This window comes from Sphingobium sp. MP9-4 (assembly GCF_005281675.1).
Classification (GTDB): domain Bacteria; phylum Pseudomonadota; class Alphaproteobacteria; order Sphingomonadales; family Sphingomonadaceae; genus Sphingobium; species Sphingobium yanoikuyae.
Map to the genome: position 1 here is coordinate 1 of NZ_LUFI01000001.1, position 111,627 is coordinate 111,627.

Annotated in this window: 114 protein-coding genes and 3 tRNA genes (1 of these 117 only partly in view); 54 read left to right on the forward strand and 63 right to left on the reverse strand. The window is 64.6% G+C overall.

The genetic code is table 11. The features are described from left to right. Nucleotides 1–252 (reverse strand): GcrA family cell cycle regulator (locus A0U87_RS00005; protein WP_240700484.1); only part of this gene is annotated, 252 nt, incomplete at its 3' end. 113 nt (nt 253–365) lie between these two features. Between A0U87_RS00005 and A0U87_RS00010 the strand changes: the two genes are divergently transcribed. Further along, nucleotides 366–1,214: an ABC transporter permease gene (locus A0U87_RS00010; protein WP_010337736.1), complete on the forward strand. Its 849-nt coding sequence runs from the start codon at nt 366–368 to the stop codon at nt 1,212–1,214. A 124-nt stretch (nt 1,215–1,338) separates the two neighbouring features. On the opposite strand, the gene A0U87_RS00015 is transcribed toward A0U87_RS00010, so the two are convergent. Beyond that, nucleotides 1,339–2,658 (reverse strand): UDP-glucose/GDP-mannose dehydrogenase family protein, encoded by a 1,320-nt coding sequence (locus A0U87_RS00015; RefSeq protein WP_048939129.1) that lies wholly within the window; start codon nt 2,656–2,658, stop codon nt 1,339–1,341. Nucleotides 2,659–2,815: 157 nt separating this feature from the next. Here A0U87_RS00015 and wecB point away from each other — a divergent pair, with 157 nt between their 5' ends. From wecB to A0U87_RS00035, 4 genes are all read left to right on the forward strand, one after another. After that, nucleotides 2,816–3,952, forward strand: coding sequence for a UDP-N-acetylglucosamine 2-epimerase (non-hydrolyzing) (gene wecB / locus A0U87_RS00020; RefSeq protein WP_048939130.1), 1,137 nt, complete (start codon nt 2,816–2,818; stop codon nt 3,950–3,952). A gap of 71 nt (nt 3,953–4,023) precedes the next feature. Further along, nucleotides 4,024–5,319: a UDP-N-acetyl-D-mannosamine dehydrogenase gene (gene wecC, locus A0U87_RS00025; protein ID WP_137405159.1), complete on the forward strand. Its 1,296-nt coding sequence runs from the start codon at nt 4,024–4,026 to the stop codon at nt 5,317–5,319. A gap of 117 nt (nt 5,320–5,436) precedes the next feature. Further along, on the forward strand, nt 5,437–6,165 hold the full coding sequence (locus A0U87_RS00030; RefSeq protein ID WP_010337739.1) for a polysaccharide biosynthesis/export family protein: 729 nt from the start codon (nt 5,437–5,439) through the stop codon (nt 6,163–6,165). Then, nucleotides 6,165–8,309 carry a polysaccharide biosynthesis tyrosine autokinase gene (locus tag A0U87_RS00035; protein WP_048939131.1) on the forward strand — a complete coding sequence of 715 codons (2,145 nt, stop codon included), beginning with the start codon at nt 6,165–6,167 and terminating at the stop codon, nt 8,307–8,309. Before A0U87_RS00030 ends, A0U87_RS00035 begins: the two co-directional genes overlap by 1 nt. 11 nt (nt 8,310–8,320) lie before the next feature. Here the strand turns inward: A0U87_RS00035 and A0U87_RS00040 are convergent, their stop codons facing one another. The 3 genes from A0U87_RS00040 to purS are packed head-to-tail and all read right to left on the reverse strand — an operon-like array spanning nt 8,321 to nt 9,911. Then, nucleotides 8,321–9,064, reverse strand: coding sequence for a hypothetical protein (locus tag A0U87_RS00040; protein ID WP_234415578.1), 744 nt, complete (start codon nt 9,062–9,064; stop codon nt 8,321–8,323). Then, the gene (gene purQ, locus A0U87_RS00045; protein WP_004207359.1) at nt 9,000–9,674 is read right to left on the reverse strand and encodes a phosphoribosylformylglycinamidine synthase subunit PurQ; all 675 of its coding nucleotides are present in this window, start codon (nt 9,672–9,674) and stop codon (nt 9,000–9,002) included. The genes A0U87_RS00040 and purQ overlap by 65 nt, the downstream gene beginning before the upstream one ends. 3 nt (nt 9,675–9,677) lie before the next feature. Continuing rightward, nucleotides 9,678–9,911 carry a phosphoribosylformylglycinamidine synthase subunit PurS gene (gene purS, locus A0U87_RS00050; RefSeq protein ID WP_004207358.1) on the reverse strand — a complete coding sequence of 78 codons (234 nt, stop codon included), beginning with the start codon at nt 9,909–9,911 and terminating at the stop codon, nt 9,678–9,680. A gap of 153 nt (nt 9,912–10,064) precedes the next feature. Between purS and A0U87_RS26075 the strand changes: the two genes are divergently transcribed. Beyond that, on the forward strand, nt 10,065–10,217 hold the full coding sequence (locus tag A0U87_RS26075) for a hypothetical protein (RefSeq protein WP_004207357.1): 153 nt from the start codon (nt 10,065–10,067) through the stop codon (nt 10,215–10,217). 3 nt (nt 10,218–10,220) lie between these two features. Here A0U87_RS26075 and A0U87_RS00055 read toward each other — a convergent pair whose 3' ends face one another. Continuing rightward, entirely contained in the window at nt 10,221–10,985 is a 765-nt protein-coding gene (locus tag A0U87_RS00055) for a helix-turn-helix transcriptional regulator (RefSeq protein ID WP_037506827.1), read from the reverse strand. Between the two features lie 92 nt (nt 10,986–11,077). Between A0U87_RS00055 and A0U87_RS00060 the strand changes: the two genes are divergently transcribed. Both A0U87_RS00060 and A0U87_RS00065 read left to right on the forward strand, forming a co-directional pair. After that, nucleotides 11,078–12,292 carry an MFS transporter gene (locus tag A0U87_RS00060; protein WP_048939132.1) on the forward strand — a complete coding sequence of 405 codons (1,215 nt, stop codon included), beginning with the start codon at nt 11,078–11,080 and terminating at the stop codon, nt 12,290–12,292. Nucleotides 12,293–12,363: 71 nt separating this feature from the next. Further along, the gene (locus A0U87_RS00065; protein WP_048939133.1) at nt 12,364–13,116 is read left to right on the forward strand and encodes a sulfite exporter TauE/SafE family protein; all 753 of its coding nucleotides are present in this window, start codon (nt 12,364–12,366) and stop codon (nt 13,114–13,116) included. A 45-nt stretch (nt 13,117–13,161) separates the two neighbouring features. Here A0U87_RS00065 and purC read toward each other — a convergent pair whose 3' ends face one another. The 7 genes from purC to A0U87_RS26080 form a co-directional block, all read right to left on the reverse strand. Continuing rightward, nucleotides 13,162–13,944: a phosphoribosylaminoimidazolesuccinocarboxamide synthase gene (gene purC, locus A0U87_RS00070; protein ID WP_004207352.1), complete on the reverse strand. Its 783-nt coding sequence runs from the start codon at nt 13,942–13,944 to the stop codon at nt 13,162–13,164. Nucleotides 13,945–14,071: 127 nt separating this feature from the next. Further along, nucleotides 14,072–15,346, reverse strand: coding sequence for an aminotransferase class V-fold PLP-dependent enzyme (locus A0U87_RS00075; RefSeq protein ID WP_122928775.1), 1,275 nt, complete (start codon nt 15,344–15,346; stop codon nt 14,072–14,074). A gap of 92 nt (nt 15,347–15,438) precedes the next feature. Next, the gene (locus A0U87_RS26945; RefSeq protein ID WP_010337747.1) at nt 15,439–15,573 is read right to left on the reverse strand and encodes a hypothetical protein; all 135 of its coding nucleotides are present in this window, start codon (nt 15,571–15,573) and stop codon (nt 15,439–15,441) included. A gap of 35 nt (nt 15,574–15,608) precedes the next feature. Further along, complete coding sequence (gene otsA, locus A0U87_RS00080) at nt 15,609–17,015, reverse strand: alpha,alpha-trehalose-phosphate synthase (UDP-forming) (protein WP_004207349.1); 1,407 nt, start codon at nt 17,013–17,015, stop codon at nt 15,609–15,611. Beyond that, a complete protein-coding gene (locus A0U87_RS00085; RefSeq protein WP_276309031.1) occupies nt 17,012–18,781 on the reverse strand; it encodes a glycoside hydrolase family 15 protein in 1,770 nt (589 codons plus the stop codon). Before A0U87_RS00085 ends, otsA begins: the two co-directional genes overlap by 4 nt. Nucleotides 18,782–18,879: 98 nt before the next feature. After that, complete coding sequence (gene otsB, locus A0U87_RS00090) at nt 18,880–19,644, reverse strand: trehalose-phosphatase (RefSeq protein ID WP_048939135.1); 765 nt, start codon at nt 19,642–19,644, stop codon at nt 18,880–18,882. Nucleotides 19,645–19,705: 61 nt separating this feature from the next. Further along, nucleotides 19,706–19,876, reverse strand: coding sequence for a hypothetical protein (locus tag A0U87_RS26080; protein WP_004207346.1), 171 nt, complete (start codon nt 19,874–19,876; stop codon nt 19,706–19,708). A gap of 131 nt (nt 19,877–20,007) precedes the next feature. Between A0U87_RS26080 and A0U87_RS00095 the strand changes: the two genes are divergently transcribed. From A0U87_RS00095 to A0U87_RS00115, 5 genes are all read left to right on the forward strand, one after another. Further along, nucleotides 20,008–20,928, forward strand: a complete 921-nt coding sequence (locus A0U87_RS00095; protein ID WP_170978334.1) for a LysR substrate-binding domain-containing protein — start codon at nt 20,008–20,010, stop codon at nt 20,926–20,928. A gap of 47 nt (nt 20,929–20,975) precedes the next feature. After that, the gene (locus A0U87_RS00100) at nt 20,976–21,218 is read left to right on the forward strand and encodes a type II toxin-antitoxin system CcdA family antitoxin (protein WP_048939136.1); all 243 of its coding nucleotides are present in this window, start codon (nt 20,976–20,978) and stop codon (nt 21,216–21,218) included. Beyond that, nucleotides 21,218–21,514, forward strand: a complete 297-nt coding sequence (locus A0U87_RS00105) for a CcdB family protein (protein WP_048939137.1) — start codon at nt 21,218–21,220, stop codon at nt 21,512–21,514. The genes A0U87_RS00100 and A0U87_RS00105 overlap by 1 nt, the downstream gene beginning before the upstream one ends. 45 nt (nt 21,515–21,559) lie before the next feature. Continuing rightward, nucleotides 21,560–23,887 carry a DNA topoisomerase IV subunit A gene (gene parC / locus A0U87_RS00110; RefSeq protein ID WP_137405160.1) on the forward strand — a complete coding sequence of 776 codons (2,328 nt, stop codon included), beginning with the start codon at nt 21,560–21,562 and terminating at the stop codon, nt 23,885–23,887. Nucleotides 23,888–23,955: 68 nt separating this feature from the next. Beyond that, nucleotides 23,956–25,710: an EAL domain-containing protein gene (locus A0U87_RS00115; RefSeq protein ID WP_137405161.1), complete on the forward strand. Its 1,755-nt coding sequence runs from the start codon at nt 23,956–23,958 to the stop codon at nt 25,708–25,710. On the opposite strand, the gene A0U87_RS00120 is transcribed toward A0U87_RS00115, so the two are convergent. From A0U87_RS00120 to A0U87_RS00135, 4 genes are read right to left on the reverse strand one after another with little or no spacing between them, the layout of a single operon-like run. Then, the gene (locus A0U87_RS00120; protein ID WP_122928070.1) at nt 25,674–26,885 is read right to left on the reverse strand and encodes a CCA tRNA nucleotidyltransferase; all 1,212 of its coding nucleotides are present in this window, start codon (nt 26,883–26,885) and stop codon (nt 25,674–25,676) included. The genes A0U87_RS00115 and A0U87_RS00120 overlap by 37 nt on opposite strands. Continuing rightward, on the reverse strand, nt 26,866–27,477 hold the full coding sequence (locus A0U87_RS00125) for a CoA pyrophosphatase (protein ID WP_048939141.1): 612 nt from the start codon (nt 27,475–27,477) through the stop codon (nt 26,866–26,868). Before A0U87_RS00125 ends, A0U87_RS00120 begins: the two co-directional genes overlap by 20 nt. Then, nucleotides 27,474–28,040, reverse strand: a complete 567-nt coding sequence (locus A0U87_RS00130) for a DUF1285 domain-containing protein (RefSeq protein ID WP_048939142.1) — start codon at nt 28,038–28,040, stop codon at nt 27,474–27,476. Before A0U87_RS00130 ends, A0U87_RS00125 begins: the two co-directional genes overlap by 4 nt. 51 nt (nt 28,041–28,091) lie before the next feature. After that, complete coding sequence (locus A0U87_RS00135; RefSeq protein WP_026108829.1) at nt 28,092–28,610, reverse strand: N-acetyltransferase; 519 nt, start codon at nt 28,608–28,610, stop codon at nt 28,092–28,094. Nucleotides 28,611–28,735: 125 nt separating this feature from the next. Between A0U87_RS00135 and A0U87_RS00140 the strand changes: the two genes are divergently transcribed. Next, complete coding sequence (locus A0U87_RS00140; RefSeq protein WP_004207337.1) at nt 28,736–29,119, forward strand: dihydroneopterin aldolase; 384 nt, start codon at nt 28,736–28,738, stop codon at nt 29,117–29,119. Nucleotides 29,120–29,179: 60 nt separating this feature from the next. Here the strand turns inward: A0U87_RS00140 and A0U87_RS00145 are convergent, their stop codons facing one another. Further along, nucleotides 29,180–30,127 carry a 2-oxoglutarate and iron-dependent oxygenase domain-containing protein gene (locus A0U87_RS00145; RefSeq protein WP_004207336.1) on the reverse strand — a complete coding sequence of 316 codons (948 nt, stop codon included), beginning with the start codon at nt 30,125–30,127 and terminating at the stop codon, nt 29,180–29,182. 99 nt (nt 30,128–30,226) lie between these two features. Here A0U87_RS00145 and A0U87_RS00150 point away from each other — a divergent pair, with 99 nt between their 5' ends. Beyond that, nucleotides 30,227–30,634, forward strand: a complete 408-nt coding sequence (locus A0U87_RS00150) for an EVE domain-containing protein (protein ID WP_004207335.1) — start codon at nt 30,227–30,229, stop codon at nt 30,632–30,634. A gap of 149 nt (nt 30,635–30,783) precedes the next feature. Further along, complete coding sequence (locus tag A0U87_RS00155; RefSeq protein ID WP_010337758.1) at nt 30,784–31,074, forward strand: hypothetical protein; 291 nt, start codon at nt 30,784–30,786, stop codon at nt 31,072–31,074. A 77-nt stretch (nt 31,075–31,151) separates the two neighbouring features. Here the strand turns inward: A0U87_RS00155 and A0U87_RS00160 are convergent, their stop codons facing one another. Continuing rightward, nucleotides 31,152–31,454, reverse strand: coding sequence for a glycine zipper 2TM domain-containing protein (locus tag A0U87_RS00160; RefSeq protein WP_010337759.1), 303 nt, complete (start codon nt 31,452–31,454; stop codon nt 31,152–31,154). 121 nt (nt 31,455–31,575) lie between these two features. Between A0U87_RS00160 and A0U87_RS00165 the strand changes: the two genes are divergently transcribed. Next, on the forward strand, nt 31,576–32,013 hold the full coding sequence (locus A0U87_RS00165) for a cupin domain-containing protein (protein ID WP_048939144.1): 438 nt from the start codon (nt 31,576–31,578) through the stop codon (nt 32,011–32,013). Between the two features lie 173 nt (nt 32,014–32,186). Here A0U87_RS00165 and A0U87_RS00170 read toward each other — a convergent pair whose 3' ends face one another. From A0U87_RS00170 to A0U87_RS00190, 5 genes are all read right to left on the reverse strand, one after another. Next, nucleotides 32,187–32,492, reverse strand: a complete 306-nt coding sequence (locus tag A0U87_RS00170; protein ID WP_137405162.1) for a hypothetical protein — start codon at nt 32,490–32,492, stop codon at nt 32,187–32,189. A gap of 37 nt (nt 32,493–32,529) precedes the next feature. Further along, a tRNA-Thr gene (locus tag A0U87_RS00175) sits at nt 32,530–32,601 on the reverse strand. Nucleotides 32,602–32,629: 28 nt separating this feature from the next. Then, nucleotides 32,630–33,487 carry a hypothetical protein gene (locus A0U87_RS00180; protein ID WP_048937193.1) on the reverse strand — a complete coding sequence of 286 codons (858 nt, stop codon included), beginning with the start codon at nt 33,485–33,487 and terminating at the stop codon, nt 32,630–32,632. Beyond that, a complete protein-coding gene (locus A0U87_RS00185; RefSeq protein ID WP_048937192.1) occupies nt 33,484–34,797 on the reverse strand; it encodes a replication-associated recombination protein A in 1,314 nt (437 codons plus the stop codon). Before A0U87_RS00185 ends, A0U87_RS00180 begins: the two co-directional genes overlap by 4 nt. Nucleotides 34,798–34,825: 28 nt before the next feature. Then, nucleotides 34,826–36,004 carry a glycosyltransferase family 1 protein gene (locus tag A0U87_RS00190; protein ID WP_048937191.1) on the reverse strand — a complete coding sequence of 393 codons (1,179 nt, stop codon included), beginning with the start codon at nt 36,002–36,004 and terminating at the stop codon, nt 34,826–34,828. A 123-nt stretch (nt 36,005–36,127) separates the two neighbouring features. Between A0U87_RS00190 and A0U87_RS00195 the strand changes: the two genes are divergently transcribed. Together A0U87_RS00195 and A0U87_RS00200 are read left to right on the forward strand one after the other, a co-directional pair. Continuing rightward, the gene (locus A0U87_RS00195) at nt 36,128–36,346 is read left to right on the forward strand and encodes a DUF2945 domain-containing protein (RefSeq protein ID WP_080993540.1); all 219 of its coding nucleotides are present in this window, start codon (nt 36,128–36,130) and stop codon (nt 36,344–36,346) included. Between the two features lie 74 nt (nt 36,347–36,420). Beyond that, nucleotides 36,421–37,074, forward strand: a complete 654-nt coding sequence (locus A0U87_RS00200; protein WP_048937252.1) for an MOSC domain-containing protein — start codon at nt 36,421–36,423, stop codon at nt 37,072–37,074. A 13-nt stretch (nt 37,075–37,087) separates the two neighbouring features. Here the strand turns inward: A0U87_RS00200 and A0U87_RS00205 are convergent, their stop codons facing one another. From A0U87_RS00205 to A0U87_RS00225, 5 genes are all read right to left on the reverse strand, one after another. Beyond that, nucleotides 37,088–37,714: a LysE family translocator gene (locus A0U87_RS00205; protein WP_137405163.1), complete on the reverse strand. Its 627-nt coding sequence runs from the start codon at nt 37,712–37,714 to the stop codon at nt 37,088–37,090. A gap of 100 nt (nt 37,715–37,814) precedes the next feature. Further along, nucleotides 37,815–38,279 (reverse strand): MaoC family dehydratase, encoded by a 465-nt coding sequence (locus A0U87_RS00210; protein ID WP_017499528.1) that lies wholly within the window; start codon nt 38,277–38,279, stop codon nt 37,815–37,817. A gap of 116 nt (nt 38,280–38,395) precedes the next feature. Continuing rightward, on the reverse strand, nt 38,396–39,946 hold the full coding sequence (locus tag A0U87_RS00215; protein ID WP_048937189.1) for an alkaline phosphatase D family protein: 1,551 nt from the start codon (nt 39,944–39,946) through the stop codon (nt 38,396–38,398). 45 nt (nt 39,947–39,991) lie between these two features. After that, on the reverse strand, nt 39,992–41,272 hold the full coding sequence (locus A0U87_RS00220; RefSeq protein WP_048937188.1) for an ectonucleotide pyrophosphatase/phosphodiesterase: 1,281 nt from the start codon (nt 41,270–41,272) through the stop codon (nt 39,992–39,994). A gap of 74 nt (nt 41,273–41,346) precedes the next feature. Next, on the reverse strand, nt 41,347–41,874 hold the full coding sequence (locus A0U87_RS00225; RefSeq protein ID WP_048937187.1) for a DNA-deoxyinosine glycosylase: 528 nt from the start codon (nt 41,872–41,874) through the stop codon (nt 41,347–41,349). 52 nt (nt 41,875–41,926) lie between these two features. Here A0U87_RS00225 and A0U87_RS00230 point away from each other — a divergent pair, with 52 nt between their 5' ends. Further along, nucleotides 41,927–42,934 carry a DUF2167 domain-containing protein gene (locus A0U87_RS00230; RefSeq protein WP_137405164.1) on the forward strand — a complete coding sequence of 336 codons (1,008 nt, stop codon included), beginning with the start codon at nt 41,927–41,929 and terminating at the stop codon, nt 42,932–42,934. Nucleotides 42,935–42,994: 60 nt separating this feature from the next. On the opposite strand, the gene ychF is transcribed toward A0U87_RS00230, so the two are convergent. Together ychF and A0U87_RS26540 are read right to left on the reverse strand one after the other, a co-directional pair. Next, nucleotides 42,995–44,095: a redox-regulated ATPase YchF gene (gene ychF, locus A0U87_RS00235; RefSeq protein ID WP_048937185.1), complete on the reverse strand. Its 1,101-nt coding sequence runs from the start codon at nt 44,093–44,095 to the stop codon at nt 42,995–42,997. Nucleotides 44,096–44,134: 39 nt separating this feature from the next. Continuing rightward, nucleotides 44,135–44,494 carry a hypothetical protein gene (locus A0U87_RS26540; RefSeq protein WP_234415571.1) on the reverse strand — a complete coding sequence of 120 codons (360 nt, stop codon included), beginning with the start codon at nt 44,492–44,494 and terminating at the stop codon, nt 44,135–44,137. On the opposite strand from A0U87_RS26540, the gene A0U87_RS00240 reads away from it, so the two are divergent. After that, nucleotides 44,489–45,724 (forward strand): hypothetical protein, encoded by a 1,236-nt coding sequence (locus A0U87_RS00240; RefSeq protein ID WP_240700485.1) that lies wholly within the window; start codon nt 44,489–44,491, stop codon nt 45,722–45,724. The genes A0U87_RS26540 and A0U87_RS00240 overlap by 6 nt on opposite strands. A 9-nt stretch (nt 45,725–45,733) precedes the next feature. On the opposite strand, the gene A0U87_RS00245 is transcribed toward A0U87_RS00240, so the two are convergent. Both A0U87_RS00245 and A0U87_RS00250 read right to left on the reverse strand, forming a co-directional pair. Then, nucleotides 45,734–46,444, reverse strand: a complete 711-nt coding sequence (locus A0U87_RS00245; protein WP_048937183.1) for a DUF2490 domain-containing protein — start codon at nt 46,442–46,444, stop codon at nt 45,734–45,736. Between the two features lie 66 nt (nt 46,445–46,510). After that, a complete protein-coding gene (locus A0U87_RS00250; RefSeq protein WP_048937182.1) occupies nt 46,511–48,139 on the reverse strand; it encodes an alpha-D-glucose phosphate-specific phosphoglucomutase in 1,629 nt (542 codons plus the stop codon). Between the two features lie 225 nt (nt 48,140–48,364). On the opposite strand from A0U87_RS00250, the gene A0U87_RS00255 reads away from it, so the two are divergent. Beyond that, complete coding sequence (locus A0U87_RS00255; RefSeq protein ID WP_048937181.1) at nt 48,365–49,420, forward strand: linear amide C-N hydrolase; 1,056 nt, start codon at nt 48,365–48,367, stop codon at nt 49,418–49,420. Between the two features lie 18 nt (nt 49,421–49,438). Further along, entirely contained in the window at nt 49,439–50,245 is an 807-nt protein-coding gene (locus A0U87_RS00260; protein ID WP_048937180.1) for a hypothetical protein, read from the forward strand. A gap of 6 nt (nt 50,246–50,251) precedes the next feature. On the opposite strand, the gene pth is transcribed toward A0U87_RS00260, so the two are convergent. From pth to A0U87_RS00280, 4 genes are all read right to left on the reverse strand, one after another. After that, nucleotides 50,252–50,821, reverse strand: a complete 570-nt coding sequence (pth, locus tag A0U87_RS00265; RefSeq protein WP_048937179.1) for an aminoacyl-tRNA hydrolase — start codon at nt 50,819–50,821, stop codon at nt 50,252–50,254. Between the two features lie 88 nt (nt 50,822–50,909). Next, nucleotides 50,910–51,521: a 50S ribosomal protein L25/general stress protein Ctc gene (locus tag A0U87_RS00270; RefSeq protein WP_004207310.1), complete on the reverse strand. Its 612-nt coding sequence runs from the start codon at nt 51,519–51,521 to the stop codon at nt 50,910–50,912. 115 nt (nt 51,522–51,636) lie between these two features. Further along, nucleotides 51,637–52,527 (reverse strand): TraB/GumN family protein, encoded by an 891-nt coding sequence (locus A0U87_RS00275; RefSeq protein WP_048937178.1) that lies wholly within the window; start codon nt 52,525–52,527, stop codon nt 51,637–51,639. Nucleotides 52,528–52,531: 4 nt separating this feature from the next. Continuing rightward, entirely contained in the window at nt 52,532–53,452 is a 921-nt protein-coding gene (locus tag A0U87_RS00280; protein WP_048937177.1) for a TraB/GumN family protein, read from the reverse strand. 134 nt (nt 53,453–53,586) lie between these two features. On the opposite strand from A0U87_RS00280, the gene A0U87_RS00285 reads away from it, so the two are divergent. The 3 genes from A0U87_RS00285 to ppdK all read left to right on the forward strand — a co-directional run bounded on the left by A0U87_RS00285 (nt 53,587) and on the right by ppdK (nt 59,605). Further along, nucleotides 53,587–54,459, forward strand: a complete 873-nt coding sequence (locus A0U87_RS00285) for a glycine--tRNA ligase subunit alpha (RefSeq protein ID WP_004207307.1) — start codon at nt 53,587–53,589, stop codon at nt 54,457–54,459. 106 nt (nt 54,460–54,565) lie between these two features. Beyond that, nucleotides 54,566–56,767 (forward strand): glycine--tRNA ligase subunit beta, encoded by a 2,202-nt coding sequence (gene glyS / locus A0U87_RS00290; protein WP_048937176.1) that lies wholly within the window; start codon nt 54,566–54,568, stop codon nt 56,765–56,767. A 138-nt stretch (nt 56,768–56,905) separates the two neighbouring features. Further along, a complete protein-coding gene (ppdK, locus tag A0U87_RS00295; RefSeq protein ID WP_048937175.1) occupies nt 56,906–59,605 on the forward strand; it encodes a pyruvate, phosphate dikinase in 2,700 nt (899 codons plus the stop codon). Between the two features lie 46 nt (nt 59,606–59,651). On the opposite strand, the gene A0U87_RS00300 is transcribed toward ppdK, so the two are convergent. After that, nucleotides 59,652–60,143, reverse strand: coding sequence for a hypothetical protein (locus A0U87_RS00300; RefSeq protein WP_137405165.1), 492 nt, complete (start codon nt 60,141–60,143; stop codon nt 59,652–59,654). A 138-nt stretch (nt 60,144–60,281) separates the two neighbouring features. Here A0U87_RS00300 and A0U87_RS00305 point away from each other — a divergent pair. From A0U87_RS00305 to A0U87_RS00320, 4 genes are all read left to right on the forward strand, one after another. Further along, nucleotides 60,282–60,358 (forward strand) — tRNA-Arg (locus A0U87_RS00305). Nucleotides 60,359–60,464: 106 nt separating this feature from the next. Then, the gene (locus tag A0U87_RS00310; protein ID WP_004207303.1) at nt 60,465–60,644 is read left to right on the forward strand and encodes a hypothetical protein; all 180 of its coding nucleotides are present in this window, start codon (nt 60,465–60,467) and stop codon (nt 60,642–60,644) included. Between the two features lie 92 nt (nt 60,645–60,736). Then, a complete protein-coding gene (locus tag A0U87_RS00315; RefSeq protein WP_048937173.1) occupies nt 60,737–60,919 on the forward strand; it encodes a hypothetical protein in 183 nt (60 codons plus the stop codon). 121 nt (nt 60,920–61,040) lie between these two features. Continuing rightward, nucleotides 61,041–61,117 (forward strand) — tRNA-Arg (locus tag A0U87_RS00320). Nucleotides 61,118–61,174: 57 nt separating this feature from the next. On the opposite strand, the gene A0U87_RS00325 is transcribed toward A0U87_RS00320, so the two are convergent. From A0U87_RS00325 to A0U87_RS00370, 10 genes are all read right to left on the reverse strand, one after another. Then, entirely contained in the window at nt 61,175–62,626 is a 1,452-nt protein-coding gene (locus tag A0U87_RS00325; protein WP_122928772.1) for a cobyric acid synthase, read from the reverse strand. 47 nt (nt 62,627–62,673) lie between these two features. Then, the gene (locus tag A0U87_RS00330; RefSeq protein ID WP_137405166.1) at nt 62,674–64,317 is read right to left on the reverse strand and encodes a TadG family pilus assembly protein; all 1,644 of its coding nucleotides are present in this window, start codon (nt 64,315–64,317) and stop codon (nt 62,674–62,676) included. Further along, nucleotides 64,314–64,760: a TadE/TadG family type IV pilus assembly protein gene (locus A0U87_RS00335; protein ID WP_048937171.1), complete on the reverse strand. Its 447-nt coding sequence runs from the start codon at nt 64,758–64,760 to the stop codon at nt 64,314–64,316. The genes A0U87_RS00330 and A0U87_RS00335 overlap by 4 nt, the downstream gene beginning before the upstream one ends. A gap of 166 nt (nt 64,761–64,926) precedes the next feature. Continuing rightward, nucleotides 64,927–65,835: a histidine kinase gene (locus A0U87_RS00340; protein ID WP_137405167.1), complete on the reverse strand. Its 909-nt coding sequence runs from the start codon at nt 65,833–65,835 to the stop codon at nt 64,927–64,929. 123 nt (nt 65,836–65,958) lie between these two features. Beyond that, complete coding sequence (locus A0U87_RS00345) at nt 65,959–66,180, reverse strand: hypothetical protein (protein WP_029547748.1); 222 nt, start codon at nt 66,178–66,180, stop codon at nt 65,959–65,961. Between the two features lie 29 nt (nt 66,181–66,209). Beyond that, nucleotides 66,210–67,469 (reverse strand): N-succinylarginine dihydrolase, encoded by a 1,260-nt coding sequence (locus A0U87_RS00350; protein WP_048937170.1) that lies wholly within the window; start codon nt 67,467–67,469, stop codon nt 66,210–66,212. Next, entirely contained in the window at nt 67,466–68,485 is a 1,020-nt protein-coding gene (locus tag A0U87_RS00355; protein WP_037506629.1) for an arginine N-succinyltransferase, read from the reverse strand. The genes A0U87_RS00350 and A0U87_RS00355 overlap by 4 nt, the downstream gene beginning before the upstream one ends. 16 nt (nt 68,486–68,501) lie before the next feature. After that, nucleotides 68,502–69,719, reverse strand: a complete 1,218-nt coding sequence (locus A0U87_RS00360) for a hydrolase (protein WP_137405168.1) — start codon at nt 69,717–69,719, stop codon at nt 68,502–68,504. A 41-nt stretch (nt 69,720–69,760) separates the two neighbouring features. Next, nucleotides 69,761–70,660, reverse strand: coding sequence for a DUF481 domain-containing protein (locus A0U87_RS00365; RefSeq protein WP_048937168.1), 900 nt, complete (start codon nt 70,658–70,660; stop codon nt 69,761–69,763). A gap of 41 nt (nt 70,661–70,701) precedes the next feature. After that, complete coding sequence (locus tag A0U87_RS00370) at nt 70,702–71,187, reverse strand: RNA pyrophosphohydrolase (protein WP_048937250.1); 486 nt, start codon at nt 71,185–71,187, stop codon at nt 70,702–70,704. A gap of 189 nt (nt 71,188–71,376) precedes the next feature. Here A0U87_RS00370 and A0U87_RS00375 point away from each other — a divergent pair, with 189 nt between their 5' ends. Then, nucleotides 71,377–72,753, forward strand: coding sequence for a deoxyribodipyrimidine photo-lyase (locus tag A0U87_RS00375; RefSeq protein WP_048937167.1), 1,377 nt, complete (start codon nt 71,377–71,379; stop codon nt 72,751–72,753). A gap of 37 nt (nt 72,754–72,790) precedes the next feature. Beyond that, on the forward strand, nt 72,791–74,059 hold the full coding sequence (locus tag A0U87_RS00380; RefSeq protein WP_137405169.1) for a cyclopropane-fatty-acyl-phospholipid synthase family protein: 1,269 nt from the start codon (nt 72,791–72,793) through the stop codon (nt 74,057–74,059). Here the strand turns inward: A0U87_RS00380 and A0U87_RS00385 are convergent. Together A0U87_RS00385 and purF are read right to left on the reverse strand one after the other, a co-directional pair. Next, nucleotides 74,056–74,772, reverse strand: a complete 717-nt coding sequence (locus A0U87_RS00385; RefSeq protein WP_048937165.1) for an SDR family NAD(P)-dependent oxidoreductase — start codon at nt 74,770–74,772, stop codon at nt 74,056–74,058. The two genes, A0U87_RS00380 and A0U87_RS00385, sit on opposite strands and share 4 nt — an antisense overlap. Before the next feature lie 96 nt (nt 74,773–74,868). Continuing rightward, entirely contained in the window at nt 74,869–76,347 is a 1,479-nt protein-coding gene (gene purF / locus A0U87_RS00390; protein WP_004207288.1) for an amidophosphoribosyltransferase, read from the reverse strand. A 184-nt stretch (nt 76,348–76,531) separates the two neighbouring features. Here purF and ccmC point away from each other — a divergent pair, with 184 nt between their 5' ends. From ccmC to A0U87_RS00430, 8 genes are all read left to right on the forward strand, one after another. Further along, entirely contained in the window at nt 76,532–77,254 is a 723-nt protein-coding gene (ccmC, locus tag A0U87_RS00395) for a heme ABC transporter permease CcmC (protein WP_037506637.1), read from the forward strand. A 2-nt stretch (nt 77,255–77,256) separates the two neighbouring features. After that, on the forward strand, nt 77,257–77,388 hold the full coding sequence (locus tag A0U87_RS00400; RefSeq protein ID WP_107917594.1) for a heme exporter protein CcmD: 132 nt from the start codon (nt 77,257–77,259) through the stop codon (nt 77,386–77,388). After that, nucleotides 77,385–77,831, forward strand: coding sequence for a cytochrome c maturation protein CcmE (gene ccmE, locus A0U87_RS00405; RefSeq protein WP_048937164.1), 447 nt, complete (start codon nt 77,385–77,387; stop codon nt 77,829–77,831). Before A0U87_RS00400 ends, ccmE begins: the two co-directional genes overlap by 4 nt. Then, a complete protein-coding gene (locus tag A0U87_RS00410) occupies nt 77,828–79,756 on the forward strand; it encodes a heme lyase CcmF/NrfE family subunit (protein WP_048937163.1) in 1,929 nt (642 codons plus the stop codon). The genes ccmE and A0U87_RS00410 overlap by 4 nt, the downstream gene beginning before the upstream one ends. Continuing rightward, on the forward strand, nt 79,753–80,280 hold the full coding sequence (locus A0U87_RS00415; RefSeq protein ID WP_240700486.1) for a redoxin family protein: 528 nt from the start codon (nt 79,753–79,755) through the stop codon (nt 80,278–80,280). The genes A0U87_RS00410 and A0U87_RS00415 overlap by 4 nt, the downstream gene beginning before the upstream one ends. Then, nucleotides 80,280–80,690, forward strand: coding sequence for a cytochrome c-type biogenesis protein (locus A0U87_RS00420; protein WP_048937161.1), 411 nt, complete (start codon nt 80,280–80,282; stop codon nt 80,688–80,690). The genes A0U87_RS00415 and A0U87_RS00420 overlap by 1 nt, the downstream gene beginning before the upstream one ends. Next, nucleotides 80,687–81,328, forward strand: a complete 642-nt coding sequence (locus A0U87_RS00425) for a cytochrome c biosynthesis protein (protein WP_048937160.1) — start codon at nt 80,687–80,689, stop codon at nt 81,326–81,328. The genes A0U87_RS00420 and A0U87_RS00425 overlap by 4 nt, the downstream gene beginning before the upstream one ends. Nucleotides 81,329–81,461: 133 nt before the next feature. Then, the gene (locus A0U87_RS00430) at nt 81,462–83,384 is read left to right on the forward strand and encodes a potassium transporter Kup (protein WP_137405171.1); all 1,923 of its coding nucleotides are present in this window, start codon (nt 81,462–81,464) and stop codon (nt 83,382–83,384) included. Between the two features lie 7 nt (nt 83,385–83,391). Here the strand turns inward: A0U87_RS00430 and A0U87_RS00435 are convergent, their stop codons facing one another. Next, nucleotides 83,392–84,459: a PA0069 family radical SAM protein gene (locus A0U87_RS00435; protein ID WP_137405172.1), complete on the reverse strand. Its 1,068-nt coding sequence runs from the start codon at nt 84,457–84,459 to the stop codon at nt 83,392–83,394. Nucleotides 84,460–84,545: 86 nt separating this feature from the next. Between A0U87_RS00435 and A0U87_RS00440 the strand changes: the two genes are divergently transcribed. After that, entirely contained in the window at nt 84,546–85,058 is a 513-nt protein-coding gene (locus A0U87_RS00440) for a YbjN domain-containing protein (protein ID WP_048937157.1), read from the forward strand. Nucleotides 85,059–85,208: 150 nt separating this feature from the next. Here the strand turns inward: A0U87_RS00440 and moaB are convergent, their stop codons facing one another. The 3 genes from moaB to A0U87_RS00455 are packed head-to-tail and all read right to left on the reverse strand — an operon-like array spanning nt 85,209 to nt 88,302. Continuing rightward, the gene (gene moaB, locus A0U87_RS00445) at nt 85,209–85,736 is read right to left on the reverse strand and encodes a molybdenum cofactor biosynthesis protein B (RefSeq protein WP_048937156.1); all 528 of its coding nucleotides are present in this window, start codon (nt 85,734–85,736) and stop codon (nt 85,209–85,211) included. Then, the gene (locus tag A0U87_RS00450; RefSeq protein ID WP_048937155.1) at nt 85,736–87,523 is read right to left on the reverse strand and encodes a lytic transglycosylase domain-containing protein; all 1,788 of its coding nucleotides are present in this window, start codon (nt 87,521–87,523) and stop codon (nt 85,736–85,738) included. The genes moaB and A0U87_RS00450 overlap by 1 nt, the downstream gene beginning before the upstream one ends. Further along, nucleotides 87,520–88,302, reverse strand: coding sequence for a uracil-DNA glycosylase family protein (locus A0U87_RS00455; protein WP_048937154.1), 783 nt, complete (start codon nt 88,300–88,302; stop codon nt 87,520–87,522). Before A0U87_RS00455 ends, A0U87_RS00450 begins: the two co-directional genes overlap by 4 nt. A gap of 81 nt (nt 88,303–88,383) precedes the next feature. On the opposite strand from A0U87_RS00455, the gene A0U87_RS00460 reads away from it, so the two are divergent. Genes A0U87_RS00460 through A0U87_RS00490 form a run of 7 tightly spaced genes read left to right on the forward strand, consistent with a single transcriptional unit; the run spans nt 88,384 to nt 96,271 of the window. Further along, entirely contained in the window at nt 88,384–90,036 is a 1,653-nt protein-coding gene (locus tag A0U87_RS00460; protein ID WP_048937153.1) for an electron transfer flavoprotein-ubiquinone oxidoreductase, read from the forward strand. 25 nt (nt 90,037–90,061) lie between these two features. Continuing rightward, the gene (locus A0U87_RS00465; RefSeq protein WP_048937249.1) at nt 90,062–91,678 is read left to right on the forward strand and encodes a tetratricopeptide repeat protein; all 1,617 of its coding nucleotides are present in this window, start codon (nt 90,062–90,064) and stop codon (nt 91,676–91,678) included. 17 nt (nt 91,679–91,695) lie between these two features. Next, on the forward strand, nt 91,696–92,556 hold the full coding sequence (locus tag A0U87_RS00470; RefSeq protein WP_048937152.1) for a 4-(cytidine 5'-diphospho)-2-C-methyl-D-erythritol kinase: 861 nt from the start codon (nt 91,696–91,698) through the stop codon (nt 92,554–92,556). After that, nucleotides 92,553–93,269: an N-formylglutamate amidohydrolase gene (locus A0U87_RS00475; RefSeq protein ID WP_048937151.1), complete on the forward strand. Its 717-nt coding sequence runs from the start codon at nt 92,553–92,555 to the stop codon at nt 93,267–93,269. The genes A0U87_RS00470 and A0U87_RS00475 overlap by 4 nt, the downstream gene beginning before the upstream one ends. Nucleotides 93,270–93,321: 52 nt before the next feature. Then, nucleotides 93,322–93,678: a hypothetical protein gene (locus A0U87_RS00480; RefSeq protein WP_048937150.1), complete on the forward strand. Its 357-nt coding sequence runs from the start codon at nt 93,322–93,324 to the stop codon at nt 93,676–93,678. Next, complete coding sequence (locus A0U87_RS00485) at nt 93,678–95,069, forward strand: NAD(P)H-hydrate dehydratase (RefSeq protein ID WP_048937149.1); 1,392 nt, start codon at nt 93,678–93,680, stop codon at nt 95,067–95,069. Before A0U87_RS00480 ends, A0U87_RS00485 begins: the two co-directional genes overlap by 1 nt. Beyond that, complete coding sequence (locus tag A0U87_RS00490) at nt 95,066–96,271, forward strand: class I SAM-dependent RNA methyltransferase (RefSeq protein ID WP_048937148.1); 1,206 nt, start codon at nt 95,066–95,068, stop codon at nt 96,269–96,271. Before A0U87_RS00485 ends, A0U87_RS00490 begins: the two co-directional genes overlap by 4 nt. A 163-nt stretch (nt 96,272–96,434) precedes the next feature. On the opposite strand, the gene A0U87_RS00495 is transcribed toward A0U87_RS00490, so the two are convergent. The 7 genes from A0U87_RS00495 to A0U87_RS00525 form a co-directional block, all read right to left on the reverse strand. Next, the gene (locus A0U87_RS00495) at nt 96,435–97,628 is read right to left on the reverse strand and encodes a type III PLP-dependent enzyme (protein ID WP_048937147.1); all 1,194 of its coding nucleotides are present in this window, start codon (nt 97,626–97,628) and stop codon (nt 96,435–96,437) included. A 260-nt stretch (nt 97,629–97,888) separates the two neighbouring features. After that, nucleotides 97,889–99,061 carry a carboxynorspermidine decarboxylase gene (locus tag A0U87_RS00500; RefSeq protein WP_048937146.1) on the reverse strand — a complete coding sequence of 391 codons (1,173 nt, stop codon included), beginning with the start codon at nt 99,059–99,061 and terminating at the stop codon, nt 97,889–97,891. 6 nt (nt 99,062–99,067) lie between these two features. Further along, on the reverse strand, nt 99,068–100,159 hold the full coding sequence (locus A0U87_RS00505) for an alpha/beta hydrolase (protein WP_137405173.1): 1,092 nt from the start codon (nt 100,157–100,159) through the stop codon (nt 99,068–99,070). Between the two features lie 101 nt (nt 100,160–100,260). Next, entirely contained in the window at nt 100,261–101,466 is a 1,206-nt protein-coding gene (locus A0U87_RS00510) for a saccharopine dehydrogenase family protein (protein ID WP_048937144.1), read from the reverse strand. A gap of 82 nt (nt 101,467–101,548) precedes the next feature. Beyond that, entirely contained in the window at nt 101,549–101,896 is a 348-nt protein-coding gene (locus A0U87_RS00515) for a GFA family protein (protein ID WP_048937143.1), read from the reverse strand. A gap of 27 nt (nt 101,897–101,923) precedes the next feature. Next, the gene (locus tag A0U87_RS00520) at nt 101,924–103,534 is read right to left on the reverse strand and encodes a cisplatin damage response ATP-dependent DNA ligase (protein ID WP_048937142.1); all 1,611 of its coding nucleotides are present in this window, start codon (nt 103,532–103,534) and stop codon (nt 101,924–101,926) included. Beyond that, the gene (locus A0U87_RS00525; RefSeq protein WP_048937141.1) at nt 103,534–104,526 is read right to left on the reverse strand and encodes a ligase-associated DNA damage response exonuclease; all 993 of its coding nucleotides are present in this window, start codon (nt 104,524–104,526) and stop codon (nt 103,534–103,536) included. Before A0U87_RS00525 ends, A0U87_RS00520 begins: the two co-directional genes overlap by 1 nt. 132 nt (nt 104,527–104,658) lie before the next feature. On the opposite strand from A0U87_RS00525, the gene A0U87_RS00530 reads away from it, so the two are divergent. Next, entirely contained in the window at nt 104,659–105,882 is a 1,224-nt protein-coding gene (locus tag A0U87_RS00530; protein ID WP_048937140.1) for a DUF3419 family protein, read from the forward strand. Then, nucleotides 105,879–106,523, forward strand: coding sequence for a class I SAM-dependent methyltransferase (locus A0U87_RS00535; protein ID WP_048937139.1), 645 nt, complete (start codon nt 105,879–105,881; stop codon nt 106,521–106,523). Before A0U87_RS00530 ends, A0U87_RS00535 begins: the two co-directional genes overlap by 4 nt. A 191-nt stretch (nt 106,524–106,714) precedes the next feature. Here A0U87_RS00535 and hemA read toward each other — a convergent pair whose 3' ends face one another. Next, complete coding sequence (gene hemA / locus A0U87_RS00540; protein WP_010337893.1) at nt 106,715–107,941, reverse strand: 5-aminolevulinate synthase; 1,227 nt, start codon at nt 107,939–107,941, stop codon at nt 106,715–106,717. 182 nt (nt 107,942–108,123) lie between these two features. After that, on the reverse strand, nt 108,124–108,927 hold the full coding sequence (gene murI / locus A0U87_RS00545) for a glutamate racemase (RefSeq protein WP_048937138.1): 804 nt from the start codon (nt 108,925–108,927) through the stop codon (nt 108,124–108,126). A 99-nt stretch (nt 108,928–109,026) separates the two neighbouring features. Between murI and A0U87_RS00550 the strand changes: the two genes are divergently transcribed. The 4 genes from A0U87_RS00550 to topA all read left to right on the forward strand — a co-directional run. Then, on the forward strand, nt 109,027–109,569 hold the full coding sequence (locus A0U87_RS00550) for a sugar O-acetyltransferase (RefSeq protein WP_048937137.1): 543 nt from the start codon (nt 109,027–109,029) through the stop codon (nt 109,567–109,569). A gap of 168 nt (nt 109,570–109,737) precedes the next feature. Further along, nucleotides 109,738–110,352: a glycerol-3-phosphate 1-O-acyltransferase PlsY gene (plsY, locus tag A0U87_RS00555; RefSeq protein ID WP_017499586.1), complete on the forward strand. Its 615-nt coding sequence runs from the start codon at nt 109,738–109,740 to the stop codon at nt 110,350–110,352. Then, nucleotides 110,349–111,431, forward strand: coding sequence for a DNA-processing protein DprA (dprA, locus tag A0U87_RS00560; protein ID WP_048937136.1), 1,083 nt, complete (start codon nt 110,349–110,351; stop codon nt 111,429–111,431). Before plsY ends, dprA begins: the two co-directional genes overlap by 4 nt. Nucleotides 111,432–111,546: 115 nt before the next feature. Then, nucleotides 111,547–111,627, forward strand: the beginning of a protein-coding gene (topA, locus tag A0U87_RS00565) for a type I DNA topoisomerase (RefSeq protein WP_137405174.1). It continues 2,502 nt past the right edge of the window; 81 of the gene's 2,583 nt are visible here — the first part of the coding sequence; its start codon is at nt 111,547–111,549; its stop codon lies off the right edge, out of view.

A 111,627-nucleotide genomic window follows, 5' to 3' on the forward strand; every position in this document is an offset into this window, starting at 1 on the left:
GGCCACGGGCGCGGCGGCGCGGGGCGCTTCGGCTTCCGGGGCAGGGGCTGCCGGCTTGCGGGCGGGCGCGGCCTTCTTGGGCGCCTCGTTGGCCTTCACCGGGGACGGGCGCGACTGCAGGCCAAGGCGATGCGCCTTGCCGATTACCGCGTTACGGCTGACGCCGCCCAGTTCGTCCGCGATCTGGCTCGCGGTCAGGCCCTTTTCCCACATCGCCTTGAGCTGGTCGATACGTTCGTCGGTCCAGGACAATGAAAACTCCTCACAATCTGTGCTATGCGCCCTATATGGGGCATGCAGGCGCGACTTCCAACCGCGCAGAACGCCCTTGCGGCATAACGGACCAGCCGATAGTCGATCCCATCATGAACGACCAGCCCAAAATTGCAGCCGCCCATCCCGCACCCGTTCCCTTCCATGAACCGGGGGAGTTGGTGATCCGCAACGTCAACTGGGCCGGCATGCGCGCGCTCTACCGCAAGGAAGTGCGGCGCTTCATGAAGGTGCAGCTCCAGACGATCTGGGCGCCGGCCGTTACCACGCTGATGTTCCTGGTGATTTTCACCATCGCGCTGGGCGGGGCGAACCGCCAGGTGCTGGGCGTGCCCTTTGCCGATTTCATCGCGCCGGGCCTGATGATGATGGGCATGATGAACAATGCCTTTGCCAACAGCAGCTTCTCGCTGCTGGCGGGCAAGATGCAGGGGACGCTGATCGACTATCTGATGCCGCCGCTGTCGGTGGGCGAATTGCTGCTGGCGCTGGTCGGCGCGGCAGTGACGCGCGCGGTTGCGGTCGGTCTGGCGCTGTGGGGGGCGATGGCGCTGTGGCCGGGCGTGCATGTGACGCCGACGCATCTGTGGGCGGTGATCTGGTTCGGCCTGATGGGCGCCAGCCTGACCGCGTTCATCGGCGTGATGACGTCGATCTGGGCAGAAAAATTCGATCATGCCGCCGCCATCACCAATTTCGTGATCGGGCCGATGACCCTGTTGTCGGGCACCTTTTATTCGATCGACCGCCTGTCGCCGCTCTTTCGCGCGATCAGCCACGCCAACCCCTTCTTCTACGCCATTTCCGGTTTCCGCTATGGCTTCGTCGCGGCGGCGGACGGCAATGTGCTGGTCGGCAGCGTCGTGCTGCTGGCGCTCAATGCCGGGCTGGCGGTGCTCTGCTATGTGCTGCTGCGCAAGGGCTGGAAGCTCAAGGCCTGACGGCGTCAGGTCAGGGCCGCAAAGATCGGCACGGCCAGCATCGCGCCCAGGATCAGCATGGCTGCCAGCAGCCAGTGGCGCAGTCGGGGGAGGGCGCTGACGCCCTCCTCTTCCCATGGCCACATCAGGCGGCGCTGCCCTTTCCACCCACGCGGGTGACGGTGAAGCCCGCGGCTTCCGCTTCCGCGACCGGATAGATGTTGCGCAGGTCGACCAGCACCGGTGCGCTCATCGAGCTGGCCAGGCGCTTGAGATCCAGTGCGCGGAAGGCGTCCCATTCGGTCACCAGCACCAGCGCGTCGGCGCCGGAAGCGGCCTCATAGGCCGAACCGGCCATGGTGACGCCGGGCATCATCGGCGCGGCGACGTCCATGCCCTCGGGATCATAGGCGACGACCTTCGCGCCGGCATCCTCCAGTGCCTGCACGATCGCCAGGCTGGGCGCGTCGCGCATGTCGTCGGTATTGGGCTTGAAGGTGACGCCCAGCAGGGCGACGGTCTTGCCGCGCGCTTCACCGCCCAGCGCCTTCACGATCTTGCGGCCCATGGCGCGCTTGCGCAGGTCGTTCACCTGCACCACCGTTTCGACGATGCGGATCGGCGCGTCATAATCCTGCCCGGTCTTGATCAGGGCCAGCGTATCCTTGGGGAAGCAGGAGCCGCCATAGCCCGGACCGGCATGCAGGAACTTGCTGCCGATCCGCTTGTCGAGGCCGATGCCGCGCGACACGTCCTGCACTTCGGCGCCGACCGCCTCGCACAGGTCCGCCATCTCGTTGATGAAGGTGATCTTGGTCGCCAGGAAGGCGTTGGCGGCATATTTGATCAGTTCGGCCGTGCGACGGCCGGTGAACATCAGCGGCGCCTGGTTGAGGTTCAGCGGGCGATAGACCTGGCTCATCACCGAAATGGCGCGTTCCGATCCGGTGGTGCCCACGACGACGCGGTCGGGGCGCTTGAAGTCGCCGATCGCGGCGCCTTCGCGCAGGAATTCGGGGTTCGACACGACCTGGATGTCGAGGTCCGGGCGCAGTTCGCGCGCGATCCGCTCGACCTCGTCGCCGGTGCCTACGGGCACGGTCGACTTGGTGACGATGACCGCCGGGCCATCGAGGGATTCGACGATTTCCTTGGCGGCGGCATAGACATAGCTGAGGTCGGCATGGCCATCGCCCCGCCGCGAGGGCGTGCCGACGGCGATGAAGATCGCGTCGGCGCCCTTCACGCCTTCGGGCAGGTCGGTGGTGAAGGTCAGGCGACCGGCGGCGGCGTTGGTGCCGACCAGCTGGTCAAGGCCGGGTTCGTAGATCGGCATGGTGCCGGCCTCGATCGCGGCGATCTTGCCCGCATCCTTGTCGACGCAGACGACATCATGGCCGAAATCCGCAAAGCAGGCCCCGGAGACGAGGCCGACATAGCCGGTGCCGATCATGGTGATTTTCATGAGTTGGTGGAACTCCAAACGGGAAGTGATTGGTTTGAGGCTCTAGCATAGTCATAACGCAATACAATTCGCGCCTTTGCGTAATTACCATGCTACCGTTTAGCGGCTGGTTACCCTTTTTTGCCAGGGAAGGCGCATCCGAACGAAAGGGCACAGAGTGAAAGTAGCGCTGGTATTTGGGACACGGCCGGAAGCGATCAAGCTGTTTCCGGTGATCCACGCGCTCAAGGCGCGTGCCGATATCGACACCCGCGTGATCGTGACGGCGCAGCATCGCGGCCTGCTGGACCAGGTGCTGGAGATTGCCGGTATCGTGCCCGACATCGATCTGGACGTCATGACGCCCAACCAGACGCTGGACGGGCTGACCGCCAAGTTGATCGTCGCGCTGGGCGAGGCGTTCGACGCGGAGAAGCCCGACCGGGTGGTGGTGCATGGCGACACGCTGACGACGATGGTGGCGAGCCTGGCGGCCTATTATCGCAAGATCCCGGTCGCCCATGTCGAGGCCGGCCTGCGCAGCGGCGACATCCATCATCCCTGGCCCGAGGAGGTCAATCGCCGCGTTGTGGCGTGCATTGCCGACATGAATTTCGCGCCGACCCAGGCGGCGGCCGACGCACTGCTGCGGGAAAATCGCGATGCGGCCGGCATTCATGTCACGGGGAATACCGTGATCGACGCGCTGCTGGCGACGGTCGATCGGGTCCATGGCGAACCAGCGCTGGCCAGCGGCCTTGATGATCTGGCGGCGCGTTTCGCGGGCAAGCGGATCGTTGCCGTCACCAGTCACCGGCGCGAAAATTTCGGCGGCGGCATGGAGGCGATCGCCCGTTCCATCGCGGACATTGCCGCGCGGCCCGATGTCGCGGTGATCTTCCCCGTCCATCCCAATCCCAATGTCCGTCCGGTCATGGATGCGGTGTTGGGCGAGCTGCCCAATGTCGCGATGATCGAACCGCTCGACTATCCCCATTTCGTCCGCCTGCTCGACCTGTGTCATCTGGTGCTGACCGACAGCGGCGGCGTGCAGGAAGAGGCGCCTTCGCTCGGCAAGCCGGTGCTGGTGATGCGCGAGACCACCGAACGGCCCGAAGGGGTGCAGGCGGGCACGGCGAAGCTGGTCGGGGCGGACCGGGACCGGATCGTGCGCGAGGTGCTGGCGCTGCTCGACGATGATGCCGCCTATCAGGCGATGGCCCGTGCCCATAACCCGTTCGGCGACGGCAAGGCGGCCGAGCGGATTGCCGATATCATTGCAGGAAAGGCCGGCGCGGCGCATCTTGCCGCCTGACATTACCCAAATCTTCAACATTTCCGGGCAATGTCGCTCCGAATTTTGGTGAATGAAGGATTATCTCCCCCATGCCCGTCGACAGCAAGCAGAAGGTTTCCGTCATTGGCCTGGGCTATATCGGCCTGCCGACTGCGGCGCTGATCGCGCGCGGCGGCGCGCAGGTCGTCGGTGTCGATGTCAGCGCCCATGTGGTCGAGACGGTCAATTCGGGTCGGGTCCATATCGAGGAAGTCGATCTGGACGGCCTGGTGCAGGGCGTGGTGGCACGCGGCAATCTGCGTGCGTCGCTCAGCGTAGAGGCCAGTGACGTCTTCATCATCGCGGTGCCGACCCCGGTGGCCGAGGACCGCGCACCCGACATCTCCTATGTGCTGCAGGCCGCCCGGACCGTCGCCCCGGTGCTGAAAAACGGCGATACGGTGATCCTGGAATCGACCTCGCCGGTCGGCACGACCGAGGCGATGCGCGACCTGATCGCCGAGCTGCGCCCCGACCTCAGGATGCCGGCGCCCGGCGTGGCGGGCGACATCGCCATCGCCTATTGCCCCGAGCGGGTGCTGCCCGGCCGCATCCTGGTCGAGCTGATCGACAATGATCGCTGCATCGGCGGCATCACGCCGCGCTGCGCGCGCAAGGCGCTGGGCTTCTATCGCCAGTTCGTGCGCGGCGCCTGCATCACCACCACGGCGCGCGCGGCCGAGATGGTGAAGCTGGTGGAAAACAGCTTCCGCGATGTCAACATCGCCTTCGCCAATGAATTGTCGGTGATCGCCGACCGCATGGACATCGACGTGTGGGAGGTGATCCGCCTGGCCAACCGCCATCCACGCGTCAACATATTGCAGCCGGGGCCGGGCGTCGGCGGCCATTGCATCGCCGTCGATCCCTGGTTCATCGTCCATGGCGACCCGGAAAATGCCCGCATCATCCGCACCGCGCGCGAAGTGAATGACGGCAAGACCGATTATGTCGTGGCCAAGTCTTCGGACATGATCGACGCCTTTGCCGGCGAGGATGTCGCCTGCCTCGGCCTCGCCTTCAAGCCGAACATCGACGATTTCCGCGAAAGCCCGGCGGTCAAGGTCGCCAGCCGGCTCGCCCGTCGTTACGGCAAGCGGGTCAAGCTGGTCGAACCCTATGCGCAGGATGTGCCGATGGAGTTTGCCGGCACCGGCGCCGAACTGATCGATCTCGATACGGCTCTGGAACAATGCGGCGTGTTCATCATTCTTGTCGATCATGACATGTTCAAATCCGTTCCCGTCGACGAACGTGCCGGCAAGGCCGTCTATGATACGCGCGGCATCTGGCCCGACCAGCCGCGTCGTCAGCCCGAGCCGGCCGCGCAGCGCATCGCGGTCTGATCGTCGGCCGGGCGGTTCGTCCTGCCCCCCGCGCGGTTGCCATGACGGTGCCGCGTCGCTAACCCCCGAGCCGAGCGGCCCTTTTGCGGGCCGCACCCGGTTCGCAATGGGGTGTTGATGCGCATGAAGCGCCAGATTTTGGGGCACTATGGCAAGGGCATGAAGGGCGGCGCCGTCGCGGCAGCGGCGATGCTGCTTGCCGGCTGCTCGACCGTGGAGGATGCCCCGCGCGGCGAGGCCGCCTATGCGCTGATGCCCGCGCCCGCCGCGGTGGGCCGCGACTATGTCATCAGTCCCGACGATGTGCTGCGCATCCAGGTCTATCATGAGCCCGACCTGTCGCTGGAGGATGCGCGGGTCAGCGCGGCTGGCATGGTCCGCATGCCGCTGGTCGGCGATGTGTCGATCGGCGGGCTGACCGCCGGCGAGGCGTCGGACGTGATCGCCGGCCGGCTGGGCGAGCGCTATCTCGTGTCTCCGCAGGTCACGGTGTTCGTGAAGCAGGCAGTCGGCCGCCGCATCACCGTCGATGGCGAGGTGCGTGAGCCCGGCCTGTTCCCGATCGAGGGACGGATCGGCCTCATCCAGGCGGTGGCGCTGGCCCATGGCCCGACCCGGCTGGCTAGCCTGGGGCAGGTGGTGGTGGTCCGCACCGTCGAGGGGCAGCGCCAGGCCGCGACCTTCGACCTGGGCGCCATCCGCAAGGGGGAAGCGCCCGATCCTGAAATATTGCCGGGCGATCTGGTGATCGTCGGCCTGTCCCGCGCCAAGGCTATCCTTGGCGGCGCGCTGATCGCCATTCCTGCTGTCGCGACCGGCTTCATCGCCATAGACGGAGGCAATTGATGGTGTCCCGGATTATCGAACTGGAACAGCGTCAGGCCGGGGAGGAGGATCGCACCACCCGCTTTGTCGAGAGCGCGCGCGGCACATGGACCGTGGTGCGGCGGCACCGCGTCATCCTGTTCGTCACCATGGCGCTCTGCGTGCTGGCGGGCGTCATCTATATCCTGCTGTCGACGCCGGACTATCGCGCGACCGCCTCGGTCGAGGTGGAGGATGTGCCGGCAGGGGCCGCCGGCGCTGGCGCGATGCAGAAGCCGGTCAGCGCCGCCGACACCGAAAGCATGATGCAGACCGAGCTGGAAGTGCTGCGCAGCCGGGCACTGGCCGAGGATGTCGCGCGCGATCTGGCGCTGGTCGGCAGCCCGGTCTTCTTCCAGGGCATGGATGCGCGCCGCCCGGCACAGGGGCAGGGCAGCCTGACCCAGCGCCAGGTCGAGCATGAGCAGGTCATCAAGTTGTTGCGCGACAATCTGCAGGTCGAATTGCCGGGCAAGTCGCGGGTGCTGCGCATCAGCTTCGTCAGTGCCGATCCGGCTTTGTCGGCCAGAGTGGCGAACAGCTATGCCGACAGCCTGATCCGGGCGGACCTGAAGCGCGGCTTTGAGTCCGGCGTGCAGGCGCGTCGTTTCCTGCTGGGTGAGCTGGATGGCGCGCGCAAGGATCTGGAACGGGCCGAGCGGGATCTGGCGGTCTATGCCTCGCGCACCGGCGCAGTGCCGGCCGAGCCGGCCACGGACGAGGACAAGAAGAGCGACGGCAAGGATGCAAAGCCGGACGCCGCACCGGTGCCGGAAGGATCGACCGCGGCGCGTCTGGCGCAGCTCAACGCCTTCCGCGCGCAGGCGGTCGCGGACCGTATTGCCGCGCAGAAGCGCTGGGAAAGCGCGAAGGCGGCGAGCGCCGAGACGCTGCCCGAGGTGCTGGGCAATGGCGCCATGCAGCAGTTGATGGCGGAACGGGCGCAGGCGCGCGCGGCACTGGTCGAGGAACGGCAGTTCCGCAAGGATGCCCACCCAGAAATGCGCGAGGCGCGGGCGCGGCTGGCGGCGCTTGACGACCAGGCCGAGAGCATGGCGAACACCATCCGCGCGTCGCTGCGCCAGGAATATGAGGTGGCGGCGCATGGCGAGAAGCAGATAGCTTCGGAAATCGCCGCGCTGGAAGGCGATGCGCGGGTCGAGCGCGGCCGCGATATGCAGATGAGCATGATGAGCCGGTCGGTCGAAACCTATCGCCTGCTGCATGACAGCCTGTTGCAGCGTTATCGCGACATGGCGTCGCAGGCGGGCTTCCAGGCCGGCCGCATCCAGCCGCTCGACCGGGCGGCGGTGCCGACCACGCCCTTTGCCCCCCATGTCGGCCAGATCATGCTGGTCGCGCTGCTCGGCGGCATGCTGCTGGGCCTGCTGCTGATCGCGGCGCGGCACATGTTCGACGATGCGGTGACGTCGGCCGATACGCTGGCGGAGCGGGTCGACCTGCCGCTGCTGGGCGCAGTACCGACCACCGGCGATCAGCCGAGCGCGCCGGACATCTTCGCGCCGATCGCGGCGTCGCTGCAACTGGCATCGGTTGCCGGCCTGCCGCGCTCCATCCTGGTCACCAGCGCGCAGGAGGAGGAAGGCAAGTCGCTGACCGTCAACGCGCTGGCCCGCGCGCTGGCGCGGCTGGACAAGAAGGTGCTGGTGATCGACGCCGACATGCGCCGGCCGGTGCAGCACAGCCTGTTCCGGGTAACCGCGACGCGCGGCATCAGCGAGGTGCTGACGGGCCAGGGCAAGGTCGAGGATCTGATCCTCGACAGCGGTGTCGCCGGCGTGTCGCTGCTGCCCTGCGGCGCGGTGCCGCCCAATCCGGCGGAATTGCTCTCCACCCCGGCGCTCGATGCGCTGCTGGGCGCGGTGCGCGACCGCTATGACACGGTGCTGATCGATGCGCCGCCGATCCTGGGCATGTCCGACGCGCAACTGCTTGCCGCCAAGGTGCAGGTCACGCTGCTGGTGGTCGAATGGGGGCGCAACCATCATGGCGGCCTGCGGGTTGCCGTGGAACGACTGCGCCGGGCCGGCGGCTCGATCGTCGGCGCCGTGCTGACCAAGGCACATGGCCGGGCCTATGATTATGACTATCACCGGGGCGGCTAGAGCCTGATCGTTTAGCGCGCCTTGGCGCGCGCGCATGCAACCTTGTGGAGGCTGTAGCTGGCGAAGGACTTTTCGACATTTGCCTTGCCCCGCGCGACGATGCTCCATGTCAGTTGCGCGCCTTTGATGCGCCAACGGTTGACGAAGGTCGCGTCGGGATAGGCATAGCCGATGTCGAAGCCATCGGGCTGGCTTTCGCCTTCGCCAAGGGCCGTGAAGGCGCCGCCGAAACTGTCGGCCCAGAAACCGATGATCGGATGGGATTTTTTGGTGCCGCCGAAGATCAGATGCGCGGCGTAGCGATCCTTGGGATCGGCCAGGGCGCTGCTTTCCACATCGAGTGCGAGCATGGCATCGAGCGCTATGGGCTGACTGCGGATGGACACGCTGACCGGCTTGCCCATCACGCTGCCTTCACCTTCCCAGCAGCCATTTAGCGCAAGGACCGCTTCGGGAACGGCGATGGTGCCGGGTTCGGCGGCTTGAGCGGCCGTCGGCAATAGCAGCAAGGCTATCAGCTGCACGCGCGATTTGCTGATCATCGATCCCCCTTGGTCATTGTCCATCTCGTGTAGAACAAAGGGGGAATGATGCAAGTCAGGACCGATGCCGGCATCGCCGCAGCCGGAAGTTAGAAAAAAAGCCCGCCGCGCTGATGCGTGGCGGGCTTTTGCAATTTCGATCCGGTGATCAGGCGCGGGCGAGCAGGCCCTCGACCAGGCCGGCGAACAGGCGCTGGCCGTCGGTGTTGCCATGGGCCGGTTCGATCACGCGCTCGGGGTGGGGCATCATGCCCAGTACATTGCCGGCTTCGTTGAGGACGCCGGCGATGTTGCGGGCCGAACCGTTGATGTTCTGGGCGTAGCGCAGCGCGACGCGGCCTTCACCTTCCAGCCGATCGAGCGTGGCGTCGTCGGCAAAATAATTGCCGTCATGATGGGCGACCGGGAAGCTGATCGCTTCGCCGGCGGCATAGCGGCTGGTGAAGGCGCTCTGGGCGTTCTCGACGGTCAGGGCGACGTCGCGGCAGACGAAATGGCCGCCGGCGTTGCGCAGCAGCGCGCCGGGCAGCAGACCGCTTTCGGTCAGCACCTGGAAGCCGTTGCAGATGCCCAGGACGAAGGCGCCCCGGTCGGCGGCGCGGGCGACAGCCTGCATCACCGGCGAGCGGGCGGCCATCGCGCCGGAGCGCAGATAGTCGCCATAGGAAAAGCCGCCGGGCACGCCGATCAGGTCGATGTCGTCGGGCAGTTCGGTATCGCGATGCCACACCATGGTGGGCTTGGAACCGGTCGCAGCCTCGAACGCCACCGCCAGGTCGCGGTCGCAATTGCTGCCCGGAAAGACGATGACGGCGCTCTTCATGGCTCAGGCCACCTTTTCGATGCGGTAGTTTTCGATGACCGTGTTGGCCAGCAGCTTGCGGCACATGGCGTCGATATCCTCGTCGCTGGTGCCATCGGCCAGGTCCAGCTCGATGAGCTTGCCGGCGCGCACGTCGTTGACGCCGCCAAAGCCCAGGCCTTCGAGCGCGTGATGGATCGCACGGCCCTGCGGATCGAGGACGCCGCCCTTGAGAGTGACGAAGATGCGGGCTTTCATGAGGTGCAAACTCCTTGGCATGCCGCCCGCCGATGCGGGGGGATGAACTTTGCCGCTCCCCCTAGGCGCGGCGCGGCGCGCAGGCAAGAGATTATGACTTTCTTAGGAAGCTGAGAATAATCTGAGGGCGGAGTTTTTACAGGGATATGGGGCATGTCCGGTCTGGCACTGGCAATGTTTGTGGGGCTTTTTGCCTGGGGGCAGCAGATTGTGGGCTATGATGACCCGCATGGGCGGGTTCAGCTCGCTTTGTTTGCAACCTTCTGCTTCGGTCTGCTCGTCGGTTATCGCGCCAAGTCCGCCTGAGGATCAGGGGCGATAGCGGCTGGGCGAGACACCCAGCGCCCGCTTGAACATGGTCGAGAAATTGGCCGGCCCGTCATAGCCCAGGTCCAGCGCGATCGTCGTGATCGCTTCGCCCGCCGCCAGCCGGGGCAGGGCCGCCGACAGGCAGGCCTGTTGCCGCCATTGCGCGAAGCTCATGCCCGTTTCCTGGCGGAACAGCCGGGTGAAGCGACGCCGGTTCATCGCCAGCGCGTCTGCCCATTGGTCGATCGTCACATGGGCCTGCGGCTGTTCGACAAAGGCGTGGCAGCGCGCCGCAAGCGCGGCATGGCGCGGGAAGGGCACAGCAAGCGGGATCAGAGGCGCCCGCTCGATCTCCGCCACCAGCAACCGCATGACCAGGCCATCGCGCGCCGCTTCCGCATATTCGACCGGAACATGGGCGGCCTCCACCAGCAACTGGCGCAGCAGCGGCGACACGCCGAGCACCCGGCAGGACCGGGCCAGGCCGGGATAGACGGCCTGGTCGACCAGCACGCTGCGCGTCTGCACCGCGCCGACCATCCGCACCGCATGGGGCGTGCCGCCCGGAATCCAGACGGCCCGTTCGGGTGGGGCGACCCAGGCGCCCTGCGGCGTGCTGACCGCGACCACGCCGGACGCGGCATAAAGCAATTGCCCGCGGCGATGCTGATGCTCGGCCAGTTCGAAGGAGGGCGGATAATCATTGCCGATGCCGACCACCGGCCGGGGCACATGCTCATGATCGTCCGGGTGCCGCTGGTCCATGATTGTCCTGATCGCAAAAGAGATTGACCCATATGCGGAAGCGGGACGAGAAGGGAAGCGCTAATCGGTCCGGCCTCAGAAAGGAACCGACAATGAAAGAGATAAGGATAGAAAAGGCAGGCGCACAATTGGCAGCGGGCGGCACGGCGTTCGGCGTGATCGTGGCGATCAGCTTCTGCCATCTGCTCAACGACATGATGCAGTCGCTGCTTCCCGCCATCTATCCGGGTCTCAAGAGCGAGCTACATCTGAGCTTCGGCCAGATCGGCATGGTGACCCTGGTCTATCAGATTACCGCATCGATCCTGCAGCCGATGATCGGCCTTTATGCCGACAAGCGACCGACGCCGATGGCACTGCCGGGTGGCACGCTCTTCTCGCTGGCGGGCCTGACCGTGCTGTCGATCGCGCACAGCTACGGCCTCGTGCTGGTCGGCGCGGCGCTGCTGGGCGTCGGTTCATCGGTCTTCCACCCCGAATCCTCGCGGGTGGCGCGGATGGCAGCCGGCGGTCGCCATGGTTTGGCCCAGTCGTTGTTCCAGGTCGGTGGCAATGCGGGGCAGGCGCTGGGGCCGCTGGCCGCGGCGCTGGTCGTGGTGCGCTGGGGCCAGTCGAGCCTGGCCTTCTTTGCGCTGCTGGCGCTGCTGTCGGGCGCGGTGCTGTGGAACGTCGCCAACTGGTATCGCCATCATGGCCTCAGCCGGTTGCAGGTCGGCTGCGCCGGCGCGCTGCATATCGAACTGCCGCGCGGGCAGGCGGCGCGGGGCATCGCCATCCTGCTGGCGCTGATCTTCTCCAAATATGTCTATCTCGCCAGCCTGACGAGCTATTACACCTTCTACCTGATCCAGCGGTTCGACCTGTCGGTGCAGAATGCGCAGCTCCATCTGTTCGCCTTCCTGGCGGCGGTGGCGGTCGGCACGGTCGCGGGCGGGCCGCTGGGCGACCGGTTCGGGCGCAAATATGTGATCTGGTTCTCGATCCTGGGGGCGCTGCCCTTCTCCCTGGCGCTGCCCTATGCCGGGCTGTTCTGGAGCGGGCCGCTGACCGTCATCATCGGCCTGATCCTTGCCTCCGCCTTCCCCGCGATCGTCGTGTTTGCGCAGGAACTGGTGCCGGGCAAGGTCGGCATGATCTCGGGCCTGTTCTTCGGCTTCTCCTTCGGCATGGGCGGGCTGGGCGCGGCCGGACTGGGCTGGCTGGCGGACCATAGCAGCATCGAGATGGTGTTCCGGGTCTGTGCCTTCCTGCCGGCGATCGGCCTGCTCACCGCCTTCCTGCCCAATCTGGGACGCGAGCGGAACTGAATGTCACGGGCGGGGTGGCCCAGGTCGCCCCGCTTATTCTCTTTGCCGGCAACTGCTTATAAGGCTGGGGCATGAGTCCCGACCTTCTCTATCTCGCCTGTGCCATCATCGCCGTCATCATATCGGGGCTTGCCAAGGGCGGCTTTGCCGGTGTCGGGGCGCTGGCCATGCCGATCATGGCGCTGGGCGTCGATCCGGTGCGCGGCGCGGCGATCCTGCTGCCGATCCTGATCCTGCAGGATGCCGTCAGCGTCTGGGCCTTCCGCCGCAGCTGGGATGGCCGCATTCTGGCGGTGATGCTGCCCGGCATGGCGATCGGTGTCGGGTTGGGCTACTGGTTCGCGGCGCAAGTCTCCGAAACGGCGGTGCTGGGCGCGCTCGGCGCCATTTCCACCTTGTTCGGGTTACAGCGGCTCTGGGTCGAGCGGGGCGGGGCGATCGTCCTGCCCTCGACCTCGCCAGGCTGGGTCGGCACTTTGTTCGGCGTCGCGAGCGGCTTCACCAGCCAGATCGCCCATGCCGGATCGCCGCCCTTCCAGATGTGGGTGCTGCCCAAGAAGCTGCCGCGCGACATGCTGGTCGGCACCACGGCTGTCGCCTTCGCTGTCATGAACTGGATGAAGGTGCCGGCCTATGCCGCGCTGGGCCAATTCACGCACGCCAATCTGATGGCGACGGCGCTGCTGGTGCCGGTGGCGGTGGGGTCGACCTTCGCCGGCGTCTGGCTGGTGCGGCGGGTGGACGCTGCGCGCTTCTACACGCTCATCTATGTGCTGATGGTGCTGCTGGGGCTCAAGCTGATGGCGGATGCCATCCTCGCCTGAGACCTAAAAGAAAAAGGCCGGCGTTGCGGCCGGCCTTTTCGTAGATCAGTCCTTCTCGCGCTTCTTGCGATGCGTGTCGAGGTCGAGGACGGTGGTGTCCAGCCCTTCGGGCAGCAGGCCCAGGCGGCGCGCCACTTCCTGATAGGCTTCGACTTCGCCGCCGAGGTCGCGACGGAAGCGATCCTTGTCCAGCTTCTCGTTGGTTGCCATGTCCCACAGGCGGCAGCCATCGGGGCTGATTTCATCGGCCAGGATGATGCGGCTGTAATCGCCGTCATAGAGGCGGCCGAATTCCAGCTTGAAGTCGATCAGGCGAATGCCGATGCCGGCGAACAGGCCGCACATGAAGTCGTTGATGCGGATCGCCATGTCGGCGATGTCGTGCATCTCTTCCTGCGTGGCCCAGCCGAAGCAGGCGATATGCTCTTCGGAGATCAGCGGGTCGCCCAGCGCATCATCCTTGTAGCAATATTCGATCAGCGTGCGGGGCAGCTGGGTGCCTTCCTCGATGCCAAGCTTCTTCGACAGCGAACCGGCGGCGACGTTGCGCACCACGACCTCGATCGGCACGATCTCGACCTGGCGGACGAGCTGTTCGCGCATGTTGAGGCGGCGGATGAAGTGGGTCGGCACGCCGATCTGGCCGAGCAGGGTGAAGATATGCTCGGAAATCCGGTTGTTGAGCACGCCCTTGCCCGAAATCGTGCCCTTCTTCTGGGCATTGAAGGCGGTCGCATCATCCTTGAAATATTGGATGATCGTGCCGGGCTCGGGGCCTTCGTAAAGGATCTTTGCCTTGCCTTCGTAGATCTGGCGGCGACGGGCCATGCGCGTTCCTGTCTTTTTCTTACAAAAGATTTTGCCCCGGCAAACGCGAATCGGAAAGGATCAGCGGGTGCCGGGGCTGCTTGGGGTGGCCCATAGAGCAATATAGGCGGGGGTGCAATTGTGGCGGCTATGCCCCCTTCATCTTCCGGAATTCGTCGAACAGGCCAAGGAAGCGGTCGATGTCCGCCCTGCTCAGGAAATAGGGGGTGGCGAGGCGCAGCTTGCTGGGGTTGCCGCCGCGAATGCGCACCTTGTGATTTTTCCAGAGCCAGTCCTGCAATTCCATCCGCTGCACCGGCGGCACGTTGACGGTCGCGATCGCGCAGCGCAGCGCCGGATCGGGCGAGGTCCAGTCCTCCGCGCCGCGCTTCACCATCTCGGCATGGATATAGTCGGCGAGCATGCGGTTGCGCGCCTCGATCCGCTCCATGCCGATGCTGTCGGCGAAGCTGATCGCGGCATTGAGGCCCATCAAGGTCGGGATGCAGGAGGAGCCGATCTGCATATAGCGGTCCGCCATGCGGGTCGGGTCGTCATAACCGCCGGTCGCGATCGTGTTCCAGACCCGGTCCATCACGCTCCTGTCGCGCAGATAGAGGAAGCCGGTGCCCTTGGTCGCGAACAGCCATTTGTGCATCGACCCGGTATAGAGGTCGCAGCCGATATCGTTGAGGTCGACCTTCATCATGCCCGGCGCATGGGCGCCGTCGAAGGCGGAGATGATCCCCTTCGACCGGGCGAGCGCGGCGATCTCCTTGGCCGGCAGCACCACGCCGGTCGAGGTGCTGATATGGCTGACGAAGATGATCCGCGTCTTCGGCGTGATTGCGTCACTGATGCGGTTGAGGATTTCGGCTGCGTTCTTCGCCGGCTTTGGCATGGCGAATTTCTTGACCACCACGCCATAGCGGCGCGACCGCAGCATCCAGGGCATTTCGCCCGATCCATGTTCCTCGTCGGATATCAGCACTTCGTCGCCCGGCTTCATGTCGAAGCCATTGGCGATGTAGCTGTTCGCCTCGGTACAGTTGCGCAGGATCGCCATCTGCTCGACCTTGGCGCCCATGAAGTCGGCAAAGGGCTTGCGATACTGGTCCCAGGCGCCATAGCCCCAGATCGGATAATCCTCCGACCCTTCCTGGGTCATCTGCTCGGTCGTCTCGAACCCGTCAAAGATCGCCTTCAATACCGGGCGCGGCGAGGAGCCGACGGTGCCGACATTGAGGTTCACGACATCGGCCGGGATCAGGAACTGTTTGCGCAGCGCCGCCCAATAGGCATCTTCATTCTTCGCATGGAGATCGGCGGCCGGCAGCGGCACGCTGGTCAGCGCTTCCGCCCCGATCGGCGCGGCGAGCGAGGCGGCAGCGGCGCTGCCGAGGAAGGAACGGCGATCGAGCATGGACATCCCCCATTTGGCGCTCCCGAAGCCGGAGCGGCATCATGTCTGCCGCTGGTTTAACGAGGCGCAAGGGGAAATCCGCAGGGGACGCGCTACAGCACGTCGCCGAACATGAACCAGATCAGCGCCAGCCAGGCGATCAGGCCGACGCTACCAATGATCACGCCGGATTTGGCGCTGATGGCGGCCCACAGGCCGCGCGGTTCGTCATCATCTTCGCTATGCATGGCACCGGCCTAGCGGGACCGGTGCCTGATCTCAATCATTCGGTCGCCGGTTCCGGTTCGGCCTCCGGCTCTTCCTGGCGAGTGGCCGCCAGCCGATCGGTGAAGGCGCTGCGCCACCAACTGATATCCTGCTGCTCGACGCTGTCCATCATCGCCCGCCAGCGCCGCTTGCGCTCGTCGAGCGGCATGGCCAGCGCCCGGTCGATCGCGTCGGACATCTCTTCGGGGCTATAGGGGTTGATGAGCAGCGCGTCCTTGAGCTGCATCGCCGCGCCGGCGAAGCGGGACAGGATCAGGACGCCGGGATCGTCCGGGTTCTGGGCCGCGACATATTCCTTGGCGACCAGGTTCATGCCGTCGCGCAGCGGCGTCACCAGCCCGATCCGGGCGGAGCGATAGATGCCGGCCAGCTTGTCGCGCGGATAGCCCTGGTTGACGTATCGGATCGGGGTCCAGTCGACATCGCTATATTCGCCGTTGATGCGGCCGGCGAGCGAGTCCAGCGTGGCGCGGATCTGCTGATAGCTTTCCACCTCGCCGCGCGAGGGCGGTGCGATTTGCGCCAGCACGACCCGGCGATGATGTTCGGCATGATCCTTCAGGAAGCGGGCATAGCCGTTGAACCGTTCTTCCAGGCCCTTGCTATAGTCGAGCCGGTCGACGCCGACGATCAGTGAGCGATCCTGCAGCGAGGCGCGGACCTGGCGGTGCATCTCCACCGCCGCGTCGCTGGCGGCGGCCTGCTTGAACTCTTCGGCATTGATGCCGATCGGGCAGGCGACGGCCTGGATGGTGCGACCGCCGACGGTGACGAAATCGCCATCCACGGTGCCGCCCATCTCGCGCTCGACATAATGGCGGAAGGATTCCAGCCATTCCTCGGTATGGAAGCCGATCACGTCATAGGCGAAGAGGGTGCTGACCAGCTTGGTATGGTGGGGCAGGGATACCAGCAGGCGGGTCGGCGGCCAGGGGATGTGCAGGAAGAAGCCCATCCGGTTCTGATGCCCCCGGTCGCGCAGCATCTGGCCCAGCGGGATCATGTGATAATCCTGCACCCAGATAATGTCTTCCGGTTCGATCAGCGGGCTGGCGGTGTCGGCGAAGCGCTGGTTGACGCGGTTGTATCCGCCCTCGAAATCGCGGGCATATTCGGCCAAGTCGATGCGATAATGGAACAGCGGCCACAGCGTCTTGTTGGCATAGCCATTATAATATTCGTCGACATCCTGCTCTTCCAGGTCGATCGTCGCGGTCTTCACCCCGTCATCATCGGCAAAGCCGATATGGCCGGTGAAATTGTCCGTCGTGCCGCCCGACCAGCCAACCCAGATGCCCCGGCTTTCACGCAGCGCCTGCGCCAGTGCGACGGCCAGCCCGCCCTGATTGGCGGCGCCATTGGGGCGACTGACCCGGTTGGAAATGACTATCAGACGGCTCATCGCATCACGCTCCACGGTTTGCTCAGCAAGACGGCGCAGTTGATGATGCCGACCAACGAATAGGTTTGCGGGTAATTTCCCCAGAGTTCCCCATTATGGGGATCGATATCTTCGGACAGCAGGCCGGCGGCGGTGCGGCGGGACAGCATCTCCTCGAACAGTTCGCGCGCCTCCTCGGTCCGGCCGGTGCGATGCAGCGCTTCGATCAGCCAGAAGGTGCAGACATTGAAGGCGGTGACCGGCTCGCCGAAATCGTCCGGCGCGCTGTAGCGCAGCATGTCGTTGCCGCGGCGCAGATCCTTTTCCAGCGCTTCGAGCGTGCCGGTGAACATCGGATCGTCGGCGGTCAGGAAGCGCAGGTCGAGCAGTTGCAGCAGCGATGCGTCGCGCGCGTCATCCTCGAAATTGGCGGAGATCGCCTTGCTGTCGGCGCGCCAGGCGGATTCGATGATGCGGGCGCGCATGGTTTCGGCGCGGTTTTCCCAATGGGCGGCGCGCAGCGGCAGGTCGAGCGCGGTGGCGGCATGGGCCAGACGATCGCAGGCGGCCCAACACATTACCGCGCTGTAGCTGTGGACATGGGCGCGGGTGCGCAATTCCCACAGGCCTGCGTCCGGCTGGTCATAAACCTGCCAGGCGCGTTCGCCCACCGCCTCCAGCGCCTCGAAATCGGCATGGCCGGCCATGCGCAACAAGCGCCGGTCGATGAAGCCCTGGACCGAGGACAGGACGATCTGGCCATAGGCGTCATGCTGGATCTGTTCATAAGCGGCATTGCCGACCCGCACTGGCCCCATGCCGCGATAGCCGGGCAGGTACGCGGCCTCCCATTCATGCAGCGTCGCATTGCCGCGCACATCGTAGAGCGGCTGGATATGGCCGCCCTTGGCACCGTCGACGATGTTGCGCAGGTAGACGAGATAGGTTTCCAGCACGTCCAGCGCGCCGAGCCGGTTCAGCGCCTCGACCGTATAATAGGCGTCGCGCACCCAGCAGTAGCGATAGTCCCAGTTGCGGCCACTGTCGGCATGTTCGGGGATGGAGGTGGTGAGCGCGGCGACGATCGCGCCGGTTTCCTCATGCTGGCAGAGCTTGAGGGTGATGGCGGAACGGATCACCGCCTCCTGCCATTCGGGCGGGATGGCGAGGCCGCGCACCCAGAGCTGCCATTCCAGGATGGTGTCGTCCAGCATCCGCTCGATCGCCGGGCGCAGCGCGTCGGAAAACCCCTCGTCCGGCCCCATGAAGAAATGCATGTCCGATTCCAGCCGGAACCAGCTTTCCTGGGAAATGAGGCCGATCGGCGCGTTGGTCGATATCCGCATCGCCATGTAGGACAGGACCATGCGGATATGGTTGGAGCCGTAGGTGACCGGGACATTTTCCTTGCCCCAGCTGGTCGTGGGGCGCAGGCGGACGCGGATGCGCGGGCTGCCGGCGGCGGGGCGCACGATGCGCGCGAAGGCGACCGGGCGATACATGCGGCCCTTATGCTTGTGGCGCGGGCAGAAATCGAAAATCTCGATCGCATTGCCCTGGCCGTCGCTCTGGCGGGTGACCAGGATCGGCGTGTTGCGGATATAATGCTGCTCGACCGCGACGCAATTTTCCAGCTCGATTGCCCAGAAGCCACGCGCTTCCTTGCTGTCCCAATGCTTGTTGTCGAGCAGGGCTGAGAAGACGGGGTCGCCGTCGACCCGCGGCACGCAGGCCCAGACCATGCGCCCGGCGCGGTCGATCAGGGCGGATGCCTGGCAGTTTCCGATCGGCCAGAGGTCGAGATCGCGCTCGTTTCCGGCCAGGATATGGTCGCTGGTATCGATGATGTTCGGCCCCCTTCGTTCATGCGAATGGTGGCCGCCGGTCAGATGATCGCGGCGACCCCCTGCGCCAGATAATGCCTGACGGCGGCAACCTGTTCCAAGCCGAAGGCCGCGTGCGTGTGCCGCGCGGGCCCGACCAATATGCCATGGCCGCCCAATTGCGCGGCGGCGGCGAAACCTTCCTCGTCCGTGACATCGTCGCCGATGAAGATCGGCGTGCCGCCAGCCATCGGCGCCTGCTGCATCAGGCGGGTGAGCGCGCTGCCCTTGTCGGCGCCGCCGGGGCGCAGTTCGAACAGCATCTTGCCGGCCTGCACGGCCAGGCTATGTTCCTCTGCAAGCTGATGGGCAAGCAGGCCGGCGGCCTCGCCACAATCGGGCGCGCCGCGGAAATGGAGGCCGACGCTGATCGACTTGCGTTCGACCAGCACGCCGGGACGGGTGTCGGCAAAGATATGGAAGGCCCGTTCGACCGCGTCTATGGCGGGCAGGCGGGGCGGCGCATCCGGCGCTGCGCCGGGCGCGGCAAATTCAAGGCCGTGGGTGCCGGCGAGCAGGAAATCCTGAAAGCCGAAATCGCGCAGCGTGGCGATCGACCGGCCGCTGACGATGGCGAGGCGCCCGTCCAGCTTGCGTCGTAGCGCCGCCAGCAGGGCGAGCAGATCGTCATCGACATGCACCCCGTCGGGCGTGTCCGCAATCGGCGCCAATGTCCCGTCGAAATCGAGGAACAGGGCGGCGCCGGTCAGCAGCGCGGGCGGGGGAGCGGGAAGATCGGGCAGAGGGGGAAGAGCGGTTTCGGGCACGGCCTAAAGGTGGCGCCTGTACCGGAAACCGCAACCCCTGTTTTGCCCCTTGCCGGGATTTTCACGATTGGCAGGGACGCTTGCATTGGCGTTCATCGGCCCAGGGCGCGCTCCATTCGATGCGGTGAAGCACCCGAAATGCCTGCATCACGCGATGCAGGAAATGGTCGGCACTTTTGCTGATTTCTTCATGGCTGTCGTTCCACAGCCGGGCGTCATATTGATCGCGCATCACTGTTCCTTCCGTCCATGATCATCGCCGGGCGCGGAGGGCCGCCGGCACCGCTGTCTCTGCCCGAACGGCACCCTTGGCGCCAACAAAAGCATGGACAGTATAGATAAGCCTGGCTTATCGAATGGCGCATGCCTCCGCTGCCGCCCCTGTCCGCCATTCGTGTGTTCGAGGCCGCCGCGCGGCTGGAGAATTTCACGGCCGCCGCGCAGGAACTGGGGATGACCCAGGCGGCGGTCAGCTATCAGGTGAAATTGTTGGAGGAGCGGCTGGGCATCAGCCTGTTTCAACGGACCGGGCGCAAGGTGGCGCTGACCGAGAAGGGCCGCGAGATCGCGCCGATCCTGACCCGCGCCTTCGACCAGATGCGGCAGGGCTTTGCCGCACTGACCCAGGATCATTCGGCGGTGCTGAGCATAAGCTGCACCAACAGTTTCGCGCATCTCTGGCTGGCGCCGCGCATCGGCGCCTTCCAGATGCGCCATCCGAACCTCGCCGTGCGGATCATGGCCGATGACGCGGTGGTCGACCTGGCGCGCGACGGCATCGATCTGGCGGTGCGCGGCGGCAAGGGAGAATGGCCGGGGCTGGAGGCGAAGCTGCTGACCCATAACCGGCTGGTGCCGATGTGCAGCCCGGCCTGGCGCGACCGGCACGGGCCGATCGCCGATGCGCAGGCGCTCCATGCCCTGCCGCGCCTGTCGCCCGACGACATGTGGTGGCATGAATGGTTCGCGGCGATGGGCGTGGAGGCCGACCCGGCCGATGGCCCGCCCGGCATCGCGCTCGACAGCCAGGTGATGGAGGGGCGCGCCGCGATCGCCGGGCAGGGGATCGCCATCCTCAACCATTTCCTCTGGAAGGCGGAGGTGGAAGCGGGGCAACTGGTGGAGGCGGTGCCCTCCTATGTCCGCGAAATCGCCAGCTACTGGCTGGTCTATCCGCCCCACGCCCGCAACACGCCCAAGATCAAGGCTTTCCGCGACTGGATCAGCGCGGAGTTTGCAAGCGCCATCGCCGCCGATCCGGACGCGCGTTTCTTGCCGCGTTGAGCGTTCATGCGTATATCTATGCGCATGCTATGTACAGGAGTGCCGGTATGACCAAGCAGGAGCGGATCGGAGCGCGCAAGGCGACCAACCTGTCGCTCGACAGTGCCTTGGTGGAGGAAGCCAAGGCTCTTGGCATCAACCTGTCGCGTGCTTGCGAAGATGCCTTGCGCCAGGAGATCGCGGCAGAACGTGGTCGGCTATGGCAGGCGGAGAATGCCGAGGGGATCGCGGCGTCGAACGCCTATGTCGAGAAATACGGACTGCCGCTCGAAAAATATCGGTTGTTCTGATGGCGCGCTTTCACGCGCACCGATTGCCCGACGGCGCCTATGTGCTGGACTGTCAGGCAGAATTATTATCGCATCTTACCACCCGTTTCGTCGTGCCGCTGGTGCCGATCGCGCAGGTCGGGACGCCGATGGCGCGGCTCAATCCGCGCTTCGATGTCGAGGGGCAGGAATTGGTGATGATGACGCAATTTTCCGCAGCGGTGTCGGCGCGTTTCATCGGCAAGCCGCTATTGTCGCTGGAGCAGCATCATTATGTCATCACCACCGCGCTGGACATGCTCGTAAGCGGCTATTGAGCAAATCCGTTTCCGTTTTGCCCCCATCCTGCTAAGCCACTCCCGATGACCGATTTTCGCGACCCGTTCGACGCTATCAAGGACCATCCTTTCGACGCGGCGCTCTCGCAGCGCTATCTGGTCTATGCGCTCTCCACCATCACCGCGCGTTCGCTGCCGGACCTGCGCGACGGGCTGAAGCCGGTGCATCGGCGCCTTCTCTGGGCGATGCGGCTGCTGCGGATGGAGCCGGGTGGCGCGAACCCGGACGTGCTGGTCGCCAATCCGGCGCGCAACACCACCAGCTACAAGAAATGCGCCCGCGTCGTCGGCGACGTGATCGGTAAATATCACCCGCATGGCGACGCCTCGGTCTATGACGCGATGGTCCGCCTGGCGCAGGATTTCTCGCTGCGCACGCCGCTGGTCGATGGCCAGGGCAATTTCGGCAATATCGACGGCGATAATGCCGCGGCCATGCGCTATACCGAGGCGCGACTGACCCAGGCGGCTGCCGACCTGATGGCGGGCCTTGACGAAGGCACGGTCGATTTTCGTCCGACCTATAATGGCGAGGATGAGGAGCCGGAGGTATTCCCCGGCCTCTTCCCCAATCTGCTGGCCAATGGCGCCAGCGGCATCGCGGTCGGCATGGCGACCAGCATCCCGCCGCACAATGTCGGCGAACTGCTGGATGCCGCCACCCTGCTGATCGACAGCCCGGAGGCGGACGACGCCGCGCTGATGGAGATCGTCAAGGGGCCGGACTTCCCGACCGGCGGCGTGCTGGTCGATAATCGGGCGATCATTTCCGAAGCCTATCGCACCGGGCGCGGCTCCTTCCGCACCCGTGCCCGCTTCTCCACCGGCCGCAACGAGGATGGCAGCTGGGAAGCGGAGGGGATCGAGAAGCTGGCCGGCGGCACCTGGCAGCTGGTGATTTCCGAAATCCCCTATCAGGTGCAGAAGTCGAAGCTGATCGAGCAGATTGCGGCGCTGATCAACGACAAGAAGCTGCCGATCCTGGAGGATGTGCGCGACGAGAGCGACGAGGCGATCCGCATCGTCATCGTCCCCAAGAGCCGCAACGTCCCGGTCGATATACTCAAGGACAGCCTGTTCCGGCTGACCGACCTGGAAAATCGTTTTCCGCTCAACCTCAACGTGCTCGACGCCAGCCATACGCCGCGCGTGCTGGGGCTGCGCGCGGTGCTGGTCGAATGGCTCAAGCACCAGATCGAGGTGCTGGTCCGCCGGGCGCAACACCGGCTGGAGAAGATCGCCGCGCGGCTGGAACTGCTCGACGGCTATATCATCGCCTATCTCAACCTCGACCGGGTGATCGAGATCATCCGCACCGAAGATGAGCCCAAGCAGGTGATGATGGACGAATTCAGCCTGACCGACCGTCAGGCCGAGGCGATCCTCAACATGCGGCTGCGCAGCTTGCGCAAGCTGGAGGAAATGGAGCTGCGCCGCGAACATGCCGAGCTGGTCAAGGAACAGGCGGAGCTGGAAAAGCTAATCGAAAGCCCGGCCAAGCAGCGTACCCGCCTGAAGCGCGACATTGCCGACCTGCGCAAGCGCTATGGCCCCGATACGGTGATCGGCCGGCGCCGCACGCTGGTCGAGGAAGCCGGGCCGGCGCGCGAGATCCCGCTGGAGGCGATGATCGAGCGCGAGCCGGTGACGGTGATCCTGTCCGAACGCGGCTGGATTCGCGCGATGAGCGGGCATCGCGACCTGGCCGCGGCCGATACGCTGAAGTTCAAGGAAGGCGACGGGCCGCAATTCGCCTTCCACGCCTATACCACCGACAAGCTGCTGATGGCGACGTCGAGCGGGCGCATCTATACGCTGGGGGCGGACAAGCTGCCGGGCGGGCGCGGCTTTGGCGATCCGGTGCGGATGATGGTCGACATGGACGATCAGGGCGGCATCGTCGCGCTGATGCCGGCCAGGACGGGTGGGCAGTTGCTGCTGGCCTCCTCCGACGGGCGCGGCTTCCTGGCTGATGTGGCGGATATCCTGGCGGAGACGCGCAAGGGCAAGCAGGTGGTCAATGTCCGCACGGGCGCGAAGCTTGCTGTGGTGCATGCGGTCGATCCGGAGGCGGACAGCATCGCCGTCATCGGCGAGAACCGGAAACTGCTGGTTTATTCCATCATCGAAATGCCCAAGATGGCGCGCGGGCAGGGTGTGCAGATGCAGCGCTATCGCGACGGGGGGCTGTCCGACGCGATCGCCTTCCGCCTGAGCGACGGGATCAGCTGGGCTATGGGCGGCGAGACCGGCCGGACCCGGACCGAGGCCGACATGACGCCATGGCGGGTAGCCCGCGGTGCCGCCGGTCGCATGCCACCGACAGGCTTCCCGCGCGACAACAAGTTCTGACGCAAATTCAGCACCATCGGCAGATGTTCGTTTCCCGAATATTTACCCTTGGCGGATAAGGCAGAGGCATGAAAGCCATGTCGGTGCGTAGCTGGCCCCCTGAACAGACCAGTGGCCTCCCCTTGCCCGGGGATGATGACACGCATCTGCCGCACATGATCGGAGCGAGCGAATGGCTCACCGCCCTGTCGCAGGCTGCGGCAATTTTATCATGTGAAAACAATGCAATAAACATTGTCGAAGCGAATGAGCCGTTCCTCAAGGCGTTCCGGGAACATCGCGAACGGACGGCCGCAACGGCCCAGGCATCGGCCGAATGGCGCGCGCGAGTCACCGGTTTTGCCAAGTCGGATCGCGATTCGGAAAGTTTCGAAATCCGCCGCGACGGCAAGCTTGGCCCTGAATATTTTCTCTGCACGCTCGGACGGCTGCGGGCCACCGGCGCGCGCGCCGAACAATTTCTCTTCATCGCGATCGATCGCACCAGCGAGCGGACGATGGAGAAGAATTTGCGGCGCGAGCTGCTTTCCGACGGCCTGACCGCGCTGCCCAACCGCACCGGCTTTGGTGAGGAAATCGATGATCGGCTGGCCAATGGCAGTTGGCCGGACAATGCCCAGTTCGGCATCATCGCGATCGACCTTAGCCGGTTCAGCCGGGTGAACGAATCGCTTGGCCCGATGGCCGGTGATGAACTGCTGATCACGGTCGCCAAGCGGCTCAAATCCTGTCTGCGTCAGGGCGATGTGCTGGCCCGCATCGGCGGCAATGACTTTGCCATTTTTGCACGCTTGAACAATGGCTTGTCTGACTCTCTTCAGATCGTTCAGAGGATCAGGGAGGCGCTGAGTTCGCCGATCCGCCTGTCTGACCTGCAGATCCGCGTCGATTGCGCGATCGGCTGCGCCCTGTCGACGCATCTGGAGGATGATCCGGACGATGTCGTCCGCAAGGCGCAGGCGGCGGTCAAGATCGCCAAGCGCACCGGCAAGGTCGAGATTTACCGCAATGGCGTACTCAAGGAAGCGCAGCGCCGCTTCTCGATCGAGAGCCGGCTGCGCGATGCGCTCGCCCATGGCGGGTTGACCCTGGCCTATCAGCCGCTGATCCATCTCCAGACCGGCGAAATTACCGGTTTCGAGGCGCTGGCGCGTTGGGATGACCCGGAACTGGGCCATGTCTCGCCGGTGGAGTTCGTGCCGGTCGCGGAAGAGAGCGGTCTCATCACCCCGCTCGGTCGCTGGGCCGCCTATGAAGCCGCGCAGGCGCTGAGCCGCTGGGACGCGAAATTCGGCCAGGCCCTGCCGGTCGGCGTCAACGTCAACCTGTCGCCGATCCAGATGGCGCGCGACGATGTCGCATCGATGTTCGAGGAAGCGCTGCGCTATTCGGGCATTGGCGGCCATCGCCTGACCGCCGAACTGACCGAAAGCGCGATCATCGCCGATCCGGACAAGGCGCGCAAATTGCTGTTCGCGCTCAAGGATTTGCAGATGCCGATCGCGATGGACGATTTCGGCACCGGCTTCTCTAACCTGGCGAGCCTGCACAGCCTGCCGATCGACATCCTAAAAATCGATCGAAGTTTCGTGTCCAACATGCTGGAAGATCACGATAAAGCCGTGATCGTCCGTACCATATTGTCACTGGCGGAATCGCTCAACCTGCGGGTTACGGCCGAGGGTATCGAAACCCAGGAACTGGCCGACATGCTGCAGAAGATGGGCTGCTGGCAGGGGCAGGGCTATTATTTTGCCCGCCCGATGAGCGAAGCCGATGCCTTCGACTATTGGCGCGTGCGCTGGAATTTCGAAACGATCTGATCGGCGATTTCGCCGACCCGGTCGGCGTCGGGGAAATCCTCCGCCACCCATGATTTCTGCACTTCCTGCAAGGCACGGGCGACGTCCGGGCCGGGCTGAAGGCCGCGCGCGATCAGCGCGCCGCCGCCGATCGGCAGGCTGGGCGGGGTCCAGCCGTCGAGCGGGGCCAGGGCCGACAAGGGGGCGGCAGGATCGAGCAGGATGCGGTCGATCGCGCCTTCCACGCCGACCCGGTGCGCCAGCGCGCGCGGCCCTTCGGGTGCGGAGGCGGTTTCGAGCGCGGTGATCAGCCGCTTGCGCGCCTTGTTGGAGAGTTTGAGCCGCGCGCCAATCTGGTCCGCCAGCGCCGCGTCGGTCGGCACCAGCGCGGCCAATCGGCGCAGCGCCGATGGTGCCATGCTCGCCTCATTCTCCCGCGCAATCAGCTTAGCCAGCCGGTCGATGCCTTCGTGCGTGATTTCGGGCAGCACCGGCAGCCAGATCCCGCCGTCCACCATCAGGCGCAGCGCCGGCACAGGATCGCGCACCACCAGCAATTTGAGCAGTTCGTCGGCGATCCGCTCGCGTGACAGCGCCATCAGGCTGTTGGCCGCGGCGACGCAGGCATCATAGGCCGACGCGTCAACTTCGTTGTCACCATAGCGGGCCAGGAAACGGAAATAGCGCAGGATGCGCAGATGATCCTCGGCGATCCGCGCGCTGGCATCGCCGATGAAGCGCAGGTGTCGGGCGTCGAGATCGGCCACGCCGCCGAAATAGTCGCTGATCGCGCCGGTCAGGGGATCGGCATAGAGGGCGTTGAAGGTGAAATCGCGCCGGGCGGCATCCTGCTGCCAGTCGTCGGTATAGGCGATGGTGGCGCGGCGGCCATCGGTGCTGACGTCGCGGCGCAGCGTGGTGATCTCGACCGGCCCGTCGGGCAGCACGGCGGTGATCGTGCCATGCTCGATCCCGGTCGGCACCGCCTTGATCCCGGCCGCCTTCAGCCGATCGACCACATCCTGCGGCATCAGGCTGGTGGCGATGTCGAGATCATTGACCGGCAGGCCAAGCAGCCCGTCGCGCACCGCGCCGCCGACATAGCGGGCACGGCCCCGGTTGGCATCGAGTGCGGCGAGAAGGCCGGAAAGGCCGGAGCGGTGGCGCCACGGGGCGTCAGGAAGAATGCGGGTCATGGCCGAGCCTGCGGGAAAGATTGGCGAGGATGGCAGCGGTCACGCCCCAGATGCGGCGGCCCTGCCAGTCGATTTCATAATATTGCCGCTCGATGCCTTCGAACATCAGGCTGCGGCGCACTCGATTGGCCGGATCGAGCGCATAGTCAAGCGGCAGTTCGAACCAGTCGGCCACTTCGCCCGGTTGGGCGCGCAGCGGCAGATCGGGCGGTATGACGCCCAGCACCGGCACGATGTCGAAGCCGGTGAAGGTATGATAGCGGTCCGACGTGCCGATGATGTCGACCCGGTCGGAGGGGAGGGCGATTTCCTCGCGGGCCTCGCGCAGCGCGCCGGCAATCTCGTCGACATCGTCGGGGTCGACCCGGCCGCCGGGAAAGGCGACTTGCCCGGCATGCTTGCGCAGCTTTTCGGAGCGCTGGGTCAGGATCAGGCCGGGATTGGCCCGATCGGTGATCGCGACCAGCACGGCGGCCGGCGCCAGTGCCATGTCGCCGACGATGCGCGGATCGCGGGTTTCGGACGGCAGCAACTGGATGTCGCGGCTATGCCCGTCGATCAGTGCGGCGCGCAGCCGCTGGGCCAGCGTCATGCCGCGCCGTCCAACGGAAAGAAGCGGCCTTCGCTCCACAGGCCGACACGCTCGCCTTCTTCATCCAGGGCCAGGTTCATCAGTTCATAATAGACGCTGCGCACGATCAGCGCGTCGAGCCCGGCACGGACGTGGAGATAGGGATGGGGACCATCATCCTTCTCGCGCAGGGTCAGCGCGTGGTCGGGGCCGACCGGCACCAGTTCGCCGGTGTTGAGCCGGAAGGCGAGCTTGCGGCTGGCGCCTTCGCCCTCGCTCTTGAGTTCGACCGCAACGAAGGGGGCATCCTCGACCGCGATGCTCAGCTTCTCGACCGGGGTGACGAGCACATAGGAGCCGTCGCCCTCACGCCGCAATATGGTGGAAAACAGCCGCACCATCGTTTCGCGCCCGATCGGCGATCCCTGATGGAACCAGGTGCCGTCGCGCGCGATCCGCATCTCGCTGTCGCCGCAATGGTCGGGATTCCATTTCTCGACCGGCGGCAGGCGCTTTTCGGCGGCTAGGCGGGCAATGTCGGCGAGCGACAGGTCGGCGAGGTCGGGCAGGGGCTCCATCGGCATGGAAAGCAGATAGGAGCGGCCGGCTCGCTTGGCAAAGGTCTTTCGGTCGGGTCAGGCGGTAACGGTGATTCGCGGCGACAGCATGCCGGTTCCGCCGACCGGGCGCCCATCGACCGACAAGGCGAGCAGGCGCCGGGGCTCGAACGGGCCGGGGCAATCCCAGCCGGCGGTGCCGTCGGCGGTGAAGCCCCAGAAGCGGCCATAATATTCCGGATCGCCGATCATCATCAGCGGTTCGCAGGCCTGTGCGCGGGCCGCGGCGACCACTGCATCCATCATCGCGCGACCATGGCCGCCCTTCTGATGCGCCGGCGCAACCGCGACCGGGCCGACCATGATCAGTGGCAATTGGCTGCCATCTTCGTGGGTTAGCGCCACCGGCCAGCTTTGCAGCGATCCGATCAACTCGCCCTTTTCGTCCAGCACCGCAAAGGACAGGGCGGGCAGCCAGGGCATGCCATCGCGGATCAGATAGGCGGTGCGGCCGTGCCGGTCAGGGCCGAAGGCGGCGTCCAGCAGGCCCTCGATCGCGTCGGCGGGCTGGCTGTCGAGGGGAAGAATTGCTGACATGTCTTGCCGATCCGCCATCAATGGCGCATGGACCGCGCCGGAAGCGGCGGGCCTATAGCGTCCATGCCGCAAAAGGAAAGATCAAACTGGACCCGCGCCCTTCGCGCGACCGGACATGGCGAGCTATGGACAGCATTTTTGACGATTATCTGACGCTGGAGGTCAACAACCTGCACGTCGACGTATTGACCGGCATCTATTCGGAAGAGACGCATCTGCCCCAGCCGCTGCGCATCTCGATCCGGGCCAAGCTGCGGATTGCGGACCATTATGATCCCGATACGCCGCTCAGCGAGTCGAAAAACTACATGGACCTCAAGCATGCCGCGTCGACCGCGCTGCCCGAGGGGCTGCACTTCACCCTGATCGAGGGCGTGGCCGACCATATCATCGAGACCATCTTCCTGCAGGACGACAAGGTCCGCCATGTCGAGGTGAAGATCGTCAAGCTGGCGCTGAGCGAGCGGGGCGAGGAAATCGGCATCACCCTGGGCCGCGGCCGGAAATAAGCGCTGCTAGCGCTGAGAATGAGAGGCCCGCCGCTGCCGGACGCAGCGGCGGGCCTTTTCTTACGCTTTCTTGATGAGGCCGATCTCGATCAGCCGCTCGGTCAGATAGTCATGCGCACTGATCGGCTCCTCGCGGCGCGGATTGTCCGGCGTCACGCATTGCGGCAGCGCATCGATCATGAAGTCCGGGCGCAGATGCAGGAAGAAGGGCATGGAATAGCGCGAATGGCCGCGGCGTTCGGGCGGCGGATTGACGACGCGGTGGCTGGTCGAGGGTAGCACATGGTTGGTCAGCCGCTGCAGCATGTCGCCGACATTGATGGCGAGCGCGCCCGGCGGCGGCACGACCGGTAGCCAGTTGCCGTCGCGATCCTTCAGTTCCAGCCCGCCTTCCTCGGCGCCCAGCAACAGAGTGATGAGGTTGATATCCTCATGCGCGCCGGCGCGGATGCCCGGTGCCTCGGGCGACACCGGCGGATAATGGAGCAGGCGCAGGATCGAGTTGCCGTCCTTGATCGGGCCGTCGAACCAGCGTTCGGGCAGGCCCAGATAGAGGGCGATCGCCGACAGCAGTTCCGCGCCGACCCGGTCGAACTCGGCATAGAGCGGCGCGAACACGTCGCGGAACGCCGGCATCTCGGTCGGCCAGACATTGGGCGGCATGGTTTCGGCAAGCGGATCGCCGGGCGCCAGGTCGCGGCCGACATGCCAGAATTCCTTGAGGTCATTCTCGCTCGCGCCCTTGGCAATCTCCACGCCGAAAGCGGTGTAGCCACGCTGCCCGCCATTGAACTTGGCATCATAGGCGCGCTTCATTTCGACCGGCTGGGCGAAGAATTCGCGTGCCAGCGCCCATCCCTTGTCGACCAGCGCCTGGTCCATGCCATGGTCCTTGACCATGGCGAAGCCGAAGCGTTGGAAGGAACCACCGAAGGCGGCGGCGAAATCGCCCTTACTCATCTCTGCCATGGACAGGACGGGCACCTGGTCCAGCACGGATTGCGACACGTATATTCTCCAGATCGATTTGGCTTGCGGATGATATAGCGATCAGCCGCGCTGGTTCCCATCCTTGATCGTCCTTGGCGCCTGATGCAAGGATGCGGCATGAACTACTGGCTGATGAAATCGGAACCCGACGTCTTTTCCTATGCCGACCTGGTCAAGAAGGGGAAGGCGGAATGGGACGGGGTGCGCAACCATGCCGCCCAGTTGCACATGAAGGCGATGCGCAAGGGCGACCTGGCCTTCTTCTATCACAGCAATATCGGCGTCGAGGCGGTCGGCATCATGGAGATTGTCGAGGAAGCGGCGCCGGATAGCACCGACGAGACCGGCAAGTGGATCGCGGTACATGTTGCGCCGCACAAGAAACTGGATCGCCCGGTGACACTGAAGACGATGAAGGCGGACCCGGCATTGGCCGACATGGTGATGTTACGGCAATCGCGCCTGTCCGTCGCGCCGCTGACGCCGCAGCAGTTCGAGCATATCGTCGCCTTGTCAAAGGCTTAGAAAAACGAGACTGCCTCGATTGCGTTCCGCGCAACTGGAACGCCGTTTTTTGCGATTGTATGAGTTTTTGCGCTGCAACATATGGGTGGCAACAGAACAGAATGTCCAAGAGGTGTTTGAGGGCATTCACAAGGAGCACACCCATGCGAATGCTGTCCAAGTTTGTTGTCGCCGGCGCCCTGAGCGCTATCGTTGCCGTCGCTGCCCCCGCCAATGCGCAGGACGCCGCCAAGCAGCGCTTCACCCACGAAGGCTACACCTACGTCTATGACGTCAAGGATACCAAGACCGGCAAGGTGATCTCGGGCCGTCGTTACCCCGACGCCGTTGCCTTCAACCTGCAGGTCAAGGGTGACAAGGTTTCGGGCGTCTCGGGCGGTCAGACCGTGTCGTTCAAGGTCGATGACGCGCGCGGCGCGGCTTCGGGCGCGACCAACTAAGCCATTTGGCTTCGGCCATCAAAAAGGGCGGCTTCCCGATGGGAAGCCGCCCTTTTTCGTTGTCCTTGACGACGGGATCAGCGGCAGCGGCGCTTGCTGTCGATTTCCTTGCCGAGCAGCGCGCCGCCGGCGGCGCCCAGGATCGTGCCGGTCGCACGGTCGCCACGGGTATCGATCGCGCGGCCAACCAGGGCGCCGCCGACGCCGCCGACGATCAGGCCGGTCGTGCCATTGGACTTGCGGCAATAGGTGCGGCCATCGCGACCGCGCCATTCCTTGTAGCGATAATGTTTGCGGGCCTGTGCGCCGTCCGTGGGAACGGCCATCGACACGGGAATGGCCAGCGACAGGGCGGCCATGGCCATCAGGGCGTTACGCATAATATCTCCTCCGAATTGCGTTGTCAGCCGATTGAACCCCTGCCTATTGACCTAGGTTGCATGAACCTCTGACAACGGCATAAGTTTTTGTTTCAGTGGAAATTAAATTTGAGGTGAAGCGATGAACGCAGGCGACGGGCAGGATGCTGCCACACTGATCCGGGCGCTCGACCTCGCCCCGCATCCCGAAGGCGGCTGGTATCGCGAAACCTGGCGGGCCCAGGCGGCTGCGGGCCAGAGAGCGGCGGGCACCGCGATCATGTTCCTGCTGGAGGCGCATCAGCGATCGCACTGGCATCGGGTCGATGCCGACGAGATGTGGTTCTGGCATGCGGGGGCACCGATCATCCTGGGCATTGCTCCGCCGCAGGGGCCGGCGGTCGATCATCACCTCGGCCCGGATATCGCCGCGGGACAGATGCCGCAACGCCTGGTCCCGGCGCATCATTGGCAGGCGGCGCGGCCGGTCGGCGGATGGGCGCTCGTCAGTTGCACGGTCACGCCGGGCTTCGACTTTGCGGGCTTCACGCTCGCGCCGCCCAATTGGGCGCCCGCCTGAAGCGCGCGGATTTCCGCCGATTTTCAGACTTATCCAAAGTTATCCACAGATTTGTGGCGCGGCCTGTCTTCAAACTGTCTGAATCCGCTTTGTGCGACTCGCGGATCGTGACAGCATCCTCGTATCGGGACAGTCGGCTAGGAGCGATCCAAAGCCGGAAAATCCAAGAGAAATCAAGGATTTTTTGCCCTGATGGTCCGTTGGAAGCTGCCATGCGCGAGGATGGCAGGGACGATCGGATCCAAGCCTTTCAGGATGATGCCTGGTACGCGCGAAAGTGAACGTCGGGCTTCGGATGAAAGGTCAGCAAGGGTGAACAGACCTTCGGGCTCGTTCTCCCGCGCGAAGATGTGGCAACACATCACATCGCCGGACCGGAAGGCGCAGCCTGCAAGGGCATGTGGCCGAAAGGAATCGACGTTAGTGGGGGCCGGCAGCAATGTCGGCCCCCATTTTGTTTCCGGGATGCCGAGTGCCATCCAGTGCGCATGAACGCACTGTTCAAGAGTCCGTCGGTGCCGGCTGAGGGGATCGAACCCCCGACCTTCGGTTTACAAAACCGCTGCACTACCGCTGTGCTAAGCCGGCGCACCCGACGGGTCGGACGCCCTTACTATCAGACGACGCCGAACGTCCAGCCCTCTGTGCGCGCAATTTCGTCGGTCAGGGGCAAAGGTGTCCAAAGTACTGGATTTTTGGCCCTTTTGCGCATCCAGGCGGCGGTCAGCAAGGCATCGGCCTGATGGTCGGCGGCGATCGGACCGGCGTAAGGGGCGGTTGCAAACATGGTCAGCGCGTTATTGAGGGCGGCGAGATCGCGCATCTTGGTCCGGCCCTTGGGCCGCCCGGCGGCGCGTGCAGCGATGCTGGTATAGATTTCGACGACCAGCGATCCGGTGGCGGGCAGCGGATCGAACGGCCAGACCGGCACATGCGGGCGGATATGGTGGAGCAGGCGCATGCCGGCAAAGCTGGCCTTGGCCACCTGCGCCGCGCCGATCGCGTCATAGATGGTCGAGGGCTTGCCGCCGCCCCCGGCATTATAATGGGCTTCGCAGGCGCGGTTGTGCAAAAAGTCGGCCTTCACGCCATCGGCCTTGCCGAAATAGAAATGGCGGCGATGGGTGGTTTCCAGCAGGCTGGCAGCACCCAGATCGGGATCGTCGCAGACCGCATCGACATAGGCCCAGAAAGCGGGCCCGTTCGTGGGCGTCGGGTCACCGGGCAGATAGGCGCCGCGTGCGACGAAGGGTGGGGCGAAGCTGAAGTCGAAGCCGAACAGGGTCGGTGCCTCGCGCGCTGTTGCGATCAGCCAGTCGGCGACCGCCTGACGCGACCAGATGCCGCCGGGCGCCTCGACCAGCTCCGGCGCATCCTGACCGATGCCGCAGATGGCGACCGCTATCCCCTTGTGCCGCGCGCCCTTGGCGCCCGACCAGTCGATCGCGGCGAAGCGCGCGAACCGGGGCGTCACGCCGCGCCGCGCTCGGCGCGCAGCTTGTTCCAATAGGCAATGCGCTCGGCGATCCGCGCTTCGAATCCTCGCTCCGTCGGCGTGTAGAAGGTCTGCGGACTCATCTCCTCCGGCCAGTAATTGGCGCCGGAAAAACCGCCCTCGGCATCATGGTCATATTGGTAATTCTTGCCATAGCCGACCTGCTTCATCAGCTTGGTCGGGGCATTGACGATGTTCATCGGTGGCATCAGGGACCCGGTTTCGCGCGCGGTGCGGAAGGCCGTCTTCATCGCCATATAGCCGGCGTTCGATTTGGGCGCGGTGGCGCAATAGATGCAGGCCTGAACGATCGCCAGTTCGCCTTCGGGCGAACCGAGAAATTCATAGGCGTCCTTGGCGGCGAGGCACTGCACCACTGCCTGCGGGTCGGCCAGGCCGATATCTTCGGTGGCGAAGCGGACGAGCCGGCGCAGCACATAGAGCGGTTCCTCGCCCGCGGTCAGCATGCGGGCGAGATAATAGAGCGCCGCCTGCGGATCGGAGCCGCGCAGCGATTTGTGAAGCGCGGAGATGAGGTTGTAATGGCCCTCGCGATCCTTGTCATAGACTGCGACGCGGCGGTGGAGCAGGGCGGAGAGGCCGGCCGGGTCGAGCGGCGCGGGAATGTCGATCGAATAGAGCGTTTCGACCTGATTGAGAAGGAAGCGGCCGTCGCCGTCCGCGCTGGCCAGCAGCGCTTCACGCGCGGCCATATCCAACGGCAACGGGCGGTCCATCAGCGCTTCGGCCCGGTCCAGCAATTGTTCGAGCGCCGCGGCGTCGAGCCGGCGCAGGATCAGCACCTGCGCGCGGGACAGGAGCGCGGCGTTCAGTTCGAAGCTGGGATTTTCGGTCGTGGCGCCGACCAGCGTGACCGTGCCATCCTCGACGAAAGGCAGGAAGCTGTCCTGCTGGGCGCGGTTGAAGCGGTGGATCTCGTCCACGAAGAGCAGGGTCTTTTCGCCACGCCGGCCATGGTCCTTTGCGGCGGCAAACACCTTCTTGAGGTCGGCGACACCGGAAAAGACGGCCGAGATAGGCTCGAACCGCATGCCGACGGCGTCGGCGAGCAGCCGCGATATGGTGGTCTTGCCGGTGCCGGGCGGACCCCAGAAGAGGATAGATGACAGGCGGCCGGCCGCCACCATCCGGCCGATCGCGCCGTCGGGGCCGGTCAAATGCTCCTGGCCGACCACATCGGCCAGCACGGCCGGACGCAACCGATCGGCCAGCGGGGCATGGTCGATGCCGGCGGGAAGGACATCGTCGGAAGAGAAAAGATCAGCCATCGTCCCCGATATAGGTCGGCCGGGCCGATCAGGGAACAGGGCTGGAACGGATCTTGGCGCCTTGGGTGCGCTGGCGGATGATCCGCAAATAGGTATCGACCAGCGCCTGGTTCACCTGGTCCCAGCCGAAATGTTCGGCCTGCGCCTCGGCGGCGGCGCCTGCGCTGGCGCGGGCGGCAGCGTCAGTGCAGTAGATTTGCAGCGCATCGGCGAACTTGCCGATGGCGCCGGGGCGGATCAGCCGGCCGGTGACGCCTTCCTGCACCAGGTTTTCGCTGCCGGTGGCGCGGGCCGCGACGGTGGGCAGGCGGCAGGCCATCGCCTCCAGCGTGACATTGCCGAACGTCTCGGTGACCGACGGGTTGAACAGCATGTCCATGCTGGCGACCGCGCGGCCAAGGTCGGCCCCGCCCTGGAAGCCGGTGAAGACGGCATCGGGCAAGCGGTTCTGGAACCATTCGCGGGCCGGCCCTTCGCCGACCACCAGCACCTTGTGCGGCACCTTGCGCGCGGTCAGTTGGTCGATCGTGTCGGAAAAGACGTCCAGCCCCTTCTCCATCACCTGACGGCCGATGAAGCCGATTACCGGCACATCGTCGGCAAAGCCGAGCGACCGGCGCCAGTCGAGATCGCGGCGCTGAGGGGTGAATATCTCGCGATCGATGCCACGGGTCCAGATGCCGACATCATAGCTCATCCGCTGCTCGCGCAGCAACTGGGCCATGGATTCCGACGGGGCGACGATGGCGTCGCAGCGGCGATAGAAGCGGCGCAAAATGCCCTCGATCGCCGGCTCCAGGAAGGCGAGGCCATAATAGCGCGGATAGGTTTCGAACCGGGTGTGGACCGAAGCGACGGCGGGCAGGTCATGATCGCGCGCCCAGGTCAGTGCCCGATGGCCGAGCGGATCGGGGCTCGACAGATGGATCATGTTGGGCGCGAACGCCTTCAGATCCCGGCGCAGCGCGCGCGACAGGCGGGTGGGGATGCGATATTCCGGGCGGCCGGGCACGGGAATGGACGGAGCGCTGACCAGGTCGCCGGTCGGCGGGAAGGCGGGTGTATCGGTGGTCGGGGCATAGACGCGCACCTGTGCACCCTGACGCAGCAGATAGCCGACGAAGCGATTGAGCGCCTGGTTCGCGCCATCGCGCACATAATTATAATTGCCGCTGAACAGCGCGACACGAAGTCCGGTAACATCCATCGCGGCCCCTTAGACCAGACCGGCGAAAAACCCAAGGAACCAGAGCGGGTCTCGGGAATTTTGCTGAGGCTGACCGGGAAAGCCGGCCGGCATGATTGCCCCCGAAGGAGAGGATGTCTGCTGATGGCCGAAAGATTCCGCAAGGGAACACGGGTCAGGTGGAATTGGGGGCAGGGTGTCGGCCGGGGACGGATCGCTGAGCGGTTCGAGCGGCATGTGGAGCGGATGATCGCCGGCTCGCTGATCCGTCGCAACGGGTCGACCCGCGATCCCGCCTATCTGGTCCAGACCGACAAGGGCGACCTGGTGCTCAAGCTGGGATCGGAACTGAGCGTGGCCTGATCTTAGCGGGCCAACGGGGCAAGCTGGCCGCAACTGGCCATCGTCATCGCGCTGCAACCATGGCATGGAGCGGCATGACCCAGCCTTTCATGACCATCGATGCGCTGCTGATCGGCATGCCCCGGCCCTTTCGCGATGACGAGCATAGCGCCATCGCCAAGCAGCCGGTCGCCGGCTCGATCCGCATCCACTGGCTGGGGTTCGCGGGCGACGGGGTGGCCGATACCGTTCATCATGGCGGCTGGGACAAGGCGATCCATCTCTATCCGCAGGACCATTATGGCTGGTGGCGCGATCGCAAGCCTGATCATCCGCTGCTCGATGCGCCGGGTGCCTTTGGCGAGAATATCGCAAGCCGCGGCATGACCGAAAGCGACATCTGCCTGGGTGATCGGTTCAGCTTGGGCAGTGCGGTGGTGGAGGTGAGCCATGGCCGCCAGCCTTGTTGGAAACTCGACCATCGTTTCGGTGCCCGCGACGTGATGGCGACGATCGTCAAGACCGCGCGCTGCGGCATCTATTTCCGAGTGATCCGCGAAGGCGAGGCGGAAGCGGGCACGCGGATGGGGTTGCTGGAGCGGCCCTTGCCCGACTGGAGCATCGAGCGGGTCTTTCGCCTGCTGATCGGCGGCGGGCACAAGGCCGATCCTGATGCGGTGCGCGCGCTGGCCGAGATGCCGCAACTGGCCGAAGCCTGGCGCGAACGGGCGCGCAAGCTGGCGGCGTGACGGCTGAGGCTGACTAGCGCTCCACCGCCATCCGCACGGCGAGGCCGCCCAGCACCGGGCCCATGAACCAGCGCTGGATCGTGAGCCAGCGCGGCCGGGTGCCGAGGAAGCCGGCGATCGATCCGGCGAGGCAGGCGATGATCGCGTTGACCGACAGGCTGATGACGATCTGGGTCGCGCCCAGGATCAGCGACTGGCCAAGCACATGACCGCGCGCCGGATCGACGAACTGGGGCAGCAACGAAAGATAGATCATCGCCACCTTCGGATTGAGCAGGTTGGTGAGCAGACCCATGGCGAACAGCTTGCGTGGGCCGTCGAGGGGCAATTGCTTCAATTGAAAGGGCGAGCGGCCGCCGGGTCGCACCGCATTCCAGGCGAGCCACAGCAGATAGAGCGCGCCGCCCAGTCGCAGCACGTCATAGGCGAAGGGCACCGCCATCAGCAGCGCGGTGATGCCGAAGGCGGCAGCGACCATGTAGAAGAGGAAGCCGCAGGCGACGCCGAGCAGCGAGACCATGCCGGCGGCGCGGCCCTGGCTGATCGAGCGCGAGATCAGATAGATCATGTTCGGACCCGGCGTCAGCACCATGCCGAGCGAGATGAGGGCGAATGCGGCAAGATGCGCGGCGCTGGGCATGGCTGGGTTCCCCGGATGAGCGTTTGGCCTCGCCTAGGGGGGAATGATCCGCGCCGACAGGTCCGGGAGACTGTAATTGGCCACCCCGAATGGGGTGGCCTTATGCCGGGCGGGTGCGCCACATGGCGATCGGGCACATGGTCAGCACGGGTTCGTCTTTCTGATTGTAGAGCGTCACCTTGTTGCGGACGATGCCCATTTCCGGGCGGCTCTGCGAAATTTTCTTGTCGATCACTTCATTGGTGCCGCGCAGTGTGTCGCCGGGGCGGACCGGGCGCAGCCAGCGCAGTTCATCGACGCCCATCGCGCCCAGGCTGGCCGCCTGGCGTCCGGGTTGCTTCTGCATTTCGGCGACGAACATCTTCATGAACAGCGCTGTGGTGTGCCATCCGCTGGCCGAGATGGTGCGAAAATGGGTGGTCGCCGCTGCCTCGTCGGACAGATGGAAGGGCTGGGGATCGAACTCCGCGGCAAAAGCGATCGTTTCCTCGCGCGACAGGGTCAGCGGCCCGAACGCCACGCTGTCGCCCACCACGATATCCTCGAAATAGAGAATGTCGTCCATATCATCCGTCTCCTCGAAGCGATTTCGAGGCAGATGGCACATCTGCCGGCTCGGAAATCGCGCCATCATTCTTCAACGGATAAAAAGGTAGGTGAGCTTTCCGTTTACGTCAACTGTCAGCTAATGGTCAGCCCCGGCGTGCCGCGCGGAACGGTCATGGTCGCGCGGGTGCGGATCTGGCCGCCCGGCGCCGATACCTGATCCATCACCATCGCCCGCGTCGTCCAGGCGTCGGCCGTCACTTCGCAGGTCAGATAGCCGCGCTGGTCGTTGATGAATTTGAGCTGCGGGTTGTTCTTCAGGATGATGTCGCTGCCGGGCCGCAGGTCCGATCCGTCGCCGCCCGAGGAGATGGAGGTCGACACGAACTCGACCGCGACCGGCTTTGTGCCGTCATCCAACAGGCCGGCGAGATTCTGATGCTCGTCGCCGGTTAGAACCACGACATTGTCCAACCCCTTCATCCGGCCGAGCAGCCGCTGGCGCTGCACCTTGTAGCCGGCCCAGGTGTCCATATTGTAGATCGGCTCTGCCGCGTCCGCACTGTTGCGGCGGTCGAGCGCCATCATCATCACCTGCTGCGCCAGGCAGTTCCACTTGGCGTCGCGGCGGGCAAGGTTGCGAGCCAGCCAGCCTTCCTCCTCAGCGGAAATGACCTGTGCCTGGGTGGCGGCCATTTCGGCGCAGGCCGGCTTGAAATTGTCGCCACAGGGCTGATCGGTGCGGAACGTCCGGGTGTCGAGGAAGTCGATCGACAGCAGGTCGCCGAAGCGGGCCTGGCGATACATGGTGCCGATCATCTCGCTGCGGGGCGCCATCGCCGCGCGGACCGGCATATATTCATACCAGGCCTGCATGCCGGCGGCGCGACGCATGCGGAAGGCATCGGCCGGCGCGCCCCTGGCGTCGATGTCGCCGACCCAGTTGTTGGCGACCTCATGGTCGTCGAAGGTCGGGAACCATGTATGACGGCAACGCGCCGCCTGCAGGTCATAATCACTCAGATATTGGGCGTAGCGCAGCCGATAGTCGGCAAGGTCGTAGCAATCCTGGCCGATATGGTCGCGCACCTGCGGTCCGGGCAGGCCGTCCTTGTCATAGTCCGGGCCGCGCTGGCTATATTCATAGATGAAGTCGCCATAATGATAGACGAAGGCGAGATCGTCCTCCCGCGCCAGATGGCGGAAGGCGGTGAACAGGCCGTCCTGATAATTTTGGCAGCCGGCGACGCCGAATTTGAGCAGCTTGGGACTCGCTGATGCCAGCGGCAGGGTGCGGGCGCGGCCACGCGTCGATTGGTCATTGCCGAGCGCAAAGCGATACCAATAGGGCCGGTCGGGCTGAAGGCCGGTCACCTCGACATGGACGCTGTGGCCCAGTTCCGGCCGGGCGATCGCTTCGCCACCGGCCACGATGGTCCTGAAGCGATCATCCGCCGCGACCTCCCATTTCACCGGGATAGGCGTCATCGGCATGCCACCATGCGGCTCGAACGGGCGCGGCGCCAGCTTGGTCCAGATGACGAAGCCGTCGGGCGCCGGATCGCCCGATGTCACGCCCAGCGCGAAGGGGTAGCCGGCGAACCAGCTCTGGGCGTGGAGAATGGCGGGCGCGCCGGCGATCGGGGCGATGGCGGCGGCGGAGAGGAGCGAGCGGCGCGTGAACATGACGCGCCGCCTAGAGCCGCTTTATGACAAATGCATGTCGCCCGATCAGGGCTTGACCAGCCCCTGCAGCACCGCCGGGTTGCCGTCGCTCGCCACCGGCGTCACGCCCAGCAGGCGGGCGAGCAGCGGATAGACATCGACATTGGTGAAATCGGCCGAGGGACGGAAGCCGCCGACGAAGGCCGGGCCGTTGGCGATGAACAAAGCCTGCATTTCGGGTGCCCGATCGTCCCAGCCATGGTCGCCGCCGGTCACGGGCTTGGTCGGGGTGGTGTTCTGGAATACCCAGCCGGTTTCGGCCAGGCAGAAATAGGGCGGGATGCGGCGATGGGTGCCATAGTGGAAGCGCGCCGGGATTTCGCTCTTGCGCCAGCACTGCATATGTTCGCGCGGCTTGAACAGCGCGGCCTCCAGCGCCTTTTCGCGGCCGGGATTGGCGACCAGGCTGGCATAGGGGCCGGCCTCGACCACGCGATAGTCGGCCGGGTCGGCGATTTTGTCGATCGGCAGCACCCGATCATTGGCCTTGGCGGCCATGCCATGATCCGACACGATGACGATATTGGCCGGCTGGCCCAGCGTCTTGAGGCCGGCGAGGAGGTCACCGATATGGGCATCGACATCGGCGACCGCCTGGGTGGTTTCCGGCGCGGCCGGGCCGTTCACATGCCCAGCGGTATCGACCTCATCGAAATAGAGGGTGACGAAGCGCGGGCGGATGTCGGCCGGGCGGCGCAGCACGTCCAGCACGCCGTTGACGCGCTGGGTCGGGCTGATCGCTTCGTTGAACTGCGCCCAGTCGCTCGGGCGCGATCCGCCGCTGATCTTGTAGGGCCACTCGGCGGCCTTGTTGCCGCCCCAGGCGACGTTGGAGCCTGGCCAGAACATGGTCGCGGTGCGCACGCCCTGCTTTTCGGCGGTGATCCAGATCGGCTCGGCCTCGTTCCACCAGTATGGATCGTCGCTCGTCATGGTGAACTTGTCCTTGGGCCGGCTGGCATCTTCCATATTATTGGCGACGATGCCGCTGCGGTCCGGCCGGTCGCCGGTCACGATCGCCCAATGATTGGGAAAGGTCTTGGTCGGGAAGGACGGGCGCATCGATGCTTCGGTGCCGCCGGCCGCCAGCGCGTTGAGGTTGGGCGAGACGCCGCGGGTCAGATAATCGGGGCGGAAGCCGTCGATCGACACCAGGATCGTCACCGGCGCGCGCTGTTCGGCCGGGGCGGCAGCGACGCTGGCGGGATGCTGCTGCACCGGGGCGCAGGCGCCGAGCAGGGTGGAAACGGACAGGGCAAACGCGAGCGACAGGCGACGGGCGGACATCAGGGCCTCATGGCAAAAGGGAAGATTTGACCGCTGCTTAGCAGTCCAACCAAGTCGGTAAAGTGACGAATGGTTCATGTCGGATCGACATAGCGCGCCAATATGCTCCAGGCTTGGCGCTTGGAATCACGCGACAGGCTGGCATAGGCGCCGCTGGAGGAGGGCAGATCGATCATCACCAGATCGGACCTTTCGCCCAATTGGCGACGGCCATGCTGGGCGGCGGTCTTGCCGTTGAAGGCGATCGCGCGGAGATTGGGCAGGCGGGACAGGAAGGCGCTGAGGTCGCGCAGTTCCGCACCCCGGATGCTGCTGTCCAAGCTGCCGTCGCGATCGGCGCTCTCGATCACGTCCCACAGGCCGACGCCCCGTGCGCGCAGTCGCTTGAGCTTCATCGCATAGGGCGCGCTGCGCAGATCCTCGCCCAGAACGTCGCTCATCAATGCCCAGAAGGCATTGCCGCGATGGGCATAATATTCGCCCTGCTTGATCGAGGCGTCGCCGGGCAGGCTGCCCAGGATCAGCAGCCGCGTTTCCGCGTCCACGCTGGGCGGAAAGGCGATCTTGCGGCGGACGGGCATGATGCGGGGCGGTTGGGTCATTGCCTTCCAAGCTTTTGTTTCTAAAAGATTGCGCGTCACAAGGGGGGATCTGATGAAGAAGATGTGGAGCGCCATTGGCGCCATGTTGCTGATCGGCGCCATGCCGGTAGCGGTTTTTGCCCAGTCGGACCAGCCTGCCGGTCCGGCGGCGAGCGCGGAACAGCGCGCCTATGAGGCCAAGGTGAAGGCGGTGCTGGCGAAGCAGCGCCCGCAAAATGGCGACATCACCCTGACCGAAGCCAAGGCCGTGCTGCATCTGGGCCAGGATTATTATTATCTCGACGCGGCGCAGGCGCGCGAGGTGATCGTCGACATGTGGGGCAATCCGTCGGCCCAGGCCGATGGTGTGCTGGGCCTGGTCTTTCCGGCCGGCAAGACCTTCGTCGATGACGATGCCTGGGGCGCGGTCATCACCTATGAGCAGAGCGGCTATGTGAAGGACGATGATGCCGCCTCGACCGATTATGACGCGCTGATGGCCGACATGAAGTCGGGCGAGGAGGAGCGCAACAAGGAGCGCGCCGACGCCGGATATCGCGCGATCCAGCTGGTCGGCTGGGCCGAGCGGCCCGCCTATGACAAGGCGCATCACAGCGTCATCTGGGCCCGCGACATGCGTTTTGGCAATACGCAGGAGGATACGCTGAACTATGACGTCCGCCTGCTCGGCCGTTATGGCGTGCTCAGCCTCAACATGGTGTCGACCATGTCGCAACTGCCATCGGTGAAGGCAGCAGCAGCCAAGTTCGGTGCTTCGGTCAGCTATGACGCAGGCGCGCGCTACGCCGATTATGTGCCCAATGTCGACAAGGTCGCCGAATATGGTATTGGTGGGATGATCGCGGCGGGTGCCGGCCTGCTGGCGGCCAAGAAGCTGGGCCTGATCGCGCTGATCGTGGCCTTCGGCAAGAAATTGCTGATCCCGATCATCCTGGTCTTTGGTGGCGGCTGGCGCTGGATCAAGCGCCGCCTGGGCAAGGGCGAGGAGGAGGAGGTTGCTCCGCTAGAGCCGGAGTCAGTAGCCGCTGACGCCCCGGAAGAGGAAAGCGCCCCGCGCTGAACGAACAAGGGCCGGGGGATCGCTCCTCCGGCCCTTTCCATGTCAGCGTATCTTTTGCTGTCAGACGTTGAAGCGGAACAGCATGATGTCGCCGTCCTGCGTCACATAATCCTTGCCTTCCGAACGCCACTTGCCCGCTTCCTTGGCACCGGCTTCGCCATTGAACTGGACATAGTCGGCATAGGCCATGGTTTCGGCGCGGATGAAGCCCTTTTCAAAGTCCGAGTGGATCGCGCCGGCGGCCTGCGGGGCCTTGCTGCCCTTGGCTACGGTCCAGGCGCGGGCTTCCTTGGGGCCGACGGTGAAGAAGGTGATGAGGCCCAGCAGATCATAGCCGGCACGGATGATGCGGGCGAGGCCGGCTTCGGTCAGGCCCAGCGCTTCGAGATATTCGCCGCGTTCCTCGACCGGCATGGTGATGAGTTCGGCTTCGATCGCGGCCGACACGATGACCGCGCTGGCATTTTCGGCCGCCGCCTTCTCGAACACGCGGGCGGAAAATGCATTGCCCTCGGCCGCGGCGCCTTCCTCGACATTGCAGACATAGAGGACCGGCTTGGCGGTCAGCAGTTGCGCCTGAGCGAACAGGCGGGCTTCTTCCTCGTCGCGCGGCTGGGTCAGGCGGGCGGGCTTGCCGTCGCGCAGCAGTTCCAGCGTCTGGCCCAGCACCGATGCAGCGGCCTTGGCTTCCTTGTCGCCCTGCGCGCCCTTCTTGAGCAGGTTGGGAACGCGCTTTTCGAGGCTTTCGAGGTCGGCGAGCATTAGTTCGGTTTCGACCGTCTCGGCGTCGGCGATCGGATCGACCTTGCCTTCGACATGGGTGATGTCGTCATCCTCGAAACAGCGCAGGACGTGGACGATGGCGTCGGTCTCGCGGATGTTGGCCAGGAACTGGTTGCCCAGCCCTTCGCCCTTCGACGCGCCGCGCACCAGGCCGGCAATGTCGACGAAGGCGAGCTGCGTCTCGATGATCTTGGCGCTGCCGCCGATCCTGGCGATGGTCTGCAGCCGGTCGTCGGGCACGGCGACGCGGCCCTCATTGGGCTCGATCGTGCAGAAGGGATAATTCGCCGCCTGCGCTGCCTGCGTCTCGGTCAGCGCATTGAACAGGGTGGACTTGCCCACATTGGGAAGCCCGACGATACCGCAACGAAAACCCATTATTGAAACCTTTGAAGACGCAGATTGATGCTCTGCCCGCTAGCGCCTTCCCGCCTGCAAGGCCAGCATTTCCACGATGCGGGGGCGGAAAACAATGGGTGCGGGCGCCGTTTCGGGCGTTCCTCCGGGTTGCTCCCTATTGCGCGGAGCGGGGCTTTTCCTAATATAGCTGGAAAATAAGCGGGTCGCGCTGGCAATCGGGAGACGATTATGACCATCGCGACAAGGCTTGATGCTGCTATTGGCAAGAGTATCAACAAGATATGTGAAAATAAATTTCACGATCAGGCTGCGAATCACTGTGCGCATTTCGTTTCGCATATATGCGATTTGACATTTTCCTTTAACTGCAAACAGTTCGCCGGCGGAAACAAGCCTGGCGCCAATGTTCGTGTGCATGAGGTGTTCGCCCAATGCCCGCGCGTGGGACGCTGGGCCGATGCCGATCTCGCCAAGACCCAGCTGATTTTCGTGACGCTGGCCAGCAATGTCGACCTTGCCCGCAAGGAGATGGTCAACATCCCGCAAAAGCATATCGGCGTCTATCATGGCGGGAAGGTCTATCATTACAGCAACACCGCCGATCAGGTGACGTCGGAATCGCCTGACAGCTTCTTTGCCAAGTTTCAGGCGCTCTATGCCGGTAATCAGGGGCTATTCTATGGCTGGATACCGGGCGAAAATCTGATGCTCGACGTGCAGGCCAAGCCGCAATCGGTCAGCGCCGCCAAGAAGTTCGAACTGCCCGATCCGGTCGATGGTCGCTGGAAGGCGCGACTGGTGGGCGAACCCGATTTCTTCCTGGTGGGGAAGGAGGTCAATGACGCCGTCCGCAAATATCACGGCATCTTCATGCCGGGCGCCAGCTATTGGGGCGAGATTTATCGGGCGGAGGATTATCGCCCTAGCTTGCGTACCTGGGCGACGCTGCTGGAAGTGACGGGGGCCTGCGAGAGCGAAAATCACTTCAATCTGGTCAACACCTATGATCGGGCGAAATTCACCTTCGGCTTCTATCAGCTGGCTGCGCATACGCCGCAGGACAATCTGATCCTGATGTTCCACCGGCTGGCCCAATTGCCGGATTTCAAGGGCTATTTTCCCGAGCTGGAACTGCGGGGCGGGCGGTTGTTTCGGGTCGATTCCGATGGCGGGGCGACGGATCTGGAGCAGGAATTCACCGCCAGCAATGGCGAACGGCAGATCATGTTGTTCATGAACTATCTAAACCCCCAGCGGGTGCCGATCGACCGCCAGGAAGTCTTGCAGGCGGCGCGGCTGATCCACTGGACGCAGCATGATCCGGCTGCCCGGCTGGCCCAGGTGCGGACTACCGCCGATATTCTGCAGCGCAAGATGGCCGCGCGCTACGCCCGGAAACTGCCGCTGGATGGCAAGTCCGACATCATCTGCGCGATCGTGGCGGATATTTTCCATCAGGGGCGCTCGACCTTTGCCGCCGTCAAGCCGCTGCTCAGCAGCGCCAATCCGGTCGAGGCGCTGCTGAAGGTCAATGATGCCGCCTGGAGCGGGCGTAACAATCGGCTGCGCGCGGCAATCAAGGTCGCCAAGGACCAGGGGCGGCTGGGGCAGAAACATTATTCCGCCGCCACCAACGAATTTGTCTGACCCGGAGGATCAGTGGCGGAAGAACAGCGTCACCGATGCGACATGGTTGACGCGCTGGCGGCTGCCGCCCTGGTCGATCAGCTGGTTGAGATAGCCGACTTCCATGGTGGATGCGCCCGGCAGGCCGATCTCGACCCCGGCGAAGCTGCGGAGCTGGTCGAAGCCTTTGCGGGCGCCCCAGTCGGTATCGTTGAGGGCAAAGAAGACCTCGCCATAGGCGAGCGCATTGACCGCGTCGCTGCCGGGTTTGAGTGCATGTTCCACCCGCAGCATTTCGCGCAGGCGCCAGCCCATGTCGCTGCCGTTCGAACGCCAGCGCTGCTCCAGCCGGGTGCGTGAGGAAATCTCGGCATCCTTTGGCCGCGCCAGCGTCCAGCTCAGCTGCTGGAAGCTGCGTTCCTCATTGACGTCCTTGCCACCCTCGATCGGGACGACGACATGGGCGTAACCCTGATAGAGGGTGATATTGCGCGACAATTTGACGCCCAGCGCGCCGCGGAACAGCGCCTGATCGATCCGCGACACGCCGTCGCCGACGCGCGGCTGGATTTCGGCGAAATAGACCAGCTCGTCCTTGATCGACCCCATCGACGTCAGATTGACCCAAAGCTGCTCGTCTTCGCTCGTCGCGGCCTGGGCGGGCACGGCGAGGGTGGCAAGGGACAGGGCGACAGCAAGCGACGGGAAACGCATGAAACCTCTGGCGGTGGAAAGCGACATTCCCACCGCCTTTAGGTTGCTGTCATTGCTGTCCCGTTGCTGCGGGGTAAGCGATGGTGAACCGGTTCAGGTGATGACGCTGGGCTGATCCATGCCGGTATAGCCGGCAATGTCGGCCAGTTCCTGCGCGGCCGCGACCAGCGGCGCCAGCGCATCGCCGGTCGCCAGTGCCAGATCGCCGTCCGGCCCGACATAGCGTTCGATATAGACGCGCAGGGTCGCGCCCTCGGTGCCGGTGCCCGACAGGCGGAACACCACGCGCGATCCATCCTCGAACAATATGCGCACGCCCTGGTTCCGGCTCACCGACTGGTCGGTCGGATCGGTATAGGCGAAATCGTCCGCCGCCTTCACCGTGCCGCCGATGTTGCCGGTGCCGGGCAGGCTGGCGAGCGTGTCGCGCAGCGCGGCCATCAGCGCGTCGGCCTTGTCCTTGGCGATCGCTTCATAGTCATGGCGGGCATAATAGTTGCGGCCATAGGTTGCCCAATGATCGGCCATGATGTCGGCCACGCTCTGCTGGCGCGCGGCCAGGATGTTGAGCCACAGCAGCACCGCCCAGATGCCGTCCTTCTCGCGCACATGGTCGGACCCGGTGCCGGCGCTTTCCTCGCCGCAGATCGTCGCCATGCCGGCGTCGAGCAGGTTGCCGAAGAATTTCCAGCCGGTCGGCGTCTCGTAGAGCGGAATGCCCAGCTTCTGCGCCACCCGGTCGGCCGCGCCACTGGTCGGCATGGAGCGGGCAATGCCCTTGAGGCCACCGGCATAGCCGGGCGCCAGATGGGCATTGGCGGCCAGCACCGCGAGCGAGTCCGAGGGCGTCACATAGCAATGGCGGCCGATGATCAGGTTGCGATCGCCGTCGCCATCCGACGCCGCCCCGAAATCGGGGGCATCGGCGGCCATCATCCGGTCATAGAGCGCCTTGGCATGGACCAAATTGGGGTCGGGATGGTGATGGCCGAAATCGGGCAGGGGGGTGCCGTTCATCACCGTGCCGGCCGGTGCGCCCAGGCGCTTTTCGAAAATCTCGGTCGCATAGGGGCCGGTCACCGCGCTCATCGAGTCGAAGGCGAGGGTGAAGCCGCCGGCGATCATCGCCCTGATCGCGGGGAAATCGAACAGGCTTTCCATCAGCGCGGCATAGCCGGCGACTGGATCGACCACTTCGACGGTCATGGCGCCCAACTGGCTGGTCCCCAGCGTGTCGATATCGACGTCGGGGGCGTCGAGGATGCGATAGCTGTCGATCGTCAGGGTCCGCGCGTGGATCGCGTCGGTCACCTTCTCTGGGGCTGGCCCGCCGTTCGACACATTATATTTGATGCCGAAATCCTCGTCCGGCCCGCCGGGATTATGGCTGGCCGACAGCACCAGTCCGCCAAAGGCGCCGGACGATCGGATCAGATGTGACGCGGCCGGGGTCGACAATATGCCGCCCTGGCCAACCAGCACCCGGCCAAAGCCGTTCGCTGCCGCCATCCTGAGCGCGATCTGGATGACCTCCCGGTTGAGATAGCGGCCATCGCCGCCGATCACCAGGGTCTGGCCCGCAAAGCCGTCCAGGCTGTCGAACACCGACTGGATGAAATTTTCCGCATAATGGGGCTGCTGGAAGACCCGAACCTTCTTGCGCAGGCCCGATGTGCCGGGCTTCTGGTCGTCGAAAGGCGTGGTCGCGACGGTCTGGATCACCTCTGTCCCCTGCTTTGCCTAATAAGTCGTTACGCCTCTATGGCTTGTTCATGCTGCACTGCGCAATGCGCTTTGTCGCGCCGAAGGTGCGGGCGACCGTGATCGGATGCGATTACTGCGCAAGAGACGGGTTGGCCAAAGCCGTCATGCGGGTTATCACCCATGGCAACTATTCAGAAAATCGGCATTTTCAGTGACAGTATCGTGACCTTTGTAGGAGGTTCCATGTCTCGTCTGCCCGCTTTCCTGTCCGGTCTTGCGCTGCTCTCGGCGCAACTGGCTTCGGTGTCGGCCGATGCCTGCACGCGCCTGGTCTATCATGGTGCCAATGCCGATGTGATCACCGCCCGGTCGATGGACTGGAAGGTCGATGTCGGCACCAACCTCTGGATCTTTCCGCGCGGCATCGCGCGCAGTGGGGAGGCCGGCCCCAATTCGGTCAAATGGACGTCCCGCTATGGCAGCGTGATCGCCACCGGTTACGACATTTCCACCACCGACGGCATGAACGAGGCGGGGCTGACCGCCAATCTCCTGTGGCTGGTCGAATCCGAATATCCGCATTTCGACGGCAAGCAGCCGGGCATGAGCATCGCCATCTGGACCCAATATGTGCTCGACAATTTTGCCACGGTGAAGGAGGCAGTCGACGCGCTGTCCAAGGAAAGCTTTGTCGTCGTCACCGATAATATTCCCGGCGAGGAACGGCTCGGCACGCTCCACCTCGCGATTTCCGATGCGTCGGGCGACAGCGCCATCTTCGAATATATCAAGGGCAAGCTGGTGATCCATCACGGCCCGCAATATCCGGTGATGACCAATTCGCCGATCTTCGACGAGCAATTGGCGCTCAACGCCTATTGGAAGGATATTGGCGGAACGACGATGTTGCCGGGCACCAACCGCTCGGCCGATCGCTTCGCCCGCGCCTCCTTCTATGTGAATGCCATTCCCAAGAGCGAAGACCCGGTGACGGCGCTGGCCAGCGTGTTCAGCGTGATCCGCAATGTCTCGGTGCCAATCGGCATCTCGACCCCGGACCAGCCCAATATCTCCTCGACCCGCTGGCGCACGGTCGCGGATCACAAGCGCAAGCTCTATTTCTTCGAGTCCGCGTTGACGCCGAACAGCTTCTGGGTCGATCTGAAGACGATCGACTTTGCGCCTTCTGCCAAGGTGAAGAAGCTCGATCTTGGCCCGAACCAGACGAAAACCTTTTCGGGCGAGGTCAGCGGCCAGTTCAAGGATGCGCCGGCCTTCAAATTCCTGGGACTGTCCTGATCGGCTGGGGGCGCCGCCATGCGATATCTTCCTCTATGCTGCCTGCTCGCCAATGCCCTTGTCTATGCCGGACCGGCCTTGGCGCAGGAGGCGCCGGCGCACCTGTCCGATGACACGCCCGATCAGGGCTGGCATCTCACCGTCTCGCCCTATGTCTGGGCGGCATCGCTGCACGGCAATGCGGAACTGGCTGGGTTCCGCACCAGGGTCGACATGCCCTTCTCGGAGATATTCGACCATCTCGACTTCGTCACCATGGGTGAAGTCCTCCTGAGCAATGGCAAGGTCGGCGCCTATGTCGATGGCCAATATGTGAAGACCAGTCAGGACGCATCCGTCTATCACCAGCAGGTCGGACTGGGCATCAGGAAGACCCATGTGTCGGGCGGCCTGTTCTATAATATCATCGACCATCGCATGGCGGAGCGAACCGTCCATGGGGATCGGCGGCGCTTTACCTTCGCGCCGGTCGTCGGTTTGCGCTGGTCGAAACTGTCGGCCGATGTCGCGGCGCTGGGCCTGACGGCCAATCGCAAGGCCGACTGGACGGAGGTGCTGGCCGGCGTCCGCACGGCGGGCGATATCGACCGTCACTGGGTGATCGACGCGCGCCTGAATGCCGGCGGCTTTAGCGATCGGAAATCCAGCATGGATAGCGAGGGAACGATTGGCTACCGGCTGCGCCTCGCCGGCCTGCCGCTGACCGTGCGCGCTGGCTATCGCTTCGTCCATCAGCAATATCGGATGCGCGACTTTACCGGCCAGCAATTTCGCTGGAACGTATCGCAGGAAGGGCCGCTACTGGGTCTGTCGGCGCGCTTCTGATCCGCCTCAGTCGGCCAGCCGCAGCGCCACTTCGTTCATGAAGCGGGCGTCGTCATTTTTGGCCAGCCATTCCGCCTCGGCACCGATCGCGCCCAGCATGTCGGCGAGCGCGTCCATCTCGCTCTTGTGGTAATTGCCCAGCACATAGCCATGGACCTTGTCCTTGTGGCCCGGATGGCCGATGCCCAGCCGTATGCGGCGGAAATCATTGCCGATATGGGCGTCGGTCGAACGCAGGCCATTATGGCCGGCATTGCCGCCGCCGCGCTTCACCTTGACCTTCATCGGCGCAAGGTCGAGTTCGTCATGGAAGACGGTCACGTCCTGCGGCGTCAGCTTGTAGAAGCGCATCGCCTCGCCGATCGCGCGGCCGCTTTCGTTCATGAAGGTGGCGGGCTTGAGCAGGATGATCTTCTCCGGGCCGATCCGCCCTTCCTGCACCCAGCCCTGGAACTGCTTCTTGGGCGGCGAGAAGCGATACATGTCGGCGATCAGGTCCACGGCCATGAAGCCGACATTGTGCCGGTGCATCGCATATTGCTGCCCCGGATTGCCGAGGCCGGCCCAGATCTGCATCGTCTATCTCGCATGAAAAGAAAAATCCCGCCCGCCGGTTAGGCGGACGGGATCGGAATTTCCAGCCTGCAAGCAAGCTGCAAGGCGATTACTCGCCTTCGCCCTCGGCGGCTTCGCCTTCGGCGCTCTTCAGAGCCGAGGGAGCGACGATGGTGGCGATGGTGAAGTCGCGGTCTTCGATCGCAGCCTTCGCGCCCTTGGGCAGGGTCACGGCGCTGATGTGGATCGAATCGCCGACTTCGAAGCCCTTGAGGTCGACGACGACGTCATCGGGGATCTCGGCGGCATCGACGACCAGTTCGACGTCGTGACGGACGACGTTCAGCACGCCACCCTTCTTGAGGCCGGGCGAGGCGTCTTCATTCTCGAAGCGCACCGGGACAGCGACGGTCACGGTGGCATGTTCCGAAACGCGCAGGAAGTCGGCGTGCAGCGGACGATCGGTCACGGGGTGGAAGGCCACATCCTTGGCGAGGGTGCGGACGGTCTTGCCGCCGACTTCGACCATGATGACCGAATTGAAGAAGTGACCGGTGCCGAGCTGCTTGTTGAGGAGCTTTTCCTCGACGTGGATCGACAGGGGTTCTTCGTTCATACCATAGATGACGGCGGGTACGCGGCCCTCACGGCGGAGGGCGCGGGAGGCTCCCTTGCCTGCCCGATCGCGTGCCTCGGCCGACAGCGTAAGCTGCTCGCTCATTGCGTGTCTCCAAAAGCAAATTTGATACAATTTTCCCGCCACGCCTCCAGGGATGACCATCGCGGGAAGGCGGCCCTGTAGCAGAAAGCGGCGATAAAGCAAGTTTAGCGTTGGCTTATTGCACGCGCGTGACCTTGTAGCCTTTCGCCTTGAGCAGATCGACGAGATTGTCCTTGCCGGTCAGGTGGCCGGCACCCACCGCGATGAAGGGGCGGCCCTTCAACTTGTCGACCGCGCCGACCCAGTCGCGGTTGCGCGCGGTCAGGATCGCGTCCTCGACCACCGGATCGGGCTGCTCGCCATTCTGGTCCTCCTTGGCGATCGCCTCCATGTCGCCCTTGGCCCAGGCGGTCAGGATGCGATTATAGAGCGCCTTCATGTCCTTGGCTTCATGGATGGTCTGGATCAGCAGCTTGCGCTGCGCCGCTTCGGGCAGGCCGTCAAAGGCGCCGAACTGGCGCTCGACGGTTTCGAGGCCACCGATCGGCCGGCCCTTGAAGGCGGCGATCAGTACCGGCTCGACGCCATTGGCCTGGCTGACGTTCAGGCTTTCCTGCGACGCGGCGGACAGCAGCATGGCCGCCGCCCAGCTTTCATAGCCCGACAGCGCCTGCGCGCTGGTGCCGCCTTCCTTCACGATCCGGTCGAGTTCGGGGCGCTCGCCCGCCGGCACGCGCGCGTCGAGCGCGGGCAGGTTGGGGCTGCGGCCCATGCTTTCGAACAGGCCCAGCGTCTTCTGCTGGTCCTGCAGGTCGGCGGCTTCCAGCACCAGCTGGTCGGCGTCCTTCCAGGCCTGCTTGATCGTCGGCGTCTGCCAGTCGATCCCTTCGGGCAGGACATGAATGGTGCCGAAGATCCAGCCGTCCAGCCCGGCGCGTTCCACCCGCCACAGCGCTGGCCCTTGGCCGGCCTCGACCTTGGGGGCAGGGGCCTTCTGCTCGCTGTCGCAGGCGGCGATCAGGGCGAGGCCGCAGAGGGCCAGAAAACGGATCATCCAGCTTTTCATGGCCTTATTCCCCCTGCTTCACGCGCGCGCTGGCGATGCCCAGCGTCTTCAACTGATCCTGCACGCTGCCCTTGCCGGCCAGATGGCCCGCGCCGACGGCGACGAAGACGGTGCCGGGCTGATCCAGTCGCGCCTTGATCCACTTGGCCCAATTGGCGTTGCGGTTGATCAGCAGCACCTGGGCCAGTTCCGGTGTGGCCTTGAGCGAATCATTCATCTCGTCGGCCAGCTTTTCCGGCTGGCCAGTCTGCCAATGGTTGAGCAGGGCGGCGAACTCGCCTTCCATCCCGTCCATGCCCTCGACCGTGGCATTGAGGAACTGGACCTGCTGCGCCATCGGCAGGTCGGCGAAGAAATTGAGCTGCTGCTCCACCGTTTCCAGTGCGCCGACCTTCTTGCCGGCCTTTTCGGCTGCGGCCCGCAATATCTTTTCCGCGCCGATGTCGGACTGGTAGCCCAGCTTCTGCAGTGGCGCGACCGACAGGATCATGCCGGCCATCCACGGATTGAACGCCTCGAACGACTGCCAGGGCACGCCGGCCGCCACCATCGCCGCGCGATATTTCTGCGCGGCGTCGGGCGCGAGGCGGGTGGACAGGGCGACCCGGTCGGTTGCCATCGCCTTGCCCGCCATCATCTGCGCCATTTCGCCGGGATTGTCGGGTTCGATGATTTCCAGCACCAGTTCGTCCGACGCTTCGAACGCCTGCTTCACCCCGCCCTTGAACCAGTCGATCCCCGGTTTCAGCACATGGACGGTGCCGAACAGATAGATGGTCGTGTCGTCATCCTTCACCTGCCACAGGGCGGGCGCCACATTGGTGAGGACGGGTTCGCGGGCGGCGACGGGCTGGGTCTGACCCCAGGCGCCGAGCAGCAAAAGTCCCGCAGAGAGCCAGCGGGACGGGAAAGCGGTCAGTCTCATATCCCTTCCATGCGGGCGCCGGGCGCGCAGGGCAAGCGGCTTAACCCTGTTCGACGCGGCTTTTCCTTGACCCTTGGCCCGCGCTGCGCCAAGGCGCGGCCGACCATAATCTGTCATTATTGCAAGGACCACCGGTGGCCGAGGGCAAAGCGCTTTCCTTCCAGGACCTCATTCTCACCCTGCACGCCTATTGGGGCAAGCAGGGTTGTGTCATTCTTCAGCCCTACGACATGGAAGTGGGGGCGGGTACATTCCACCCGGCGACCACGCTGCGCAGCCTGGGCCCCAAGCCCTGGAACGCGGCCTATGTCCAGCCCAGCCGCCGTCCGACCGACGGCCGCTATGGCGAGAACCCGAACCGGCTGCAGCATTATTACCAGTATCAGGTGATCATGAAGCCCAGCCCTGCGAACCTGCAGGAACTGTATCTGGGCAGCCTCAGGGAAATCGGCATCGATCCGCTGGTCCATGACATCCGCTTTGTCGAGGATGACTGGGAAAGCCCGACGCTAGGCGCCTGGGGCCTGGGCTGGGAAGTCTGGTGCGACGGCATGGAAGTCACCCAGTTCACCTATTTCCAGCAGATGGGCGGCTATGACTGCAAGCCGGTCGCGGGCGAGCTGACCTATGGCCTGGAACGCCTGGCCATGTATATCCAGGGCGTGGACAGCGTCTATGACCTGAAGTTCAACGACCAGGGCGTTACTTATGGCGACGTGTTCCTGGAAAATGAGCGGCAGATGTCGAAATGGAATTTCGAGGTCGCCGACACCGAAAAACTGTTCCGCTGGTTCAAGGACTGCAAGGCCGAATATGACCAGTGCATCGCCAATGATGTGCCGCTCGCGGCCTTCGAACAGGCGATCAAGGCCAGCCACACCTTCAATCTGCTGCAGGCGCGCGGCGTGATCTCCGTGCAGGAGCGCGCCAGCTATATGGGCCAGGTCCGCGACATGGCGAAGGGTAGCTGCGAAGCGTGGATGAAGACCAACGGATGGACCGCCTGATGACCATGAATAATATCGTCATCCCAGCGAAGGCTGGGATCTCGGGCCATGTGGCGCTGCATTCGCTTGCGGCCCCAGCCTGCGCTGGGGCATCGGAGGAAATCGCATGACCGATTTCCTCCTTGAACTGCGCTGCGAGGAAATTCCCGCGCGCATGCAATTGAAGGCGTCCGACGATCTGGCGCGCCTCTTCACCGAGGAACTGGCCAAGGCCGGGCTCAAGCCCGCGTCGATCGACAGCTTCGTCACGCCGCGCCGCCTGGCGCTGATCGCTCGCGACCTGCCGCTGGAAACCGCGGCGGTCAGCGAGGAGCTCAAGGGTCCCCGCACCAGCGCCCCGGCGCAGGCGCTTGAAGGCTTCCTGCGCAAGACCGGCCTGACCCAGGATCAGCTTGAGGATCGCGACGGCGTCTGGTTCGCCGTGGTGAACAAGCCCGGCCGCGCCACCACCGACGTGCTGGCCGAAGCCGTGCCGGCAGTCATCCGTGCCTTCCCCTGGCCCAAGTCGATGCGCTGGGGCGCGGCCAGCGCCACCACCGAAAGCCTGCGCTGGGTCCGCCCGCTGCAGGGCATCATCGCGCTGCTCGGCGGCGAGATCGTGCCGTTGTCGATCGAAGGGATCGAGGCTGGTCGCGAGACGGTGGGCCATCGCTTCCATTCGACCGGCGCGATCCGCATCGACGGCGCCGACGATTATGCCGACAAGCTGCGCGCCGCCTATGTCATCGTCTCGCATCAGGAGCGTCAGGCGATCATCGAGGCGAAGGCCGGCGAGGCCGCTGCGGCCAAGGGCTATAGCGTGATCGAGGACAAGGGCCTGGTCGCGGAGAATGCCGGCCTTACCGAATGGCCGGTGCCCTTGCTGGGCGATTTCGATCCGGACTTTCTTGAGGTTCCGCCTGAAGTCATTCAGCTAACCCTGCGTATCAACCAGAAATATTTCGTTCTGCGTGATGCGGGCGGAAAGCTGGCCCCGGCCTTCATCTGCACCGCCAATATCGAGGCGAAGGATGGCGGCGTGGCGATCGTCGCTGGCAACCGCAAGGTGCTGGCCGCGCGCCTGAGCGACGCCCGCTTCTTCTGGCAGCAGGACCGCAAGACCCCGCTCGCCGAGCAGGCGAAGAAGCTCGGCCGCATCACCTTCCACGAGAAGCTGGGCACCGTCGCCGACAAGGTCGAGCGCGTCGCAAAGCTGGCCGAATGGCTGGCGAGCGAAGGTATCGTGCCGAACTGTGACCCGGCGCTGGCGCGCCAGGCAGCGGAACTGTGCAAGGCGGACCTCGTCACCGAAATGGTCGGCGAATTCCCTGAACTGCAGGGCGTTATGGGTGGCTATTACGCCCGCGCCGAAGGCCTGCCCGACGCCGTCGCCGATGCGATCCGCGACCATTACAAGCCGGTTGGGCAGGGCGACGACGTCCCCACCGCGCCGGTCACGGTGGCGGTCAGTTTGGCGGACAAGCTGGATACTTTGGTGAGCTTTTTCGCCTTCGGGATGTCGCCGACTGGATCTAAGGATCCGTTTGCCCTGCGTCGCGCCGCTCTTGCCGTTCTCGCAACCATTCAGAATAACAACATCCGTCTTCCATTGTTTGAGCTGATGAAGTCGGATTATGTTCCTGATCTGTTGCAACCATTGCTGCTAGGCAATGTGAGATCCGATATTAAACGTGATATTGAAGCATTTGAACGGGCAGGGTTTACGCCTGATCAGCTGAATATTGGCGAGTACACCGATAAAATTCGAGAATCTGTTGCTCCAACGGATCTGACCAAGCCGATTATTGCAGCGTGCTTTGAAATCATTCCCTTCTTCGCTGACCGTCTCAAGGTCCAGCAGAAGGAAGCCGGTGTTCGCCACGACCTGATCGACGCGGTGTTCGCGCTGGGCGGCGAGGACGACCTTGTCCGCCTGCTCGCTCGCGTGAAGGCGCTCCAGTCCTTCGTCGCGACGGACGACGGCGCCAATCTGCTCGCGGGCTACAAGCGCGCCGCCAATATCCTCAAGAAGGAAGGCGTGGAGCAGGCGGAGGCGATTTCGCTTTCCTATGAACCCGAAAAGGCGGAAGCTGATCTGATCGCTGCGCTCGACGCGGCGGAACCGCAGGCGGCACAGGCTGTCGCGGCCGAGGAGTTCGAGGGCGCCATGGCCGCGCTCGCGACGCTCCGCGCGCCGATCGACGCCTTCTTTGAGACCGTGACGGTGAATGATGCTGATCGGGCGAAGCGCACGACTCGCCTCGCGCTGCTGGCGCGGGTCCGTGATGCAGTGCACAATGTCGCCGACTTTTCGAAGATTACAGGATAAGGAAACGAAATTCCAAAATCTGCGGGAAATATGCGAAGTTAAGCGGGATAAGTCCTATCCCCTAATGGCTTGAGCCGCTAATTGCGGCATTATTATTGCAACGCACAACTCGGCAATCAGTGCAGGGAGAGCCGGTATATGGTTATGACGGAAGAGGCCCAGATGAGCACCACTTCGACGCGCTATGTTTATCGTTTCGGCGGTGGCGTGAACGACGGGGGCAAGGGCGACAAGAATCTGCTGGGCGGCAAGGGCGCGAACCTGGACGGCATGGCCGCGATCGGCCTGCCGGTGCCGCCGGGCTTCACCATCACCACCGAAATGTGCACCCGCTATTATACCGATGGCGGCGTCTATCCCGAAAGCCTGAAGGCGGAAGTCGCCAATGGCATCGCCCATATCGAGGCGGTCACCGGCAAGAAGTTCGGCGACGCTGCCGATCCGCTGCTGGTTTCGGTCCGCTCGGGCGCGCGCATCTCGATGCCGGGCATGATGGACACGGTCCTCAATCTCGGCCTGAATGACGAGACTGTGCTGGGCCTGGCCGCCGCATCGGGCGACGAGCGTTTCGCCTGGGACAGCTATCGCCGTTTCATCCAGATGTATTCGGACGTGGTGCTGGAACTCGATCATGGCGCATTCGAGGAAGCCCTTGAAATCGCCAAGGAAGATCAGGGCTACACGCTCGACACCGAAATGACCGCCGACGACTGGAAGGCGCTGGTTTCGGAATATAAGGCGCTGGTCGCCAAGCTCTGGAACAAGCCTTTCCCGCAGGATGTCGCCGACCAGCTCTGGGGTGCGATCTCGGCCGTGTTCGGCAGCTGGCAGGCGGACCGCGCCAAGGTCTATCGCCGCCTGAACTCGATCCCCGGCGACTGGGGCACGGCCGTCAATGTGCAGGCGATGGTGTTCGGCAATATGGGCGACACCTCGGCCACCGGCGTCGCCTTCACCCGTGACCCCGCGACCGGCGAGAATGCCTATTATGGCGAATATCTGATCAACGCTCAGGGCGAGGACGTCGTTGCCGGCATCCGCACGCCGCAGTACCTCACCAAGCAGGCGCGCGAGCGGGCAGGGGCCAAGCCGCTGTCGATGGAAGAGGCGATGCCCGAAACCTATGCCGAACTGGCACGGGTGTTCGACATCCTCGAAACCCATTATCGCGACATGCAGGACATCGAGTTCACGGTGCAGCAGGGCAAGCTCTGGATGCTCCAGACCCGGTCGGGCAAGCGCACCGCCAAGGCCGCGCTCAAGATCGCGGTCGAAATGGCCAGCGAAGGCCTGATCACCGAGGAAGAAGCCGTCGCCCGCGTCGATCCCGCGGCGCTCGACCAGCTTCTGCACCCGACCCTCGATCCCAAGGCGCCGCGCGATGTGCTGACCAAGGGCCTGCCGGCCTCGCCGGGCGCAGCCAGCGGCGCGATCGTGTTCGATGCCGACACCGCCGAGCGTCGCAACGAACTGGGCGACGCCGTCATCCTGGTCCGCGTCGAAACCAGCCCGGAAGATATTCACGGCATGCACGCAGCCAAGGGCATCCTGACCGCGCGTGGCGGCATGACCAGCCACGCCGCCGTGGTGGCGCGCGGCATGGGCCGTCCCTGCGTCTCGGGCGCGGGCAGCCTGTCGATCGACAATGCCAACAAGATCCTGCGCATCGGCAGCCGCGAGCTGAAAGAAGGCGATATCCTGACCATCGACGGTGCCACCGGCGAAGTCATGGCGGGTGAAGTGCCGACCGTGCAGCCCGAACTGGCCGGCGACTTCGGCATCCTGATGGCCTGGGCTGACAAGGTCCGTCGCCTGAAGGTCCGCGCCAATGCGGAAACCCCGCTCGACTGCCAGACCGCACGCGACTTCGGGGCCGAAGGCGTGGGCCTGTGCCGGACCGAGCATATGTTCTTCGACGCGGCCCGCATCACCGCCGTGCGCGAGATGATCCTGGCCGACAGCGAGAAGGGCCGCCGCGTCGCGCTCGACAAGCTGCTGCCTGAACAGCGCGACGATTTCGCCCAGATCTTCATGGTGATGGCCGGCCTGCCCGTGACCATCCGCCTGCTCGATCCGCCGCTCCACGAATTCCTGCCGCATGGCGAAGCGGAGTTCGAGGAAGTGGCCAAGGCGGCGGGCGTCGGTGTCGAGGCACTCAAGCGTCGTGCCGCCGAACTGCATGAGTTCAACCCGATGCTGGGCCATCGCGGTTGCCGCCTGGGCGTGACCTATCCCGAAATCTACGAGATGCAGGCCCGCGCCATCTTCGAAGCCGCGCTGATCGTGAAGGAACGGAGCGGCGAAGCGCCGATCCCCGAAGTCATGATCCCGCTCGTCGCGACGAAGAAGGAACTGGAGCTGATGAAGGCGATCGTCGACCAGGTCGCCAAGGATGTCTTTGCAGAGCAGGGCGCATCGGTCGATTATCTGGTCGGCACGATGATCGAATTGCCGCGCGCGGCGCTCAAGGCCGGTGAGATCGCCGAAGTCGGCGAATTCTTCTCCTTCGGCACCAACGACCTCACCCAGACGACGATCGGCATCAGCCGTGACGACGCCGGCCGCTTCCTGACGCAATATGTCGACAAGGGCATCTTCGCCCGCGATCCGTTCGTCAGCATCGATGTGGAGGGCGTGGGCCAGCTCATCGAACTGGCGGCCGAGCGCGGTCGGGCGACCCGCCCCGGCATCAAGCTGGGCATCTGCGGCGAACATGGCGGCGACCCGGCCTCGATCGCCTTCTGCGAGGCGACCGGCCTCGATTATGTCTCGGCCTCGCCCTATCGCGTGCCGATCGCCCGCCTCGCTGCGGCGCAGGCCGCTCTGGCGAAGAAGTAAGAGGAAAGGGCGGGAGGCAACTCCCGCCCTTCTTCGTTTCAGGCAGTCAGGCGTGGCCGGTGAGGCGGCTCAGCAGGCCCGGCTTCTCGCCCCGTTCCAGATCATGCGCCTGGCCGCGCCAGTCCTCATGCGCGATCGTGCCGGGCTTGAGGCCCAGGCGGGCTTCCAGCGTCGCTTCCTGCTCGCCATTCAGCGCCGCGATCTGGCCATAGCGATGATAGCCCGCCTCGTTGAGCGCGACCTCCTGCGTCTGGCTGATGCCGTTGATGCGGCTGAGGTCATCGCGGCCATGCACGCCGCCGGCTACGGCGGTGGCCGTGCCGGGGCCGATCGGGGCGGACTGCTGCTCCAGTTCGGCGATCCGCTCGTTGGCGGCATTCAGCCGCGCATCGCGATTCCGGATGGCATGATGGTGAGCGCTCTGCTCCTCGCGCCACAGCCGCTTATATTTGCCCCGGCCGCTCATCATCAGGCCAAGCACCAGGCCGGCCAGCAGCGCCACCAGCAGCAGCGCAATCTCATTGGGTGTGAAGCTCATGTCGGCATCCTTTCCAGCGTCGAAACGATCAGCCCGCCGGGAAGTTGCCGAAAACGCCCATGGTTGGGGCATTGTCGAAAAAAGTGAAAGAAAGTGCTTGCCAGCACCGCCGGACGCTTCTAACAGCGCCACTCCAACGCACCCGTAGCTCAGCTGGATAGAGCATCAGACTACGAATCTGAGGGTCGGACGTTCGAATCGTTCCGGGTGCACCATTTTCCTTCATCGCTGAACAATCGAACGCAACTCACTCTGGTTGCTTGAGATTTTGCCGCGTCAATCGGCATTGACGCCGGGCGCGATCTGAAGAAGCATTCCGTCATGCGCACGACATTGGGCATCTGCACCCGCAAGGCACGCTATGCCACGGAGGAGGAAGCCTGGGCGGTCGTCCATCGGGCCGATATCGTCCTGCGGCCTTATCGCTGCGCCCTGTGTCGCCAATATCATTTGACCAGCCGGACCAAGGGCATGCGGCTGCGGCCACCCTATCGGGAATGACCGATCGGAGGCCCAAGCGGCTTCCAGATTATTTTCCCTGCCGAAGTCGGCATGCTAGGATCATCGCATCGTTCGACATGCGGGGAATATCCATGGTCTGGATCGCACGCCTCCTTCTGTTCATCCCGTCACTCGTTGCTGGCTGGTTCGTGTCGCAGGAAGACCCGCGCTACTGGGTGATTGCGCTGGCGATCGGCCTCACTTTCCTGGCGCTGGGCATCGTTGCCGCCATCTATATTCCGATTCTCCATCCCTGGCCGCGCCGCAAGCGGTAAGGCGGCGACAGGCAAGTCCCGGAAATACTGGCTTTTGTCGGCGATTTTCGCATAAATTTCACATTGATGATTTTTGGGGGTTGCCAGATCAGCCGGGCCCTTATATCTGCGCCTCCACAACGCACCCGTAGCTCAGCTGGATAGAGCATCAGACTACGAATCTGAGGGTCGGACGTTCGAATCGTTCCGGGTGCACCATTCCTTCTCAGGAATAAAATGGGCCGGAAGCCGCAAGGTTTCCGGCCCATTTGGCGTTTAAGGACTGAGCGCCAAGGCGACGATCGCGTCGATGTCCAGATGCTCTTCCAGCCGGGCGGCGATCGCATCCAGCGCCATGTCGACCGACCGATCATAATCCGCCACGCCGCCATCGACGCCCAGCCGGGCAAGCAGGGCCGCACGCAGCGGGCTGCTGGCGAGCAGGCCATGGACATAGGTGCCCATCACCCGGCCGTCGGCGCTGATCGCGCCATCTGCATTGCCGCCAAGACTTGCGAAGGGCCGGTCGCTGTCGGGGCCACTCGTTTCGCCGATATGCATCTCATAGCCGCCAAAGGCAGCGCCCAGCGCCACGCCTTCGACCCGTTCCAGCCGCTTGCCCGCCGACAGTCGCGTCTCGACGTCGAGTAGCCCCAGGCCCTCGACCGTGCCCGCCGGTCCCTCGATACCGTCAGGATCGGCGATATGGCGTCCCAGCATCTGATATCCGCCGCAAATGCCCAGGATGGAGCCGCCGCGGCGATGATGCGCCAAGATATCGATGTCCCACCCCTGCGCGCGCATGGCCGCCATGTCGGCGATCGTCGCCTTGGAGCCGGGCAGGACGATCAGCGCGGCCTTGGCCGGTATCGGCTGGCCGGGCGGCACCATGCGCAATTCCACGCCAGGATCGAGCTTGAACGGGTCGAGATCGTCGAAATTGGAAATGCGCGGCAGGATGGGGCAGGCGATGATGGTGCGCTCGGTTCCGGGCTGTGCTGTCCGCTCCAGCACCACCGCATCCTCGCTGGGCAGGCGGGCGGTATCCTCCAGCCAGGGGACGACACCAAAGCCGCGCCAGCCCGACAGCGCCTCGATCTGGCGATAGCCATCCTCGAACAGTGCCGGGTCGCCCCGGAACTTGTTGATCAGGAAGCCGCGGATCATCGCGGCATCGTCCGGATCGATGACGGCCCTGGTACCGACGATCGCCGCGATGACGCCGCCCCGATCGATATCGCCGACCAGCAGCACCGGCACGTCGGCGGCACGGGCAAAGCCCATGTTCGCAATGTCGCCGGCGCGCAGGTTGATCTCGGCCGGTGATCCGGCGCCTTCGACGACGACGATGTCGCATTGCGCTTTCAGCCGCTCATAGCTTTCCAGCACGGCGCCCAGCAACTGCCCGCGGGCACTGCGGAAATTACCGCTGCCCAATGTGCCGCGCACCTGACCATGGACGATCAACTGGGATGTCCGGTCGGCCTGGGGCTTCATCAGCACCGGGTTCATGTCCGTATGTGCCTCGACCCCGCAGGCGATCGCCTGCAGCGCCTGTGCGCGGCCGATCTCGCCGCCGTCCACGGTGACGGCTGCATTGTTCGACATATTCTGTGGCTTGAATGGCCGGACGCGATAACCCCGGCGGAGGAGGGCGCGGCATAGCCCCGCCACCAGCACCGATTTGCCGACGTCCGATCCGGTTCCCTGCAGCATGATTGCGCCCATGGCCTGTTCCTGCAAGCCGGCGGCAATGATGGCAAGCGCTTAGCGCATCATGCGACGAGCGTCGGCATCCCGCACCGCATCTGGTGGACCTTGACCGTCGCGGTGCCCAGCTTCACGCCAAGGATCGCGGTGAGGTTGTTCAGCAAGCCGTCGAGAATCTGCGCCGTTTCACCCAGAAGGCTCATGACGGGCGAGATCAGGGGGCTGAGCGGCAGTTGCAGGCCGGCGAGCGTCACCGTGACCTTGGTCTGGTTGGCCAGGCTGGAGGCGACGCCCTGGGTCAGATCCTGGGTGCTGACGGTCTTGCTTTGCTGCCCCGAAATATCGCTGGGCGTGAACAGCACATTCTGCTGAGTCACGCCGCCCAGCGCGACATTGGCATAGGCATGGACCTGGGTCAGCGATCCGAGGACCGACGCCAGAGTCGCGGTACGCGGATTGGCGGGCGTCGAGAAATTGGTGAGCGCGGCTTCATCGACGTCACCGATCACCGCCGTGCCGATCGACGGCTTGACCGCCAGCGTCACGCCATTGTTGATGGCCCCTTGATCGCAGACGATATTTGACAATTGCGCTTCGGCCGATGCCAGTTCGACATAGAGCGGGATGCGGATCGTCGCGATCCCGGTCAGCAAGGTTGCGACCCGGCTCTCCAGGAAGATGCGGGTCTGTGCCGTGCGCAGAATGAAATTCTTGTCGTTGGTGATGCTGATCAGGGGTGTGCTGGCCTGGCCGGTGCCGGTGATGAGCTTCAGCCGCGTGCTGGTGAGGCCCGGAACGTTCAGGGTCAGGTCCAGCGGCACGGCGGTCGAGGATGGCGGGCTCAGCACCATGCGCAGCATCGAGAAGGAGTCGAGCAGCAGGCTGGGCTGGCCGGTCGAACTGCCGGTCCCCTTCATCGGTCCCAGATCGATGACATCGCTGAGGCGGACGCTCTTGCCCGGCAGCTTGCCGCCGATATTGCGGAGCAGGGCGGCCGTGCCACTATTGTCCGCAGTGTCGGCAATGGCGCCGATAACGTCGGACAATGGAATATTGGCGCCGAACAACTCGCCATAGGCGGCATCATTGCGCCCGGTGCGCACCTTGAGCGCATCGGCGAAATGGAGCAGGTCGACGTTTAGGTTGGCCAGCCCCTGATAGTCCATGACCGACAGATTGAGTTCCGTTCCGGCGAGGGCGGACAGCAGCATGTTTGGTAGGCCGCCGCTGAGTGAGGCAAGGCCGGTGCCGATGGAGAAGGCCGCTGCATCGGAGCGCGCGGCAGTGGCATGGGCGCGCACATCGACGCCATCCTTGCCGACCAGCAGGCGGCCGAAGAATAGGGGGGTGCGGCGCTGGACCTGGACCTGGATCGCGCTGGCGCGTGGGTCGCCCGACACGAAGCGATTGCCGACCGCGACTGCGCTATTCTGGTCATAATAGCCGGTCTGGACCGCCACCAGGGACACGCCAGGCACGCCGCTCTTGGTCAGTAGCGCTTCGGCGGCCGATCGTCCGCCACTGCTGGCTGCCAGCGCAGCCGCATCGGCCACGCCCTGCAACTGGCGCTTGGCGAGATAGACCGATCCCAGGTCGACGGCGACCGTTGCGGCGCCGGCGAGCATGAATAGCGATCCCGCCAGCGGGACGCTGATGCCGCCGCGCTTGTCGGTGAGCAGGCGGGCCATGCGGTTGCGTGTCCGGGTCATGACGCGATCCGCACGACGGCGCTCCGCTGGATCTGGGCAGCGGGCATCGGGAAGATGGCAGCGGAGAAGAACGGTGCGTTGCTGAGATTATAGGTCAGGGTGACGGTATAATAGCCGCTATTGGAATTGGCGGCGACGCCGATTGTCTGCGCGCCCGGCAGCGGAAAGGATGGGCGACTGGCATTGACGCTTTCGTCGACCAGCGCCCGACGCTCGGTGGCGGTCATACCGGCCACGGCCGCGCGTGCCGCGTCATTGGCTGCCTGCTGCAGGCTATGGGCGGTCATCAACCAGCCGCCATAGAGCAGGATGCCGAGCAACAGGACGATCATTAGGGGAAGGGCGAAGGCGGCTTCGACAAGCACGCTGCCACGCTCATGACGGGACATGGCCTGGCCCAGTCGGGCGAGGCGAAGCACCGCATGGAGAGGAAGGTTCCGCATGTCACTCCAATAAAGGCGCAACATTCAAAAAGCGGTATGCGAAATTCACGCACCTTTTGTGCGAATTGCGTAAATCCGAGGCAGCATTTTTGGGGCTTTTCGGACATTTTGGGGTGATACTGAACGGTCTACACGGACAAATCCGCTACGACCGCTGGATTTTACATCATTGGGATCCGGCTTGGTCGTTTTCGCTCAAGCAGGGCGGAGTCATGACCAGCACAACGCCCTCCGTTCCGTAGGTGCCGCGCAACTGGACCAGCGCGCCTTCCATCGGGAGCAAGGCGCCACCATTGGTGAGCAGATGGGCCTGGACGCGGCGGTCGCCCTCGCCGCGCAATACCGCTTCCAGTTCCTGGCGGAAATGCGGCCGCTGTGGCAGGGCGATGAGGTCGGTCATATAGGCATTGATCAGGCGGGCTTCGGGCAGCCCGACCAGGGTGCAGATGGTGGCATCGACATATTCGATGAAACCCCGGTTGGAGAGGCGGGCATAGCCGACGCCGCCATGGATGCCCATTGCCTTGAGAATGGCCGATTTGACGTCGGCCAGGGGATGGCGTTGCACGTCCGACGTGATGTCGCGCAGCAGCAGGCCGATCCCGTCGGCGAAGGGAAAGGTTTCGACGTGGAGCCAGCTATCGTCGCGGAAGGGGGATGGAATATCCGCAGCACTGATTTCGCCAGACACCTGGCTATGCCGGGCATGCGCCTCGGTCAGCGTGCCGACCAGTTCTGGCAGCGCATCCCAAAGCATCTGTCCTTCCAGCCGCCGGTCCCAGCGACGTGCCATGGCCAGCGCGACCGGATTGATCAGGTCGATGCGAAAATCGGCGCGGCACAGGATCAGTCCCTGGGCCATGCGCACGGCCAGTTCGCGCAATCGATCCGGATTCTGGTCGAACTCGTCCTGGCTGGCCAGCGCCTTGAACCGGTCCAGCCCCATGAACACATGGGTTTCGCGGCCATGATGGGTTATCAGCAGGGGGTGTCGCGCGCCGATCTCGCGCCAATGGGCAAAGTTGCGGACCAGTTCCGCAGCGGTGACACTCCTGTCGCTTATGTCGTCCGGCATGGTTGACCCTCTCCCAAATCTGGGTGCATGCACGAAGACCCTCACCAACGGGTGGCGGCTACGTAATATCCCTTATGTGCGGCGAACTGGTGTTGCTTTGCGAGCAATGGTGTTCAGATAGTATCAAGAGCCGTAACTGCGCTGGAGTTCCAGGGCATCAAGCATTTTTCCGCCCGCCATGAAGACAGCGCCGGAGCAGGCGAGGGCAAGCAACTGGCCGCCCACGCCGGGATATTGATGCATATAGACGACGCCGCGCTCGCTGGCGCCCAGCGCGAGCGCGTAGATCACGAGAAAAGCCTCGAACTTGGTCTTGATCGTGAAGAGGCGTTTGATCCGTTCCATCAGACTCATCCGAGGCTTCCGTCCATCTTCTAAGGCATTAAGTCGCCCGAAAGTTGCAAATGGTCAACAAGGCTTAACCATGATTGTTCGATCCGGGCAATAAGGCGCGTGTCGGACAGGTCGTCGGGCGCAATGGTTTCGGGCCAATAGTCCGAAACGATGCGGGCGATTTCATCCAGGCGCGGCTCATCGACCAGGAAACGCGGGTCGATATCCTTTGGATCCGCGACCACGCGCAGGCGCAGGCAGGCGGGACCGCCACCATTGGCCATGGACTGACGGACATCGACGGGAATGAGGCGACGGATCGGGCCATTGCCGGCAACCATCTGTTCCAGCCAGGTCCATACCGCCGGCACGGCCTGCGCCTCGCTCGGCAGGATCAGCGCCATGGTGCCATCGGGGGGGGTGACGAGTTGGGCGTTGAACAAATAGCTCTTGATCGCATCGGCCAGACTGACGGCGCTGGCGGGCACTTCGACGATCTCCACCGACGGCAACAGCGTGCGCAACGAGGCGTAGAAGGCCTGCTTGTCGGCAAAGGCCTGTTCATGGGTGAAGAGAACGCGCTCATTGGCGACGGCGACGACGTCATTGTGGAAGGCGCCGGCAGCGATCGCCTCCTGCGACTGCTGCACGAACAGGGTGCGGGCCGGATCGAGGCCGTGAATACGGGCGACGGCCTTGCTGGCCTCGACATGCTGGCGGGCGGGGAAGGGGCCACCCGACTGGCCATAGACGAAAACCTCGACGCCCGGTGCGCCATGGCTGTCGCACAGGCGCATATGATTGGCCGCGCCTTCGTCGCCAAAGGGCGCGGGGATGGGCCCATGCACCGCAAAGGCGCGGGTGTCGGAAAAGGCGAGGCGCAGTTGCGCCAGGGTCTGGGGCCATTCATGGCTGCGATGCGCCATGGTGACGAGATTGGCGACGGTCAGGTGGGTGCGCCCGTCGGCTGTGTCGGCGGCCGGCGAGACGGTCGCGGCGTTGGCGGCCCACATCGACGAGGCCGACATGGCGGCAGCGCGGATATGCGGATCGGCATTGCTGATGTCGGTGCCCAGGGTCGCGAGCCAGGCGCCGTCAGGACGCCATTGCGGCAGGAAAATACCCTGGGCGAGGCCGAGGCGCAGATTGCCGCGCATCTTCTCTATCCCCTGCAGGGCTGCGGTGCGGGGGTGCGACACCGCGCCGGCATTGCGGGACGAGGCCAGATTGCCAAGGCTGAGGCCGGCATAATTATGGCTGGGGCCGACCAGCCCGTCGAAATTGATCTCGCGCACGCTCATGCCCGCCCCGCCATGGTGAATGCCTGTCCGACGTCCAGTTGCAGCAGCGCGGCGCTGGCCGCGTCGAGCGAGATGCTGCCATCCTCGCCCTCCTGCACATAGCCATAGGTGCAGCGATAATCGGCGAGCAGGCCGGTCGACACCAGCATCTTGTCGCCGCCCTTGTCATGGGTGGCCGCCAGCGTGACGTCGCGTGCCTGGGCCACGGTGCGGAGTTGGTCGATCTGACCCACCATGGTCGGGCCGCCGTCGAAAATGTCGACATAGCCGGCGTTCGTGAAGCCCTCGGTCTCCAGCATCCGCATAGCCGCGCGACCATTGGGATGGGGCAGGCCGATGACGGCGCGGGCGCTGTCGGTCAGCATTGCGGTGTAGATCGGCGTCTTGGGCATCAGGTCGGCGATGAACTGGTTGCCGTTGACGGCGTTGAACTCGTCGGCCTCCTGGAAATTCATGCCGAAGAAGCGGCCGGCAAGGCCGTCCCAGAAGGGCGAGCCGCCCGCTTCGTCGATCACGCCGCGCAATTCGGCAATCACCCGGTCGCCGAAGCGATCGCGATGGTTGCGGATGTAGAGATAGCGGCTGCGCGCGAGCAGCAGGCCGAGCCCCTCGGCCCGTTCGCGCGGATGGAGGAAGAGGCCGCCGACTTCGGTCGATCCTTCCAGATCGGTCGTGAGCGAGAGCATCTGGGCGCGGAAGGTGCGGGCCAGTTCGCGGCTATGCTGGGTGAGGACACCCAAGCGATAGGAGTAGAAGGGCCAGCTCTGCCCTACGGTGCTGAAGATTTGGCAGGTGCCGCGCACCTGGCCGGTCTGCGCATTGACCAGAACCAGGACGATCAGATCATCCTTGATCCCGCCATCCTGCCGGCTGAGCGCCTGTTCGGTGCGCTCCAGCTTGGCGGTCAGGGCGGCGCGATCGGGCGGCAGGTTGGTGAAGCCACCCCCGGTCAGCTTCGCCATTTCATACAGGGTCTGCAGATCGTCCGCTCGCGCGGTGCGCATGTAGAAACTCAAAAGGCGGTCCTCTCTCTCAATATTGTCCTTGGGCGATCCGCAGCAGCGCCAGCGCGGACAGTTGCGCGCGCTCGGCCAGGCTGTCGCTGATCAGAAATTCGGCGTCGCTGTGGATGCTGCCGCCGCGCACGCCCATGGTGTCGACCACCGGTACGCCGCAGGCCGCGATATTATTGCCGTCGCACACGCCGCCGGTGTCGCGCCAGCCGATGTCGAGGCCGAGGTCCGCGCCGCAGCGCCTGACCAGGCCGAACAGGCGCTCGGCCTTGGCATCCATGGGCTTAGGCGGGCGACCAAAGCCGCCGTGGAGATGCAGGCTGACGCCATGGTCGCGGGCGACATCGGCCATGGCCCGATCCAGCAAGGCGCGGGCCGCGATTTCATCGTCCGGCGTGCGCGGGCGGAAATTGACCCGCAGCACGGCATGGTCGGGCACGACATTATTGGGGCTGCCGCCGTCGATCTTGGCGGGATTGCAGGAAAAGCCGCTGCCGCTGCCGGCCTTCAGCCGCAAAGCGAGGTCGGCGGCCGCGAGCAGGGCATTGCGGCCATCGTCCGGGTTGCGGCCGGCATGGGCGCTGAGGCCGGTGACGATGATCGAGAAATTGCCGCTGCCCGCCCGCGCGCCGGCAAGCGTGCCATCGGGCAGGGCCGGTTCATAGGTGAAGGCGGCGCGCTTGCCGGCTGCGGCCTGACGGAGCAGGGCGGCGGAGGAGGGGCTGCCGACTTCCTCGTCGCTGTTGATCACGACTTGATAGCCGAGCGTCTGGGGCGCCTCGCTATGCTCGATTGCCGTCAGGGCGGCGAGCATGACGGCGATGCCGCCCTTCATGTCGGCGACGCCGGGGCCGTTGAGAATGCCGGGTTCCAGCCAGCGAAGCGTTTGGAACGCATGATCGGCCGGGAAGACCGTATCCATATGCCCCGTCAGCAGCAACTGGACCGGCGCATCGGGGCGGACGGTCAGGCGAAGATGCTGGCCATGGCGGATCACCGATGTGCGGCCATCGGGCGCCACGGTCTCGACCGGATCGGGGTCGATCAGGTCGATCGCGCCCGGCAGCACCGAAAAGGCGTCGGCGAGCGTGGTGGCCATGGTGGCGAGCCCGGTCAGGTTGCGCGATCCGCTGTTGATGCTGGCCCATGCCTCGACCTGTGCCAGCATCGGCGCGGCGGCGGCCTGTTCCAGCAGGGCGGTTTCAGGGGCTGTTACGGGCGGGTGGGTGCCGTTCATCCCGGAGGTCTATCAGAGCGCGGGCGCCTGCTCCACCCCGATCAGAAATCGTAGCTGAGGGTCAGGCGGCTGAGCGTGTCGAAGTCGCGCGCGGACAGCAGGGTCTCCGACTCATACTGCACCGTATAGGACAGGCCAGCGGACAGGCGGGTGCTCACCTTGGTTTGTAACTGTGTCAGAGAATTGACTGAAAATACGTCAGTTTCTGCGTAACCTGCAGCGGTCTGCTTGAAGGTGACATTGGGCGCCAGACGCCAGGCCAGGTCCATAGATGCACGCGCGCCCAGCTTGGTTTCGCGCGGCCCGATCACATATTTGGCATGACGGACGGACGGGCCCAAGTCTAGCGACAGGTCGATCGGCTTGCTGACGATCACCTTGTAACCGATACCGGCCGAGGCGGTGTAGCGCTCGTCATAGCCGATCGAGGGATCGCGTTCGAACTGGGTCAGGCCATAGGCGAAACCGCGCGGGTCGAACTGATAGCGCGGTTCATAGCTGGCGGTGTAGCGCTCGCGCGAGGTGACGCCATTGGCGCGGCGATAATCGACCGTGGCGCTGAGCTTATGGCTCCATTCCAGCCCTTCGCGCTTGACCTGCGCCGCGGCGCTGATGCCGATTTCGCTGGTCGAACCGGTCGAGCGGAAGCCGCCGGCTTCCAGCTTGCCGGTCCATAATTCGGTGAAGCGTGCCTCGCGAATCACCGTGTCATGGGTCGCCTTGGTTCGTTCCTTCCAGCTGTTGACCATCTGCTGGATCTGGTCGGCCGATTGCGGATTGGTCTGCTTGGCGATCTTGGCGACGGTCGCAATTTCCGTCTCATTGCCATTGGCAATCGCCGCCTCCAGCATCTCGCGGACGGATGGCGGCAGCAGCGCAGGCGCATTGGCCCAAGCCTGGGTGGCAAAGAGTAGGGGCAGGATAGCCAGACAGTGACGCATGCCGCAGTCATAGCGAACCGACCGGGGATTTTAAGCCCCCATCAGATCAAGTCGTGGAATTCCTGCAATATGTCGCGGTAAAGCTTGCGCTTGAACGGCACGATCAGCTCCGGCAGCGTTTCGGGCGCAGCCCATTTCCACTCCCGGAATTCGGGATGCTTGGTCCGGATGTCGATATCGCTGTCCTTGCCCAGGAAGCGGGCGAGGAACCAGATCTGGCGCTGGCCACGATATTTGCCGCCCCACAGCTTGCCGATCAGTTCAGGCGGCAGATCATAGAAATGCTCGTCGCGGCTCTTGGCGATGATTTCGACATGTTCGGGCGTGATCCCGGTCTCTTCGCCCAGCTCACGCAGCGCTGCCGTCTTGGCGTCTTCGCCATCGTCGATCCCGCCCTGTGGCATCTGCCAGGCTTCCACCACATTATCGAGGCGCTGACCCACGAAGACCTTGCCCGCCATGTTGACCAGCATGATCCCGACGCACGGCCGGTAATTCAGTTCTGCATTATCTGGCATCGACGCCATGTCTTTCCCTGCATCGCTGCAGCCATGGCCGGTTGGCGGCGCATGGCTAGTGTATTGGGCTCCAGAATAGGCGGCGGCGATGCGCGCGTCCATTGGCCGAATCGACATTCATCGGATTTGCCGGGCATCTCCCGGAAGGGCGCGGAAAATTCATTTGGAACCGGGGTGCTAGGCAGGCATTGGGCGGTCATGCCTTCCCCCATCATCATCTGGTTCCGCCAGGATCTCCGCCTCTCGGATCAGGCGGCGCTCGCCGCCGCCGCGCAGGCCGGCCCGGTCATTCCGCTCTATATCCTTGATGATGAAAGCCCGCGCCAATGGGCGATGGGTGGTGCGTCGCGCTGGTGGCTGCATCACAGCCTTGCCAGCCTGGACGAGCGATTGAGGGCGAAGGGATCGCGGTTGATCTTGCGGCGCGGACGATGTGCCGATGTGCTGGCGCAGGTGGCCAAGGAAAGCGGCGCGCAGGTGGTGCATGCCATCCGCCATCATGAGCCCTGGTGGCGCAACGCCGAAAAGGCGGTGGCAAGGCAGATCGACCTGCGGCTTCATGACGGCGGACTGCTATTGCCAGTGGAGGCGGTGCGGACGGGTGGCGGGACGCCCTATCGCATCTACACGCCCTTTTCTCGCGCGGTGATGCTGCACATGCCACCCGCGCCACCACAGCCCGCGCCGCAGCGGATCGAGGTGCCATCGCACTGGCCGGACAGCGACAGGCTGGAAGGCTGGAACTTGTTGCCGCGCGACCCGGACTGGGCGAGCGGCTTCCCTGCCGACTGGTCGCCGGGCGAAGAGGGGGCAAAGCGCTATCTCGACAGTTTTCTGGGAGAAGTCGGAGACTATGCGGTCGCGCGCGATCTGCCGTCGCAGGAGGGAACGTCCCGCCTGTCCCCGCATCTTCATTTCGGGGAGATTTCGCCGGCCAAGGTCTGGCATCGGGTGGCGCAGGCGCCGGGCGACGCGACCATCTATCTCAAGGAACTGATCTGGCGCGATTATGCCCATAATCAGGTCTGGGCCTTGCCGACCTATGGATCGGAAAATGCCCAGCCGGCCTTCGACGCCATGCGCTGGCGCGATCTGCGCGAGGCGCGAGTCGACTGGACGGCGTGGAAACGGGGGCAAACCGGTTATCCGATCGTCGATGCCGGCATGCGCCAGCTCTGGCAGACGGGTTGGATGCACAATCGGGTGCGGATGATCGCGGCCAGTTTCCTCATCAAGCATCTGCTGATCGACTGGCGCCATGGCGCGCGCTGGTTCTGGGACACGTTGGCCGACGCGGATTATGCTAATAACAGCGTCAATTGGCAGTGGGTGGCGGGCAGCGGCGTCGATGCCAATCTCTTCACCCGGATCATGGCGCCGCTGACCCAGTCGGACAAGTTCGATGCCGCCGACTATATCCGCCAATGGGTACCGGAACTGGCGCATCTGGACGATCGCGTCATCCATGATCCGGATTTTCATGGGGTTAGGCCATCATCCTATCCCGAAAAGCGGATCGGCCATCGCGAGGGGCGCGAGCGTGCGCTGGCGGCCTATCGCCAGATGAAGGGGTGATTGCAGCGACGCGCGGCATGGGGCAGAAAGAGGCCCGATGAATGCAGTCGACCCCCGTCGCGGCAAGGCCGCATTGTCGATCCGGCGCCCGCCGGCAGACCGGACGCCGGGATGGCGGGCGCGCCTGTTCGCGCCGCTTTTCCATCGGATGCTCGATCGCGTCGACCAAGGACTGGAGCAGGGTTCGCTGGATGCGACTTTGCCGGACGGCACGCGCCGGATGCTGGGCGGACGGGCGCCGGGGTTCGACTGTGTCGTGGACCTGGTCGACTGGCGCGCCTTGGTGCGACTGGCGATGGGTGGCTCGGCGGGCTGGTATCGCGCCTGGGCGGCGGGCGAGTGGCGCAGTGCCGATCCGGTTCCGCTGTTCGCTCTGTTCATGGCCAATGCGGTATCGCTGGGGCGCGTCGCGCGACCCCATGGGCCGGCCCGTTGGGCAGGGCGATTGTTGCACTGGGCGCGGCGGAATAGTCGTAATGGCTCGCGCCGGAACATCGCTTTCCATTATGATCTGGGCAATGACTTCTACGGCCTGTGGCTGGACCTGAACATGCATTATTCCAGTGCCTTGTTCCTCAATCCTGAGGATCGAATCGAAAGCCTGGAACGGGCGCAGCAGCGCAAGGTGGACGCCCTGCTGGATCGGCTGGACCTGCGTGACGGGCAGGCGCTGCTGGAAATCGGATGCGGCTGGGGCGGCCTCGCCGAACAGGCGATGGAACGCTGCGCCATCCAATATGACGGGCTGACCCTGTCGGTCGAGCAGGCTGATTATGCGCGCGATCGGCTGGGATCGGGCGCGCAGGTTCATCTGACCGATTATCGCGACGCACAGGGGCGGTATGAGGCCATCGCCAGCGTGGAAATGGTGGAGGCCGTCGGCCAACATTATTGGCCCGACTATCTGGATGCGGTCGCACGCCTGCTGAAGCCCGGTGGGCGCGCCGCGATCCAATATATTTTGATCGATGATGCGATCTTCGATCATTATGCGCGCGGCGCCGATTTCATCCAGACCTACATCTTCCCTGGCGGCATGCTGATATCCGAAAGTCGCTTTCGGGCCTTGGCGCAGGAACGCGGGCTGGAATGGTGCGACGTGCGTCGTTTTGGCGACCATTATGCCGAAACGCTGCGCCGCTGGCGCGAGCGGTTCGACCGGGCGATCGAGGAAGGGCGATTGCCGGCCAGTTTCGACCAGCATTTCGTGGGCTTGTGGCGCTATTATCTGATGTACTGCGAAGGCGGTTTCCGGGGCGGCACCATTGATGTCGCCCAGGTCACGCTGATGAAGTCGGCAGCTTAACCCTCGACGCGCAGGCGATGGCCGTTCGGGGCATCGCTCAGCACCAGATCATGGATGGCCCTGGCGACCGTTTCCGGTCCCTTGAGCGTTGCGGGGTCTTCGCCGGGGAAGGCGCGGGCGCGCATCGCGGTGCGGGTGGCGCCGGGATCGACGATATGGGTGCGGATGGCGGAGATGTTCTTCATCTCCTCGCCATAGGCGCCGACCAGCGTTTCGAGTGCGGCCTTGGACGCGCCATAGGCGCCCCAATAGGCGCGCGGGGTGGCGCCGACCGAGGATGTCAGGGCAATGACCCGCGCGTCGGCGCTGGCCCGCAGCATCGGATCAAAAGCGGCGATCAGCGCCTGGGGCGCAGCGATGTTGAGCATCAGCAGCCGGGCAAATTCCTTGGCATCGATTGCGGGAACCGATGCCAGCGATCCAAGCGTGGCGGCGTTGAGGACGAGGATGTCGAGCGCCTTCCAGCGACCCGAAATGGCCTGGGCCAGGCGGCCGATGCTTTCGCCGTCGATAAGGTCGAGCGGTGCGATGGTGGCGCTGCCGCTGGCCTGATGAATGCGATCTTCCACCTCTTCCAGTCCGCCGCTGGTGCGCGCGGTCAGGATCACATGGGCGCCGGCTGCGGCCAGCGCTTCCGCCGTGGCGGCGCCGATGCCCCGGCTGGCGCCGGTGACGAGCGCAAGTTTTCCGAACAGCGGCAAGGTATCAGACATCGGCTCTCCGTTCGCCCCGACCGATGCCGGGTGTCGTCGTGGGAAAAGGAAAGGGCGGGGTCGTGCGACCCCGCCCGGTCGGGCCTTGCCCGTGGATCAGGAGACCCGTTCTGCCAGCAGTTCGAACTGGTTTTCGACCACCGCTTCATCCTGGTCGGTGAGCTTGGTCGGATAGTCGCCGGTGAAGCAGGCGTCGCAATATTGCGGACGGATGTCGGCGCGCTTCGCCTCGCCCAGCGCCTTGTACAGGCCGTCGATCGAGATGAAGGCCAGGCTGTCGGCGTGGATGAAGTCCTGCATGCCGCCAATGTCCAGCTTGTGCGCCAGCAGCTTGGTGCGCTCGGGCGTATCGACGCCATAGAAGCAGCTATGCTTGGTCGGCGGCGATGCGATGCGCATATGCACTTCGGCCGCGCCCGCTTCGCGCATCATCTGCACGATCTTCAGCGAGGTGGTGCCGCGAACGATCGAGTCGTCGATCAGCACGATGCGCTTGCCCTGGATGAGGGCGCGGTTTGCATTATGCTTCAGCTTGACGCCCAGATGGCGGACCTTGTCGCCCGGCTGGATGAAGGTGCGGCCGATATAGTGCGACCGGATGATGCCCAGTTCGAACGGGATGCCCGATTCCTGCGCATAGCCGATGGCGGCCGGCACGCCGCTGTCGGGCACCGGGATGACATAGTCGGCCTCGACCGGATTTTCGATCGCCAGCTGCGCGCCGATCGCCTTGCGGACCGAATAGACGCTGGAATTGTCGATGATCGAATCGGGGCGGCTGAAATAGACATGCTCGAAGATGCAGGGACGCGGATGCACTTCGCCGAACGGGCGGATCGAGCGCATTTCGCCATCCTTGGTGACGATCACGAGTTCGCCCGGATCGATCGAGCGGACATAGTCGGCGCCGACCACGTCGAGCGCGACGGTTTCCGAAGCGAAGATAGTCGAATCGCCCAGTTTGCCCATCACCAGCGGGCGGATGCCGAGTGGATCGCGGCAGGCGATCATGCCCTCGGGGGTCATCACGATCAGCGAATAGGCGCCTTCGATCTGCTTGAGCGCATCGATGAACTTGTCGAGCAGGGTGCGATAATTGGACGTCGCGACCAGATGGATGATGACTTCGGTGTCGGAGGTCGACTGGAAGATGGAGCCGCGGCGGATCAGTTCGCGCCGGACCTTCATCGCGTTGGAGATGTTGCCGTTATGGGCAACCGCGAAACCGCCGGAATTGAGTTCGGCATAGAGCGGCTGGACGTTGCGCAGCGAGGTTTCGCCGGTGGTCGAGTAACGGACATGGCCGCAGGCCGTGTCGCCGGGAAGGCCCCGAATCACCTCGTCGCGGTCGAAATTGCCGGCGACATGGCCCATGGCACGATGGGTATGGAAATCATGCCCGTCCCAGCTGGTGATGCCTGCCGCTTCCTGGCCGCGATGCTGCAGGGCGTGAAGGCCGAGCGCTACCATCGCGGACGCGGTTTCTGCGCCGGATACGCCAAAAATGCCGCATTCTTCGCGCAACTTGTCGTCGTCGAAAGGATTCGTCGTAATCATGGGTGTGAGCGGGTCCATTGCCGTTCCTGACCACCCCTCTGGGGCGACCTTTCGCGCGCATATAGTCCCTCCCGCTCGATTTGTCGCCTGCCTGTAACAAAAAAGCGTGGCCAATCGTGGCAACGCTGCGTTTTGCTGGCTTTTCCATGGGCTAAACGGCCACTGGCGTTGACGTTCGGGTGTCGCTAAGAAACCTGTACTCATGCACCGTTTTGCCAATCCCGCCCGCTTCCTGAAGATCGCCCGTCCGATGACGGGCTGGCTGTTCTGGCCCGGCCTCGTGCTGCTGCTGGCCGGCTGCGCTTCGGGTCTGTTCCTGACGCCGGCGGATTATCTGCAGGGCGATACGGTGCGCATACTCTATATTCATGTGCCGGCCGCGTGGCTGGGCATGGCGGGCTGGACCGGCATCGCCGTGTCCGGCCTGATGCAACTGGTGTGGCGCCATCCGCTGGCTTCCGTAGCCGGCCGCGCGATCGCGGCGCCGGGCGCGCTGTTCACCGCCATCTGCCTGATGACCGGTTCGATCTGGGGCCGGCCGACCTGGGGCACCTGGTGGGAATGGGACGGGCGCATGACATCGATGCTGGTGCTGCTCTTCCTCTATCTGGGCTATATCGCCCTGGCCAATGCATCGGCGCGGCAGGGACAGGGCGGGGTCAGCCCGGTGACCGCGATCTTCGGCCTGGTCGGCGCGATCAACATCCCGATCATCAACCGTTCGGTGGTCTGGTGGAACAGCCTGCACCAGGGGCCGAGCATCACGATGCGCGGATCGAGCATCGACGGATCGTTGCTCTGGCCGCTGGGCCTGACGCTGTTCGGCTTCACCTTGTTGTTCGCCGCGATCGTGCTGATGCGGATGCGGGCAATTTTGGCACAAAATAAGGTCGAGGCGCGGATGCAGCGCCTGACGAGAGGGTAGAGATGAACCAATGGGCTTTCGTGATCGCCGCCTATGCCGTGACGGCGGTGGGTACGGCGATCGTCACCATCGTTAGCTGGCGCGCGATGCGATCGGCCGAACGTCAGGCCGAGCGGCTGTCTGACCGGACATGAAGGCCAAGCATCAACGGCTGATCCTGGCGCTCGCGGCGCTGGTGGCGATCATCGGCGCCGGGCTGCTCGCCGTATCAGCGCTGAAGGACGAAGCGGCCTATTTCTACGCGCCCAACGACGTGAAGACCAAGGGCGTGGATCCCGGCAAGGCGATCCGTCTGGGCGGCATGGTGGTGAAGGGCAGCCTCAAGCGCGCGGCCGATGGCGTGACGATCGATTTCGACGTGACCGACGGCAAGGCGACCGTGCCGGCGACCTTCAGCGGCATCGCGCCCGACCTGTTCAAGGAAGGCAGCGGCGTGGTCGCGGAGGGCGCTTTTGACCGGCAGGGGCGGTTCGTCGCCACCAATTTGCTGGCCAAGCATGACGAGCGCTACATGCCCCGCGAACTGGACGGCATGACCTATAATGAAACCACGCATGAGATGAAGGCCGCACCATGATCGCCGAAGCCGGTCTCGCTGCCCTGTGGTTTGCCGCGGTCCTCGCGCTGCTTCAGCTGTTTCTGGTCGGCATGGGGCTGGCGGGCGGCAAGGGCGAGGTGCTGGGCGCCGTCCGACCTGTCGCTGTTTTGCAGGGTGTGCTGACGGCAGCCGCCTTTGTCGCTTTGATCAGCCTGTTCCTGCGGTCCGACATGTCGGTGCTGCTGGTGGCGACCAACAGCCATTCGGCCAAGCCCTGGCTCTACAAGTTCGCCGGAACCTGGGGCAACCATGAAGGGTCGATGCTGCTCTGGGTCACGGTGATGGCCGTCGCCGGCGCGGCGGTGGCGCTGTTCGAGCGCGCGTTGAAGCGCGACGCGCATATGGCGACGCTGGGGGCGCAGGCGGCAATCAGCCTGGGCTTCTACGCTTTCCTGCTCTTCTCCTCCAATCCCTTCGCCCGCATTTCCCCGGCACCGGCGGACGGGCAGGGGCTCAATCCGCTGCTGCAGGATCCTGGCCTCGCCTTCCATCCGCCGACGCTCTATCTCGGCTATGTTGGCCTGTCGGTCGCCTTTTCCTTCGCGGTCGGGGCCTTGCTGACGCGGCAGGTGGATGCGGCCTTTGCTCGCGCCATGCGCCCCTGGGTGCTGGCCGCCTGGGTCATGCTGACGCTTGGCATCACCGCGGGCAGCTATTGGGCCTATTATGAACTGGGCTGGGGCGGCTGGTGGTTCTGGGATCCGGTCGAAAATGCATCGCTGATGCCCTGGCTGGCGGCGACCGCGCTGCTGCACAGCGTGACCGTGCTGGCGACCCGCGACGCGCTGCGCGCCTGGACGGTGATGCTGGCCGTCGTCGCCTTCTCCATGTCGATGGTCGGCACTTTCCTGGTCCGCTCGGGCATATTGACCAGCGTCCATGCCTTCGCCGTCGATCCGGAGCGGGGCAGCTTCATCCTGGCATTGCTGGCACTCTATATCGGCGGCGCTTTGGCCTTGTTCGGCTGGCGGATCGGCACGGTGCGCGAGGGCGCGCCGTTCGAACTGGTCAGCCGCGAAACCTTCCTGGTGGTCAACAACCTGTTGCTTTCGGTGATCCTCGGGCTGGTGCTGATCGGCACGCTTTACCCGCTGATGACCGAAGCATTCGGACACAAGGTGTCGGTTGGCGCGCCCTATTTCGATCGCATTGCCGGACCAATCGCGCTCATCCTGCTGATCGTCATGGCGGCAGGGCCGCTCACCCGCTGGCGCCGGGATCAGGCGCGCGCTGTGGCCGGGCGCATGCTCGTTCCGGCGGCGGTCGCACTGGCGGCCGTGGTGCTGGTTGGTGCGCTCGCCTGGGGCCGGATCGGGCTGTTGCCCTATTGCGGGCTGGTGGTGGCGCTGGCCGTCGGCGTGGGATCGCTCGCGCCGCTGTGGAAGCGTAATCTGCGCCGCACCCCGCTCTTCACCTATGGCATGGTGATCGCGCATCTGGGCTGTGCCGTCAGCCTGGCGGGCATGGCCTGCGATTCGGCGTTCACGGTTGAGAAGCTTGTGGCAGTCCGGCCGGGCAACAGCATCGAGACGGCCGGCTGGACGCTGCGCTTCCAGCGTATCCTGCCGCTTGCTGGCGACAATTGGACGGCGTTGCAGGCGGACGTCATTGCGGAACGGAGCGGCCGCGCGGTCGTGATCCATCCGCAATCACGCTTCTTCGCCTCGCCGCCGACGACCACGACCGAGGCAGCTCTGCTGACCCGGTGGAATGGCCAGCTCTATGTCGTGCTGGGGCAGGAAGCCGATGCTGGCCGCTGGCAGATGCGGATCTGGTGGAAGCCGTTCGTGACGCTGATCTGGCTGGGTGGCATCATGATCGCGCTGGGCGGCCTGCTGGCGCTGGTCGGGCGAGAGCGGCGCGGCTGGCTGATGAAATGGCGTGCGCGGAGGGCAATGGCATGAGGAAGCTGCTGATCTGGCTACCGCTTGTCCTGTTCCTCGGCTTCTTCGCGCTGTTCGCCACCGGCCTGTTCAAGCCGGATGACCGTGTCATCACCTCCAAGCTGATCGGCCAGGCTTTGCCGGCCTTCACCCTGCCGGCTGCTGCCAGCGATCGGCCGGCGCTTGCCAGCACACAATTGGCGGATGGCAAGCCGCGCCTGCTCAACATCTTTGCCAGCTGGTGCATTCCCTGCGCGGCGGAGGCGCCGCAACTGATGGCGCTCAAGCAGGCTGGGGTAGCGATAGACGCGATCGCGATCCGCGATGCCCGGCCCGATGTCGACGCCTTCCTGGCGTGCAACGGCAATCCCTATAGCCGGATCGGCCTGGATGCGCGCAGTGGCGTGCAGATCGCACTGGGCTCGTCAGGCGTGCCGGAAACCTTCGTGATCGATGGCAAGGGCAGGATCGCCTATCAGCATATTGGTGACATCCGCGCCGATGACGTGCCGATGCTGCTGCAACGGCTGAAGGACGCGCAATGATGAGGGGGCTGCTTTCTCTTCTCCTGCTGATGCTGGCGGCGCCGGTTCAGGCGCAGACCGCCCTGCCGCCGGCGCCCTATGCCGACCGGCAGCTTGATGACCCGGCGCTGGAGCGCAAGGCGAAGGCGCTGATGGAAACCATCCGCTGCCTCACCTGCCAGAGCCAGTCGATCGCCGATTCGAACGCCAGCATGGCCGGCGACATGCGCTCCGAGATACGCGAGCGGATCAGGGCGGGAGAGGAGCCTGAGCATATCAGGCGCTGGCTGATCGAGCGCTATGGCGATTGGGTCAGCTATGAGCCGACGGCCGCGCCGATCCTCTGGCCGCTCTGGGCGGCGCCGATCGTCCTGCTCGCATTGGGGCTGTTGTTGATGCGCGGACGGATCAAGCGGAGGCCGCGGGCATGACGGGCTGGATCATCGCTTTCGGCATCGCCATCCTCGCCATGGCGGCGCTCTGCTTCATCGGGCGCATCCCGCGCGTGACGCGGGAGATCGTTGCAGCGGCTTTGCTGGTCGGCCTCGCGGGCTATGCCTGGCAGGGGCATCCCGGCCTTGCCGGCGCGCCGCGACAGGTCGCAGCCGAGAAGGAAGCGCAGTTCGACGAGAAGCTGGCGGAGCGACGCCGCAGCCTGGCGGAGCGCTATGGCCCGGCCGGCCAATGGCTGATCATGTCGGATTCCTACGGGCGGCGCGGCCTGACCAAGGAGGCAGCCAATGTCCTGCTCTCCGGCCTCAAGCAGGCGCCGGAAGACGCCAATCTGTGGCTGGGCATGGGCAATGCGCTGGTCGCGCATGCCGATGGCGTGGTCGCGCCGGCGGCGGACTATGCCTATCGCCAGGCGTTGCGGCTTGACCCGGAGGGGCCGGCGCCGCGCTATTTCTATGGCCTTGCCCTCGCCCAGGCTGGCCAGTTGGATGCCGCGCGCAAACAATGGTTGCCGTTGGCGCAATCGGCGCCCGAAGGCAGCAAGATCAAGGCGGAACTGCAGGCCAATATCGCGCGTATCGACGCCATGCTGGCAATGGATGCGGCTTCGCGATGATCCGCATCGGGGCGATCATTGCGTGAACCCTGTGCCCATGGTAGGGGCCGGCGGTTTGCTGGGCTCCGTCCTTGGAATGAGAATTGCCCTGGCAAGGGTTGCGACATGATATTGATGATCGAGCATTTCCTTCATGGCTGATGACAGCGCGGTCGCCGTCCCCGAAGACGGCGAGCAGGATGGGCATGGCCATGCCCGCCAGAAAGCCACGGCCAAGCTGGTCGTCGGCGCGATCGGTATCGTCTTCGGCGATATCGGCACCAGCCCGCTCTACGCCTTCCGCGAAACTTTTGCGGGGCACCATCATCTCGACCTCGATCCCGACCATATATTGGGCGTCATCAGCCTGATGTTCTGGTCGATGATGCTGGTTGTGACGCTCAAATATGTCAGCATCATCATGCGCGCCGACAATAAGGGCGAGGGCGGTAGCCTGGCGCTGCTGGCGCTGATCAACGGCCGGACCAAGACGCAGCGCTGGTCGCGCGGGATCGTGCTGCTGGGTGTGTTCGCGACGTCGCTCTTCTACGGCGATTCGATGATCACGCCGGCGGTTTCCGTGCTGTCGGCGGTGGAAGGCCTGGCGGTCTATAATGCCAATCTGGCGCCGGCGATCCTGCCGGTCGCGGTGCTGATCCTGCTCGGCCTGTTCTGGATCCAGGGTCTGGGGACCAACAAGGTCGCGACCCTGTTCGGGCCGATCATGCTGATCTATTTCGTGACGATCGCATCGCTCGGCCTGCTCAGCATCGTCAAGACGCCGGGCATTCTCTACGCCTTCAATCCCTATTGGGCGGTGATGTTCTTTGCCACCGATCCGCTGCCCGCCTTCCTGGCGCTGGGCTCGGTCGTGCTGGCGGTGACGGGCGCCGAAGCGCTCTATGCCGATATGGGCCATTTCGGCCGCAGCCCGATCCGCGTGTCCTGGCTGATCTTCGTCCTGCCAGCGCTGATGCTCAACTATATGGGGCAGGGCGCGCTGCTCTTCCGTGAGGGCGCCGCGGCGCTGCACAGTCCCTTCTACAATCTCGCGCCGCAATGGATGCAGTTGCCGCTGATCGGCCTTGCCACGCTGGCGGCGATCATCGCGTCGCAGGCGGTCATATCCGGCGCTTTCTCGGTCACGCAGCAGGCGATCCAGCTCGGCTTCATGCCGCGTCTGCGGATCGAGCATACCAGCGCCTCGACGGCCGGCCAGATCTACATTCCCCTGATCAACTGGGGGTTGATGGTCATGGTCATCCTGCTGGTGCTGGTCTTCAAGACCTCGTCCAACCTGACCGCGGCTTATGGCATTGCCGTCACCGGTGCGATGTTCATCGACAATGTGCTGCTGACCGTGGTGCTCTATCGGCTGTGGCACTGGAAATGGTATTATGCCGCGCCGTTGCTTGCCGTCTTCTACCTGGTCGATGGCGCCTATCTGGCGGCCAATCTGACCAAGGTGCCCGACGGCGGCTGGTTCCCGCTGCTGATCGGCTTCGTCGTCTTCACCTTGCTGACCACCTGGTCGCGCGGGCGCCGGCTGGTGCAGGAACGGCTGCGCGAGGCAGCGATGCCGATCCCGGTATTCGTGGCTTCGGCCGCCAACAGCGCCGTGCGCGTGCCGGGCACCGCTGTTTTCATGACTTCGACGCCCGATGGCGTGCCGCATGCGCTGCTGCATAATCTCAAGCACAACAAGGTGCTGCACGAGCGGGTGATCCTGTTGACGGTCAAGATCAAGGATGTGCCCGTGGTCGAGGATGACGGCCGGTGCAAGCTGGAGGATCTGGGCCGCGGCTTCTTCCGTCTGGTGCTGCAATATGGCTTCATGCAGGAGCCGGATGTTCCGGCCGCGCTCAAGAATGTTACCGGCTGCGGCCAGGCGTTCAAGATGATGGACACCAGCTTCTTCCTGGCGCGCCAGACGCTGCTGCCTTCGGCCAATCCCGGCATGCCGCTGTGGCGCGAGAAGATTTTTGCCTGGATGCTCCGCAACGCGGAAAGCGCGATGGAGTTCTTCCGCCTGCCGACCAATCGCGTGGTCGAACTGGGTAGCCAGGTCGAGATTTGACCGGCCTTTAGAAAAGCTGCATCTGCGCGCCTTCGGGCGACCGGAACAGGTCGGTGCGGACGCTGATCCGCGCCTGCCCCAGATTGGCCTTGCGCCGTGCCTTGATGAAGCGGGTGCGGGTCAGGTCGGCCCAGACGCCCTGGCCGCGCATCCGGCTGCCGAAATCGGGATCATTGTCGCGCCCGCCGCGAATGTCCCGGATCATCGCCATCACCTTGGCGGCGCGATCGGGATAATGGGTTTCCAGCCAAGCGCGAAACAGTGGCGCGACCTCATGCGGCAGGCGGACCAGGATGTAGTTGACGTCCTGCGCGCCGGCCATGGCGAGCCGCGCCACCACCTGTTCGATCTCATGATCGTTGATCGCCGGGATGATCGGCGACATGTTTGCCGATACCGGCACGCCAGCTTCGGCCAGTCGGGCGATGGTGGCGATCCGTCGCTCGGGATGGGGCGCGCGCGGCTCCAGTGTGCGCGCGACCTTGGGATCGAGCGAGGTGACCGAAATCATCACCGCGACCAGATTGTCGCGCGCCAGATCGGCAAGCAGGTCGATGTCGCGCAGGATGCGGTCGGACTTGGTGGTGATGAAGACCGGATGGCGGCATTCCACCATCACCTCCAGCAATTGGCGGGTGATCCCCCAATCCTTCTCGATCGGCTGATAGGGATCGGTATTCGTGCCCATGGCGATCGGCGAGACGCTGTAGTTCCGGTGCGACAATTCCTTGCGCAGCAATGTCGCTGCATCCGGCTTGGCGAACAGGCGCGTCTCGAAGTCGAGCCCCGGCGACAGATCATGATAGGCGTGGGTCGGGCGGGCAAAGCAATAGATGCAGCCATGCTCGCAGCCGGCATAGGCGTTGATCGACTGGGAGAAGGCGATGTCGGGCGACGCGTTGCGCGAGATGATCGTGCGCGGCGTAATCAGCGAAACGCTGGTGCGCAGTTTCTGGGCCGGTCCGTCGATCGCTTCCACGGCGTCGAGCCAGTCGCCGTCCGCCTCGCGCGCGGCCAGGTTGAACCGGCTGCTGGCCTGGTTGTGCGTTGCGCCGCGTCCGGGGATAATTGCCATTTTGAAATAAAAACATATCAGGAACTTATTGACAAGGTCGCTTCCGACGCGTCATGGCTGGCCCCTTGAAAGCAGGGGGAAATATCATGCGTGCTTGGTGGCTTGTTCCGGCTCTGATGTTGATGGCAGGCGCGGCCGATGCCGCGACGCCGACGACGGATTGTGCCGCAAATATGGTCTGCGCCAGCCGGCCCCAGTCGGTGGTCGATGCGTTGCAGGCGGCAGGTTACAAGGCGGCGCTGACCAAGAGCAAGTCGACCGGTAACCCGATGATCGAGAGCGCTGCCAGCGGTTATAACTTCACCATCTATTTCTATGGCTGCGAAGAGATGAAGGACTGCAACTCGTTGCAGTTCGGTATCAATTTCGCAGATGATGGCGGCAACACGGTCGAACTGGCGAACAAGTGGAACCAGTCCAAGCGCTTCATCCAGATGTCGCTGGCCGACGACAAGACGCTGGACGTGTCCTATGACGTCAGCACGATCGGCGGTCTCAACCAGGAGAATTTCGCCGACGTGGTCGACTGGTGGTCAGTTATGCTCGGCGAACTCAGCAAATTCTTCAAGGAGAACCCGGCGCCCACGCTCAAGAAGTAAGGGCGCGTAGAGACTGTTTGAGAAAGCCCGTTCCGCCCCGCTCCCCCGCCCAACCACCCGATCCAGTGTCATCCTGTCGGGTGGTTGGGCGGGGGAGCGGGCTGGAACCGTAACGAAAAATCGCCCTTTCGCGATTTTTCAAACAGCCGCTCAGCGCTCGGTGAGGCGTGGCATCAGCTCGACGAAATTGCAGGGACGGAACCGGCTGTCGAGCTGGCTGGCGAGAATGCCGTCCCAGGCATCCCGCACCGCGCCAGTCGAACCGGGCAGCGCGAAGATATAGGTGCCGCGCGCGACGCAGGCGGTGGCGCGCGACTGGATGGTCGAGGTGCCGATCGACTGATAGCTGAGCCACCGAAACAGCTCGCCGAAACCGGGAATTTCCTTGTCCTGCACCTGAGCGAGGGCTTCGGGCGTGACGTCGCGGCCGGTGACGCCGGTGCCGCCGGTGGTCAGGATCACGTCAACCTGCGGATCGTCGATCCAGGCGTGAAGGCGCGCGACGATGGCGCTGCGATCATCGGTGACGATCAACCGGTCGGCCAGGATATGGCCCGCGCCGGTCAGGCGATCGACCAGCGTATTGCCGGACCGGTCATCGGCCAGGGTGCGGGTGTCGGAAACGGTCAGGACGGCGATGCGGACGGGCAGGAAGGTCCGGCCCTCATCGATCGGCATCAGTCCGATCCGCCGGCGATCATCGCCCGGCCATCGGCCTTGCTGAGACGCACTAGCTTGACGCCCTTGGCATTGGGGAAGGTTGGCCACATGCCTTGCGCCATGCCGGTCAGGCAATCCGCCTCGCCCTTCGCCTGGATCTGGTACATCCAATAGTTGCGCATGACGATGTTCACATAGGCGCGGGTTTCATAATAGGGCAGGGATTCGATGAAGAGCAGCGGATCGCCCTTGTCCTTCACCTCGCTGTTCCAGCGTTCGACCGGCAGCGGGCCGGCATTATAGGCGGCCATCACCTTGGGCAGCAGGCCGCCGGTCGCGCTCATGTCGCGCAGCGATTCCAGATAGCGCTGGCCATATTCCATGTTGGTGGACGGCACGAACAATTGCGATGCGTTCGACAGGCCGACATCGCCGGCGGTTCCGGGGCGCACCTGCATCAGGCCGCGGGCGCCGGCGCTGGAGACGACGTCCGAACGGAAGCCGGATTCCTGCAGCGTATGGGCGTAGATCAGCGAGGGGTCGACGCGCCAGCCGCCGTCCGGCCGCCAGGCCGGCGCCGGGAAGCGGGCGAAGCTGTCGGGCTGCTTGCCGGCCGGGCCATTATGGGCGAGCCAGAGCTGGGTTGCGGGCAGATTAAGCGCGCTGGCCAGGCGCAGCAGCGCATCATATTGGGCGGTGCCACCCAGCTTCGCCTGATAGCGCAATATCTCGTCGGCGCGGCCATTCTCGCCAATATCGGCCAGCGCGATCGCGCTGCGGACATTGGGACTGTCCTTGAGCTGGCGCCAGTCATTGTCGCTGAAGCGCGCATTCATGGTCGCCCCGCCCAGTGGCATGCCCAGGCTCTCGCGGGCGAGCAGGCCATAGAAGGTCTCGTCGGATCGCGCCGCGAGCTTCAGCATATTCTCGACCTTCTCGGCCTCGCCGCAGACCATATAGGCGCGCGATGCCCAATAGGCGCCGGCCGCGCGCATGTCCGCGTCGCCCGCCAGCGCGGCGACATTGGCGAAGGCCGGGGCGGCAGCGCGGCAATCATTCTGGCGCCAGGCGGCCAGGCCCGTCGTCCAGTGAGCCTGCACAGTCCAGTCGCCGCCGGTACGGGTTTCGAGCGCGCGCGCGGCCATACGGCGCGCGTTGAGATCGTCGCTTTCGATATAATAGGCCCAGGCAACACGCTGGCGCACCTCGGTCAGGCCTTCGGGCGTCAGCCCGGCTTCGCCGGCGGCAAGCAGCCCTTCCGCGCCGGCCGGATCGTCATTCTTGATGAAGGTCAGGATCTGGGCCGACAGGCTCTGGGCCAGAACGTCCGTCTTGCTGCCGCTGACATATTGGCGGCGCGGGGCGGAGCCCAGCCATACCAGCTTCTGCACCTGCGGCAGATCGGGCAGGATGGTCGCGCCGCGCTTCTGCGCCAGGCGGGAAAGCTGGTCGGCCTTGGGCAGCCAGGCTGCCTTGTTGACGAGGTCGAGCAGGTCGAACAGCTCGACGCGCGGCGACCCCTTGGCAAGATAGAGTTCCGACAGGGCCAGCGGACGAACCGCATCCTGCGGGTCGAGTGCCAGGATCATCGCCTTGGCATCCGACCATTTCTGGTCGCGCAGGGCGGCGAAGATGGCATTGTAACGCGCCTTGTCGCCATCGGACAGCTGCAGCGGCGTGTTGACGGTGGAACTGGTCGGCAAGGTGGGGAGGGTTTCGGCCGCTTTGGCGCCGGCCGGGATCGCCAGCGCCGCGCTCATGCTGAGCAGGGCAAGGCTGGAAATGCGGGTTGCAACGCGAATCACGGGCGATCTTCCTCAATCAGGCTTTGCAGGGCGCGCCAGCATTCCGCCTTGGCCGCGGGCTGGCTGAGCAGCAGGCGCGGATGGAATGTGGCAATGGCGGGCACAGTGCCGCCATCATGGTTAAAGGGGCGTAAACCGGTGGGCCGGTCGGCGCCATCGGTCGGAAGCAGCGCACGGACCGTCCGATCGCCCAGCAGGAGCAGGCGGCGCGGCGCGGCGAGATGGACATGGAGCCTGATGCGATCGGCGACATGGGCCAGATCGCTGGCCTCCACCATGCCGCCGGCGGGGCGGACGGTGAACAGCGAGGCCAGGCAGATATCGTCACGGCGCAGGCCAATGGCCCGCATCATGGCATCGAACAGAGCGCCCGCGCGATCGGCAAACAAATGGCCCGCGCCGGCATCTGCCATGTCAGGCATGTCGGTGATGACCATCAGCGATGCTTCGGCCGGGCCGGTCGGCAGGATCGGGGTGCCGGGCCATTTGCGTTCGGGCTGGGCCGAATCACTGGCAAGCCATTCGAGATAGGCGTCGAGCGTCTTGGGTTTTTCGGGCGGCGGCGGAGCAAAGGCCTTCGCAGCCTGCTCGGCCAGCTGGGCGCGCGTCGGCTGCGGCCGCAACCAGTTGACTGGTGCTTCCGCTACGGCGCCGTCCACCCCCGCCAGCGACCACCACGCCAGATAGGCGTCAGGCGCTGCGGCTCCAAAGTCCCGCTCTAATCCCCGCATCACGATGCCCTTGGGCCAGAGGTTGACGCGAGGGTCAAGAATCTTCATCGCGTGGAATGTCAAAACGTTGGAGTAATAAGGCGACCGGATGGCCGGACATGTGCTGGCGGGCGCCTTTATGGAGGGATTATGAGCGAACGGGATTCGATGCCCTATGACATCGTCATCGTCGGTGGGGGACCGGCTGGCCTGTCTGCAGCGATCCGGCTGAAGCAATTGGCCAATGCCGCAGGGCAGGAACTGGCCGTCTGCGTGCTGGAAAAGGGGTCGGAAATCGGCGCCCATATCCTGTCGGGCGCGGTGGTCGATCCCAAGGCGCTGGATGAACTGATCCCCGACTGGAAGGAGCAGGGCTGCCCGATGGCCGATGTTCCGGTCACCGACAACCAGCATTGGGTCTTGTCCAAGGCGGGCAAGATGGCGATGCCGCACATCATGACGCCGGGCTGGATGCACAATAAGGGCACCTATACCGGATCGCTGGGCAATTTGTGCCGCTGGCTGGCCGAGCAGGCCGAGGGGCTGGGCGTCGAAATCTTCCCCGGCTTCGCCGCCGCCGAAATCCTCTACAATGAGGATGGCAGCGTGAAGGGGGTCGCGACCGGCGACATGGGCATTGCCCGTGATGGCGAGCGCAAGGCGGACTATCAGCCGGGCTTGGAGCTGCACGCCAAATATACCTTCTTTGCGGAGGGCGCGCGCGGCCACCTGACCAAGATCCTCAAGCGCCAGTTCGACCTGGAGGCCGATTGCGAGCCGCAGGTCTATGGCCTGGGGATGAAGGAATTGTGGGACATCGATCCCGCCAAGCATCAGCCGGGTCTTGTCATCCATACGCAGGGATGGCCGCTAACCGACGCATATGGCGGTGGTTTCCTCTATCATCAGGCCAATGGTCAGGTTGCGCTCGGCTTCGTCGTCGGGCTGGGCTATCGCAACCCGCACCTTTATCCGTTCGAGGAATTCCAGCGCTGGAAGCAGCATCCGGAAATCCGCAAGTTCCTGGAGGGTGGCCGCCGCGTTTCCTACGGCGCGCGCGCGATCAACGAGGGCGGCTGGCAGTCGATCCCCAAGCTGGTCTTTCCCGGTGGCGCGCTGATCGGGTGCTCGGCCGGCTTCGTCAACGTGCCGCGCATCAAGGGCAGCCATACCGCCATGAAGTCGGGCATGCTGGCCGCCGAGGCCGCGTTCGAGGCGATCCAGGACGAGCGCGCGCGCGACGTGCTGCACGATTATGAGGATCGGCTGCGTTCCAGCTGGATCGCGGACGAACTGAAGCTGGTGAAGAATGCCGAGCCGCTGCTGGCCAAGTTCGGCAACACCATCGGCACGCTGCTGGCCGGCATCGACATGTGGATGCGCACGCTCAAGATCGGTCTGCCCTTCACCATGAAGCACAAGCCCGATTGCGAGAAATTGTGGCGCAAGGACCAGTGCGAGAAGATCGCCTATCCCAAGCCCGATGGCGTGATCAGCTTCGACCGTCTGTCCTCGGTGTTCCTGTCGAACACCAATCATGAGGAGGACCAGCCGGTCCATCTGCAGTTGAAGGATCCGTCGGTCCCGATTTCCTACAATCTGCCCCTTTATGACGAGCCGGCTCAGCGTTATTGTCCTGCCGGTGTCTATGAAGTGGTCGGTCTGGATGAAGGGGAGCCTCGCTTCCAGATCAACGCGCAGAATTGCGTCCACTGCAAGACATGCGACATCAAGGACCCGACCCAGAATATTAACTGGGTCGTGCCCGAGGGCGGTGGAGGACCGAATTATCCGAACATGTAGGGGCCTGATTCAAGGACTGTTGCTGATGCTGCCGGCCGTGGCCGGCGCATCGGTCGATCCCGATATGGCCTTGCATGCCTATGCCCGCGCGCGCCTTGCCGATGGTGAAGGCGCGCTGGGCGTTGCGGTCGACAGCTATCGTGTGGCCCTCGCCGGCGATCCGACCAGCCTTGCCATTGCCCGCCGTTCCTATGTCCAGGCATTGGAAAGCGGCGACATGCCGCTGGCATTGCAATCGGCCGCGTTGCTGGATGAGGGCGGCATGCTGCCGCGCGACGGCACCTTGCTGCGGATTTGCGACGCATTGGGGCGCAAGGATTGGGCGGCGGCGCAGACCTTCACCGACCGGCTGGTGGAGGAGGGCAATTTCTCCTTCCTCGCCCCGATCGTGCAGAGCTGGATATCGCTGGGCCAGCGCCGCTATGTGGCGCCCGTCATCGATAGCAAGGACAAGTTCGGCGCGCTGGGCGCCCGCTATCTCGACGAGCATCTGGCGTTGCAGGCCATGGCGCGGGGCGACAAGGAAGAGGCGATTGGCGCGATGCGCCGTGCCTTGGCCTTGCGCGTGACGGATGACGAAGCGCTGCGCCTGACCTTCGCCGCGCAACTGGCCGGGCGCCGGGCGAAGGCGGATGCCCTGGCCCTGCTGCCCGCCGATGAAGCGAGCTTCGCCAAGGCCCGTACGGACGTTGCCCGCGGCAAGGTGCCGGGAGCGATTGCCGCACCCTTCACGCCCAGGCAGGGCTTTGCGCAATTGCTGGCCCGTCTGGCGGTCGACATCGCGTCCGACGAAACGGGCACGGCGCTGGGCATTCGTCTGGCGCGGATCGCGACCTTTGCCGATCCTGCCGCGGCCGAGCCACATCTGGTGGCGGCGAAGCTGCTGGTGGCGGGCGATCTCGCCAATTATGCGGCGGTGGAAGCGCGCAAGGTGCCGGTGACTGGCTGGTACGGCGCGCTCGCCCAGGCGGAGCTGGTCGAGGCACTGGCGGCCTCGGGGGATCGCGACGGCGCGATCGCACTGGCGCAAAGCCTGGCATCGGCTCCTAAAGCCGAGCCAGAACGCCTTGTAAGACTTGGACGATTGCTGGCGGACTCCGGCGATTTCGACGGCGCTGCATCCGCTTTCCATCGTGCGCAGGCAGGCTATTCGGCTGACAGCCTGCCTTGGGCATTACTGCTGTTCGAAGGCAGCGCGCTGGAGCAGGGCAAGCGGTGGGACGAGGCTCGTGCGGTGCTCGAAAAGGCCGCTATCATGGCCCCGAATGAACCGGTCATCCTCAATTATCTCGGCTATGCCCAGATCGAACGGCGGCAGAATGTCGATGTGGCGCTCGACCTGCTGAAAAAGGCGAGTGCGCTCAAGCCCCAGGATGCCTCGATCACGGACTCGCTTGGCTGGGCCAAGTTCGTGACCGGAGACGTCAAAGGCGCAGTCCCGGTGCTGGAACGCGCCGCAGCCGGAGCGCCCGGTGATGCCACGATCAACGAACATCTGGGCGACGCATTGTGGACCGCCGGTCGCCGCTATGAAGCGCGCTACGCCTGGCGCGCAGCAGCGGTCTTCGCGGAGGGGGATGTCGCCAATCGGCTTGACGCTAAGGCCCGTGAAGGCTTGAAACCCGAATATGCTGCGCCCTGAGATTGTATCGAAATTCTGTGAATATTTCCGAACAACTAACTGAAATTGCTTATGCAAAGGTCAATCTGGCCTTGCATGTGCGCGAGCGCCGCGCGGATGGCTATCATGCGCTGGAAAGCCTGTTCGTCTTTGCCGATGATGGGGACATTCTCCATGCCCGTCAGCGCGACGATGGCGTCATCACGCTCGCCGTGGAAGGCCCTTGTGGTGCTGGCCTGAGCGGCGACGATGACAATCTGGTCATGCGAGCGGCGCGGCGCCTTCAGGCGGCCACCGGGGTAACGGTCGGCGCCGATATTCGGCTCGACAAGCGACTGCCGGTTGCATCCGGCATTGGTGGCGGTTCGGCGGATGCGGCTGCGACGCTACGCCTGCTGATGCGTCTCTGGAATATCACCGTGGAAGACGCTGTATTACAGCAATTATCCCTGTTGCTTGGCTCGGACGTGCCGGCCTGCTTGGCCAGTACCACGCAACTGGTGCGCGGCCGTGGCGAGCTGCTGGAGGCGCAGGCGCTGGACGACCTGTCGGGCCGGCCGATGATGCTGGTCAATCCGCGGGTCGGCGTCTCGACGGCGTCGGTCTTTGCCGGCTGGGACAGGATCGATCGCGGTGCGCTCGATGCGCTGGATATTGATGGGCTTGCGCGCGCCGGTCGCAATGATCTGGAAGCGCCGGCCCGGCTGTTGGCGCCGGTGATCGGTGATGTGCTGCAGGCGTTGCAGGCGCAAGCTCCCCGGCTGGTGCGCATGTCCGGATCGGGCGCGACCTGTTTTGCGCTGTTCGATGACGGGCAGGCCATGGTGCAGGCCGCGGCGGCCCTGCGCCGCGATCATCCGGATTGGTGGGTGATGGAAACGAGGATCAGGACATCATGAGCGAAGCCTTCACCACTGTGCGGGAGGGCGATCTCGACCTGCTGATCATCGCCGATCATGCCTCGGCCCATGTCCCCGACGATATCGACCTGGGCATCGATCCGGCGCTGCTTCGCGAACATATCGCGATCGACATAGGTGTGGCGGAGGTCAGTCAGTTGCTCGCGGCGCAACTGAACTGCTCCGCGATCCTGGCCGGCATCTCCCGCCTGGTCATCGACCTCAATCGCGAAGAGGATGCGCCCGGCCTGCTGCCGGTGATGAGTGACGGCCATGCCATTCCGGGTAATCGCGACGCCGATCTGGCCGAACGGATGCGCCGCTTCCATCATCCCTATCATCATCAGGTGGCGGCCATGCTTGACGGCATGACGTCACCCTTCATCCTGTCCATGCATAGTTTCACGCCGCGCCTGGCAAGCGATCCGGCGCAGCAGCGGCCCTGGGATATCGGCATTCTCTATAATCAGGATGATCGGGCGGCGCGGATCGCCATTCCGATGCTGGAGGCGGCGGGGCTGAATGTCGGCGACCAGCTGCCCTATTCTGGCCAATTGCTCAACGCGACCATGAACCGCCATGCGGAAGCCAATGGCATCCCCTATCTGGGGATCGAGATGCGGCAGGATCTGGTTGGCGATGCTGCCGGGCAGCGCCGCTTTGCCGATCTGCTCGGGCCGATCGTGCTGGAATGCCGTAACCGGCTGAGTTGATGGTCGGGCCTGGCGCGCCGGGCCATAGAGGATGTCGAAAGGAGATGTTCTGATGGGGCTGCGATTGTCTGGCGCACTGATGTTGGCGGGGCTGGCCCTGGCGGGATGTGACGGCAAGGGCGGCGGGAGTGGGGCGATCGCCGATGACGACAGCCTGATCGACTGCGCGATCGGCAAGGGCGCTTGGTCGCGAGAATGTGGCGTCGAACGCGAGGGCGACATGTTGACGCTGCGCCATCGGGATGGCGGGTTCCGGCGGCTGAGGATCGTGCAGGACGGGCGCGGCCTGGTTTCGGCCGATGGTGCCGAGGACGCAAAGCTCACTATCATCGACAAGGGGCTGGTCGAAGTGACGATCGGTGCCGACCGGTATCGGCTGCCCGCTACCGTGGCGGCCAAGCCGAATTGATGGTGCCCGACCCGATATTGACGGCAGCAGCCATCCGTGCGGCCGAGCAGGCGGCGTTTGATGCTGGCGTCGATCCCTATGAACTGATGGAACGAGCCGGTGCGGCGGCGGCGCAGATCATCTGGCGTGCCGGGCATCGACGGGACGCGCTGATCCTCTGTGGTCCTGGCAATAATGGCGGTGATGGCTTTGTTATTGCGCATATATTGCGCGAACTGGGTGTGCCGGTGCGGGTTGCCTCCCTGGGTGACAGTCGCACTGCATCTGCCCTGCGGGCCAGGGCATTGTGGGACGGCCCGGTAGAGTCGCTGGCCGATGCCGCGCCGGCGGCACAACTGGTCGACGCGCTGTTCGGCACGGGGCTGACGCGTGGCCTGGATGCGGCGGTAGCGGAACGCTTGGGCGCATTGGTGGCGCATGCCAATCACAGCTATGCGATAGACCTGCCGAGCGGCGTGGGGACGGATGACGGCCAGCTATTGTCGGCGGTGCCGAAGTTCGACGTGACGATCGCATTGGGCGCGTTCAAGCCCGCGCATCTGTTGCAGCCGGCGGCCAGCCTCATGGGGAAGCTGGTGAGGGCGGACATCGGCCTGACCATGCCGCAGGACATGCATGTGCTTGCACCGCCGCGGCTTCGCGCGCCTGTTGCCGCTGCGCATAAATATAGCCGAGGTCTGGTTGGCGTTGTCGGCGGTCTTATGCCGGGCGCGGCAGCGCTGGCAGCGGCTGCGGCGGCCCATTCCGGTGCCGGCATGGTGAGGCGCTATGACGCTTCGCCTTGTGAGGCCAGGCCACATGCCATCGTTCATCAGCAGATTGAGGATGAAACTGTCCTCAGCGATGCTCTTTCCGAAGCTCGGCTGGCGGCCGTGCTGGTCGGTCCGGGATTGGGCCGGGAGGATGGGGCACAGATGCGGCTTGATGCTGCGCTGGCATGCAAGCGGCCGCTGGTGCTGGACGCCGATGCGCTCACCTTGCTGGCAGCAAGGGCAGCTACCCATATCCCGGCCGGATCGATCCTGACCCCGCATCAAGGCGAATTCGTCCGGCTGTTCGGCGATCTGCCGGGCAGCAAGATCGACCGGGCGCTGGCCGGCGCCCGCATGACGAGGTCGGTTGTGGTCTATAAGGGCGCGGACAGCGTGATCGCCGCGCCGGATGGCCAAGTAGCGGTGGCGCGGGGCGCTTCGACCTGGCTGTCTACAGCCGGAACGGGCGATGTGCTGGCTGGCCTGGTCGTCGGGCGACTGGCCGTGACCGGCGATCCCTTCCGTGCGGCGTGCGAGGCGGTGTGGCTGCATGGGGACGCTGCGCGACGGGTTGGCCCGGCTTTTGTCGCGGATGATTTGCTTGCCGCGCTTCCAGCCGCTATCGGCTCGCGACTGTGACCCAAGATAATGATCTCATCCTTCGCATCGCCGCCAAGGGCGATGGCGTCACCGCCGACGGGCGGCATTTCGCACTGGTAGCACCGGGCGACCGGATCGCTGCTGACGGCAGCATCGTCGCCGGCCCGCACCATGTCGATGCGCCCTGCGTCCATTTTCCCGGTTGCGGTGGCTGCGAGCTGCAGCAGATTGACGAGCCGAGCCTCGCTGATTTCGTCAGCGCCCGCGTGACCGGTGCGCTGGCCGGGCAGGGCGTAGTGCCGCAGACGGTGCTGCCGGCCCATGTTTCGCCACCGCGCACGCGTCGCCGCGCCTCGCTGCGCGCCTCGCGGCAGGGCAAGCGGATCAACATCGGCTTTGCCGAGCAGGGCAGCCATGTGCTGGTCGATCTGACGATGTGCGAGATCCTCGATCCGCGCCTGTTCGCGCTGATCGCGCCGCTGCGGACGATGCTGCTGACCTGCCTGCCCGACAAGCGCGCCGCGCATGTGCGCATGTCGCTGACCGATCAGGGCGTCGACCTGTTGCTGGAAGGCGTGAAGGTCGAGGGGCTGGCAGCGGACGAGGCGCTGGGGGATTTTGCCCGCGAACACGCCTTGGCGCGGCTGACCATCGATCAGGGTGACGGTCCGGAGACGCGCTGGGAGCCGGAGCCGGTGACCGTCAGCTTCGGCGGCGTGGCGGTCGGCTTCCCGCCCTATTCCTTCCTGCAGGCGACGCCCGATGGCGAGGCTGCCTTGGTGAAGGCAGTGCAGGACCCGCTGCCCGCGACCGGCGCTGTCGCCGACCTTTTCTGCGGCCTTGGCACCTTTGCGCTGGCGATCGGCGCCAATCGACCGGTCTATGCGGCGGAGGGCGCGCGCGATCTGGTGCTGTCGCTCAAACTCGCCGGCCATCGCGCGCAGCGGCGCATGGTGGCCGATCATCGCGACCTGTTCCGCCGGCCGCTGACGCCCGAGGAACTGAACCGCTTTGCCGCCGTGGTGATCGATCCTCCGCGTGCGGGTGCGCGCGAACAGGCGATGCAACTGGCGCAGTCGACGGTGCCGCTGATCGCCTATGTCTCATGCAATCCGGGCAGCTTCGCCCGCGACGCCGCGCATCTGGTGGCGGGTGGCTATGTGCTCGACAGCGTCATGCCGGTCGGCCAGTTCCGCTGGTCCACCCATGTCGAACTGGTCGGGATTTTCCGGCGCCCCTGAGCGATTTCCTACGAAGTTCACACCGTCGTGGAGGGGTAAAATGCCCCAAAGAAAATCCCTCGCTGCGAGGGGGCGGCAGCGAGGGATATAGTCTTTCGTTCGATCCTCGGCCTATGCGGGCCGTTGGACGGGCATCCTCTCCTAAAGGGGAGCGGTGCCCGTCTTAACCGAGCTTGATGACAGTTGCGCGACGACGGGCCGGCAGCGTTTCGGCATAGAGGCTGGCCATCGGCTCGTCCGACACTTCGATCGTCGATTCCGAGGTGAAGCCGTTGAAGCCGGTGCGCATTGCCGCGCCATAGGCGCCGAGCATGCCGATCTCGATATAGTCGCCGACCTTCACGTCCGCCGGGAGCATGAACGGGCCGACCATATGGTCCATGTCATCGCAGGTCGGGCCATAGAAGGAGAAGCCTTCCAGCTCTTCCTCGCTCTCATCCTCGCGCAGAAGGGCGACGGGGAAGCGCCAGCCGATATGCGCGGCATCGAACAGCGCGCCATAAGCGCCGTCGTTGATGTAGAGTTCCTGGCCACGGCGGCGTTCGACGCGCACGATGATCGAGCTATATTCCGCCGACAGCGCGCGGCCGGGTTCACACCACAGTTCCGACGAGTAGCTGACCGGCAGGCTTTCGAAGCCGCGGTGGATCGCCTCGAAATAATTTTCGAGCGCGACCGGCTCCATGCCCGGATATATGGACGGGAAGCCGCCGCCGACATCGATGATGTCGACCGTGACGGCCGCATCGACGATCGCGGCGCGCACGCGCTCGATCGCATCGCTATAGGCCTGGGGGCTCATCGCCTGGCTGCCGACATGGAAGCAGATGCCCAGCGCATCGGCAGCCTGACGGGTTGCCATCAGCAGTTCGCGGGTCTCGCCCAGCTCCGCGCCGAACTTCGACGCCAGGCTGAGTTCCGAATGTTCGGACGAAACGCGCAGGCGCACGCACAGCTCCAGATCGGTCGCATCATCGGTGGCGCGCATGATCTTTTCCAGCTCGTCGATCGTGTCGAGCGAGAAGGTGCGCACGCCATGGACATGGTAAGCTTCCGCGATCGCTTCCTCGGCCTTGACCGGGTGCATGAAACAGAGCTTGGCCTTGCCTTCGAGCGTTTCGGCAACGAGACGCACTTCGGCAATCGAGGCCACGTCGAAATGCGTGATGCCCGAATCGAAAAGCTTGCGGATCAGATCAGGAGACGGATTCGCCTTGACTGCATAGAGCGAGCGACCCGGAAACTTCTCAGTGAAGAAACGGGCGGCCCGAGCTGCGGCTTCGGGACGGATCAGCGTTACCGGTGCTGCCGGTGTGAGGGCGGTCGCTACCCCCAGCGCGCTATGATGCTTGTGCAACTCAAGGGACCTCCAGTGTAGTTCAGGGCGAAAAAGCTGCCTTGCGGTGGAAGTCCCATGGGGCAGCGAGCGGCCGATATATGCGGTGGGGTCCCCCCTGTAAAGCGCATATGAAAATTTTGTTGCGCAGCCCGCTATGAAACGTGCGTCATGCTGGATGGGTTGTTGAAAAGGCAGGATATTTCGGCCGGACGAAAGATAGTTTCCACGGAATTAACGTGGAAATTCACACGCCCGGCCGGGTAGAATCGGGAGTGGAATCAGGACAGCCGGCCCTTGAAATCCGCATAGGAAAAGCTGCGGATTTCCCGGAGTTCATCGCTCTTGGAATTCCACAGCCAGATGGCGGGCAGGGGCACGCCGTTGAAGGTGTTGGTCTTCACCATCGAATAATGGGCCTGGTCCAGGAAGGCGATGCGCGCACCCGGTTCGGCGCCGCCGGGCACCCGATAATCGCCGATGATATCGCCCGCCAGGCAGGATGGACCGCCCAGGCGCGTGACCGGGCCTTCGTCCTGCTCATGCAGCATGGCGGGGCGATAGGGCGCCTCGATCACGTCGGGCATGTGGCAGGTGGCGCTGATGTCGGTGATCGCGACGGGCATGCCATTGTCGATCACGTCCAGGATCTCGCCGACCAGGATGCCGGCATCGAGCGCCATCGCTTCGCCGGGTTCGATATAGAGTTCAAGGCCCGTCTGCGCCTTGATCGCCTGAAGGAAGGCGATCAGCTCGTCGATCTGGTAGTCGGCGCGGGTGACATGGTGGCCACCGCCGAAGTTCAGCCATTTGAGGCCGGCGACATGGGGCATGACGAACGGCTCGATTGCCGCCCAGGTGCGCTGGAGCGGCAGGAAATCCTGTTCGCACAGATTGTGGACGTGGAGGCCGTCCACCCCGTCCAGATGCTCTGCGCGCAACTGATTGACCGGGAAGCCCAGGCGGCTGTGCGGCTGCGAGGGGTCATATTTGGGCACCTCGCCCTCCGGGTGGAGGGGGTTGATGCGCAGACCGATGTCGAAGATGCGGCCTTCCGCGCGGGCGGCATCGATCACCGGCTTCATGCGGGCGATCTGGCCGGGGCTGTTGAAGATCACGTGGTCGGAAATCTTGAGGATTTCGGCCAGATCGTCAGGCTTGTAGGCAGCGCAATAGGTCGCGACCTCGCCCTGATATTCCTCGCGGCCTAGGCGCGCTTCATAGATGCCCGAGGCGCAGACGCCGTCGAGATATTCGCCCAGCACGCCGCCCAGCGACCACATGGAAAAGGCCTTGAGCGCGCCCAGAACCTTGATCCCGGCGCGGTCGCCGATATCGCGCAGCACCGACAGGTTCCGTCGCACCGCCGCTTCATCGACGACGAAGGCGGGCGAGGGGACGCGGTACAGGTCGAAATGGGCGAAAGCGGCGGGATCGCCAGCCTTGGTTTCCATGAAATATTACTCCTGATCCGCCAGCGGGCGGACATCGTTGATCAGGGCCTTGAGGACCAGGCCGGGTTCCTCGACCATCGGCATATGGGCCGAATGCTCGAACCAGATGGTCTTCTTGGCGGGGGCTTTCAACCGGTCCATCCACTGCGCGGCGAGCGGCGAAGGCACGGTATAGTCGATGCGGCCGAGCAGCATGATGACCGGCAGCTTCATTTCGCGGACCTTGGCGAAGCTGACATCGGCGACGCGTGGCCACAGGGTGATGGTCGAAAATTCGCTGCCCACGCCCCAGGCTTTTCGGTCTTCGGGTGTGTAGTCGGGCGACAGGCGCGGCGTCTGGAAATAGAGCGTCGGGTCGGGCCGGTCGGCCATCAGCGAGCCATAGGGAATGGCATGGCGGCGCCAGCCATCGGCCTTATCGATCGTGAAGGGGCCGCTGTCAGGATAGGGGGCAAGCGCCTCGATCGCCTTTACGGCATCGGTGTTGCCGGCCTTCCTGGCCTGCGCGATGGTCCAGTCCATGCCCATGCGTTCGCCGGCGCGGAAGTCGATCGCCTGGCCCATGCCGACATAGGCATAGAGCAGGTCGGGCCGCTTGATCGCTACCGAGAGGCCGACGGCGGAGCCCCAGCTATGGCCGAGCAGGAAGACCTTGCGCTTGCCATAGCGGGCCTTGAGATAGTCGATCAGTTCGATCGCGTCGTCACGATAGCGATCCAGCGTCATGGTCGGCGCGATCGCCTTGGGATCGTTCAGCGCATAGCTTTTGCCCGCGCCGCGCTGGTCCCACTGGACGACGGTGAAGAAATCCTCCCATGGCCGCTGGAACGACCAGGCGAAGGGCATTTCCACCGCGCAGGGGCCGCCATGGACGTATAGGAGGATCGGGTTGGCCCGGTCGGCGCCGCGCACATTGATCGCCTGCCGCGCGCCACCCAAGGTCACGACCAGATTTTCCTGCACGCCGTTCGGCGTCACGATGCGGTTGACGTCGGCGACGATGGCCTTGGCCGGGGCGTAGGGATCGGCGGGCTGCTGCGCAGAAACCGGCGCTCCAAAAAGAGAAAGCGCCAGAATGGCGCTTGTCAGCTTTCGCATTCCATCCCCTCCATCATCCCGCTGTCACGGATCAACATGCCGCCCCGCTCCTATGAACACGAGGTCCAATGAGTGGAGCGGCATGTGATATCGCGTGTCGCTTAGAAGGCCAGCGGCGCGTCCAGTTCCTTCACCTGCCAGGGCAGGCCATGCTTGTTCAGCATATCCATGAAGGGATCGGGATCGAACTGCTCGATGTTGAACACACCTTCACCCTTCCAGGTGCCGGTCAGCATCATGGCGGCGCCGATCATCGCCGGCACGCCGGTGGTGTAGCTGACCGCCTGGTTGCCGGTTTCGGCATAGGCGTCCTCATGGTCGCAGACCTGATAGATATAGACGGTCTTTTCCTGACCATCCTTCTGGCCGGTCGCGATGTCGCCGATATTGGTCTTGCCCTTGGTGGTCGAACCCAGGCTCGACGGTTCGGGCAGAACGGCTTTCAGGAACTGGAGCGGAATGATTTCCTGGCCATTATAGATGACCGGATCGATCCGGGTCATGCCGACATTCTGCAGCACTTCGAGATGCTTGAGATAGGCGTCGCCGAAGGTCATCCAGAAGCGGATGCGCTTGATTTCGGGATAGTGGGTGGCGAGGCTTTCCAGTTCCTCATGATACATGAGGTACATGTTCTTTTCGCCGACCTGATCGAAGTCGAACACCTGCTTGTGGCTGAGCGCAGGGCCTTCGACCCATTCGCCGTTCAGCCAGTGACGCGACGGGGCGGTCACTTCGCGGATGTTGATTTCCGGATTGAAGTTGGTGGCGAAATGCTGGCCATGGTCGCCGCCATTGCAGTCGAGAATGTCGAGCGTGTCGATCGTGTCGAGCAGATGCTTCTTGATATAGCTGGCGAAGACGCTGGTGACGCCCGGATCGAAGCCCGAACCCAGCAGCGCCATGATGCCGGCTTCCTTGAAGCGTTCCTGATAGGCCCACTGCCAGCTATATTCGAACTTGGCGGTGTCGCGCGGCTCGTAATTGGCGGTGTCGAGATAGTCGGTCTTGGTCGCGAGGCACGCGTCCATGATCGCCAGATCCTGATAGGGCAGCGCCAGGTTCACGACCAGCTTGGGCTGGACCTTCTGGATGAGGGCGATGGTCTCTTCGACATTGTCGGCGTCGACCTGGGCCACGTCGATATCCACGCCGACCAGCTTCTTCACCGATTCGGCGACCTTCTCGCAGCTGATGAGGCGGCGGCTGGCCAGCGTGATGTGGCTGAAAATATCAGGGTTCATCGCCATCTTGTGGACCGCGACAGACCCGACGCCGCCTGCGCCGATGACCAGAACCTTGCTCAATTCAACTGCTCCATAACTGTGGTCGCGCCGGACGCGCGAAAGCGCCCATATAGGGGCGTCGCGTGACAGAGCAAAGTCAGAGTTAGAAGCTGGCCCCGTCGATCTTCTGGATGGTCAGTGCTTCAATATCGATCGCGGGCACGCATCGCAGGTTGATCGCGCGCATTTCACCCTGGGGCGACTTGCCGAGCGCGAAGGCTTCCGTCCCGCAGGTCTTGCAGAATTGATGCGTGATGGCGTGCTTGTAGAAGAGATAGTCGGTCAGTTGCTCGGCGCCGCTGTCGAGGCGGAACTGGTCGACCGGAACGAAGGTCAGGATGAAGCCCTTGCGGCCGCAATGCGAGCAGTTGCAGCTCATCGCCTCGCTGGGCGGATCGGCATCGACTGTGAAGGTGACGGCGCCGCAATGGCAGCTTCCGCTATAGGCCATCCTCGTTCTCCTTCTGGTCCTTATGCTTCAGCTGACCAGACGCTTCAATCCCTCGACTGTATCCGCCTCCGCTGCCGGCTTGTCCTTGCGGATGCGGGCGATGCGGGGGAAGCGCATGGCGAGGCCGGACTTGTGGCGCTTGCTGTCGTGGATGGAGTCAAACGCGACCTCCAGCACCAGCGTCTTTTCGACTTCGCGGACCGGGCCGAAGCGGTTCACTGTATTGCCCCGGACAAAGCGGTCGAGCCATTTGAGTTCCTCGTCGGTGAACCCGCTATAGGCCTTGCCCACCGGCAGCAATTCGCCATCCGCCGTCCAGCAGCCGAACGTATAGTCGGAATAGAAGGAGGAGCGTTTGCCGTGGCCGCGCTGGGCATACATCATGACACAGTCGGCGGTCAGCGGATCGCGCTTCCATTTGTACCAGAGCGCGGCCTTGCGCCCGGCGACATAGGGACTGTCACGGCGCTTGAGCATGACCCCCTCGATCGCGGCATCACGGGCGCCGGCGCGGATGTCGGCGAGCGCCTGGAAATCGGGCGCGTCGATGACGGCGGACAGGTCGAAATGGTCGGGGGATAGTTGCGCCATATAGGCTTCGAGGCGCGCGCGGCGCTGCGTCCAGGGCAGGGCGCGCAGGTCCTCGTCTCCCTCGATCAACAGGTCATAAAGGCGGACGAAGGCGGGGTAGTCGGCCATCATCTTGGCGCTCACTGCCTTGCGGCCGAGCCGTTGTTGCAGGGCGTTGAAGCTGGCCGCAGCGCCTCCATGTTCTTTGGCGCCCTGAAATTCCCCCTTCACCAGCAATTCGCCGTCCAGCACGGCGTGACCGGTGAAGGCCTGCGCGATCTCGGGGAAGCTGCCCGTGATGTCGTCGCCCGCGCGGCTGTAGAGGCGCGTCTCGCCTCCATTTTTTGGGCCGGTGCCGACGATCTGGATGCGGATGCCGTCCCATTTCCATTCGGCGGCATAGTCGGCAAGGTCGACGCTGTCGGCTTCCAGCGGATGGGCGAGCATGAAGGGGCGGAAATAGGGCGTGCCCTCCGGGTCGGGACGGGCACTGCGGCCTTCGGCCCAGTCGAACAGGGCGGCATAGGGCGGGGCGAGGGCGTGCCAGACCTGTTCGACATCGTCGACGTCGAGGCCGAAGGCCTGGGCAAAGCCGGTCTTGGCGAGGCGGGCGGAAATGCCCACCCGCAGGCCGCCGGTGGCCAGTTTCAGCAGGGCGAAGCGGCCCGATGCGTCGAGATGGTCCATCATCTGCGCCAGCGCATCCGGTGCGGCGGCGCGGCTGACATTGTGCAGCCGGTCGATGACGCCGGACAGGCTGAGCGAGCCGTCGTTCAGTTCGGTCGGTTCATTGCCGGGGCGGGGCCAGAGCAGGGCGACGGTTTCGGCCAGGTCGCCGACATAGTCGCGGCTCATCTCGAACAGGATGGGATCGGTCCGGGCGCGGATCATCTCGCCGATGGCCGATGCCTTCACCGCCTTGAGGTCGAGATTGCCGGTCAGCGCCGCCAACGCCCAGCCCCGGTCGGGATCGGGCGCTTCGCGCATATAGGCGGCGATCAGCGCCAGCTTGCCGTTGCGCGAGCGGGTATAGACGAGGCCGTCGAGCAGTTGGGAAAAGGCCCGCATCACCCTTCCTCCTCATCCTCGCGGCCCACCAGCGCGAGCGCGCGGGCGCGATATTGGTGGGTCATGCACCAGTGGAGCAGGGCTTCCTCGCGCCCATGGGTGATCCAGGTCTCGCTGGGCGCGACTTCGCGGATGGTGTCGGTCAGTTCATCCCAGTCGGCATGGTCGGAAATGACCAAAGGCAGTTCGACATTGCGTTGACGGGCGCGCTGGCGCACCCGCATCCAGCCTGACGCCATGGCGGCAATCGGGTCGGGCAGGCGGCGGCTCCAGCGATCGTTGAGCGCGGAGGGCGGCGCCAGCACGATTGCGCCGCGCATATCCTTGGCCGCCACGCCAGTCGCGCCGCGCAACTTCCCCATGTCGACGCCGAAATCCTGGTAGAGCGCGCACATGCGTTCGAGCGCGCCATGGATATAGATGGGGTCATGATGGCCGCGCGCCCGCAACTCGCAGATCACCCGCTGCGCCTTGCCCAGCGCATAGGCGCCGACCAGCACGCAGCGATCGGGATTGGCATGGAGCGTATGGAGCAGCCGGTCCATCTCGCTGCCGGTGTCGGGATGACGGAAGACGGGTAGGCCGAAGGTCGCCTCGGTCACGAAGATGTCGCAGGGCACCGGCTCGAACGGCAGGCAGGTCGGGTCGGGGCGGCGTTTATAGTCGCCGGTCACCACCACCCGCTCGCCGGCATGATCCAGGATGATCTGCGCCGATCCCAGCACATGGCCGGCGGGGACATAGCGGATGGTGACGCCGCCCAGTCTGATCTCCTCGCCATAGCCCACCGCCGTGCCGCTGGCCGTGCCATAGCGCAGTGCCATGATCGCCAGCGTTTCCCGTGTGGCCCAGACATGGCCATGGCCGCCGCGCGCATGGTCGGCATGGCCATGGGTGACAAGCGCCCGTTCCTGCGGCTGCGACGGGTCGATCCACGCATCGGCGGGGCGGACATAGATGCCGGTGGGGTGGGGTTCGATCCAGTGCGCCATCAGATGCAGAAGATGGGAAAGGCGGTCCCGGTTCCGCAAGGGCCGTCATCATGGCGTAACCCAGCGGTCATGCGCACGACACGCGCCTGCCCTATCGGCCGACCGAACGACCCGGCAGCGAGGAGTGCGCCCATGGCCGCATCGGCCCACAAGAAAGTCACCAACGCGGTGCATCGTCACCGCCATCTGTCGAAGCAGGGGCTGCTGGAACGCGCCTTCACCTTCGCCTTCCGCGGCCTGGTCTATGCCCAGATATGGGAAGACCCGGCGGTCGACATGGAAGCGCTGGCGATCACGCCCGACAGTCATGTGGTGACGATCGCGTCGGGCGGCTGCAATGTCCTCTCCTATCTGACCGCCGATCCGGCGAAGATCACGGCAGTCGACCTCAATACCGCCCATATCGCGCTCAACCGGCTGAAGCTGATGGCAGCACAGACGCTGCCGGATCATGCCGCCTTCCACCGCTTCTTCGCGCGGGCGGACGACAAGGCAAATATCGCGGTCTATCGCGAGATCGTGGCGCCGCGCCTGGATGAGGCGACCCGTCGTTATTGGGAAGGTCGCGACATGACCGGTCGCCGCCGTATCGGTGGCTTTGCGCGGGGCATCTACAGGCATGGCCTGCTTGGCCGTTTCATCGGCGCGGCGCATCTGCTCGCGCGGCTGCATGGCGTGAACCCTAAGCGGATGCTGGATGCGCAGAGCCGCGAGGAGCAACTGGCGATCTTCGAGCGCGAACTGGCGCCGATCTTCGACAAGGGCTTTGTCCGCTGGCTGACCAGCCAGCCCGCCTCGCTGTTCGGCCTCGGCATCCCGCCCGCGCAGTTCGAGGCGCTAGCCGGCGACGACCGGATGGACAATGTGCTGAAAGCGCGGCTGAAGAAACTGGCCTGCGACTTCGATCTCAAGGACAATTATTTCGCCGTGCAGGCTTTTGGGCGGGGCTATGCAGGTGGTGAGGGGCCGTTGCCGCCCTATCTGCAGGCGGCCAATCATCGTGCGGTGCGCGACCGGGCAGAGCGGGTTGATGTCCGGCATATCAACTTCACCGACTTCCTCGCCAGCCAGCCGGCGGGATCGTGCGACCGCTATATCCTGCTCGATGCGCAGGACTGGATGGATGACGAGCAGCTGAATGCGCTCTGGGCGCAGATCACGCGGACGGCCAAGCCGGGCGCCCGCGTGCTGTTCCGCACCGCGGGCGAACCGAGCATCCTGCCCGGCCGGGTCGCTGACGATGTGCTGGCCCATTGGGATTATCGGGCCGACGCCTCGCGCGACTATACCGCGCGCGACCGGTCGGCCATCTATGGCGGCGTGCATCTCTATGTGCTGAAGGGCACCGACGCATGAGTGGTCATGGGCAGCTGATGGACGGGGTCTATCGCTACCAGCGGCACATTTATGACCTGACCCGCAAATATTATCTGCTCGGCCGCGACGGGTTGATCGCCGATCTCGATCCGCCCGCCGGCGGCGCGGTGCTGGAGATTGGCTGCGGCACCGGCCGCAACCTGATTGCGGTGGGCAAGGCCTGGCCCAGGGCGCGGCTCTATGGTGTCGATATCAGCGATGCGATGCTGGACACGGCGCGCGCCTCGGTCGTCAGGGCGGGCATGGCGGACCGGGTGACATTGGCGCAGGGCGATGCCTGCGGCTTTGATCCGCAGGCGCTGTTCGGCCGGGCGAGCTTTGAGCGGGTGTTCATCAGCTATGCGCTGTCGATGATCCCCGAATGGGAAATGGCGCTGGTCCAGGCGGCGCGCTGCGTGGCGCCGGGCGGCAAGCTGGAGATCGTGGATTTCGGTCAGCAGGAGGAATTGCCAGCGCTCTGGAAACGGGCGCTGTTCGGCTGGCTGGAGCGATTCCACGTCTCGCCTCGACGCGAACTCAACGGCGCGATCAACCGACTTGCGCAGGATATGGGCGGCTTTCCCCATGTCCGGACGCTCTATCGCGGCTATGCGGTCAGGGGCGGGCTGATCCGGGTCTGATGTTGGATTTGTAGGAGAGGGCGCGCTTAACTTCGCATATTTCCCGCACATTGTGACATTTGATATCCAATGTAGGAAATCTTGTTGCGGAACGGGCGTCGGGGCGGATGGTCCCGACTTGGCGCGTCATAGCGGCTTTTGCGCGGATAGGACAGGGCGGCGCTGCGATCGGCCGCCCCGTTCCTGTCCGGTCAGGCGGCCTGGCGCTCCAGCAGTTCCAGTTCCAGCCGGTCCCAGATTTCGACCAGTGCCGACACCAGGTCGCGCATCATCTCTTCATTATGGGCCGGGCCGGGGGTGAAGCGCAGTCGCTCCGTGCCGCGCGGCACGGTGGGATAGTTGATCGGCTGCACATAGGCGCCATATTCGGCGAGAAGGATGTCGCTGATCCGCTTGGCCTTGACCGGATCGCCCACCATCAGCGGTACGATATGGGTGACCGAGTTCATCACCGGCAGGCCGGCGTCGCGCATCAACTGTTTGAGCTTGGCGGCGGATGCCTGCTGGCCTTCGCGCTCGGCGCTGGAGCCCTTCAGGTGCCGCACGCTCGCGAGCACGCCGGCGACCAGCACGGGCGAGAGCGAGGTGGTGAAGATGAAGCCAGGCGCATAGCTGCGGATTACGTCGACGATCATCTGATCGGCGGCGATATAGCCGCCCATCACGCCGAAGGCCTTGCCCAGCGTGCCTTCGATGATGGTCAGGCGATGGGCGACATCGTCGCGCTCCGAAATGCCGCCGCCGCGCGCGCCATACATGCCCACCGCATGGACTTCGTCGAGATAGGTGAGGGCGTTGAACTCGTCGGCCAGGTCGCAGATTTCCGCGATCGGCGCGACGTCGCCGTCCATCGAGTAGACGCTTTCGAAGGCGATCAGCTTGGGCGCCTCGGGATCTTCGGCGGCGAGAAGTTCGCGCAAATGATCGAGATCATTGTGACGGAAGACGCGCTTCTCGCAGCCCGAATTACGGATGCCCGCGATCATCGAGGCGTGGTTCAACTCGTCCGAAAAGATGATGCAACCCGGCAGGATCTTGGCGAGGGTTGAGAGCGTCGCTTCGTTCGAGACATAGCCCGAGGTGAAGAGCAGGGCCGCTTCCTTGCCATGCAGATCGGCGAGTTCCGCCTCCAGGTCGACATGATAATGGGTGTTGCCGCCGATATTGCGGGTGCCGCCCGATCCAGCGCCAACATCATGGAGCGCTTCCTCCATGGCGGCGACCACCTTGGGATGCTGGCCCATGGCGAGATAATCGTTCGAGCACCAGACGGTGATCGGCTTCGGGCCGTTATGGCCGTGGAAGCAGCGGGCGTTGGGGAATGCGCCCTTGTTGCGCAGGATGTCGATGAACACGCGATAGCGGCCCTCGCTGTGGAGCCGGTCGATCGCCTGCGAAAAGATATGCTTGTAATTCACTACGCCGTTCTTCCCGTTGCTCGCGCGCCGGTTCTTCTATGGTCGCGCCATCCTCTGCCTGAGGAGTGCATTTACCTGCGCGCGCCTGCCATTGCCAGCGATAACCGCTCGCAACGATACGCAGATTCCCTATCAGTGTGATCGAAACGCTTTGCCATTGGACAAATGGCCTACCCCTGGGGTCAGAGCGCGTCGATGCGATCAAGGCCATAGCCGGCAAGCGCGTCACGCAGCGCCTCGACCTGGTCATCGACGCGTGTGAAGACGGCGATGCCGGGCGAGGGCGCATCCGGCCAGGGCTGTCCTTCGGTCAGGAAGGCGATGCGCCGGGCGATTCCTTCGCCGCCATGGACGAAGCCCATCGGATGCGGCGCGGCGGCGGCAAGTTCTTGTTCCACTAGCGGAAAATGGGTGCAGGCGAGGACGACCATGTCCATCCGGTCGCCGCCCGGCTGGTCGAGAAGCCCCGCCAGCGCATCACGGGCGATAGCGGGATCGAGCGTTTCGCCGCGCAGCTTCGCCTCGGCCAGTTGCACCAGCGCGGCGCTGCCATGGCGCAGCACGGTGCAGTCGGCGCCATGTTCGGCGGCAAGTCGGTCGACATAGGGCTGGCGCACGGTGGCATTGGTGCCCAGCACGCCGAACACCCGGCTTTTGGACAATAGCGCCGCCGGCTTGATCGCCGGGACGGTGCCGACCACCGGAATGTCGAGCGCGGCGCGGACATGCAGCAGGGCGATGGTCGAGGCGGTGTTGCAGGCGATGACGGCGAGGCGCGGGCGATAGCGCTCCACCAGCCGGCCGAGCAGGGCGGGCACGCGCGCGGCGATTTCCGCCTCGCTCTTGGTGCCATAGGGGAAGCCGGCGCTGTCTGCGGCATAGACGACCGGGGCGTTCGGCAAGGCGGCGCGGGCCGGGGCTAGGATGGACAGCCCCCCCACGCCGGAATCGAAGAAAAGGATGGGAGCGTCTGGTGCGACCGTCATGCGCGCCTGTGTCGCGGCATGGGGCGGGAGTGTCAACGTCCGGTGCTTGCAAAACGGGCCGGTCGCTGCCACCTCGCGGGCCGATCGAAGGAGAACAGGATGACCCAGCCCAGCATGAAGCAGAAGATGATCGCGGGTGAGCCCTATCATGCGAGCGACCCGGAAATCATCGCGGACCAGCTGGCCGCAGCGGCGTGGATGCAGCGTTTCAACGCGACCCTGCCGCCCGAGCGCGAGGCATTGCTGCGCGAGCGGCTGGGCGCGCTGGGGGCGGGATCGACGATCCGGCCGCCGTTCCACTGCGACTATGGCTTCAACATCTTCCTGGGCGCGGGCGTGTTCCTGAACTTCAACTGCGTCATCCTGGACGTGGTGCCGGTGACCATCGGCGACGGCACCCAGATCGGCACCGGGGTGCAGATATTGACCGCCGATCATCCGCGCGATCCGGCCGAGCGCGCCACCGGCATCGAATGGGGCGTGCCGATCAATATCGGCCGCAATGTGTGGATCGGCGGCGGCGCGATCATCCTGCCCGGCGTGACGATCGGCGACGATGCGCTGATCGGTGCGGGCAGCGTGGTGACGCGCGACGTGCCGGCCGGTGCAACCGTGGTCGGCAATCCCGCGCGGGTGCGGTAAACCGATACTGCCCATTGCTCCCCGCGCCCGTCACGCTATTGTCGCGCGCAACAATCAGAACAGGCCGGCCGATTGCATCGGCTGTCCTGTTCTGGTCTTTTGATGTACCGCGTTTTCCGAGCCAGCAGTTGTTCCACCTGCTTTGAAAACGCTTTATCGGCGAATTTCATGACACCTCCCTGGCTGCTTCCCGCTTTTGTCCTGGTGCTGGGCTATCTGCTCGGCTCGATCCCCTTTGGCCTGCTGCTGACGCGCTTCACCGGCGCTGGCGACCTGCGCCAGATCGGGTCGGGGAATATCGGCGCGACCAATGTGCTGCGCACCGGGCGCAAGGGGCTGGCGGCGGCGACCCTGCTGCTCGACCTGCTCAAGGGGGCGGCGGCGGTGCTGATCGGCGCGGCGCTGGTGGATGGTGGCGGGCCGATGGCGGGCGCCATGGCGTTCATCGGCCATTGCTACCCGGTCTGGCTGCGCTTTGCCGGTGGCAAGGGCGTGGCGACGATGATGGGCGTGGTGACGGCCATGTACTGGCCGGCCGGCATCGTCTTTGCGGTCGTGTGGCTGGGCGCGCTGTTCGGCACCAAATGGTCGTCGGTCGGCGGCATGTCGGCCGCGGTCAGCGCACCGATCGCCATGTTTGCCTTTGGCCGGATCGATCTGGTGCCGGTCAGCCTGGCGCTCGCGCTGATCGTGCTTTGGCGGCACCGTGCCAATATCGCCCGGCTGATGAAGGGCGAGGAGCCCAAGGTCGGCAGTTCCAAGCAGAAAGCCGCCACCGAGTGAGCGGGCAGGAGCGGTTCGACCGTCTCCGCCTGATCCGATCCCCGCGGATCGGCCCCGTCAGCTACCGCCAGTTGCTCGCGCGCTTCGGCAGCGCGGCTGAAGCGCTGCGCGCCATTCCCATGCTTGCCGCGCGCGGTGGGGGAGAGGCGCGGGTGGCCGATGCTGCCGCGATCGAGCGGGAGATTTCCGCGACCCGCGCGATCGGCGCCCGCTATCTGCTGATGGGGGATGCCGACTATCCCGCGCTGCTGGCCGAGATGGAGGGCGCGCCGCCGGCGCTGATCGTGCGCGGCGATGCCGCGATCGCGGCGCGGCCCTGCATCGCCATGGTCGGCGCGCGCAACGCCTCGGCCGCCGCCTGCCGCTTCGCCCGGATATTGGCGCAGCAACTGGGCGATCGCGGTGCGGTGGTCGTGTCCGGCCTGGCGCGCGGCATCGATACCGAAGCGCATCGCGGGTCGATCGACAGCAGCACGATCGGCGTGATCGCCAGCGGCATCGACATCGGCTTCCCGCCCGAAAATGCGGCCTTGCAGGAGGATGTGGCGCAGCGCGGCCTGCTGGTGACCGAGCATCCGCCCGGCACCCAGCCGCTCGCCCGGCATTTCCCGGCGCGCAACCGGATCATCGCCGGCCTCGCGCTGGGCACGGTCGTGGTGGAGGCGGCGCCCAAGTCGGGGTCGCTGATCACCGCAAGGCTGGCGACCGAGGCGGGGCGCGAGGTGATGGCAGTGCCGGGATCGCCGCTCGACCCCCGCGCCCAGGGCTGCAACCTGCTGATCCGCGAGGGCGCGACATTGGTGCAGAATGCCGACGACATTCTGGAGGCGGTCGGCGGGCTTGATCCCCGCATGGTGCGGCAGGGCAGTTTCGACTTCATCGGCCTGCCGGTGTCGAGCGATGTCGCCGATGCCGATCGCGCCGCGGTGATCGCGCTGCTGGGGCCGGTCGCGGTGGCGGTGGACGAGATCATCCGCCTGTCCAGCCTGTCGCCCGCTATCGTGCAGACGGTGCTGCTGGAACTGGAGCTGGCGGGCGGGCTGGAACGGCAGGCGGGTGGACGGGTGAGCCTGTCGTGACGAAGCATCTGGCATAGCCCGCTCATCTTGCCTACATCAGCCGACGCTTGACGCCCGCCGTCTTCGCCTTCCACACTCGCGCACATACGTGAGAGACTTCCAAACCGGGGCCTGAATGCAACTTGTCATTGTCGAATCGCCGGCCAAGGCGAAGACCATCGAGAAATATCTGGGCGGGGATTTCCATGTCCTGGCC

Bases quoted from the DNA above. Each gene is read 5' to 3' on its own strand.
- A0U87_RS00350 (WP_048937170.1), bottom strand. From the start codon at position 67,469: ATGAGCGTGCGCGAGATCAATTTCGACGGGCTGGTCGGCCCCAGCCAT.
- A0U87_RS00455 (WP_048937154.1), bottom strand. From the start codon at position 88,302: ATGAAGATTCTTGACCCTCGCGTCAACCTCTGGCCCAAGGGCATCGTG.
- ppdK (WP_048937175.1), top strand. From the start codon at position 56,906: ATGGTTATGACGGAAGAGGCCCAGATGAGCACCACTTCGACGCGCTAT.
- A0U87_RS00315 (WP_048937173.1), top strand. From the start codon at position 60,737: ATGGTCTGGATCGCACGCCTCCTTCTGTTCATCCCGTCACTCGTTGCT.
- A0U87_RS00360 (WP_137405168.1), bottom strand. From the start codon at position 69,719: ATGAACGGCACCCACCCGCCCGTAACAGCCCCTGAAACCGCCCTGCTG.
- A0U87_RS00195 (WP_080993540.1), top strand. From the start codon at position 36,128: ATGGCCGAAAGATTCCGCAAGGGAACACGGGTCAGGTGGAATTGGGGG.
- A0U87_RS00135 (WP_026108829.1), bottom strand. From the start codon at position 28,610: ATGTCAGCAATTCTTCCCCTCGACAGCCAGCCCGCCGACGCGATCGAG.
- purC (WP_004207352.1), bottom strand. From the start codon at position 13,944: ATGGCCCGTCGCCGCCAGATCTACGAAGGCAAGGCAAAGATCCTTTAC.
- A0U87_RS00460 (WP_048937153.1), top strand. From the start codon at position 88,384: ATGAGCGAACGGGATTCGATGCCCTATGACATCGTCATCGTCGGTGGG.
- A0U87_RS00280 (WP_048937177.1), bottom strand. From the start codon at position 53,452: ATGAGACTGACCGCTTTCCCGTCCCGCTGGCTCTCTGCGGGACTTTTG.
- A0U87_RS00400 (WP_107917594.1), top strand. From the start codon at position 77,257: ATGAACCAATGGGCTTTCGTGATCGCCGCCTATGCCGTGACGGCGGTG.
- ccmE (WP_048937164.1), top strand. From the start codon at position 77,385: ATGAAGGCCAAGCATCAACGGCTGATCCTGGCGCTCGCGGCGCTGGTG.
- A0U87_RS00550 (WP_048937137.1), top strand. From the start codon at position 109,027: ATGACCCAGCCCAGCATGAAGCAGAAGATGATCGCGGGTGAGCCCTAT.
- A0U87_RS00385 (WP_048937165.1), bottom strand. From the start codon at position 74,772: ATGTCTGATACCTTGCCGCTGTTCGGAAAACTTGCGCTCGTCACCGGC.
- A0U87_RS00150 (WP_004207335.1), top strand. From the start codon at position 30,227: ATGAACTACTGGCTGATGAAATCGGAACCCGACGTCTTTTCCTATGCC.
- purS (WP_004207358.1), bottom strand. From the start codon at position 9,911: ATGAAAGCCCGCATCTTCGTCACTCTCAAGGGCGGCGTCCTCGATCCG.
- A0U87_RS00185 (WP_048937192.1), bottom strand. From the start codon at position 34,797: ATGGCTGATCTTTTCTCTTCCGACGATGTCCTTCCCGCCGGCATCGAC.
- A0U87_RS00415 (WP_240700486.1), top strand. From the start codon at position 79,753: ATGAGGAAGCTGCTGATCTGGCTACCGCTTGTCCTGTTCCTCGGCTTC.
- A0U87_RS00380 (WP_137405169.1), top strand. From the start codon at position 72,791: ATGAATGCAGTCGACCCCCGTCGCGGCAAGGCCGCATTGTCGATCCGG.
- A0U87_RS00210 (WP_017499528.1), bottom strand. From the start codon at position 38,279: ATGGACGACATTCTCTATTTCGAGGATATCGTGGTGGGCGACAGCGTG.
- A0U87_RS00255 (WP_048937181.1), top strand. From the start codon at position 48,365: ATGTCTCGTCTGCCCGCTTTCCTGTCCGGTCTTGCGCTGCTCTCGGCG.
- A0U87_RS00040 (WP_234415578.1), bottom strand. From the start codon at position 9,064: ATGGCAACACCGACGGCCAGCGCCTGTTCGCCGGCCTGGTCGAGGGCC.
- A0U87_RS00215 (WP_048937189.1), bottom strand. From the start codon at position 39,946: ATGTTCACGCGCCGCTCGCTCCTCTCCGCCGCCGCCATCGCCCCGATC.
- A0U87_RS00100 (WP_048939136.1), top strand. From the start codon at position 20,976: ATGACCAAGCAGGAGCGGATCGGAGCGCGCAAGGCGACCAACCTGTCG.
- A0U87_RS00260 (WP_048937180.1), top strand. From the start codon at position 49,439: ATGCGATATCTTCCTCTATGCTGCCTGCTCGCCAATGCCCTTGTCTAT.
- moaB (WP_048937156.1), bottom strand. From the start codon at position 85,736: ATGCCGATCGATGAGGGCCGGACCTTCCTGCCCGTCCGCATCGCCGTC.
- A0U87_RS00075 (WP_122928775.1), bottom strand. From the start codon at position 15,346: ATGCTCGATCGCCGTTCCTTCCTCGGCAGCGCCGCTGCCGCCTCGCTC.
- glyS (WP_048937176.1), top strand. From the start codon at position 54,566: ATGACCGATTTCCTCCTTGAACTGCGCTGCGAGGAAATTCCCGCGCGC.
- A0U87_RS26540 (WP_234415571.1), bottom strand. From the start codon at position 44,494: ATGCACACGAACATTGGCGCCAGGCTTGTTTCCGCCGGCGAACTGTTT.
- A0U87_RS00430 (WP_137405171.1), top strand. From the start codon at position 81,462: ATGGCTGATGACAGCGCGGTCGCCGTCCCCGAAGACGGCGAGCAGGAT.
- A0U87_RS00190 (WP_048937191.1), bottom strand. From the start codon at position 36,004: ATGGATGTTACCGGACTTCGTGTCGCGCTGTTCAGCGGCAATTATAAT.
- murI (WP_048937138.1), bottom strand. From the start codon at position 108,927: ATGACGGTCGCACCAGACGCTCCCATCCTTTTCTTCGATTCCGGCGTG.
- A0U87_RS00370 (WP_048937250.1), bottom strand. From the start codon at position 71,187: ATGGCGTCGATGCCAGATAATGCAGAACTGAATTACCGGCCGTGCGTC.
- ccmC (WP_037506637.1), top strand. From the start codon at position 76,532: ATGCACCGTTTTGCCAATCCCGCCCGCTTCCTGAAGATCGCCCGTCCG.
- A0U87_RS26080 (WP_004207346.1), bottom strand. From the start codon at position 19,876: ATGCGCGATCAATATGACGCCCGGCTGTGGAACGACAGCCATGAAGAA.
- A0U87_RS00105 (WP_048939137.1), top strand. From the start codon at position 21,218: ATGGCGCGCTTTCACGCGCACCGATTGCCCGACGGCGCCTATGTGCTG.
- A0U87_RS00220 (WP_048937188.1), bottom strand. From the start codon at position 41,272: ATGTCCGCCCGTCGCCTGTCGCTCGCGTTTGCCCTGTCCGTTTCCACC.
- A0U87_RS26945 (WP_010337747.1), bottom strand. From the start codon at position 15,573: ATGCATAGCGAAGATGATGACGAACCGCGCGGCCTGTGGGCCGCCATC.
- A0U87_RS00520 (WP_048937142.1), bottom strand. From the start codon at position 103,534: ATGCGGGCCTTTTCCCAACTGCTCGACGGCCTCGTCTATACCCGCTCG.
- A0U87_RS00125 (WP_048939141.1), bottom strand. From the start codon at position 27,477: ATGACGCTGGCCCAGCGGCTGCGCGCCGCACTGATCGACGGGCATAGC.
- A0U87_RS00055 (WP_037506827.1), bottom strand. From the start codon at position 10,985: ATGGACCAGCGGCACCCGGACGATCATGAGCATGTGCCCCGGCCGGTG.
- pth (WP_048937179.1), bottom strand. From the start codon at position 50,821: ATGCAGATCTGGGCCGGCCTCGGCAATCCGGGGCAGCAATATGCGATG.
- A0U87_RS00015 (WP_048939129.1), bottom strand. From the start codon at position 2,658: ATGAAAATCACCATGATCGGCACCGGCTATGTCGGCCTCGTCTCCGGG.
- A0U87_RS00230 (WP_137405164.1), top strand. From the start codon at position 41,927: ATGAAGAAGATGTGGAGCGCCATTGGCGCCATGTTGCTGATCGGCGCC.
- A0U87_RS00425 (WP_048937160.1), top strand. From the start codon at position 80,687: ATGACGGGCTGGATCATCGCTTTCGGCATCGCCATCCTCGCCATGGCG.
- wecC (WP_137405159.1), top strand. From the start codon at position 4,024: ATGCCCGTCGACAGCAAGCAGAAGGTTTCCGTCATTGGCCTGGGCTAT.
- A0U87_RS00530 (WP_048937140.1), top strand. From the start codon at position 104,659: ATGGCCGCATCGGCCCACAAGAAAGTCACCAACGCGGTGCATCGTCAC.
- parC (WP_137405160.1), top strand. From the start codon at position 21,560: ATGACCGATTTTCGCGACCCGTTCGACGCTATCAAGGACCATCCTTTC.
- purQ (WP_004207359.1), bottom strand. From the start codon at position 9,674: ATGAAGAGCGCCGTCATCGTCTTTCCGGGCAGCAATTGCGACCGCGAC.
- purF (WP_004207288.1), bottom strand. From the start codon at position 76,347: ATGGACCCGCTCACACCCATGATTACGACGAATCCTTTCGACGACGAC.
- A0U87_RS00480 (WP_048937150.1), top strand. From the start codon at position 93,322: ATGGGGCTGCGATTGTCTGGCGCACTGATGTTGGCGGGGCTGGCCCTG.
- A0U87_RS00200 (WP_048937252.1), top strand. From the start codon at position 36,421: ATGACCCAGCCTTTCATGACCATCGATGCGCTGCTGATCGGCATGCCC.
- ychF (WP_048937185.1), bottom strand. From the start codon at position 44,095: ATGGGTTTTCGTTGCGGTATCGTCGGGCTTCCCAATGTGGGCAAGTCC.
- A0U87_RS00535 (WP_048937139.1), top strand. From the start codon at position 105,879: ATGAGTGGTCATGGGCAGCTGATGGACGGGGTCTATCGCTACCAGCGG.
- A0U87_RS00095 (WP_170978334.1), top strand. From the start codon at position 20,008: ATGCCTCCGCTGCCGCCCCTGTCCGCCATTCGTGTGTTCGAGGCCGCC.
- A0U87_RS00515 (WP_048937143.1), bottom strand. From the start codon at position 101,896: ATGGCCTATAGCGGAAGCTGCCATTGCGGCGCCGTCACCTTCACAGTC.
- A0U87_RS00410 (WP_048937163.1), top strand. From the start codon at position 77,828: ATGATCGCCGAAGCCGGTCTCGCTGCCCTGTGGTTTGCCGCGGTCCTC.
- A0U87_RS00310 (WP_004207303.1), top strand. From the start codon at position 60,465: ATGCGCACGACATTGGGCATCTGCACCCGCAAGGCACGCTATGCCACG.
- A0U87_RS00010 (WP_010337736.1), top strand. From the start codon at position 366: ATGAACGACCAGCCCAAAATTGCAGCCGCCCATCCCGCACCCGTTCCC.
- A0U87_RS00440 (WP_048937157.1), top strand. From the start codon at position 84,546: ATGCGTGCTTGGTGGCTTGTTCCGGCTCTGATGTTGATGGCAGGCGCG.
- A0U87_RS00270 (WP_004207310.1), bottom strand. From the start codon at position 51,521: ATGAGCGAGCAGCTTACGCTGTCGGCCGAGGCACGCGATCGGGCAGGC.
- A0U87_RS00365 (WP_048937168.1), bottom strand. From the start codon at position 70,660: ATGCGTCACTGTCTGGCTATCCTGCCCCTACTCTTTGCCACCCAGGCT.
- A0U87_RS26075 (WP_004207357.1), top strand. From the start codon at position 10,065: ATGTCCGGTCTGGCACTGGCAATGTTTGTGGGGCTTTTTGCCTGGGGG.
- A0U87_RS00485 (WP_048937149.1), top strand. From the start codon at position 93,678: ATGGTGCCCGACCCGATATTGACGGCAGCAGCCATCCGTGCGGCCGAG.
- A0U87_RS00160 (WP_010337759.1), bottom strand. From the start codon at position 31,454: ATGCGTAACGCCCTGATGGCCATGGCCGCCCTGTCGCTGGCCATTCCC.
- A0U87_RS00525 (WP_048937141.1), bottom strand. From the start codon at position 104,526: ATGGCGCACTGGATCGAACCCCACCCCACCGGCATCTATGTCCGCCCC.
- A0U87_RS00155 (WP_010337758.1), top strand. From the start codon at position 30,784: ATGCTGTCCAAGTTTGTTGTCGCCGGCGCCCTGAGCGCTATCGTTGCC.
- A0U87_RS00505 (WP_137405173.1), bottom strand. From the start codon at position 100,159: ATGCGAAAGCTGACAAGCGCCATTCTGGCGCTTTCTCTTTTTGGAGCG.
- A0U87_RS00060 (WP_048939132.1), top strand. From the start codon at position 11,078: ATGAAAGAGATAAGGATAGAAAAGGCAGGCGCACAATTGGCAGCGGGC.
- A0U87_RS00335 (WP_048937171.1), bottom strand. From the start codon at position 64,760: ATGCGGAACCTTCCTCTCCATGCGGTGCTTCGCCTCGCCCGACTGGGC.
- A0U87_RS00300 (WP_137405165.1), bottom strand. From the start codon at position 60,143: ATGAGCTTCACACCCAATGAGATTGCGCTGCTGCTGGTGGCGCTGCTG.
- A0U87_RS00435 (WP_137405172.1), bottom strand. From the start codon at position 84,459: ATGGCAATTATCCCCGGACGCGGCGCAACGCACAACCAGGCCAGCAGC.
- A0U87_RS00475 (WP_048937151.1), top strand. From the start codon at position 92,553: ATGAGCGAAGCCTTCACCACTGTGCGGGAGGGCGATCTCGACCTGCTG.
- A0U87_RS00275 (WP_048937178.1), bottom strand. From the start codon at position 52,527: ATGAAAAGCTGGATGATCCGTTTTCTGGCCCTCTGCGGCCTCGCCCTG.
- A0U87_RS00130 (WP_048939142.1), bottom strand. From the start codon at position 28,040: ATGCCGATGGAGCCCCTGCCCGACCTCGCCGACCTGTCGCTCGCCGAC.
- A0U87_RS00465 (WP_048937249.1), top strand. From the start codon at position 90,062: ATGCTGCCGGCCGTGGCCGGCGCATCGGTCGATCCCGATATGGCCTTG.
- A0U87_RS00065 (WP_048939133.1), top strand. From the start codon at position 12,364: ATGAGTCCCGACCTTCTCTATCTCGCCTGTGCCATCATCGCCGTCATC.
- A0U87_RS00140 (WP_004207337.1), top strand. From the start codon at position 28,736: ATGGACAGCATTTTTGACGATTATCTGACGCTGGAGGTCAACAACCTG.
- A0U87_RS00205 (WP_137405163.1), bottom strand. From the start codon at position 37,714: ATGCCCAGCGCCGCGCATCTTGCCGCATTCGCCCTCATCTCGCTCGGC.
- A0U87_RS00115 (WP_137405161.1), top strand. From the start codon at position 23,956: ATGAAAGCCATGTCGGTGCGTAGCTGGCCCCCTGAACAGACCAGTGGC.
- A0U87_RS00165 (WP_048939144.1), top strand. From the start codon at position 31,576: ATGAACGCAGGCGACGGGCAGGATGCTGCCACACTGATCCGGGCGCTC.
- A0U87_RS00345 (WP_029547748.1), bottom strand. From the start codon at position 66,180: ATGGAACGGATCAAACGCCTCTTCACGATCAAGACCAAGTTCGAGGCT.
- A0U87_RS00375 (WP_048937167.1), top strand. From the start codon at position 71,377: ATGCCTTCCCCCATCATCATCTGGTTCCGCCAGGATCTCCGCCTCTCG.
- plsY (WP_017499586.1), top strand. From the start codon at position 109,738: ATGACACCTCCCTGGCTGCTTCCCGCTTTTGTCCTGGTGCTGGGCTAT.
- A0U87_RS00035 (WP_048939131.1), top strand. From the start codon at position 6,165: ATGGTGTCCCGGATTATCGAACTGGAACAGCGTCAGGCCGGGGAGGAG.
- A0U87_RS00225 (WP_048937187.1), bottom strand. From the start codon at position 41,874: ATGACCCAACCGCCCCGCATCATGCCCGTCCGCCGCAAGATCGCCTTT.
- A0U87_RS00325 (WP_122928772.1), bottom strand. From the start codon at position 62,626: ATGGGCGCAATCATGCTGCAGGGAACCGGATCGGACGTCGGCAAATCG.
- otsA (WP_004207349.1), bottom strand. From the start codon at position 17,015: ATGAGCCGTCTGATAGTCATTTCCAACCGGGTCAGTCGCCCCAATGGC.
- A0U87_RS00030 (WP_010337739.1), top strand. From the start codon at position 5,437: ATGCGCATGAAGCGCCAGATTTTGGGGCACTATGGCAAGGGCATGAAG.
- A0U87_RS00245 (WP_048937183.1), bottom strand. From the start codon at position 46,444: ATGTCGCTTTCCACCGCCAGAGGTTTCATGCGTTTCCCGTCGCTTGCT.
- A0U87_RS00420 (WP_048937161.1), top strand. From the start codon at position 80,280: ATGAGGGGGCTGCTTTCTCTTCTCCTGCTGATGCTGGCGGCGCCGGTT.
- A0U87_RS00170 (WP_137405162.1), bottom strand. From the start codon at position 32,492: ATGGCACTCGGCATCCCGGAAACAAAATGGGGGCCGACATTGCTGCCG.
- A0U87_RS00120 (WP_122928070.1), bottom strand. From the start codon at position 26,885: ATGACCCGCATTCTTCCTGACGCCCCGTGGCGCCACCGCTCCGGCCTT.
- A0U87_RS00500 (WP_048937146.1), bottom strand. From the start codon at position 99,061: ATGGAAACCAAGGCTGGCGATCCCGCCGCTTTCGCCCATTTCGACCTG.
- A0U87_RS00330 (WP_137405166.1), bottom strand. From the start codon at position 64,317: ATGACCCGGACACGCAACCGCATGGCCCGCCTGCTCACCGACAAGCGC.
- A0U87_RS00340 (WP_137405167.1), bottom strand. From the start codon at position 65,835: ATGCCGGACGACATAAGCGACAGGAGTGTCACCGCTGCGGAACTGGTC.